This window comes from Paraburkholderia diazotrophica, from assembly GCF_038900755.1.
Taxonomy (GTDB): domain Bacteria; phylum Pseudomonadota; class Gammaproteobacteria; order Burkholderiales; family Burkholderiaceae; genus Paraburkholderia; species Paraburkholderia diazotrophica_A.
On sequence record NZ_JBBPEN010000005.1, the window covers coordinates 229,289 to 340,708 of the forward strand.

The following is a 111,420-nucleotide window of genomic DNA, read 5'->3' on the forward strand; positions in this document are numbered from 1 at the left end:
TCGAGTTCGCCGCCAACAGGCACGCCCCGCGCGAGACGCGTCACCGACAGGCCGCGTGCCTTCAGCGTTTGCCCGAGGTAATGCGCCGTCGCCTCGCCTTCGTTGGTGAAGTTGGTTGCGAGCACGACTTCCTTGACGACGCCATCCGTCGCGCGCTTGACGAGCCGGTCGAAATGGATTTCCTTCGGGCCGATGCCGTCGAGCGGACTCAGGCGCCCCATCAGCACGAAATAGAGCCCGCGCCAGGTCATCGTCTGTTCGAGCATGATCTGATCGGCGGGCGTTTCGACGACGCACAGCAGCGTCGGATCGCGTTCGGTATCGCTGCAGACTTCGCAGATCTGCGCTTCCGTGAAGGTGTTGCACTTCTCGCAGTGCTGCAGATGCTCGGTCGCGAACAGCAGCGAGCGGCCGAGCTTTTCGGCGCCGTCGCGGTCGTGCTGCATCAGGTGGTACGCCATGCGTTGCGCGGACTTCGGCCCGACGCCAGGCAGAACGCGCAGCGCTTCGACGAGCGCCGACAAGGCGGAAGGTTGTTTCATGCTGGAACGGCGGCGTCGATGGTGGATTCGGCGAGGCGCGCACGGGCCGCGGGCGGAGCGCCCGATGCCCGCGCGCGAACGCCCCGTGCGATCAGAACGGCAGCTTGAAGCCCGGCGGCAGCGGCAGGCCCGAGGTCATGCCGCCCATCTTCTCCTGAGCGGTGGCTTCCGCCTTGCGCACGGCGTCGTTGAACGCAGCCGCCACGAGATCTTCGAGCATGTCCTTATCGTCGGCGAGCAGGCTCGGATCGATCGACACGCGGCGCACGTCGTTCTTGCAGGTCATCGTCACCTTGACGAGGCCCGCGCCCGACTGCCCCTCGACTTCGATCTGCGCAAGTTGCTCCTGCATCTTCTTCATGTTCTCTTGCATCTGCTGGGCTTGCTTCATCAGCCCGGCGAGTTGACCTTTCATCATGGACTTGCTCCTTCTTAATGGTGAATTCCGGTTGACGCGCGTTCATCCGGCGCGCGCGGGAATCAGTGGCTGGCCGCGTTGTGGCCGCCGTCGGCGCCCGGCGTGAGGGGACGCACCGAGCCCGGCACGATGCTCGCGCCGAACTCGCGGATCAGGGATTGCACGAATGGATTGGCGCCGATTTCGCGCTCGGCTTCCTGTTGACGCTTCGAGCGCTCGATCGCATCGAGCACTGCGGCCGTGCGCTGCACGGGACCGACTTCGACTTGCACGTCGATCTCGCTGCCGAGCCGTTCGGCGAGCGCCGCTTTCAGCTTCGCGATCTGCGCGGGCTCGGCGTAGAGCTGGACTGCGACGTTGAGCTTGAGCGTCTTGCCCTCGACGGCCATCAGCTCGCTGTTGAACGCGAGCTGATATGAGATGCCCTTGAGCGGCAGCGTGACGGCGAGCGCCGGCCAGTCGCCGTCGAAGCCGATAGCGTCGAGCGGCACGGCGGGCGGCAGCGTGCGGATGTCGACGACAGGCGCCACCGCGGGCGCTGCGGCGGACGCGCTGCTCCGCGCGACGACCATGTCATCGGGGCCGCTGTCGAAGACGGGAATGAAGTTGTCGTCGGAGGGCGCGAAGAACGCGTCGTCCGACGAAGCGGGAATGTAGTCGTCAGGGGGAATGTCTTCCCATGGCGGAACAGACGAGCCGCGCTGCTGCGCGCCACGCGACTGCTGGGAGCGCGCGGTGGCCTCCTGCTGCCCGGCGGCTGCGGCGCGGCGCGCGGGATCGGGCGTCGGCACGCGAACGGCGACGCGCGGCGCGGCGGGCTTCGCCGTCGGCGCGGGAGACGCGGCTGCGGCAGGCGCAGTGGAAGCCGAACGGGCCGAAGCGCCGCGATCCGTCGATACTTTCATGCCCGCGTTGCGCAGCACGTCGAGCGCGGCGCTCGCGCCACCCGCGCGGCGCGGCGCGGCTTCGGGCTGCTGTGGCGGCGTGGTTGCGGCTTCTTCGGTCGGGTTATCGTCTGACGCGGCGGGGTCGGTTGGCAAATCTTCGGGAGCGCTTGAGGCAGCGGGCGCTTCGTCGACGTCCTTCGGCACGGCTTCAGACCCCATCGATCTCGCGTCAACATCGACCGTTGCTACGGGTGCGATTTCAGATGCTTCACCGACTGCTTTCGACTGAGCGGGCACCGATTCGGGCATCGGTGCAGCGGCTGGCGTCTCGATTGGCCGCTCCTGTGCCGCACGCACAGGCGCCGCGGCGACAGGCGCCCCCGCGCGCTTCGATCCACCCGCAGCCGGAACCGTCGAGCGTCCCGCAGGAGTCACGCCCCCGCAGCCGCCATTCGGCGCCGGCTCGAACGCGAGCATCCGCAACAGCGTCATCGTGAAGCCGGCGTATTCATCGGGCGCGAGGCCCAGCTCGCTTCGGCCGATTGTCGCGATCTGATAGAACAGTTGAACCTGCTCGGGGCTCAGCGCATCGGCGAAACGGCGCAGGTCGGCGGCCTCCGGCCACTCTTCCAGCACCGACGACGGCGCGAACTGCGCCCACGCGATCTTGTGCAAAAGACCCGCGAGGTCTTGCAGTGCGGTCGAGAACGACAGGCTCCGCAACGCCATCTCATCGGCGACGGACAGCACCCCAGCGCCGTCGCCGGCGACGAGCGTATCGAGGAGACGAATCAGATAGCTCTGGTCGAGCGCGCCGAGCATGCCGCGCACGGCTTCCTCGGTGACCTGATTGGCCGAGTACGCGATCGCCTGGTCGGTCAGCGACAGCGCATCGCGCATCGAGCCATCCGCGGCTCTCGCGAGCAGGCGCAACGCCTGCGCCTCGTGCGGAATGTTCTCTTCGCCCAGGATGCGTTCGAGATGCGACACGATATGCCCGGCGGGCATCTGCTTCAGGTTGAACTGAAGGCAGCGCGAGAGCACCGTGACGGGAATCTTCTGCGGATCGGTCGTCGCGAGAATGAACTTCACATGCGGCGGTGGCTCTTCCAGCGTCTTCAACATCGCGTTGAACGCGTGGTTCGTGAGCATGTGCACTTCGTCGATCATGTAGACCTTGAAGCGCGCATCGACAGGCGCATACACGGCGCGCTCCAGCAGCGCGGCCATTTCGTCGACGCCACGGTTGCTCGCCGCGTCCATCTCGACATAATCGACGAAGCGCCCTTCGTCGATCTCGCGGCAAGCACGGCAGACACCGCACGGCGTGGCCGTCACGCCCGTTTCACAATTGAGCGCCTTCGCGAAGATGCGCGAAAGCGTCGTCTTGCCGACGCCGCGCGTGCCCGTAAACAGATAGGCGTGGTGCAGACGGCCACCGTCGAGCGCGTGCGTGAGCGCGCGCACCACGTGCTCCTGTCCGACGAGCGAAGCGAAATCCTTCGGCCGCCATTTGCGTGCGAGAACTTGATAGGTCATCCGGAAATTGTATCAGCAACGCTGACGCGAAAAGACGAATCGATCGTACGCGCGCGCAAGGCGTGACAACGCTCTGACGGCTCATCGAATTTCGCAGCGCAGGCGCCAAAACATGCCGCGTTTCGACCAACGCAGATGACGAGAAATACGGGGGAAGTCAGACAGATGAGAAGAAAGGAAGGTGACGAGCCCGACCCTCGGCACTGGCGGAAAACGGCTGTGGCTGCTTCGTTCCCGACCTGACCAGGTTGACCGCCCCTCCATGCGAGGAGGCCCGTCACGTCGTATTCTAACATCGCTTGCTGCGCTGCGCGAGAGGCATCGGGACAAATGCCGCCTTAACGGAGCCGCAATGTCGGTGCGCCGCTCGTCTTGTGTTCGCGCGCACGAACTCAAGATAGGGTTTGTCACGACAGGTTGCAGCGCATACGACATGCGCGCGAGGCATTCGGCATATGCGCCGAAGCCTTGTCAGTGCTGACTCGCGCGGCACGAAACCCTACCGCCCGAAGGCGTACTATCACGACGGGCAACGCATAGCAATTTAAGCTAAACTGACGTTCAAGTGACCCGCAAAGCCAAGCCAGGTCGCCCTCCCGAAACTGTCCCCACAGCACTTCGCGCGTCGGCTTTCATGGTTTGTCCTGTGGCAAAGCGAACGGAAAGTTTTCTGGTTTTGTTGTATCGTGGCGGGCAATCAAAGCAGGCCTCGAACCGAAAGAGGTATTCACACAATGAGCGAACACATCAAGCATATCAGCGACGCATCGTTCGAACAGGACGTCGTCAAATCCGATAAACCCGTGCTGCTCGACTTCTGGGCGGAATGGTGCGGCCCGTGCAAGATGATCGCGCCGATCCTCGACGAAGTTGCGAAGGACTACGCTGATCGCCTGCAGATTGCCAAGATCAACGTCGACGAACATCAGTCCACGCCCGTCAAGTTCGGCGTGCGCGGCATCCCCACGCTGATCCTGTTCAAGAACGGCGCAGTTGCTGCACAGAAGGTCGGCGCACTGTCGAAGTCGCAACTCACCGCGTTCCTCGACGGCAATCTTTAATCGGCCACACGCAGACACGGCACGCATGCATCGCATGCCTGCCGCCCGGCTCGCAAGACTTGCAGTCAGTTGATGCATCGAGCGAGCCGCATGATTCTTGTTGTCCCGCGACAACAAGAATCATGCGTCAGGTCTAACCGGCCGCACAGGCTGGGATTGGCGTGTGCTATGCTAGAATCTATAAAACGTCTAAAAGACGAGTAAGTCCTTGAGCGGTTCCGCTCACTTCTCCTCCCAGATTTCATTTCAGGTCGCACCTTCTCTGCGGGTTCTCCGTATGCATTTATCCGAGCTCAAGACGCTACACGTGTCCCAATTGATCGAGATGGCCAATGGTCTCGAGATCGAAAGTGCGAACCGCCTGCGCAAGCAGGAACTGATGTTCGCCATTCTAAAAAAACGCGCCAAAACGGGCGAAACGATCTTCGGTGACGGCACGCTCGAAGTGCTGCCTGACGGCTTTGGCTTCCTGCGCTCGCCGGAAACCTCGTATCTCGCAAGCACGGATGACATCTACATCAGCCCGTCGCAGATCCGCCGCTTCAATCTGCATACGGGCGACACCATCGAAGGCGAAGTCCGCACGCCGAAGGACGGCGAGCGCTATTTCGCGCTGGTGAAGGTCGATAAGGTCAACGGCCAGCCGCCCGAGGCCTCGAAGCACAAGATCATGTTCGAGAACCTGACGCCGCTGCATCCGAACAAGGTGCTGCTGCTCGAACGTGAGATGCGCGGCGAAGAAAACGTCACGGGCCGCATCATCGACATGATCGCGCCCATCGGCAAGGGCCAGCGCGGCCTGCTCGTCGCGTCGCCGAAGTCGGGCAAGACCGTGATGCTTCAGCACATCGCGCACGCAATCAAACAGAACCACCCCGATGTCATCCTGTTCGTGCTGCTGATCGACGAGCGTCCGGAAGAAGTGACGGAAATGCAACGCTCGGTGGCGGGCGAAGTGATCGCGTCGACCTTCGACGAACCGGCCGCGCGTCACGTGCAGGTTGCCGAAATGGTGATCGAAAAGGCGAAGCGCCTCGTCGAAATGAAGAACGACGTCGTGATCCTGCTCGACTCGATCACGCGTCTCGCGCGCGCGTACAACACGGTCGTCCCCGCTTCGGGCAAGGTGCTGACAGGCGGTGTCGATGCGAACGCGCTGCAGCGTCCGAAGCGCTTCTTCGGCGCGGCGCGCAACATCGAGGAAGGCGGCTCGCTGACCATCATCGGCACGGCGCTGATCGAAACGGGCAGCCGCATGGACGACGTGATCTACGAAGAATTCAAGGGCACGGGCAACATGGAAGTGCACCTCGAGCGCCGTCTCGCGGAAAAGCGCGTCTATCCGTCGATCAACCTGAACAAGTCCGGCACGCGTCGCGAAGAACTGCTGATCAAGCCCGAGATCCTGCAAAAGATCTGGGTGCTGCGCAAGTTCATCCACGACATGGACGAAGTCGAAGCGATGGAATTCCTGCTCGACAAGATCCGCCAGACGAAGAACAACGCCGAGTTCTTCGACATGATGCGCCGCGGCGGCTGATCGCCGACCAGCGCTTCGACCCTTCGAACAAGAGAACGCCTGCCATCGCGCAGGCGTTTTTTTCGTCCGCACGCCTTGCGCCCAACATTACGTTTACGCTCAATCCTATACGTGAACGTACACGTTGATCTATAATGCTCGCATCACGACCGACATGTGAAGCATCGCCATGCCGAACGACGACTCCCCCACTCTGCTGACCGTTCGCGACGCCGCCGAACGCCTGAACGTCACGCCGCGCACGCTCAAGTACTACGAGGAACGCGGCCTCATTACACCCAGCCGCAGCGAAGGCCGCTATCGCCTGTATGACGAAGACGACCTCGAACGCTTTTCGCGCATTCTGCGTCTGCGCTCGCTGGGCTTCTCGCTCGCGGGCATCACGGAAATGTTGAAACGCCCGCTCGAAACGACGGAAGGCGGACGCAACCGCTACTCGATAGACTCGCTTCAGCAGATTCGCGACGGACTCGCGCAACAGATCGAATCGCTCGACGCGCGCATCGAATCCGTGCGGCGCGAGCTGAAAGAAGTGCAGAAGCTCAAGTCCGAGCTCGCCGACGACCTGAATTATGTCGAGCGGCGTCTCGCCGGCGAAAGCGCCGACGAGCTGATCAGGCAGCGCCGCGCCGCGGCCGCCAGCAAACGTGCCGGGAGCAAGGGCACGAAAGCATGAACGCCGCTTCCCCGCGCGCGCAGGTCTTCAGCGCGGACAAACTGCGCGGCGATTTCTTCCCGTGGGTACTGGCCGTCGTCACGGGTCTCGACTACTTCGACAACGCGATTTTTTCGTTCTTCGCCAGCTACATCGCGGGCGGCATCAACGCGTCGCCGGATGAACTGGTGTGGTCGTCGAGCGCATATGCCGTCGCGGCCGTGCTCGGCATCCTGCAGCAGCAATGGTGGGTCGACCGCGTCGGCTACCGGCGGTACGTGGCGGCCTGCATGCTGCTCTATGCGGCGGGCGCCGTCGCGGCCGCGCTGTGCGACACGTCGTTCGGCCTGCTGTTCGCGCGCGGCTTTCAGGGCTATTTCATTGGCCCGATGATGGGCACGTGCCGCATCCTCATCCAGCTGAGCTTCACGCCGCAGCGGCGGCCAGCTGCAACGCGCGCCTTTCTGATCCTGATCGTGCTGTGCAGCGCGCTCGCGCCGCTCGTCGGCGGACAGCTGGTCGCGCATTTCACGTGGCGCGCGCTCTTTGCGTGCACCGCGCCGTTCGGCGTGCTGTTCGCCGTGCTCGCGATGCTCGCACTGCCGGACTCCGGCGGCCGCACGCCGGAAGAACGCGGCCCGACCCACTTCTGGCCATACATCATCTTCGCGTTCGCGCAAGGCGCGCTGCAGATCGTGATGCAGCAGGTGCGCTTCCAGCTCTTCAGCACATCGCCGAATCTGCTCATTCTGACCGCAGCCGGCATCGCGGCGCTTGCGTGGTTCGTCTGGCATCAATGGCATCATCCGTCGCCGCTCGTGCGGCTGCACGCACTGCGCGAAAAGACCTTCCAGGTCGGGCTCGTGCTGTACATGTTCTACTACTACGAGTCGACGGCGTTCAGCTATCTGATCTCGCGCTTTCTCGAAACCGGCCTCGGCTATCCCGTCGAGAACACGGGCCAACTGGTCGGCGTGACGTCGCTGATTTCGTCGACGGCGCTCTTCGCGTATCTTCGCTACGCGAAACTGCTGCCGCGCAAGAAATGGATCATCGTGCCGGGCTTCGCGGTCGCGGCATTCGCGGCCGCGTGGATGACGCGCATGTCGCCCGCCGTCGGCGAAGCAGCGTTGATCGTGCCGCTGTTGCTGCGCGGCTTGCTGCTGCTCTTCATCGTGCTGCCCGTCGCGAATCTGACGTTCAAAATCTTCGCTATCGAGGAGTTCTCGCACGGCTATCGGTTGAAGAACATCGTCCGGCAACTGACGATTTCATTCGCGACGGCATCGGTGATCATCGTCGAGCAGCATCGTCAGGCGCTGCATCAGACGCGGCTCGCCGAATTCGCGAGCCCGTACAATCCCGCTTTCGACAACACGATCGCGGCGCTCGCGCACGGCTTCGCGTCAGCGGGCCGCCCTGCCGCCGACGCGCATGCGCTGGCCGTCGTCGAGGTGAGCCGGATCGTCGCGCAACAGGCTAGCTTCCTCGCGTCGCTCGACGGGTTTTACTTTCTGATCGGCGTGGCCGTATGCGGCGGCATTTTCGCGGCGTGGCAAAAGCAGATCGACTAGATTCGTATCGGTAACGCTAACGAAAACGGGCAACAGCGAGGCAACCGCGCGATGCTTTCGAAATTCACCCAATGGCTCGACACGCGCCGCCGCGACCGCGCCCTGCGCACCCACGCGATCGACGACGCGGTCTGGCAGGCGACGCTCGACGGCCTGCCGTTCCTCACGCGTCTCAGCGCCGCCGACCTCGCGCGCCTGCGCGAAATGACAAGTCTCTTCATCGCGCAAAAGGAGTTCTCGACCGCGCACGATCTGGAGTTGACGGATCAGATCACCGTCGCGATCGCCGTGCAGGCGTGCCTGCCCGTGTTGAATCTCGGGCTCGATCTGTATCGCGGCTGGGTCGGCGTGATCGTCTATCCCGGCGAGTTCGTGATCCGCAAGACCGTCGAGGACGAGGACGGCGTCGTCCACGAAGTCGAGCACGATGCGAGCGGCGAGGCATGGGAAGGCGGGCCCGTGATCCTGTCATGGGAAGACGCGCAGATGACGGACGGCTCGGATGCATACAACGTCGTGATTCACGAGTTCGCGCACAAGATCGACATGGTGACGGGCGAAGCCGATGGCCACCCACCCCTCTTCCGCAAGCTGCATGCGCCGCTCGATTCCGCGCAGTGGGCGGACGTGTTCGACCATGCATACGACCAGTTCTGCGCGAAAGTGGATGCCGTGCCTGAGCGGCGCTGGGCCCGCTTCGAACGGGAATCGCTGATCGACCCTTACGCCGCCGACCATCCGTCGGAATTTTTTGCCGTGTGCAGCGAGGCGCTGTTCGTGAAGCCGCGCGAGTTCGAGGCTGAATATCCGGGGCTTTACCGACTGCTTGCCCGCTACTACCGGCAGGACCCGGCGCATACGGGCGCGCTCGGGCAGACGGACGCGTAGCACAGTGCAAGGCACGGGTAGCCGCCGAAGCTTGCGAAAAAACCTTCACGAGTTTCATCAAACGACTGATTTTCTGGCATAATCATCGTTTTTCGACCTTAGGCAAGTGGCTCGCGGTTGCGGAATTCTCCGGCTCCCGGGTTGGCTACCGCCAGATTAAAGGAAAGACCATGAAAGAAGGCATCCACCCGAATTACCGCGAAGTCCTGTTCGTCGATATGTCGAACGACTTCAAGTTCGTGACGCGCTCGACCATCCAGACGCGTGAAACGGCCGAATTCAACGGCAAGACGTACCCGCTGGCGAAGATCGAAGTCTCGTCGGAATCGCACCCGTTCTACACGGGCCAGCAAAAGATCATGGACACGGCAGGCCGCGTCGAGAAGTTCAACAAGAAGTTCGGCGCCCGCGCTTCGGGCAAGGCCGCGAAGTAACCGGCACTACACGTTGCAGGCCCCGACTCCCGTCCGGGCCGCCACGATGCAAGAAGGGCAGCGCAAGCTGCCCTTTTTTGTCGGCGAAAGGTTTGTTGAGCTGGGCTGGGTTGGGCTCGCTGGCCGCAGTCCTCGGTTTCGCTCGATACGGCATTGCGCCGCGTTGCATGCGGGTTGCATTCATTTCCATTGCTGTCGATACCTGCGCGCAACGAGAGAGGTCGGTGCGACGGCTGGCCTCGAAGCAAAGCCCGCCCGAAGCCTGGCGCAACACCCGCCGGGTTCACGTCGAACGGCGCCCCGAAAGCCCGCTTCGTTACCCGCTTCGCTACCCGTTTCGCCACCCTGCTTCCGTCGGCCGCATCGGCGTGGGTTTGTGACGGGCACCGTGCCGCGCGTCTACAATGCCGCATGCTGATTCAGAGACGCCTCCTGCGCTCCATCAATAACTCACGGCTGCCGCCCGGTCAGCCTCACACGAACACCGCATGAGATCAGTCGTTCGCCTCACTGCTTCCGCCACCAGCGCGCTGCCGCGCTGGCTGCTGCTCACCATCTGCGTCGTGTATGCGTCGTTTGGCCTGTTCGGCCGCGACCCGTGGAAGACGGAAGACGCAGCCGGCTTCGGCGTCATGTGGACGATGGCCAACGGCACGCTGCACGACTGGATGCTGCCGAATCTCGTCGGCAAGTACATCACGTCGGATGCGCCGCTCGGCTACTGGCTCGGCGCGAGCGCGATCCGCGTGCTGGACCCGCTTGTCGACGCGAGCAACGCATCGCGCGTGTTCACGGGGCTGCTGTTCTGCGCGGCTTGCGCGTTCGTCTGGTACGCGGCCTATCTGCTCGGCCGCCGGCCCGAGGTGCAGCCGTTCAAGTACGCATTCGGCGGCGAGCCCGAGCCGCGCGACTACGGCCGCACGCTCGGCGACGGCGCGCTGCTGATTCTGCTCGCGATCTTCGGCCTCGCCGAGCGCGGCCACGAAACGACGCCGCAGATCGCGCAATTCGTCTGCATCGCTATGCTCGTCTACGGCCTCGTGCGGATGATCGACAAGCCGGTCCAGGGCGCGCTGATCTGGGGCTGCGCGATCGGCCTCGTCGCGCTGACGAGCAATCCCGTGCTGGTGGGCGCGCTGCTCGTCGGCACGTTCGCGATGCTGATCATCGTGCACGAAACACACTGGCGCACGCTGATGCTCGCGGGTCTGCCCGTCGCGCTCGTGCTCTCGGTCGTATGGCCGCTCACAGCGATCGCGCTCTTCCCCGACGACGCCGTCTGGTTCCTGCACCAGTGGATGCGCACCAGCCTGCACGCGTTCGCCGGCCCGTACGGCTCGACGCTGCGGTATGCCGTCAAGAACCTGCCGCTTTTCGCGTGGCCCGCGTGGCCGCTCGCGATCTGGGCGTGGTTCAGCTGGGCGGGGTTGCGGCGCGCGCCGCACATTGCGATTCCGCTGTCGGTGATCGCACCGCTGCTGATTCTCGTCGTGCTGCAAAGCCAGGGGACGAACCGCCTTTTCACGCTGCTGATGCCCGCGCTCGCGGTGATCGCCGCGTTCGCGCTGCCGACGCTCAAGCGCGGCGCAATCAACGCAATCGACTGGTTCGCGGTGCTCAGCTTCACGGTGCTCGGCACGTTTGTCTGGCTCGTGTGGCTCGCGGGCATGACGGGCTTTCCGCATCAGCTCGCGCGCAATCTCGCGCGGCTCGCGCCGGGCTTCACGCCGCAATTCAAGATCCTGTCGTTCCTGTGCGCGGTGGCCGTGACGCTCTGCTGGTTCGCGCTCGTGCAGTGGCGCGTCGCGCGTCATCCGAAGGTCCTGTGGCGCAGCGTCGTGCTATCGAGCGCCGGCACGACGCTGATGTGGGTGCTGCTGATGACGCTCTGGCTGCCCGTCGTCAACTACAGCCGGACGTACAAGGACGTGGCCGAGCAGATTGCCGCGCATCTGCCGTCCGACTACAACTGCATTGCGCCTGTGCGTCTCGGCGATGCGCAGATCGCGACGTTCGCCTATTTCGGCGACATGCATTTTTCGTTCGATGAAAACTGCGACGTGATCCTGCGCCAGGACACGCAGGACTTCGGCGAGCCGAGCTCGATGTCGAACTTCGTGTGGAAGCTCGTGTGGGAAGGCCGCCGCGCCGCCGACCGCGACGAACGCTTCCGGCTATACGTGCGCATCGACCGCCCGCAGCCGCCCGTCAGACGCCACCCGTGGCGCCCGAAGAAACACGGCTGACGATGTTCGCCGATGCGCGGAAAATCGCCGGGCTCGCATGGCCCGTGCTGATCGGCCAGCTGGCGATCATCGCGTTCGGCGTGATCGACACGGCGATGGTCGGCCGCTACTCGGCGACGGATCTGGCCGCGCTCGGCCTCGGCGCGTCGATCTACATCTCCGTGTATATCGGCCTGACGGGCATTCTGACGGCGCTGCAGCCGATTGCGGGCCAGCTGTACGGCGCCGCCCGCTACGACGAGATCGGCGAGGAAGTGCGCCAGGCGCTGTGGCTTGCGCTCGCGCTCGCCGTCATCGGCTTTCTGATTCTCTACTTCCCTCACCCGCTGCTGCAGCTAGCGCGCGCGCCTGAGGCGCTGCGCGAGCGCACGGTGTCGTACCTGCAGATCGTCGCGTTCGGCTTGCCGGCGAGCCTTGCGTTTCGCGTCTACAGCTCGCTGACGAACGCCGTCGGCCAGCCGCGGCTCGTGATGATCCTGCAGATCGGCGCGCTGATGTTGAAGCTGCCGCTCAACACATGGCTGATCTTCGGCGGCCTCGGCGTGCCGGCACTCGGCGGCCCCGGCTGCGCGCTCGCCAGCACCCTCATCAACGGGACGCTCGCCGTCGTCGGCATGCTGGCGATGACGAAGCTCGACGTGTTCCGGCCGTTCGCGATCTTCGCGCATTTCTGCTGGCCCGTCTGGCGCCGCCAGGCCGCGCAACTGAAGCTCGGCATTCCGATGGGACTCTCGTATCTGATCGAAGTCACCTCGTACACGTTCATGGCGCTCTTCATCGCGCGTTTCGGCACGACGACGCTGGCGGGGCATCAGATCGCGGGCAACATCGGCGCGGTGCTGTACATGACGCCGCTGTCGATTGGCATCGCGACGTCGACGCTCGTCGCCCAGGCGCTCGGCGCGCATCGCTACGAAGCGGCGCGCACGCTCGCGCGGCACGGCATCGCGATGGCCGTCGCGATTGCGTGCTGCTACGGCGTGATCGTGCTCGCGCTGCGGCCGCTGATCATCGCGGGCTATACGCCGGATGCGCGGGTCGCGGCGGCGGCGATGCCGCTGGTGCTGATCGTCGTCTTCTACCATTTCTGCGATGCGCTGCAGATCACGTCGGCATTCGTGCTGCGCGCGTATCGCGTTGCCGTCGTGCCGACCGTGATCTACGCGGTCGCGTTGTGGGGCGTCGGACTTGGCGGCGGCTATGCGCTCGGCTTCGACGTCGGCGGATGGGTGCCCGCATCGTTCACGGGCGCACGCGGCTTCTGGCTCGCGAATACGGTAAGCCTGGCGATTGCGGGCGTCGGTCTCGCGTTCTATCTGCGCTGGATCAGCAGGCGGTCGGTGCGGATGGGCGCGCAGATGCAGACAGATAGCGCGGCCTGAACGCATAGGCGCTTTTCATGCGGATGGCATGTGCATCGGTGTTCGATCAGATGTGCCTGGTGCGATCCGTTGCTCGTGCGCTCGTCCGCTCGTCCGCGTTTCGGTCAAGCAGTAAACACCTTCCCGGAAGCAACGCCATCCCTCTTAAAGACAAAGCATCTGGTGCACGCCGCTCACGCCGTGTCGTAATGAGCGAAGAAAACAGACCGTTAGTTGCGCCTTGATACTTACCCAAACCCGCGATCGCCGCAGATGCCGTCTATGCGGCCGCCTCTTCCTCGTCGCGCAGCGCGAACACTTCACGTGCCGCGAACAATGCATTCAACGCCGCCGGAAAGCCCGCATACACGGCCATCTGCATGAACACCTCGACGATTTCGTCGCGCGTGCATCCGACATTCAGCGCTGCCTCGACGTGCACCTTCAGTTGCGGCTGCGCATTGCCGAGCGCGGCCAATGCGGCGATCGTCGCGATCTCTCGCGCGCGCAGGTCCAGTTGCGGACGGCTGTACACGTCGCCGAACGGAAACTCGATCAACATCCGCGCGAATTCCGGCGCAATCGGAGCCAGCGACGCGATCACCTTCTCTCCCGCCGTTCCGTCGATTTCCTTCAGCTTGTCCCAGCCGCGCGCATAGCGATCGCCGCGTGCTCCCTCTTGTGTCTGCTCTTGTGCCTTTGCATATGCGTCGTTCATTGCGAGTCCTCAATCAAGTCTTGCGTTTCCGATATGTCCTGCCGATGCCGCCTCACGCTCGGCCGCTTCATACACCGCGATCTTGTCGGTGATCGCGTCGAGATTGGTCTTCAACTCCGCGATGCGCGCCAGCACGGCCTCGCGATGCTCGATCAGCATCTCGCGCCGCGCGCCGATCGTCGCATCGCCTTCAGCGCGCAGCGCGGCGAACGCCTGCATGCCGGCAACCGGCATCCCCGTCGCTTTCAGGCGCATCACGAAGCGCAGCCAGTCGAGATCGGCGGGTGAATAAAGACGATGGCCCGCGTCCGTGCGGCCGACGGGACGCAACAACCCCGCCTGCTCGTAGTAGCGCAGCGTATGCGCGGAGACGCCGCTCGTCGCGGCGACCTGACCGATGGTGAGAGCTTTCGACATGACGGAACTCAGGTTAGGACTTCGAGTGAACTCTAAGTCAAGCACGATTTGTTGATCGACGAAATTCAACGAAATCCTACAGTGCATCCGTCCGCGTGCAGCACATGGCGTCTCGACGGCCGCTCGGCCGCGACGAACGCGTGCTGTGGCTGCCCTGGCCGGAGTCACGCGCTGGAACTCGTCGACGCGAATGCACCGAGCGCCGGTTCAATGCGTTTCGAAGTGGGCGGCGCGACCGCGCGCGGCCCTGCGGAACCAGGGACGACTAAAGCGAATACGGCTAGAGCGGACACGAAAGCGCAGCGAACAGCGAGCCCCGGTCCTGCCGCATCGCCGTCAAACTCCCTGACATCCGTACGCGATGCAAGCCCCGCGAATGGTCAAAATCTTTAAATTTGGTGCGAGCCGATTGTGTTGTCACGGACGCACCGGTATAAATCGGCCGTTTCGCGCGACGTCGCGCGCCTTCGGCGAAAGAGAACAGTAAATGTTCTATGCTTGAACGCAGTGCTTGCTAACGTGAAAGCGTCGTCCGTTCCGGCCACCTGTTTGCCCTCAATGGAGTGATTGCCATGTTGAAAAAGCTGTTGATGCTTTGCGCCGTGCTGATGCTGTCGTTGTCGGCGGGATTCGCGTCCGCCGTCGAAGTCAATACCGCCGACCAGGCGGCGCTCGAATCGGTCAAGGGCATCGGCCCCGTCCATGCGAAAGCGATCATCGACGAACGCTCGAAGAATGGCCCGTTCAAGGATGCCGACGACCTCGCGAATCGCGTCAAGGGCATCGGCCAGAAGTCGGTGAAGAACCTCGAAGCCGCGGGCCTGACGATCAACGGCTCGTCCACGCCGCCGACGGGCGCGACATCCAAGCCCGCCACGACGACGTCGAAGCCGACGGCTGCGCCCGCAACCACTGCGCAAACCCCGCCTTCCGCGCCTGCCGAAGCCGCATCGGGCACGAAGGCCTCGAAGTCGAAGAAAAAGAGCAAGGCGGACGCCGCTGCGGCATCGGCGCCCGCTGCTACGGCGGCATCCGCGCCCGCGATGGCGTCGGACACGACCGCGTCGAAGTCGAAGAAATCGAAGAAGAGCAAGGCCGCATCCGCTGCGTCGGGCGTATAAGGACTCGAATCGTGACGCATGTCGCTGTGCGTCCGATGGCCTCACTGCTTCACGTCTGCGCCTGTCAAGACTGTCGGTGCCGCGCTCGCGCGGCGTTTCCGGCGTTTTATTACCCGCCGGCACACGCTTTCACGAGCGTCGCGCCGGCCTCTACAGAGAGATTGTCATGAGCCTACTCGACACCCTCGGTTCCATGCTCGGCGGCGGCAACACGCCCGAAGGCGGCGGCGGCCAGCAGGCGCTGATCACCGCTGCACTCGAATTCATCAACAACCAGCCGGGCGGCCTGAACGGGCTGATCCAGCGCTTCCAGCAAAACGGCGCGGGCGACATCATCAACTCGTGGGTCAGCAACGGCGAGAACCAGCCGATTGCCGCCGACGCGCTGCATAACGTGCTCGGCTCGGAAGCCGTGACGAACATCGCGTCGAAGGCCGGCGTCGAGCCGTCGGCAGTGACGGGCCTGCTGTCGCAAGTGCTGCCGCACGTCGTCAACGCCGCGACGCCGAACGGCGAAGTGCCCGCCGACGGCAAGATCGACACGGGCGGCCTCGCGGGTGCGCTCGGCTCGCTGGGCGCGCTGGCCGGCCTGTTCGGCGGCGGCAACAAGAACGCCTGAGCGCGTTATTTCTGCGCCACGTCCGAGGCGCTTCTGCGTTGATTCGACGTGCGTAGCCCCTGATGTGCCGCGTACAAAAACGAAAAGGCAACGAATCGCTTCGTTGCCTTTTTGCTTTTTGCTTTTTGTTTTCTGCTTTCGGTCGGGAGCGGATGCGAGCGCATCCGTTCCCTTGCAGCTTAGTGCACCACCCGCTCGAACACGAGCTTGCCGTTTTCCACCTCGACGGGGATCACGTCCTTCGGCCCGAACTTGCCGGCCAGAATCAGCTTCGCGACCGGGTTCTCGATCTCCTGCTGGATCGCGCGCTTCAAAGGCCGCGCGCCGAACAGCGGGTCGTAGCCGACCTTGCCGATCAACTCCAGCGCCGCATCCGACACGACCAGTTGCATGTCGAGCTTCGCGAGGCGGTCGTGCACACGTTCCAGCTGGATCTTCGCGATCGACTGGATGTTGTCGCGGCCGAGCGCATGGAACACGACGACGTCGTCAATCCGGTTCAGAAACTCCGGCCGGAAGTGCAGCTTCACTTCCTCCCATACGGCGTCCTTCACGGCTTCCTGAGGCTCGCCAACCATCGACTGGATCACCTGCGAGCCGAGGTTCGACGTCATCACGATCACCGTGTTCTTGAAGTCCACGGTGCGGCCCTGGCCGTCCGTCATGCGGCCATCGTCGAGCACCTGCAACAGCACGTTGAAGACGTCCGGGTGCGCCTTCTCGATCTCGTCGAGCAGAATAACGCTGTACGGCTTGCGGCGCACCGCTTCCGTCAGATAGCCGCCTTCTTCGTAGCCGACATAGCCCGGCGGCGCGCCGATCAGACGCGCGACGCTGTGCTTCTCCATGAACTCGCTCATGTCGATGCGGATCAGATGATCTTCCGCGTCGAACAGGAACGCCGCGAGCGCCTTGCACAGCTCGGTCTTGCCTACGCCCGTCGGCCCGAGGAACAGGAACGAACCATACGGACGGTTCGGGTCCGAGAGCCCGGCGCGCGAACGGCGGATCGCATCCGCAACCGCGCTGATCGCTTCGTTCTGACCGACCACGCGCTCATGCAGCTTCGATTCGATCTGCAGCAGCTTCTCGCGCTCGCCTTGCATCATGCGCGACACGGGGATGCCCGTCGCGCGCGACACGACTTCCGCGATTTCCTCGGCGCCGACCTGCGTGCGCAAGAGGCGCGGACGCGTCGGATTGTTCTGCTCCTGCGCCTCGGCCTGCGCGACCTGCTTCAGTTGCGCCTCGAGCTGCGGCAGCTTGCCGTACTGCAGTTCGGCGACCTTTTCCAGCTTGCCTTCACGTTGCAGACGCGTGATTTCCGCGCGCGTCTTCTCGATCTCTTCCTTCAGCTGCGCGCTGCCCTGCACGGCCGCTTTTTCCGCCGTCCAGATTTCTTCGAGATCCGAATATTCGCGGTCGAGCCGCTCGATTTCTTCCTCGATCAGTTGCAGGCGCTTCTGCGACGCTTCGTCCTTCTCCTTCTTGACGGCTTCGCGCTCGATCTTCAGCTGGATGCGGCGACGGTCGAGCCTGTCCATCTCCTCGGGCTTCGAGTCGATTTCCATCTTGATCTTCGACGCCGCTTCGTCGATCAAATCGATCGCTTTGTCCGGCAGGAAGCGATCCGTGATGTAGCGATGCGAGAGTTCCGCCGCCGCGACGATTGCCGGGTCGGTGATGTCGACGCCGTGGTGCAGCTCATAGCGCTCCTGCAAGCCGCGCAGGATCGCGATGGTGGCTTCGACCGTCGGTTCGTCGACGAGCACTTTCTGGAAGCGGCGCTCCAGCGCCGCATCCTTCTCGATGTACTTGCGATATTCGTCGAGCGTAGTCGCGCCGACGCAATGCAGTTCGCCGCGCGACAGCGCCGGCTTCAGCATGTTGCCCGCGTCCATCGCGCCTTCGGCCTTGCCGGCGCCGACCATCGTGTGAATTTCGTCGATGAAGACGATGGTCTGCCCTTCATCCTTCGCGATGTCGTTCAGCACGGCCTTCAGACGCTCTTCGAACTCACCGCGATATTTCGCGCCCGCCAGCAGCGCGGCCATGTCGAGCGACAGCACGCGCTTGCCCTTGAGCGTCTCCGGCACTTCGCCGTTGACGATGCGCTGCGCGAGACCTTCGACGATCGCGGTCTTGCCGACGCCCGGCTCGCCGATCAGCACCGGATTGTTCTTGGTCCGGCGTTGGAGGATCTGAATCGAACGGCGGATTTCGTCGTCACGGCCGATGACGGGGTCGAGCTTGCCCGCGCGGGCGCGCTCGGTCAGATCGATCGTGTATTTCTTCAGTGCCTCGCGCTGGCTTTCGGCGTCCTGGCTGTGCACCTGCGAGCCGCCGCGCACGGCGACGATGGCCGCTTCCAGCGACTTGCGCGACAGCCCATGCTCGCGCGCGAGACGGCCGGCTTCGCCCTTGTCGTCCGCGATGGCGAGCAGGAACATTTCGCTCGCGATGTAGGTGTCGTTGAGCTTCTGCGCTTCCTTGTCGGCCTGGTTCAACAGACCCGTGAGGTCGCGACCGATCTGCACGTTGCCGTCCGTGCCCTGCACTTGCGGCAAACGCGTGATTGCGTCGTTCAACGCCGTTTGCAGCGCCTGGACGTGGACGCCGGCGCGCGACAGCAGCGAACGCGCCGAGCCGTCCTGTTGCGCGACGAGGGCCGCGAGAAGGTGAACGGGCTCGATGTACTGATTGTCATGGCCGACGGCAAGGCTTTGCGCGTCGGCCAGCGCTTCCTGGAATTTAGTGGTGAGTTTGTCGATTCTCATGAAGAGACCTCCAATTTCGATTACCACCAAAATGAGGCGTTTTAGGCAGGTTTCAAGCGCTTTTTTGCATCAGGGAGAGAGAATTCGTGCGACGGCTGCGTTGTCGCGTCCGGCACGCGACACAGCGCAGTTTAGCCCCGCGTACGGCACGGGAAAAGCGAAGGCGGGAGATGGCGGGCAGCGGCTTGCAGGCGCCGCCGAACGGCGCGAGAGCCTGTCGGCCAGCCGTTCATATGCGCAGAGCACGAACTCGCACGACGGCCGCACGGGCGACCGATCGTGCGGCCGGCTCAGGTGCCCGTCGGCACGGCGGGCGTGATGGGCACGATCGGCACGATGGTGGCCGACGGCTTGAGCCCCAGCAGTGACATCAGCGGCGATGCCGGTTCGGCGATATCGCGAATCGTAAAGCCGTCGAGCTCTCGGAAAAACGCTTCGCGCGCCGCTTCGAGCACGCCCTTCAGCCGGCATTGCGACTGAATGACACATTCGCGATGCGCCGCCGGATCGCCGCCGTTGAAACAGCTGACCAGCGTAAAGTCGCTCTCGGCTGCGCGCACCACCTCACCGACGGTCAGCGCCGACGAATGCTCGAACAGCCGCAGACCGCCGTTGCGCCCGCGCACGGTCTCGACCCAGCCGAGTTCCGCAAGCCGCTGAACCACCTTCATCAGATGGTTCTTCGATATGCCGTACGCGTCCGAAATGTCCTGGATCGTCGCAAGTCCTTCGGGACGGACGGCGAGGTAAAGCAACACGCGCAGCGAGTAATCGGTATAGTCTGTCAGTCTCATTGAAAGGCAAGTCGCGACGGGGATCACGTGCGGAATGTTCACGCCTCCCCAGAAACGCCGGTAATGCATGCAGCGCGCAATAGCATGCGTCGAACACGCATCTTATTGCCGCGTTTATCTCGTTATTCCGCGTAACTATAAACGCTAACTTTCGTCTGAAGCGCACTTTTTTCTGGTTTTAGATGAGCGCGCCCAACGTTTGCGATGGGTTTGCGTGAGCTTTGTGTCGGAGCGCTTGCCGCGTCTCACTTATTTCACCTATGAAGTCCGAAACTTTTTCCACTATTCCCGCGATCGAACGTCTCGCCACCCGCTACGCCGAACCGGACGAGGAAAACATCCGCGAACTGGTCTACGCGTTCTACGACCGCGTGCGCGCCGACGCGCTGCTCGGCCCCGTCTTCGAAGAGAAGCTGGCGGGCCGCTGGGACGAGCATCTGCCGAAGATGTGCGTGTTCTGGGGATCGCTGGTTCTGGGCGCGAAGCAATATCGCGGCAACGTGCAGCAGGCGCACATGCCGCTCGCCGGCGTCGAACCGCGGCACTTTAGCCACTGGCTCTATCTGTTTCTCGACACGGTCGAGTCGCGTTATGAACCGGCCGCCGCCGTGCGTTTCATGGAGCCGGCGCTGCGCATCGCACAGAGCTTGCAGTTAAGCCGATTCGGCTGGGACTATCAGATTCCCGCTGAACAGCAGGCGCTGCTGGAGCGCATCGCGCCGCGTCGTCCGCGCGACGAGCACGAGGCGGAACATGCGCGGCCGCGCGGCGAGCCGTTTCCGGCCAGGATCATCGGCAAATCGCGCGATGACGATTGAGCCGGCCTGCGCTCAATCCGCGTTCGAGTTCGACGAGTCCAGCCCCCATCGCGCGAGCGCTTCGTCGTCGGTGACACGCGCATCAACCCAGCGCTCGCCGCTTTCCGTCTTTTCCTTCTTCCAGAACGGCGCCTGGGTCTTCAGGTAGTCCATCACGAATTCGCACGACGCGAACGCGTTCGCGCGATGCTTCGACGTCGTCGCGACCAGCACGATCTGATCGAGCGGCATCAGCTTGCCGACGCGGTGCACGATCAGCACGTCGGTGCCCGGCCAGCGCTTGCGGGCGGCGTCGACGATGGCTTCGAGCGACTTCTCCGTCATGCCCGGATAGTGCTCGAGTTCCATCGTCTCGACGGCTTCGCCCTCGTTGATGTCACGCACCGTGCCGACGAAGCACGCCACCGCGCCGACCTTCGGATTCTGCGCCCGCAATGCGGCGACTTCCGTCGTCAGGTCGAAGTCTTCTGTCTGAACGCGGACCGTCATCGTTCGTCCTCCTCCCGCCTCATCGGCCTGATTCAATGGCCTGATTCAATGGCCTGATCCAATGGCCCGCTTCAGCCGCCCGTGACAGGCGGAAAGAACGCGACTTCGCAGCCGTCGGTGATGCGCGTGCCCGCGTCCGTCATCACGTGGTTGCACGCCATGCGCAACGCGCGGCCTTCCGCGAGCGTCTCGGCCCACACGCCGCCGCGCACGCGCAGCCAGGCGCGCACGTCGCCGACCGTCGCGATGCCTTCGGGCACGTCCACGGATTCGTCTGACCGGCCGAGCGCTTCGCGCACGCTCGCAAAATATTTCAACTGGATCTTCATTCTCGGTATTGGCCCGATAACGGCCGCGCTCAGTTCAGCAATTCGGAAAAAGGGATGAAGCGCACGGTCTCGCCGGCGCTGATCGCATGATTCGGCGGATTGTCGATCAGGCCGTCGCCCCAGACCGTCGACGTCAGCACCGCCGAACTCTGGTTCGGGAACAGATCGAGACCGCCCGCGGCGTTCACACGCGCGCGCAGGAATTCGTTGCGGCGGTCGCCCTTGTGCTGCGTGAAGTCGGCGCGCAGCGACAGCGCGCGCGGCGTCACTGTCCGCACGCCCGCGAGGCGCAGCAGGAACGGCCGCACGAACAGCAGGAACGTGACGAACGTCGACACGGGATTACCAGGCAGGCCGATGAAGAACGTCTCGCTCGCCCCACCCAATGCATCTGCCGCCCCATGCGCTGCCGCGCTTTCGCGCTGCGCCGGCGCGCGGCGAATCGCGCCGAACGCGAGCGGCTTGCCCGGCTTCATTGCGATCTGCCACATCGACAGGCGTCCTTCAGCCTCGACGGCGGGCTTCACATGATCTTCCTCGCCCACCGACACGCCGCCGCACGTCAGGATCAGATCGTGCGCCTGCGCGGCCTCGCGCAGCGTTTGCCGCGTCGCGTCGAGTTTGTCGGGGACGATGCCGAAATCGGTGACTTCACAGCCGAGCTTCTGCAGCAGGCCCGTCAGCATGAAGCGGTTCGAGTTATAGATCGCGCCGGGCTTGAGCGGCTCGCCGGGCATCGTCAGTTCGTCGCCCGTGAAGAACACGGCGACTTTCACGCGGCGCACGACCTCGAGATTCGCGCACCCGACTGATGCCGCGAGTCCCAGAGCCTGCGGCGTGAGCCGCGTGCCGGCGGGCAGGATCGTCACGCCCTTGCGGATGTCGGCGCCCTGCTGCGTAATCCACTCGCCCGCTTTCGGCGTGTGCAGGATCGCCACTTCATCGCCGGCTGCTTCCGTTTGCTCCTGCATCACGATCGCGTCCGCGCCTGGCGGCACCGTCGCGCCCGTGAAGATGCGCGCCGCCGTGCCTTCCGCGAGCGGCTGCGGCGCATGACCCGCCGGAATGCGCTGCGAGATGGGCAAGCGCCGTTCTCCCTGCGACAGCTCGGCGACACGCACCGCATAGCCATCCATCGCGCTCGTGTTCATCGGCGGGACGTCGAGCGGCGAGACCACGTCGGCGGCGAGCACGCGGTTGGTCGCATCGAGTGTCGGCAGCATTTCGGTGCCGCCGATCTGCATCGCGGCGCCGAGCAGCGTCGCGAGCGCGTCGGCCGTCGACAGCATTGGCGCGCGCGGCGCGGACTGCGGAGGCGTCGGAGACGTAGATTTGGACATCGATCGGAAATGAAGCGATTCGAAAACAATCATTGTAGCGGGCGCAGCCGCGTCGCGTTGATGGGCGCTTCCATGCAGGCGTGATGAATGGCTGCGTGAGAGCTGAGCGGATCGGCACGCGTCGCAAAACAAAACGGCGCACGTGATGAACGTGCGCCGTCTGCGTGACTCTGCTGTTATCGCACTGACCGCGTGGTCAAGCCCCCGTATGCGCAGCGACGAAGTCCTTCACGCGCTGCGCGTCGTTCGGCAGCACCTGGAAACGCTGCGGTAAGTCTTCGAGCCCGCTGAACGCCGCGGGACGCTCAGGCTCGCGCTCCAGCGCCTCGCGGATCGTCTCGCCAAACTTGATCGGCTGCGCCGTCTCCAGCACGATCATCGGAATGCCCGCCTGCAGGTGCTCGCGCGCGACTTTCACGCCATCGGCCGTATGCGTGTCGATCATCGTGTCATAACGGTGGAACACGTCGCGAATCGTCTCGACACGGTCATCGTGGCCGCTGCGCCCCGATACGAAGCCGAACTCCCGCACGCGCGCGAAATCGCCGCTCGCCTGGAGGTCGAAGCCGCCTTTTTCTTCGACGTCGCGGAACAGTTGCAGCACGCGCTTCGGATCGCGTCCGAGCAGATCGAACACGAAGCGCTCGAAATTCGACGCCTTCGAGATGTCCATGCTGGGGCTGCTCGTGTGATACGTCTCCGACGACTTGCGCACGCGGTAAATGCCGGTGCGGAAGAATTCGTCGAGCACGTCGTTCTCGTTCGTCGCGACGACCAGCTTTTCGACGGGCAGGCCCATCATCCGCGCGATGTGTCCCGCGCACACGTTGCCGAAGTTGCCCGACGGCACCGTGAACGACACGCGCTCGTCGTTGCTCTTCGTCGCCGCGAAGTAGCCCTTGAAGTAATACACGACCTGCGCAACGACGCGCGCCCAGTTGATCGAATTGACCGTGCCGATCTTCTGCTGCGCCTTGAACGCGTGATCGTTCGACACGGCCTTGACGATGTCCTGGCAATCGTCGAACACGCCTTCGACAGCGATGTTGAAAATGTTCGGGTCTTGCAGGCTGTACATCTGAGCCGTCTGGAACGCGCTCATCTTCTTGTGCGGCGACAGCATGAAGACGCGAATGCCCTTCTTGCCGCGCATCGCGTATTCGGCGGCGCTGCCCGTATCGCCCGACGTCGCGCCGAGAATGTTCAGCGTTTCGCCGTGCTTCGCGAGCGTGTACTCGAACAGGTTGCCGAGCAGTTGCATCGCCATGTCCTTGAACGCGAGCGTCGGACCGTTCGACAGCTCGAGCAGCGACAGCGGCGCGCCGTCTTCGACGCCGAGCGTTTTCAGCGGCGTGATCTGCGCGGCGTTCTCTTCGTCGCGCACATTGCAGTACACCTGTGCGGTGTACGTGCGGCGCGTCAGCTCGCGCAGCTCTTCGACGGGAATGTCGTCGCTGAATTTGCGCAGGATCTCGAATGCGAGATCGGCATACGGCAGCGCGCGCCAGCGCGCGAGTTCATCCGCCGATAACCGCGGATATTCGCCCGGCAGATACAGGCCGCCATCCTTCGCGAGACCGCCGAGCAGGATGTCGGAGAACGTGTGGCGCTCGCCGATGCCGGCGCCGCGCGTGGAAATGTAGTTCATGAGCTTGCCTCGTTGCGAGTATGCGTGTCGTGCGTCGTGTGCTTCGCGTGCGTCAGTTCAGCGCTTCCATGCGCAGCTTCGTCACCTTCGACACGACCGTCTTCAACGCCTCGATATTCGCGATCGCCGCGTTGACGTTCTTCTCGACCGTCTCGTGCGTGATCAGGATGATGTCGGTCTCGCCCTTCTTCGACACGTCGACCTGCTCCGATTCCTTCTGCAGCAGCGCGTCGATCGAAATGCCCGTGTCCGCGAGGATGCGCGTGATGTCGGCCAGCACGCCCGTCACGTCCGCGACACGCAGACGCAGGTAGTAGCCGCTCGTCACTTCGTCGATGGGCAAGATCGGCGTGCTCGACAGACGGTCCGGCTGGAACGCCAGATGCGGTACGCGGTGTTCGGGGTCGGCCGTGTGCAGGCGCGTCACGTCGACCAGGTCGGCGACCACGGCGGACGCCGTCGGCTCCGCGCCTGCGCCCTTGCCGTAGTACAGCGTCGTGCCGACGGCGTCGCCATGCACGACGACAGCGTTCATCGCGCCTTCGACGTTCGCGAGCAGGCGCTTCTCGGGGATCAGCGTCGGATGCACGCGCAGCTCGATGCCTTTGTCGCTGCGTCGCGTGATGCCGAGCAGCTTGATCCGGTAGCCCAGTTCTTCCGCGTAGCGGATGTCGATCGCGGCGAGCTTGCTGATGCCTTCGACGTACGCCTTGTCGAACTGCACGGGCACGCCGAACGCGATCGCGCTCATGATGGTCGCCTTGTGCGCGGCGTCGACGCCTTCGATGTCGAAGGTCGGGTCCGCTTCCGCGTAGCCGAGTTCCTGCGCGGCCTTCAGCGCCGTCGCGAAGTCGAGGCCGCGGTCGCGCATCTCCGAGAGAATGTAGTTTGTCGTGCCGTTGATGATGCCAGCGATGTACTGAATGCGATTCGCCGTGAGGCCCTCGCGCAGCGCCTTGATGATGGGGATGCCGCCCGCGACGGCCGCTTCGAACGCGACCATCACGCCGTTCGCGCGCGCCGCTTCGAAGATTTCCGTGCCGTGCACGGCGAGCAGCGCCTTGTTGGCCGTCACGACGTGCTTGCCGTTTTTGATCGCGCGCAGCACGAGGTCGCGCGCGATGCCCGTGCCGCCGATCATCTCGGCGACGATGGCGATCGACGGATCGTCGACGACCGAACCGAAGTCGTCGGTGATCGAGACGGTGTCCGCCTCGCTGCCGAGCGCCGCCGTGGCCTTCGCGGGATTGCGCACGGCGATGCGAGCGATCTCGATGCCGCGGCCCGCGCGTCGGTTGATTTCTTCCTGGTTGCGGCGCAGTACCGTGAAGGTGCCGCTGCCTACCGTGCCGAAGCCCAGCAGTCCAACTTTGATCGGTTCCATGCAGCGTGTATGTCGAGTGAGAGAGTGAAAAATCGGTTCGGGCGCTGATGCGCGCCCTCAGGCCGCGTGGCGTTTGCGATAGCCGTCGAGGAAGCGCGCGATCCGGTGGATCGAATCGGCGAGATCGTCGACGTTCGGCAGGAACACGACACGGAAATGGTCCGGCGCCTTCCAGTTGAAGCCGCTGCCCTGCACGAGCAGCACGCGCTCTTCCAGCAGCAGATCGAGGATGAACTGCTGGTCGTTCTCGATCGGATACAGCTTCGGATCGAGGCGCGGGAACATGTACAGCGCCGCCTCGGGCTTCACGCAGGTCACGCCCGGAATGGCCGTCAGCATGTCGTACGCGAGCTGGCGCTGCTTGTAGAGCCGCCCGCCCGGCGCGATCAGATCGTTGATGCTCTGATAGCCGCCGAGCGCCGTCTGGATCGCGTACTGGCCGGGCACGTTCGGGCACAGGCGCATCGACGCGAGAATGCCGAGGCCTTCGAAGTAGTCTTTCGCGCGGCGCCGATTTTCGCCCGTCAGCCCCGACACCCACATCCAGCCCGCGCGATAGCCGCACGAACGGTAGCTCTTCGACAGGCTGTTGAACGTGACCGTCAGCACGTCCTCGGACAGCGCGGCCATCGACGTGTGCTTCTTGCCATCGTAGACGATCTTGTCGTAGACCTCGTCCGCGAAGATGACGAGGCCGTGCTGGCGCGCGATCCCGATCAGCGCGAGCAGCAGTTCGTCGGAGTACAGCGCGCCCGTCGGGTTGTTCGGGTTGATCACGACGATCGCCTTCGTATTCGGCGTGATCTTCGCGCGAATGTCGTCGAGGTCGGGCATCCAGGCGTTCGATTCGTCGCACACGTAGTGCACGGGCGTGCCGCCCGACAGGCTCACGCCCGCCGTCCACAGCGGATAGTCGGGCGCGGGCAGCAGCACTTCGTCGCCGTCGTTGAGGAGCGCCTGCATCGCCATCACGATCAGCTCGGACGCGCCGTTGCCGATGTAGATGTCGTCCAGCTCGACGCCCACCACGCCCTTTTGCTGCGCGTAATGCATGATCGCCTTGCGCGCCGCGAACACGCCCTTCGAGTCCGAATAGCCCGACGACTCGGGCAGATTGCGGATCATGTCCTGGATGATTTCGTCGGGTGCGTCGAAACCGAACGGCGCGAGATTGCCGATGTTCAGCTTGATGATGCGATGGCCTTCTTCTTCGAGGCGCTTCGCGTGTTCGAGAACGGGCCCGCGAATGTCGTAGCAGACGTTCAACAGCTTGTTTGATTTGAGTATCGGTTTCACGACGGGCACTTCATCCTGGGTAAATGAGCGGGACCACTGGGCGCGCCCCATGTTGCGGGCAAGCCATGAGGACGGGGTTTGCGCAGCCGGCCGGCGGGCTGGCGCGGGACATCGTGCGGAACGCGGGCGGCGCGGCGCGCCGCGCGAGACCATCGAACGGCGCGGCGGGCGCTGATATGCCGTCTGATGCGTCGTCGCGTACGGCATGGGCACGGCGCGAGTGTTGCCGGCGCGCTCTGCCCGCAGGTACGGCACGCAGGCTGCTGGCGATTTTTGCCGGACGCTCCGCTGCCGCTTTGTTGCCTGCCTTGCTGTCTGCTTTGCTACCCGTTGCGACGCGCGCGTTGCCGACACTTCGGACGCCCCGGTCGACACCTCAGTCGACGCGCGGGCGGGCGTCTCGTTGACGCCTGTGCCGGCGCGTTCCGGGCACCCCACTGCGGACGGCAGGCGCAGTCGCCAGCCTTGCGGGCGCGGCTTGTGGCAGCGCGCAGACCTCGAGGGGAGCCGCCGGGCGGCTAAAAAGTTATAATTTAGCGGATATTGGCCAACTTCCGCAATGCACCACGCAAGGCCGGAATGCCCGCGCACGAGGCATCGAACCCGCGCGCATTGAACGCATTGTCGCGCCCGCCGGTCGAACCGCGACACACGACGCACGCAGTGCATGCCTTACGACGACCACGGAAAACCAGTTTGAAATTACACCAGGATTCAAGCGGCGCCCTGAACACCGTCACGGGTTACGGCGTCGACTATGTCGAAATCAATCTCGAACGTCATACGGGCAGCATCATCGTGCTGCCGCAAGGTCCCGTCATGAGCTGGCCCGTGTCGTCGTTCGAGGCCCTCTCGCCCGAGCACTTCGCGCTCTTGATCGAGCCGGCGCCGGAAGTCGTGATCTTCGGCAGCGGCGAGCGCCTGCGCTTTCCGCATCCGCGCCTCACGGCCGCGCTCGCGGCCCAGCGGATCGGCGTCGAAACGATGGATTTCAAGGCCGCCTGCCGGACCTACAACATTCTGATGGCGGAAGGCCGCAAGGTCGCCGCCGCGCTGCTGATCGAAGGCTAGCGGCGCTCGCAGCGTATCGGGCCGAAGCCGAACGGCATTTCGCGCGGCACACCGGCACCTTTTGACGGGCGCGTCACGCGGATCAAGTACACTGCGCGCCTGCGCGTTCCAGCAGCCGCGCCGCCTCGGATGACGCGCTCTCAACGGGCTGCCCGCGAACGGGAGCAGGCGCCTGCCGCAAGCTGCGGCATAAGGGTGTCATAAGCGACGCCGATGGAGAATCGGCGGCTGCTCCGCGTCACGGTCCGCTCACGGTCCGCTCATGGGCAGACAACGCGTGCCGCCCGGCGCCCGCCGGCTCACCGGCCGGGCGATGCGGGCCGCGTGCCCGCTGGACGCACCGCAACAACCGGACCCCCGTCCGGTCGACATAAGAACGAAGCCGCGCAAGCGGCGCCGAGAAGGGTTGAACAACACATGAACGACAAGCCGTCCGGTCTGACGCTCAATCGCACGACGGTCCTGCTGCTCGTGCTCACGCTGGCCGTGATCTGGTTCGTGCCGCTGGGCTGGCGCCATCTGCTGCCGAGCGACGAAGGCCGCTACGCCGAAATGGCGCGCGAGATGTTCGTCACCGGCGACTGGATCACGCCGCGCTACAACGGCTACAAGTACTTCGAGAAGCCGCCGCTGCAAACCTGGGCGAACGCGCTGTCGTTTGCGTGGTTCGGCATCGGCGAATGGCAGGCGCGTCTCTATACGGCACTCACCGGCTTCGCCGGCGTGCTGCTGATCGGCTACACGGGCGCGCGCGTGTTCAACGCCGCGACGGGCCTGTTCGCCGCCCTCGTGCTCGCAAGCGCGCCGTACTGGAACCTGATGGGCCACTTCAACACGCTCGACATGGGCCTGTCGTTCTGGATGGAGCTCACGCTCTTCGGCTTGCTGCTCGCGCAGCGTCCGGGTCTCGCGTCGCGCGAGCAGCGGCTGTGGATGTGGGTCGTGTGGGCGTCGATGGCGCTCGCCGTGCTGTCGAAGGGGCTCATCGGCCTGATCCTGCCGGGCGCCGTGCTCGTGCTCTACACGCTGATCGCGCGCGACTGGGCGATCTGGAAGCGCCTGTATCTCGTGAGCGGCCTGATCGTGTTCTTCGCGATCGTCACGCCGTGGTTCGTGATCGTGCAGGATCGCAACCCCGAGTTCTTCAACTTCTTCTTCATCGTCCAGCAGTTCAGGCGCTATCTGACGCCCGAGCAGAATCGCCCTGGTCCGTTCTATTACTTCGTGCCCGTACTGATCGTCGGCTTCCTGCCGTGGCTGTCGGTGAGCGTGCAGAGCGTGCGCAACGCGCTACGCATGCCGCGCCAGGCTAACGGCTTCTCGCCCGTGACGATGCTGTTCGTGTGGACGGTCTTCATCTTCCTGTTCTTCAGCGCGTCGCATTCGAAGCTGCTGTCGTACACGCTGCCCATCGCGCCGCCGATCGCGCTCGTGATCGGCCTGTATCTGCCCCTCGTCACGCGCGAGCAGTTCCACCGGCATCTGACGGGCTACGCGGTGTTTCTCGTCGCGGCGGGATTCGGCGCGGTGTTCCTCGGTCATCTCGGCGACAAGCGCAACCCGAATGCGCTGTACCTCGAATTCCGCGTCTGGGTGTATGCGGCGCTCGCCGTCGGCTTTGCCCTGACGCTCGCGGCGATCTGGCTCAACTGGCGCACGCGCCACGCCGCGAACGGCTCGTCCGCTGCCCTGCGGGCGGGCGCGCAAAACGGCACACGGGCCGCTGGCGCGGGCCTCTTCGGCGCGGCCACAGTCTTCGGCTTTGGATGGGTGCTGCTCGCCGTGATCGCCGGCACGGGGCACGACGCGTTCGGCCGGCTGTCGTCGGGCGCGCCGCTCGCCCCCGCCGTGAAGGCCGAGCTGGCGAAACTGCCCGCCGACACGCCGTTCTATTCGGTCGGCGTGCTCGACCATACAGTGCCGTTCTACATCGGCCACACGATGATCATGGTCGAGCATGCGGACGAACTGGCCTTCGGTGTGTCGGTCGAACCGCAGAAATGGGTGCCGACGATCCCGCAATGGATCGAGCGCTGGAAGGCCGACCGCTATGCGATGGCGCTGATGTCGCCGGAGCGCTATGAGGAACTCAGCGCGCAGCACTTGCCGATGACCGTCGTCGCGCGCGACGCCCGGCGTGTGATCGTCGAGAAGCCAGGCTCCGAACAGGCGGGCGCGCAGCAAGGCGCCGTCGCGCAACCCGGCGCGGCACAGGCGGCCTCCGGGCCGCAGCAAACGCAATGAAAGCGCAATGAACGTGCAATGAACGCGGCGAGCGCAGCAGCCATGACCGCTTTCCTCATCCAGACGTCTATCCGATGAATCCGATTTCGCTCTTTTGCATCCTCGCGGGCGTCGCGCTGAACGCGACGGCCCAGCTGCTTTTGAAGGCCGGCACGAACGCCGTCGGCCACTTCGATTTCACCGTCGCGAACATCATCCCCATCGGGTTCAGGATTGCGACACAGTTGCCCATCATAGGCGGGCTCGCCTGCTATGTGCTGAGCGTCGTCGTGTGGATCGTCGGACTGTCGCGCGTGGATGTGTCGATCGCCTACCCGATGCTGTCGCTGGGCTATGTTGTAAACGCGTTTGCTGCGTGGTATCTGTTCGGCGAAGTGCTGTCGGCGCAGCGTCTGGTCGGCATCGGCGTGATCCTGGTGGGCGTGTTCCTCGTCGCGCGCAGTTGATGCGTTGCTTCATACGCTGCTCCGCCGCAGAAGAATCTCCTGGCAAGCCCGTTCCCGTCTGCTAATGTCTCTTGAATTGTTTCGAGCACTGGACATTGATGCGGAAGTCGCACATCATCGCCGCCGCATCGAGGCACCGATCAACGTAGGCGCGGCGTTTAAGCTTGAATCAAGCCAATTGTCAGCATTGTGTCAGACCGTGCCCTTTTTATATCGAGCATAACCATCCATGACCCAGTCATCCGTTCCGTTCCTGCCGTTCGTTCGTCCCGAGATCGATGAAGAAACGATCCGCGGTGTTGCCGACGTGCTCCGCTCCGGCTGGATCACGACGGGCCCGCAGAACCAGGCGTTCGAAAAGGCGTTGTCGGAATACTGCGGCGGCCGTCCGGTGCGCACGTTCAACTCGGGCACGGCGACGCTGGAAATCGGCCTGCGCATCGCGGGCGTCGGAGCCGGCGACGAAGTCATCACGACGCCGGCGTCGTGGGTCGCGACGAGCAATGTGATCATCGAGGTCGGCGCGACGCCCGTGTTCGTCGATATCGACCCGACGACACGCAACATCGACCTGGACCTGATGGAAAAGGCGATCACGCCGCGCACGAAGGCGATCATCCCCGTCTTCCTGTCGGGCCTGCCCGTCGACATGGACCGCCTCTACGCGATCGCCCGCGCGCACAAGCTGCGCGTAATCGAAGACGCGGCGCAGGCGTTCGGCTCGACGTGGAAAGGCGAGCGCATCGGCAAGCTCGGCGACATCGTGTCGTTCAGCTTCCACGCGAACAAGAACCTGACGTCGATCGAAGGCGGCGCGCTCGTCCTGAACAACGAGGAGGAAGCCGTCCTCGCGCAGAAATATCGCCTGCAAGGCATCGTGCGCACGGGCTTCGACGGCATGGACTGCGAGCTGCTCGGCGGCAAGTACAACCTGACGGACGTCGCGGCGCGCGTCGGCCTTGGCCAGTTGCCGCATATCCAGCGCTTCCGCGCGCAGCGCCACGCGCTCGCTCGCGCCTATTTCGCGGGCTTCGAAGGCGGCGCGGCCGTCAGGCTCGGCATGGGCCTGCCGCTCGCCGACTTCGAGAACACCAACTGGCACATGTTCCTCGTCACGCTGCCGCTCGCGCGCCTGTCGATCAGCCGCGCCGGCTTCATGGAGCAGCTGAAGGAGCGCGGCATCGGCACGGGCGTGCACTACCCGGCCATCCATCTGTTCTCGCTGTATCGCGCGCGCGGCTTCAGGGAAGGCATGTTCCCGCATGCGGAGCACTATGGCGCGAGCACGGTCACGCTGCCGCTCTTCACGCAGATGACGGAAGGCGATGTCGAGCGCGTGTGCCGCGCGGTGAACGAGATTTGCCAACAATACGGTCAATAAAGCGGAAACCTAGCGGAAATGAATCAAACGGACCCAAGCCCGGTCGCCCCCGAAGTCTCGGTCATCATCCCCGTATACAACGAGGAGGCGGGACTCGGCGCCCTGTTCTCGCGCCTGTACCCGGCCCTCGACGCGCTCGGCACGAGCTACGAGGTGATCTTCATCAACGACGGCAGCCGCGACCGGTCGGCGGCGCTGCTCGCGGAGCAGTTCCGGGCCCGTCCCGACACCACGCGCGTGATTCTGCTGAACGGCAACTACGGGCAGCACATGGCCATTCTCGCGGGCTTCGAGCAGTCGCGCGGCGAGATCGTGATCACGCTCGACGCCGACCTGCAGAATCCGCCTGAGGAAATCGGCAAGCTGTGCACAAAGATGCGCGAAGGCTTCGACTATGTCGGCACCATTCGCATGCAGCGCCAGGACAGCCTGTGGCGGCGCAAGGCGTCGCTCGCGATGAACCGGCTGCGCGAACGCATCACGCGCATCAAGATGACCGACCAGGGCTGCATGCTGCGCGCGTACAGCCGCCATATCATCGACACGATCAACCGCTGCGGCGAGATCAATACGTTCATCCCCGCGCTCGCGTACACATTCGCGCAGAATCCCGTCGAGATCGAAGTCGCGCACGAAGAGCGCTTCGCGGGCGAATCGAAGTATTCGTTCTACAGCCTGATCCGCCTGAATTTCGACCTCGTGACGGGCTTCTCGGTCGTGCCGCTGCAATGGCTGTCGTTCATCGGCGTGATTCTGTCGATGGGCTCGGCGGGCCTCTTCGTGCTGCTGCTGATTCGCCGCTTCATCATCGGCGCGGAAGTGCAAGGCGTGTTCACGCTCTTCGCAATCACGTTCTTCATGCTCGGCGTGATCATCTTCGCGCTGGGCCTGCTCGGCGAATACATCGGGCGAATCTATCAGCAGGTGCGCGCGCGTCCGCGCTATCTGGTGCAAACCATTCTCGAGCAGCGCGAAGGCGACCCGCTGCCGCCGCAGCCTCGCCAGCCGGCCGGTCAGGATGCGCAAGGCATGCAAGGCGGCCAGTCGACGCATTCCCCGCAGGCCATCAGCGCCGATCAGGGACCGAGCAAATGAAGCCGCGCGCGGTCGTATTCGCTTACCACAACGTCGGCGTGCGCTGCCTGCAGGTGCTGCTCGCACGCGGCGTCGACGTCGCGCTCGTCGTCACGCACGAGGACAATCCGACCGAGAACATCTGGTTCGGCAGCGTGGCGTCCGTCGCCGCCGAGCACGGCATTCCCGTCGTGACGCCCGCCGATCCGAAGAGCCCCGCGTTGCGCGCGCTCGTCGTCAACGCGCAACCCGACTTCATCTTCTCGTTCTACTACCGGCACATGCTGCCTGCCGACCTGCTCGCCGTCGCGCCACGCGGCGCGTACAACGTGCACGGGTCGCTGTTGCCGAAATATCGCGGTCGCGTGCCGACCAACTGGGCCGTGCTCAACGGCGAAACCGAAACGGGCGCGACGCTGCACGAAATGGGCGCGAAGCCCGACGCAGGCGCGATCATTGCGCAGACACCCGTCCCCATCCTGCCCGACGACACGGCCGCGCAGGTGTTCGACAAGGTGACGGTCGCCGCCGAGCAGACACTGTGGCGCGCGCTGCCCGCGCTGCTCGCGGGCGAAGCGCCGCATCTGCCGAACGACCTCGCGCACGGCAGCTATTTCGGCGGACGCAAGCCCGAAGACGGGCGCATCGACTTCAGCCAGAGCGGCCAGCAGGTCTACAACCTGATTCGCGCGGTCGCGCCGCCGTATCCGGGCGCGTTCACGGACATCGGCGGCGAGCGGTTCGTCATTGCGCGGGCGCGACTGGCCCAGCCCGGCGCGGCCGGCGCAGATTTGCCGCCCGGCATCCACGTAGGCGATAATGTCTTTTTTGCGACATGCGGCGATGGCCGCGTCATCGCCATCCACGAATTGCGGCATCAGCGCGACGGCCAGGAGCGCGTCGTCTCCCCCGCCGAATTCACCCAGCTCACTCAATCTTCCCGTAACGCATGAAAAAAGTCCTGATTCTGGGCGTGAACGGCTTCATCGGCCATCATCTGTCCAAGCGCATTCTCGAAACGACCGACTGGGAAGTGTTCGGCATGGACATGCAGACGGAGCGCCTCGGCGATCTCGTCAACCACGAGCGCATGCACTTCTTCGAGGGTGACATCACGATCAACAAGGAGTGGGTCGAGTATCACGTGAAGAAGTGCGACGTGATCCTGCCGCTCGTCGCCATCGCCACGCCCGCAACGTATGTGCAGCAGCCGCTGCGCGTGTTCGAGCTCGATTTCGAGGCGAACCTGCCGATCGTGCGTTCGGCCGTGAAGTACGGCAAGCACCTGGTGTTCCCGTCCACTTCCGAAGTCTATGGCATGTGCGCGGACGAGCAGTTCGACCCGGACGCATCCGCCCTCACTTACGGCCCGATCAACAAGCCGCGCTGGATCTACGCATGCTCGAAGCAGCTGATGGACCGCGTGATCTGGGGCTACGGCATGGAAGGCCTCAACTTCACGCTGTTCCGTCCGTTCAACTGGATCGGCCCGGGCCTCGACTCGATCTATACGCCGAAGGAAGGCAGTTCGCGCGTGGTCACGCAGTTCCTCGGCCATATCGTGCGCGGCGAGAACATCAGCCTCGTCGACGGCGGCGCGCAAAAACGCGCGTTCACCGACATCGACGACGGCATCAGCGCGCTGATGAAGATCATCGAAAACAAGGGCGGCGTCGCGACGGGCAAGATCTATAACATCGGCAATCCGCAGAACAACTTCTCGGTGCGCGAGCTCGCGCACAAGATGCTGGCGCTCGCGGCCGAATTCCCCGAGTACGCGGATTCGGCAAAGAAGGTGCAGCTCGTCGAGACGTCGTCGGGTGCGTACTACGGCGCAGGCTATCAGGACGTGCAGAACCGCGTGCCGAAGATCGACAACACGATGCAGGAACTCGCGTGGGCGCCGCAGTCGACGTTCGACGAAGCACTGCGCAAGATTTTCGAAGCGTACCGCGGCCATGTCGCCGAGGCGCGCGCGCTCGTCGAACAACAGTAAGGGCGGGCGCTCTTGGCCCTGATCGTCCTGAAGATCGACGTCGATACGCTGCGCGGCACGCGTGAAGGCGTGCCGAATCTCGCGCGCATCTTCGACCGCTACAAGGCGCGCGCCACGTTCCTCTTCAGCCTCGGCCCCGACCACACCGGCTGGGCGATGCGGCGCGTGCTGCGGCCGGGCTTTCTGAAAAAGGTGTCGCGTACTTCCGTGGTCGAGCATTACGGCGTGAAGCAGCTGATGTACGGCGTGCTCTTGCCCGGACCGGACATCGGCGCGCGCGCCCGCCCGGAAATGCGCGCGATCCACGAGGCCGGCTTCGAATGCGGCATTCATACGTGGGACCACGTCTACTGGCAGGACAACGTGCGCTCGCGTCCGCGCGACTGGACCGTCGCGCAGATGCAGAAGAGCCACGACCGTTTCGTCGACATCTTCGGCATGCCGCCCGTCACGCACGGCGCGGCCGGCTGGCAGATGAACGGCCACGCGTTCGAGCAGATCGACGCATGGGGCATGCGGTACGCGTCCGATGGGCGCGGGCATACACCGTACTTCCCCGTCGTCGGCGGCCGCACGCTCTCGCATGTGCAGATGCCGACCACGCTGCCGACGCTCGACGAAGTGCTGGGCATCGACGGCATCGACACGGACAACGTCGCCGCGTGGCTGCTCAAGCGCACCGAGCACAACCCGCACGACCAGGTGTTCACGCTGCACGCGGAACTCGAAGGCCAGAAGCTCGCGCCCGTGTTCGAGCAACTGCTCGCCGGCTGGCGCGCGCAAGGCCACACGTTTGCGACGATGGGCGATTATCACGCCGCGCTAGACCGTGACACACTGCCGTCGTACCCTGTGACGTGGGGCGAAATCCCGGGCCGCTCCGGCGAGCTGATCGTTCAGCCCGACTAGCCATGCGCCGCCGAAGGTGCGCATCGTTGGTCGTCGTCCGATTGCGCGCCCGTTTTACAGGCCAGCAGCAAGCGAGCAGCAATCCGGCACGTCACGCGGCAGCGCTCCTGTCCGGGAGCCGCCCCGAAGCACCAAGCAACCCAGAAGAAAGCGTTCAGGCAGACCGCCGTCGCGGCCGCCGATCACGATAACAACCGGAGGACCACGTGCCCATCGCAGTCGATCAACCCGTTCCCGACTTCACGGCCCCCGCAACGGGCGGCGACTTCACGCTGTCCAGCCTGCGCGGAAAGAAGGTCGTCGTGTATTTCTATCCGAAAGACAACACGCCGGGCTGCACGACGGAAGGCCTGCAGTTCCGCGACCTGTACCCGAAGTTCAAGAAGGCGGGCGCGGAGATCGTCGGCGTGTCGCGCGACAGCGTGCGTTCGCACGATAACTTCAAGGCCAAGCTCGAGCTGCCGTTTACCTTGGTATCGGACCCTGACGAAACGCTCTGCACGCTCTTCGGCGTCATGAAAATGAAGAAAATGTATGGCAAAGAAGTACGGGGTATTGAGCGCTCCACATTCGTTATCGACGGTGAAGGCGTGTTGCGCCGCGAATGGCGCGGCGTGAAGGTGCCGGGCCACGTCGACGAGATTCTGGAGGCTGTACAAGCGCTTTGAGGCGCGTTATATTGGGCCGCAATGAGTGCCTGTTCATCTAATTTTTCGCGCAGTTGCGCTGCAGATCGCGTCTTTGTCGTCGCTGACAGTACGGCAATGAGGCGAGCCATCAGGCGTGATGCGATCACCCAGGTCGAGCCGCTTGCCCCGATTGCCGGGGCGGCGGCTTTTTTAATTGCGCGCAGCAGTTCGCGTCGTTCGCAGCGCACTTTCGTCAAGGAGCCGATCGAAAACCAGGCGAACCGGCATTACTAATCCGACACGCGCCACCGGACGCAAATTGCGAGCGCACGACGCACGACAGTTTGCGGCAGGCGGCGAAGAACTGTGACCCGATTTACTTGAGGGAAACCATGCCTTTGCCTACCCCACCCAGCAAGCTCGGCAATCTGTTGCCGCCTGATGAATACAAGGCCAGGCCTGCCAAACCTGCTCGAAAACAGGCGCATGAAGGGGAGCAAGCCGCATCGGCCGAATTCGGCCGCGCCAATGTCGCCACACCGATGACGCACGCCGCCAACGCCGCGACCACCCTGCGTCCCGTTCCGCCGATCGCCACGTCGTCCGCTTCCGCGTTGCCCGAGGCCGCGCCTTCGCGCAGCCGCAAGGCGAAGCAGACGGCGGCGTTGCTGCAGCCGGTGCCGTCCGTGTCCGCAGAAGACGACGAGGCGATTGCGCCCGTCGTCGCGCGCCGCGGCAAGGGTTCCGCCGAAGCCGAAGCGCAAGCCGCCGCACCCGCCACGCCGACGCGCGCCGGCACGAAAAAACGCGTGACGCGCGGCGCGGAAGCCGAGATCCGCAAGCTGTTCGTGCTCGATACCAACGTGCTGATGCACGATCCGACGTGCCTCTTCCGCTTCGAGGAACACGACGTCTATCTGCCGATGATGACGTTGGAAGAGCTCGACAATCACAAGAAGGGGATGTCGGAGGTCGCGCGCAACGCACGGCAGGTGAGCCGCACGCTGGATTCGCTCGTCGCGAACGCGGGCGAGATGGCCGAAGGCATTCCGCTCGCGCGCCTGGGCAGCCTCGAAGCGCTGGGACGCCTGTACTTCCAGACGAAGCTCACGGACATCGAGCCCGTCGAAGGCCTGCCGCAAGGCAAGGCCGACAACCAGATTCTCGGCGTCGTGCGCGCGCTGCAGCGCGACCGGCAGGACCGCCAGGTCGTGCTGGTGTCGAAAGACATCAACATGCGCATCAAGGCGCACGCACTCGGCCTGCCCGCCGAAGACTACTTCAACGACCAGGTTCTCGAGGACAAGGACCTGCTCTACTCGGGCATCCGTCAGCTGCCGCAGGACTTCTGGACGAAGCACGCGAAGGGCATGGAAAGCTGGCAGGACACGAAGACGGGCACCACGTACTACCGCGTGACGGGTCCGCTGTGCGCGTCGATGCTCGTCAACGAGTTCGTCTATCTGGAGCCGCAGAACGGCGAGCCGGCGTTTCACGCGCTTGTGCGCGAACTGAACGGCAAGACGGCGCTGCTGCAGACGCTGCGCGACTACGGCCACCACAAGAACAACGTGTGGGGTATCACGGCGCGCAACCGCGAGCAGAACTTCGCGCTGAACCTGCTAATGAATCCGGAAATCGACTTCGTCACGCTGCTCGGCCAGGCCGGCACGGGCAAGACCCTGGTCGCGCTGGCGGCGGGCCTCGCGCAGGTGCTCGACGACAAGCGCTACAACGAGATCATCGTGACGCGCGCGACGGTTCCTGTCGGCGAAGACATCGGTTTCCTGCCCGGCACCGAAGAGGAAAAGATGCAGCCGTGGATGGGCGCATTCGACGACAACCTCGAAGTGCTGCAAAAGACCGACGATGCGGCGGGCGAATGGGGCCGCGCGGCTACGCAGGAACTGATCCGCTCGCGCCTGAAGATCAAGAGCATGAACTTCATGCGCGGACGCACGTTCGTCGACAAGTATCTGATCATCGACGAGGCGCAGAACCTGACGCCCAAGCAGATGAAGACGCTCGTCACGCGCGCGGGCCCGGGCACAAAGATCATCTGCCTCGGCAACATCGCGCAGATCGATACGCCGTATCTGACGGAAGGCAGCTCGGGGCTCACGTATGTCGTCGACCGCTTCAAGGGCTGGGCGCACAGCGGCCACGTGACGCTCGCGCGCGGCGAGCGCTCGCGGCTCGCGGATTACGCCTCCGACATTCTCTGACGCGCTTCGCTGGATCTTTGGAGCCGCAGGTCAAAGCCGCTTCCGAAGCCGCTTCCGGTTTGTCGCCGGAAGCGGCTTTTCTTCGCGTATTCTTCTTGCGAGTTGCCTGCGCGGGTTACGCGCGTTCAATCGCCTTTTGTTGGGCAATGTGAGCGTGTGCCGTCCGCCCGACGCAACATTTAGCGCGTAAACTTCAAGTCATTTCTCAAGAATTCTTGCCGGAGGCCCGCGGCAAGGGCTACCATCGGGCATCGTCGGCCATTGCCGGGCGTCGTCGCCCGGCTTCGCTTTCATGCTCCGCCTCGCGCTGTCACTGCTCATCGCCGCCCTGCTCGCCGCCTGCTCCGGCGCGCCGCAGAAGACCGTGCGCGGCTCGGGCGGGTCGTATGCGTCGTCTGGCGGTGCGTATCGGACTACGCCGCCGGGCTTCCCTAATTTCGTCGATCACAGTATCGGACGTGAAGAAATTTCGATTCAGGCGATGGGCCTCGTCGGCGTGCCGTACCGTTGGGGCGGCAATACGCCCGACAGCGGCTTCGATTGCAGCGGCCTCGTCCACTATGTGGTTCAGCGCGCGGCATCCGTGAATCTGCCGCGCACGACGGCCGACATGAGTTCGCGTGGCGAATCCGTCGAGCCTGATGAGATCGCGCCCGGCGACCTGATCTTTTTCAACACGACGGGGCGACCGCATTCGCACGTCGGGATTTATGTCGGCAAGCTGCGCTTCGTGAACGCGCCGTCGACGGGCGGCACCGTGCGGCTCGACTATCTGACCAATCCGTACTGGGCCAGGCGCTTCGACGGCATACGACGTGTCGCGCCGCCGTTGAGCAAGCCGACGACGCCGTTCGATGCGCCGAGCTACCAGGCGTCAGCGTCTGCGCCTGCTGCGCGCGCCGTTGCGACCGTCGCGCCGTCGAAGCCGGCGGCTTACGACACGGCGAACATGCAGCGTGAAGCAGCAAGCCCGAACGCCGCTGTCAATGGATACAAGCAAGGCAGCGCGTATGCCGCGCAATCGGCCCAGCAGCCTTCGGCGTCCGCGAGCGCGATGGCCGTCGCGCCGCCCGCAGCGGCCGCCGCTTCCGCCGATCCGTTCGAACCTCCGCCTCCGGGGATGAGCGCCGCGCAGATGCAGGCGCGTGCTGCGGGCGCGGTATCGCCGGCTGCCGCCACTTCGCCGCCGCCCGCTGATACGCAGCAAGCACCCGACGCAATCGACGCCGCCGCCGATGCGTACGAGCCGCCTCCGCCCGCCGCCGTCGCGGCGCGCCAGGCCCGCGACGCGCAGCCATCGACCGATTCGGGCGGCGCGCAGATCATGCGCGCGTCGTCGGGCTCGCGCCCCATACCCGCTCCGACACGCACGAACGACGACCCCATCGCGGGCTTCGCCAACGGCAGCTACTGATCGCCTTGAACCCGCGTCCGACCGACGCCCGCCAGCCGCCGCACACGCGCGATTCATCGCGAACGCCACGATGCGACAAAGCCTCCGCCGGCCGATTCGCCACCAGCCCAGCCGCACCTCTGCTATCGTTTTCGATATTTCTCTGATGGCGGGTGGTGACGATGGATCTCGGACTCAAAGGCAAAGTGGTCCTGGTAACGGGCGGCAGCAAAGGCATCGGTCTCGCATGCGCGCGCGCGTTCGCGATGGAGGGCGCGAAAGTCGCGATCGTGTCGCGCGATCCCGCCAATCTTGCTCGCGCCCGTGAGCAGCTTGCGAGCGAAGGGCTGCATATCCACCTGACCCGCGCCGACCTGCATGAGCCGCACAGCGCCACCGATGTCGTCGACGAAGCGACGGGCGCCGTCGGCCCGATCGACATCCTGATCAACAGCGCGGGCGCCGCGCGCCGCTACGATCCCGAAACGCTCGACGCCGACGCGTTCAAGGCGACCATGGAAGCCAAATACTTCCCGTACATCTATCCGCAGCAGGAAGTGCTGAAGCGCATGGCCGAGCGCGTGAAGTCCGGCGCGGCGAAGGAGCCGGGCACGATCGTCAATATCATCGGCATGGGCGGCAAGATCGCGAGCGACATTCATATCGCGGGCGGCGCGGCGAACGCGGCACTGATGCTCGCCACCGTCGGCCTCGCCCACTATTACGCGCGCTATGGCATACGCATCAACGCGATCAATCCCGGGGCGACGCTGACGGATCGCGTCGAGGAAGCGCTGAAACTGGAAGCGTCGCGCGAAGGCATCCAGCCCGCCGAGGCGCTGTCGCGCGGCGAAGCGCGCGTGCCGCTCGGACGCTTTGCGAAGCCGGAGGAAATTGCGGATGTCGCGCTCTTTCTGGCGAGCCGCCGCGCGAGCTATGTGACGGGCGCGATCGTCCCGATGGATGGGGGCAGCGCGCCGCTGATCTGAGCGCGCCGCGCCGCTTTTGTGGGCCTTCTTCTGAAGGCCCGCTTCTGTGGGCCCGCTTTTGTGGGCCCGCTTCTGAGGGCCCGCTTTTGAAGCCCCGCTTTTGAAGCCCCGTTTTTGAAGCCCCGCTTCTGAAGCCCTACAGGAAGCGGTGGCCGAGCCACCAGCCGGCGGCCGCGAGCGCGGCCGATGCCGGAATCGTCAGCACCCACGCCCAGACGATATTGCCCGCCACGCCCCAGCGTACGGCCGATAGCTTCTGCGTCGCGCCGACGCCGACGATCGCGCCTGTGATCGTATGCGTGGTCGAAACGGGAATGCCGAGGAACGACGCGAGAAACAGCGTGATTGCGCCGCCCGCCTCCGCGCAAAAGCCGCCGACGGGCTTGAGCTTCGTGATTTTCTGCCCCATCGTCCGGACGATGCGCCAGCCGCCGAACAGCGTGCCGAGCCCCATCGACAGATAGCACGCGCCGATCACCCAGAGCGGCGGCGCGTCGCCCGTCGCCGATGCGTAGCCGGTTGCGATCAGCAGCATCCAGATGATGCCGATCGTTTTTTGCGCGTCGTTGCCGCCGTGGCCGAGACTGTAGAGCCCCGCCGACAGCAGCTGCATGCGGCGGAAGCGCCGGTCGACCTTGCTCGGCGGCGTGCGGAAATAGATCCACGACACCATCAGCATGAAGAACGAGCCGAGCACGAAACCGAGCAGCGGCGACACGATGATGAACGTGATGGTCTTGAGCAGCCCGTCCCAGTTGAGCGCGCCCCAGCCCGATTTCGCGAGCGCCGAGCCGACCAGCCCGCCGATCAGCGCGTGCGACGAACTCGACGGAATGCCGTAGTACCACGTCACGATATTCCACCCGATCGCGCCGACCAGCGCGCCGAACACGACGTAGTGATCGACGATTGCGGGGTCGATCGTGCCCTTGCCGACCGTCTGCGCGACTTTCAGGTGAAAGATGAAATAGGCGATGACGTTGAACGCGGCCGCAAACGCGACGGCCTGTTGCGGCTTCAGCACGCCCGTCGAAACCACGGTTGCGATCGAGTTCGCCGCGTCGTGAAAACCGTTCATGAAGTCGAAGACGAGCGCGACGACGACAAGCGTCGCGACCGCCCAGATGGCAAGTTGTATCGAATGCATTACGCGTTTTCCAGCACGATGCCTTCGATAATGTTCGCCACGTCCTCGCACTTGTCGGTGATCGACTCGAGCAGCTCGTAGATCGCCTTCAGTTTGATCAGCGTCTTGACGTTGTCTTCTTCCCGGAAAAGCTTCGACATCGCCGAGCGCAGCACGCGGTCGGCTTCCGATTCCAGACGGTCGATGTCTTCGCATGCCTTCAGGATTTCGCGCGCCTGCTTCATGTCCGACAGCATGCCGACGGCCGCCTGCACGCGCTCGCAGGTCGCCGTCGAGATGTGCGCGAGCTGGCTCGCCTCCGACGTGACGGCCTGCACGTCATACAGCGAAATGGCCGTGGCAACGTCCTCCATCAAGTCGAGGATGTCATCCATCGTGGTGATCAGCTTGTGGATTTCGTCGCGGTCGAGCGGCGTGATGAACGTCTTGTGCAGCAGATCGATCGTTTCGTGCGTCAGTTTGTCGGCCGCTTTCTCGGCCGTCTGCACGTTCTGCTTGTGGATCTCAGCGTCGCCGAGGTTATCGATCAGGAGTTCGAGTTCCCGGCTACCCGAGACGATGTGCTGCGCGTGAGCGTTGAAAATTTCAAAGAATTTGCCCTCGGTGGGCATGAATCGACCGAACATTGGGGTCCCAGAAAGTGGTCACGGTGAGGCTGTCATAAAACCGCAATATTGTACCGTTCGTGACCACTTTCAGTGCGGCGCGTGGCCGCGATTTAGGCGCGCGCGCAACGGGAAGCGCAACCCGGTTTCCCCGCGCGCGCCAAGTTGTGTTACTCGCCGCCGTAAAAGTTTTGCGGACCCGCAAAATTATCGAACTTCGTGAATTGACCGTGGAACGTGAGCCGAACGGGTCCGATCGGACCGTTACGCTGCTTGCCGATGATGATCTCGGCGGTGCCCTTGTCGGGGCTGTCCGGGTTGTAGACTTCGTCGCGGTAGATGAAGAGAATCACGTCCGCGTCCTGCTCGATTGCACCCGATTCGCGCAGATCCGACATCACGGGACGCTTGTTCGGACGCTGTTCCAGGCCGCGGTTCAGCTGCGACAGCGCGATCACGGGCACGTCGAGTTCTTTCGCGAGGCTCTTCAGCGAACGCGAGATTTCCGAGATTTCGGTCGCGCGGTTTTCGCCCGTCGACGAGCCGCTCATCAGCTGCAGGTAGTCGATGATGATCAGGCCGAGCTTGCCGCACTGGCGCGACAGACGCCGTGCCCGCGAGCGCAGTTCCATCGGGTTCAGGCCGCCCGTTTCGTCGATGAAGATCTGCGCCTCGCTCATTTTCTGCACCGCGTGCGTGAGCTTCGGCCAGTCTTCGTCCGTCAGGCGCCCCGTTCGCATGCGGTGCTGGTCGAGCCGCCCGACCGAGCCAAGCATACGCATGATCAGTTGCGTGCCCGGCATTTCCATCGAGAACACGGCGACGGGCAGTCCATACTCGACGGCCACGTATTCGCCGACGTTCATTGAGAACGCCGTCTTACCCATCGACGGACGCCCCGCCACGATGATCAGCTCGCCGCCATGCATGCCGGAGGTCATCCGGTCGAGATCGACGAAGCCCGTCGGCGTGCCCGTCACGTCGCTTGGATTGGCCGTGTGGTACAGCGTGTCGATGCGCTCGACGACCTGCGTCAGCAGCGGCCCGATTTCCAGGAAGCCCTGCGTGCCGCGCGCGCCGTCTTCCGCGATGGAGAAAACCTTCGATTCCGCCTCGTCCAGCAGTTGGCGAACTTCCTTGCCTTGCGGATTGAAGGCGTCGGCAGAAATCTCGTCCGCCACCGACACGAGCCGGCGCAGCACCGCGCGGTCGCGCACGATTTCCGCATAACGCCGGATGTTCGCGGCGCTCGGCGTGTTCTGCGCAAGCGCGTTCAGATACGCAAGCCCGCCGACCTCTTCCGCCTTGCCCGACGTGGTTAGCGCTTCATAGACGGTCACGACGTCGGCAGGACGCGTCGCCGCGATCAGCCGGCCGATGTGCTCGAAGATGATGCGGTGGTCGTAGCGGTAAAAGTCGCTTTGCGAGAGGAAGTCGGCGATGCGGTCCCATGCGCCGTTGTCGAGCAGCAGACCGCCCAGCACCGATTGCTCGGCCTCTATGGAATGGGGCGGGACTTTCAGCGACTCGAGTTGTGGATCTTTCGACGGTGCGTTCATGGGGTGGAATTATCAAGCAAATGGAGGACGGCAGCAAAGCGTTCGGCAGCGCGAGTACCTGGGCTCGTAAACAACGATTGCGGACAATAAAAAAGGCAGAGGCCGGTTTCCCGGCCCCTGCCCTTGTCGCCGGAAATTTCCCGGCGACCTTACATCCTGTCTACGCGTACAGCTTAGACGTGCTCGCCCAGCACCGACACCGTGACGTCGACGGTGACGTCCGTGTGCAGCGAAACGTGCACGGGGTGGTCGCCCACCAGCTTCAGCGGGCCTTCCGGCAGACGCACTTGCGCCTTTTCCACGACGAAGCCTTGCTTGGTCAGCGCGTCGGCGATGTCGGCGTTCGTCACCGAGCCGAACAGACGGCCGTCGACGCCAGCCTTCTGCGCGATCTGCAGCGTCAGGCCGGCCAGCTTTTCGCCTTGAGCCTGGGCAGCCGCCAGCTTTTCAGCCGCGTTCTTTTCCAGTTCTGCGCGGCGAACTTCGAATTCGGCGATCGCTTCCTTCGTTGCGCGGCGGGCCTTCTTGTTCGGGATCAGGAAGTTACGCGCATAGCCGTCCTTCACCTTGACGATGTCGCCCAGGTTGCCGACGTTCGCGACTTTTTCGAGAAGAATGATTTGCATTCGGATGCTCCTTATGGCGTCGTCGGGTTAGGCCTTGTGCTGGTCGGTGTACGGCATCAGCGCGAGGAAACGCGCGCGCTTGATAGCCGTGTCCAGCTGGCGTTGATAGTGGGCCTTGGTACCCGTGAGACGCGCCGGCGTGATTTTGCCGTTTTCGCCGATGAAGTCCTTCAGCGTATCGATGTCCTTGTAGTCGATCTGTTCGACGCCAGCTGCCGTGAAACGGCAGAACTTCTTGCGCTTGAAGAGCGGGTTTTGTTGCTGACGACGCTTGTCGAATTTCTTACCAGTGGGGCGGGCCATGTTCAGTCCTTTCCAATGTCCTGCAATTCTGTGATGTGAAACACCAGAGTTCTCGCGTTGCGGCTTTTCTTTGCCAGGAAGCCGGTGAAGAGCGTATCGACGCCCATTTCAACCCGCTCCAGCCTGCCGCTCGCCTCGCCGGCTGCGACCGCCTGCATGGTCAGCTCGACGGTTCGGGCGATGCCCGCTTCGACGACCTGCGTGCGGTGTTGCAACGTACAGCCTGCAATCGGAACGCCGGCGGGGGTGTACCGCACCGGTTCGCGTTCGACGACGCTTGCCGTGAGTTGCAGCCGGTTCATCGGTTCCTTTTAGGGATGTCCGCGTGGCGTACCAATGAGCGGCGCGTGACTCTGATGGCTTAACGGTTCTGCTTTAAGCCTGCGCTTCCGTCGACTGCGTAGCAGCCGCCTTCTTGGCTTCTTCGCGCTGCACTTCCTTCATCATCGGCGACGGGCCGGTTTCGGCCTTCTTCATCTTGACGATGAGGTGACGCAGAACGGCGTCGTTGAACTTGAACGCGTGTTCCAGCTCGTCGAGCGTGGTCTGGTCGCATTCGATGTTCATGCAGACGTAGTGAGCCTTCGCGAGTTTCTCGATCATGTAGGCCAGCTGGCGACGGCCCCAGTCTTCGATACGGTGGATCTGGCCACCGTGCGACGTGATCGTGGACTTGTAGCGCTCGATCATGGCGGGCACCTGCTCGCTCTGATCGGGGTGCACGATGAATACGATTTCGTAATGACGCATTACACACTCCTTGTGGATTGAAGCCACCCGGGCGTCGGAACCGGTGTGGCAAGTGAGAAGCCCGAAACTATAACCTGAATCGACACTGTTTGCAATATAAAGCGTGCATCTCGCGGCCGATTCAGGCGTGTTTTCAAGGGCTTAGGGAATCGGGCAGTCCCCGGTTGCCCGCCAGGCCGTCGCTCAACTGCCCGGATAGGGTGCGCCGGGCGCTTCCCCGTGCAGCCGTGCGTTCAGAGCCGCCTGCAGCGCAGTCAGCGATTCGGGCGCGGCGTCGGTGACGGCCCACCACATCATGCCGTCGTCGCGCCAGCGGGCGAGCGCGTACCCGTCGTGCACGAGCGCCGGGCCGGGCTTGCCGGCCGCCGGATCGTCCTCGGGAAACACGTAGACGTCGATTACGTGCTTCGCGTGCCGGTACGTGAGCACCGCTACCCGCCGATGCCCGACGTAGTCGAGCCGTCCGCCCGCCAGCGGAAACCCGCTCGCAGCGAGATCTTCAACGGGCGGCGCGTAGTCGAGCTTGCCGTTGAACCACGGCTTCACCGTATGCTGATCCGACGATACGACGTCGATATCGTGCCCCGACAGTTGCGCGCGCACATGGCTCGCGACCAGTTGATCGACGAACGGCGCTGCCTCGCCCGCGCGATGCAGCGTCACGGCGATTCCCGCCGCGACGAGCGCGCACAGCGCGAGTGCGAAACCGCCGCGCCAGGCCGTGCCCGCGTGCCACCCGAATCCGCTTGCGGCGCCACTTCCGTCCCGGCCGCCAGCCAGATTCCCCGATCCGCTCACGCCGCCCTCGCCCGCCAGCGCCCCGAAGCCGCCGCCCTGCGGCAGCCGCAGCCAGTCGAGCCAGCCTTTACGGCGCCTCGCGCGCGGCTCTGCCTGCCGATCCGGTTCGCGCGCCCGCCATTGCGGCTCGGCGATTTCGACGGGGGGCAGCGCCGCCATGATCCTGGCGCGCAACTCGTCGGGCGCGCGGTGATAGGCCGCCGTGCGCACCGCGCCCTTCATCGCCCGCACCATTTCGCTTTCCCTCCGGCAAGCCTCGCAGCTTTCGATATGCCGCTGCACGTCAAGCGATTGTGGCGGCGTGAGTTCATGGTCCGCGTTCGCATCGAGAAGCGGCCGCGCTTCGTTACAGTCCATCTGGCGCCTCCTTTGCGATTCCGCCCGGCAACGCGCCGGGAGCGTGCGGCAACCAGCCGCTTTCGGTTTTGCGCAGGCCATCGGGCACACCGCCGGAAGTGCCGCCTGGCGCGAGACCCGCTGAACCCACCTGCTGAGCCGACGAGCGCACCGCGGGCCGCGCCCCCGGCACATCGCCCGTCCCGTCCGGCGCACGCCCTGTGCCGCCGCCGCGCGTGCCACTTGCCGTCCGCGTGCTTCCCTGCGCCAGCAACGACGTCAACGCCGTCGCGAGCTTCCGCCGCCCTCGCGCGAGCCGCGACATCACGGTGCCCACGGGCAAGTCCGCAATCGTCGCGATCTCGCGGTAACTCAGCTCCTCCAGTTCGCGCAAAATCAGCACTTCGCGATATTCGACGGGCAGCCGCTCGAGCGCTTCGTGCACGAGCCGCGTGTCCTCGTCGCGGGCCATCAGCGTTTCCGGATCGGGCGCGCTCGCGCTCCAGCCCTCGAACGTCTCATCGTCAAGGTTCTCGTCGAACTCGACCGTCGCGTGCACGCCCGAGCGCCGCCGCCATTCCGTGTACCAGGTGCGCCGCACGATCGCGAGCAGCCACGGCCGCGCAGTCTCGCCGTGGAACGTGTCGAAGAAGCGGAACGCGCGCATGAACGCTTCCTGGACGACGTCATCGGCGTCGTTCGGGTTGCCGCATAGCCAGCGCGCCAGGTTGTACGCGGCATCGAGATGCGGCAGCGCCATCTGCTGAAAACGCAGACTGCGCGCCGCCTCGGCGCCGGCGTCAGATGTATCACCGGCATCGCCCGCGGCAGCCGGTTTTCCCGTCTCAGTCACCGATCCCCTCCAGGCTCGCCCAGACTTCACGGCTGAAATACCGGTTCTCGATCCAGTTTATTCCCGGCTTTTTCACGCGCCCCAAAAAAATGAAACCGGGAATAGAACGCTGTGCGGCGCGGTACAGCAGACGAGTCCCTAACTCGCGAGGTTCCCCATGCAAAACGATCTGAAAGACCCAAACCGGCTGAAAGGCCTGAGCCGGCGTGACTTCCTGCGGCTTTCGGCCGTCGGCGGCGCGGCGTTCGCATCGGCGTTGCCCGGCTTTACCTACGGACGCGACGACGATTTCTATTTTGTCCAGCTTTCCGACGCCCACTGGGGTTTCGAAGGCCCCGGCGTCAACCCCGATCCGAAAGGCACGCTGCCCAAGGCAATCGCGGCCGTAAACGCGCTGCCGTCGTCGCCCGATTTCGTCATCTTCACCGGCGACCTCACGCACACCACCGACGACACCGCCGTGCGCCACGAGCGCATGCGTCAGTTCCAGCAGATCGTTGCGCAGCTGAAAGTGAAGCCGCTCTATCTGATGCCGGGCGAACACGATGCGAGCCTCGATGCGGGCGCCGCGTACAAGGAGCACTTCGGGCAGACGCACTACACGTTCGACCACAAGGGCGTGCACTTCATCACGCTCGACAACGTGTCGGACCCGGCAGGCCGCGTCGGCGCGGAGCAGATCGCTTGGCTAGCCGCCGATCTCGATCGCCAGCCGCAGGACGCGCGCATCGTGCTCTTCACGCACCGGCCGCTCTTCGATCTCGCGCCGCAATGGGACTGGGCGACGCGCGACGGCGCACAGGTGATCGACGTGCTGAGCCGGCGCAAGTATGTGACCGTGTTCTACGGGCACATCCATCAGGAGCATCACATGATGACGGGCGCCATCGCGCATCACGCTGCGCGCTCGCTGATGTTCCCGCTGCCGCCCGCGATGTCTCAGGCGAAGAAGCTGCCCGTGCCGTGGGACGCGTCGGAGCCGTATCGCGGGCTGGGCTGGCGGCGCGTGGAAGTGGCGCCGCAATCCGGCGCGCTCGCGCTCAACGAGATGCCGATCACGACGACCTAAAGGAGAGACCATCATGCAATCGCTTGCCCTCGACGGAAAACGACGGCGACTCTTCACGCTGATCGGCATGGGTGTGGTGCTCGCCGTGTCGGGCCGCTTCGACGCCCGCGCCGCCGAGCCGCGCGTGATCAGGATTCACGCGCGCAGGTTCGTGTTCACGCCCAATCAGATCAAGCTCGCGCCCAATGAAAAGGTCGTGTTCGAGCTGACCGCGCAGGACACGGTGATGGGTTTCTCGATCCCGCAGTACAACGTGCGCGCCGACGTGCCGCCCGGCGCCGTCGTGCGTGTGCCGGCGCAGGCGGGGCCGGCGGGCAACGTCGATTTTCTGTGCGACATCTTCTGCGGATCGGGACACGAGACGATGAACGGGATGATCGTCGTCGGCTAGCTCGCTACGCATGGGCCCGATGCATTGGCCTATGCGTTGGTGCTACGCGCTGGCCCTACGCATTCGCCCAGTAATCGGGCCGCGCGTACACCTCTTTCAGATAGTCGATGAAGTAGCGCACTTTCGCGGGCACGTAGCGCTGCTGCGGATACACGGCGAGGATGTCGTAATCGGGCAGCGCGTATTCGTCGAGCACGGTTTCGAGCTCGCCGCGCGCGAGCTGCTGATCGATTTCCCACGTCGAGCGCCAGCCGAGCCCGAGCCCCTCCGATACCCAGCGGTGCAGCAGCTCGCCGTCGTTGCAATCGAGCGTGCCGCCGACGCGCACCGTCGTCAGCTTGCCGTTGCGCCGGAAATACCAGCCGCGGTTCTGGCCGCCTTGCAGGTTGAACGCGAGGCAGTTGTGCCTCGGCAGGTCTTCGAGCGTCTTCGGCTTGCCGTGCTTGCGGAAATATTCGGGCGTGCCGCACACCACGCGCCGGTTCGTTGCGAGCTTCACCGCGACGAAGTTCGGATCGACGGCGCCGCCGATGCGGATCGACAGGTCATAGCCCTCGCGCACCAGGTCGACGACACGGTCCGTGAGATTGAACGAAACCTGCAGCTCCGGCTTGTCCTTCAGGAATTCCGGCGCGAGCGGCGCGACGTGCTTGCGTCCGAACGCGGCGGGCGCCGACACGATCAGATGCCCGTTCACCGAGCGCCGTCCCGCCATCAGCTCGTTTTCCGCCTGATCCCATTCGCTGAGCAGTCCCCGGCAGCGCTCGAGAAACGCGGCGCCCTCTTCGCTGACGACGAGCCGCCGTGTCGAGCGGTACATCAGTTTCACGCCAAGCCGCTTCTCGAGCGCGTCGATGCGCCGCCCGAGAATCACGGGCGACACGCCCTCTTCGAGCGCCGCCGATGCGAGGCTGCCCGCGTCCGCGACGCGCACGAACGTTTCGATCTGTTTAAAGCGGTCCATTCCCGTCTCCTGTCCCACGCAACCCGGCCGCACGCCCGTCCCACGGCCATTTCCCTGCGTCGCGCCCCAACCGGCGCCCCGCCCACATTCCATACTTTTTGTTTTGGAATAAGCGACCGTGGATGATCTTATCAAACCTTGGATGCAGTCTTAAAGTGTGTTCCACACCCTTTGACACATCGGCAAGACAGACTTCCAGGAGACACACATGGCCAAGATGAGAGCCGTCGACGCAGCAGTGCTCGTGCTCGAAAAAGAAGGCATCGACACGGCTTTCGGCGTTCCGGGCGCCGCCATCAATCCGTTGTACTCGGCCATACGCAAGGCGGGCAACATCAGTCACGTGCTGGCGCGCCACGTCGAAGGCGCGTCGCACATGGCGGAAGGCTATACGCGTGCAGCGCCCGGCAATATCGGCGTGTGCATCGGCACGTCGGGCCCCGCGGGCACCGATATGATCACGGGCCTCTACTCCGCTTCCGCCGACTCGATCCCCATCCTCGCGATCACGGGCCAGGCGCCGCGCGCGCGTCTGTACAAGGAAGATTTCCAGGCCGTCGATATCGAATCGATCGCGAAGCCCGTCACGAAGTGGGCCGTTACCGTGCGCGAGCCGGCGCTCGTGCCGCGCGTGTTCCAGCAGGCTTTCCATCTGATGCGCTCGGGCCGTCCGGGTCCCGTGCTGGTCGATCTCCCGATCGACGTGCAGCTCGCCGAAATCGAGTTCGACATCGACACGTACGAGCCGCTGCCCGTCTACAAGCCCGCGGCGACACGCAAGCAGATCGAAGCAGCGCTCACGATGCTCAACGATGCGCACAAGCCGCTGATCGTGTCCGGCGGCGGCGTGCTCAATGCAGCCGCTGAAGACCTGCTCGTGCAGTTCGCGGAAACGCTCGGCGTGCCCGTGATCCCGACGCTGATGTCGTGGGGCGCGATTCCCGACGATCACCCGCTGATGGCGGGCATGGTCGGCCTGCAAACGTCGCATCGCTACGGCAACGCAACGATGCTCGCGTCCGACTTCGTGCTCGGCATCGGCAACCGCTGGGCAAACCGTCACACGGGCAGCATCGACGTCTACACGAAGGGCCGCAAGTTCGTGCACGTCGACATCGAGCCGACGCAGATCGGCCGCGTGTTCGGCCCGGATCTCGGCATCGTGTCCGATGCGAAGGCCGCGCTCGAACTGTTCGTCGAAGTCGCGAAGGAATGGAAGGCGGCGGGCAAGCTGAAAGACCGCGGCGCATGGGTCGAAGAGTGCCAGGCGCGCAAGCGCACGCTGCAACGCAAGACGCACTTCGACAACGTGCCGATCAAGCCGCAGCGCGTGTACGAAGAGATGAACCAGGTGTTCGGCCGCGACACCTGCTACGTCAGCACGATCGGCCTGTCGCAGATCGCCGCCGCGCAGTTCCTGCACGTGTTCAAGGCGCGCAACTGGATCAACTGCGGCCAGGCCGGCCCGCTCGGCTGGACGATTCCGGCTGCGCTCGGCGTGCGCGCCGCCGATCCGCAACGCCCGATCGTCGCGCTGTCGGGCGACTACGACTTCCAGTTCATGATCGAAGAGCTGGCCGTGGGCGCGCAGTTCAAGCTGCCGTATGTGCACGTCGTCGTGAACAACTCGTATCTGGGCCTGATCCGCCAGGCACAGCGCGCGTTCGACATGGACTACTGCGTGCAGCTCGCGTTCGACAACATCAACGCGCCGGAAGTCGAAGGCTATGGCGTCGATCACGTCGCCGTGGCGGAAGGCCTCGGCTGCAAGGCGATCCGCGTGTTCAAGCCGGAAGACATCAAGCCCGCGCTGCAAAAAGCGCAGTCGATGCTCTCCGAGTTCAACGTGCCCGTGGTCGTCGAAGTGATTCTCGAGCGCGTGACGAACATCTCGATGGGCACCGAGATCGATGCGATCAACGAGTTCGAAGAGCTCGCCCTGACGCGCGCCGATGCGCCGAGCGCCGTCAGCCTGCTCGACTGATCGCCATACCTGCTGTATCCGCTGTATTCGCTTCACCCGGATGGATGCGCTTCGAACGAAGCGCGTCCGTGCGCACCGCGTTGTTCAATTTGACCGACCAGAGAGAAAAAGCAACATGCCGAAATTTGCCGCCAATCTCACGATGCTGTTCAACGAAGTGCCGTTCCTCGACCGCTTTGCCGCGGCCGCCGATGCGGGCTTCGACGCTGTCGAATTTCTGTTCCCCTACCCGTATCAGATCAACGAACTGTCGGAGCGTCTCGCGCAGAACAAGCTGAAGCTCGTGCTGCACAACCTGCCCGCGGGCAACTGGGAAGCAGGCGAGCGTGGCATCGCTTCGCTGCCGGACCGCGTCGGCGAGTTCCAGGAAGGCGTGGGCCGCGCGATCGAATACGCGAAAGCGCTGAAGGTGCCGCAACTGAACTGCCTCGTCGGTATTCCGAAGGGCGTCGATGCCGACAAGGCGCGCGCGACGATCGTCGACAACCTGCGCTTCGCCGCCGCCGAGCTAAAGAAGGAAGGCATCCGGCTGCTCGTCGAGCCATGCAACTCGTACGACATTCCGGGCTTCGCGCTGAACCGCTCGGCGCAGACGCTCGACGTGATCGACGCCGTCGGCTCCGACAACCTGTTCCTGCAATACGACATCTATCACATGCAACGGATGGAAGGCGAACTCGCCGCGACGATCAGGAAGCACTTCGCGCGCATCGCCCACATCCAGCTCGCCGACAACCCGGGCCGCAACGAGCCGGGCACGGGCGAAATCAACTATCGGTTCCTGTTCGATCTGCTCGATTCGCTCGGCTATCAGGGCTACGTCGGCTGCGAGTACAAGCCGCGCACGACGACCACGGAAGGCCTCGGCTGGCTGGAAAACGTCGCGGGCGTGAAGCGCGCGCGTGCGTCCGCCTGAGTTGGCGGCTTGAAATCAAGGCCTGAAATCAAGGCACGACCCCGTCAGCACACGAGCACATTTTTTCGAACCTCATTTCTGGAGACTTAATCAATGGCAAAGATCGGATTCATCGGCCTCGGCATCATGGGCTCGCACATGGCGCGCAACCTCATCAAGGGCGGCCATTCGCTGTTCGTCAACGGCGCGTACCCGGTGCCGGAAGATCTCGCCAGGACGACCACGGTCGTCGCCGATTCGACGGCTGTCGCGCAGGCTGCCGACATCGTCGTGGTCATGGTGCCCGACACGCCCGACGTCGCGAACGTGCTGTTCGCCGATGACGGCGTCGCGAAGGGTCTGTCGAAGGGCAAACTCGTGATCGACATGAGCTCGATCTCCCCTCTCGACACGCAGACGTTCGCGAAGAAGATCAACGAGCTGGGCTGCGACTATCTGGATGCGCCCGTTTCCGGCGGGGAAATCGGCGCGCGCGATGCGACACTGACGATCATGGTCGGCGGCCCGCAAAAGTCCTTCGATCTCGCCAAGCCGCTCTTCGACCTGATGGGCAAGAACGTTTCGCTGATCGGCGACAACGGCGCAGGCCAGACCTGCAAGGTCGCGAACCAGATCATCGTCGCGCTGAACATCGAAGCCGTCGCGGAAGCGCTGCTGTTCGCCGCGCGTTCGGGCGCCGATCCTGAGCGCGTGCGCAAGGCGCTGATGGGCGGCTTCGCATCGTCGCGCATTCTCGAAGTGCACGGCGAGCGCATGACGAAGCGCACGTTCAACCCGGGCTTCCGCATCGAACTGCACCAGAAGGACCTGAACCTCGCACTCGACGGCGCGCGCAAGCTGGGCATCGCGTTGCCGCACACGGCGAGCGCGCAGCAACTCTTCAGCGTCTGCGCGGCGAACGGCGGCAAGGCATGGGATCACTCGGCGATGGTCCGCGCGCTCGAAATCATGGCGAACTTCGAAGTCGCGCAGGCACCCGCCGCCGATCAGAAAGCGGCCTGAGTTTCGGGGCCTTCTTTATCGAGTAGAAGCAGGCAACGCAAGCTGTCGTGTGATGTTCACGACAGCGCACTGGTGGGGCGCCCGGTCCGGCGCGCGGCACGCATCGGATCGGGCAAATCAAGCCGCTCTGGGCTGAGGGCGGCAAGTGGGGTCCGCAGCGGCACCCGGCGATGCCGGGGAAGCCTTGGTCGGTCAGACGTCATCGTCGGGTGTCCTGCTGTCGGATTGTCGAACCGCTTTTCGAACCGCTTTTCAAACGACTGTCGTCGGATTGGCAGTCGCACTACATGCTGGCCATCGGCTGAGGCCGGCAATGCAATTACTTCGAATAAGAGATCCGATAGATCGCGCCCGCGTAGTCGTCGGATACGAGCAGCGATCCGTCCTGCAACACCTGCACGTCGACGGGACGCCCCATGTACTCGCCGTTCCGCGTGAGCCAGCCTTCCGCAAACACTTCCGTCTCGCCGACGCTGCCATCATCCTTGACAGGCGTGAACATGATGCGCGCGCCAACCGGTTTCGTGCGGTTCCATGAACCGTGCTCGGCGTCGAAGATGCCGCCCTGGTACTTCGTCGGGAACATCTTGCCCGTATAGAACGTCATGCCGAGGTCGGCCGCATGCGCCGCGTACTCGACGACGGGAAACACGACGCCTGCGGGCGGCGTCTCCTTCTTGTACTCTTCCGTACGCACCTTGCCGCCGCCGTACCACGGAAAGCCGAAGTTCTCACCCGCCTTCGTCGCGTGATTGAGCTCGCCGGGCGGGATGTCGTCGCCCATGCCGTCCACCTGGTTGTCGGTGAACCAGAGCGTCTTGTCTTTCGGGTTGAAATCGAGTCCCACCGAATTGCGCACGCCATGCGCATAGACCTCGCGGTTCTTGCCGTTCTGATCCATGCGGATGATGCCTGCCAGACCGTTTCTGTCGAGCTCGGCGAGCTTGTCCCTGGGCGGCACGTTCCACGGCTGGCCCAGCGCGATATACAGCTTCTTGTCCGGCCCGACGCGGCAGTAGCGCGCGCCGTGGTTGAAGCTTTCGAACTGCGTCGGAATCAGCTTGCCTTGCGGCACGACGACAGCGGCCGCGACGTCGGGCCCGCGTTCGCCGAAGAATTGCGCGGCGGGAAACCCCAGCACGCGGTTCTGCTCGACGATGTACAGCACGCCGTCTGCCGAGAAGCACACGCCGTTGGGCACCTTGAAGTTCACGGAACTGGCGAACTGCACGACATCGTCGGCGACGCGCCGCTTCGTGCGGTCCGTCACCTGCCACACATGATCCTTGTACGTACCGACGAAGACGACGCCCGTCGACGGCTCGATTGCCATCGCGCGCGCCTCGGGCACGACGGCATACAGCTCGATCTTGAAGCCGGGCGGCAGCTTGATCGCCTTCAGGTTCTCGCGCAGCGCTTCGGCGCGCGGACCTGTCTGCGGCACCACTTCGGCCGGCTTGGTATTGCCCGTCGTCTTGAAGTTCGACAACGCCTGGACGTTGTCCTGAGCTGCCTGCGCAGCGGGCAGGACCGCGAGCGCCGCGCTGACCGCGAGCGGCAGCAGCCTCGGAATTGCGTTCATCGTGATGTCTCCATTAATCGTGATGCCGTTTGTTGGAATTGCAACTACTGGAAAGACATGAACGTTTCGGGCGTTTCAGGTGATGAAGATTTGCGTGCCTCAATCGTCTGGCTATTGATTGTTATAGACGATGTTGCCGCGAACGTAGGAACGGATGCCGGCCTGCATCGACGTGACGCGAGTCATCGTCGATGCAGATTGCGTGGCTTGCGGGAACGTGGACGGAAAGCGCGCGCGAAGGCGCCGAAGTCACTGGCGTCGCGGCGGCGGCAAAGGACGAACGCGATAAGGCTTGCGGAAAGCGATTTGCGATATAACCGGCTGCCTTCGTGCGGGACGGCTCAGTAAGTATCGAACATCTGTTGCAATACAACCGGCGTCGCGTGTCCCGCCGACAGCGCGAGCATCAACAGCACGCGCGCCTTGTATGGATTGAGCGCGCCCGCCGTCACGAAGCCGAGCACATCGTCGGAAGCGGCGCCGTTGCGCATCACGTGCCCCGAGCCGACGCGCGACGAGCGCACGATCGCCACGCCCTTTGCCGCGGCCTCGGCGAGCGCCGTCTGCAAAGTCGCATGAATCGAGCCGTTGCCCGTGCCCGCGACGACGATGCCCTTCACGCCCGCAGCGACGAGCGCATCGACGGCAATGCGCGACGCGCCCGCGTAGCTCGCCACGATTTCGACGACGGGCCATTGCGCGCGGGTCGGTGCGATCGCGAACGGCGTCGCCGTCGTATGCGGCCGCACGACGACACGCTGAAACTCGACGCGTCCATCCTGCACCCAGCCGAGCGCGCCGATTTCCGGCGAGTGAAACGCATCGACGGCATAGGTGCTCGTCTTCACGACATCGCGCGCGCTATGGATGCGGTTGTTGAACGCGACGAGCACGCCCTGCCCCTTGGCCTGCGCGCTGCCCGCGACCGTCACCGCGTTGAGCAGATTCAGCGGACCATCGGCCGACAACGCCGACGACGGCCGCATCGCCGCCGTCACCACGACGGGCTTGTTGCTCTTGACCGTGAGGTGCAGCAGGTACGCAGTTTCTTCGAGCGTGTCGGTGCCGTGCGTGATGACGACGCCGTCGATCTCGCCGGAAGCCAGCAGTTCGTCGACGCGCTGCGCGAGCTTTGTCCACAGCGCGAGCGCCATGTCCTTGCTGTCGACGCTCGCGACCTGCTCGGCCTGCACGTTCGCCACCGTCGCGAGCGACGGCACGGCCGCGAGCAGTTGACCGACGCCGACGACGCCCGCCTGATAGCCCGACGTATTGGTTGCATCGGGCGCCGCGCCCGCGATCGTGCCGCCCGTGGCCAGCACGGCGATGCGCGGCAACGCGGACGATGTAGAGGTAGTGGTAGAGGTATTCATGGCGGCGATTGTAAGCGATGCGCTCGCCGCCGCCATCGATGAAAACGCGAGCCTTCGCGCGAGGCTCGCGACGCCTTCGAGACCTATGCCGCGCTCATGCCGCGCTCGTGCCGCTTACCGCGCTCAGGCCGCTTCGCGCAACTGGCTCGCGATGTCCGCTTCGTGCAGTTGCGGCGCGAACATCTCGATCAACCGATACGCGTAGCCGCGCAAAAACGCGCCCTTGCGCAAGCCGACACGCGTCGTGCTCGCTTCGAACAGATGTTGCGTGTCGAGCGCGACGAGCTCCGTGTCGCGCTTCGGATCGAACGCCATCGCCGCGACGATGCCGATGCCCATGCCGAGCTCGACGTAGGTCTTGATCACATCGGCGTCGATGGCCGTCAGCACGACGTCGGGCAGCGCGCCCACCTTCGCGAACGCCTGGTCGATATGCGAGCGGCCCGTGAAGTCCTGGTCATACGTGACGATCGGGTACTCCGCGATCTCTTCGAGCGTCAGGTTTTCGCGGCCCACGAGCGGGTGATCTTTAGGCACGACCACGATGTGATGCCACGAATAGCACGGGAACGTCAGGATGTCGGGATAACGGTCGAGCGCCTCCGTCGAAATGCCGATGTCCGCTTCGCCGTTGATGATCATCTGCGCGATCTGCTGCGGACTGCCCTGGCGCAACGCGAGATGCACCTTCGGATAGACCTCGGTGAACTGGCGCACCACTTTCGGCAGCGCGTAGCGTGCCTGCGTGTGCGTCGTTGCGACGACGAGATGGCCGTTGTCCTGATCCGCGTATTGACGCGCGACGCGGCGCAGGTTTTCCGCATCGAGCAGCATCCGCTCGATCAGCTGATGCACGGCCTTGCCGGGCTCGGTGAGGCCCGTCAGGCGCTTGCCGCGCCGGATGAAGATGTCGACGCCGAGTTCGTCTTCGAGGTCCTTGATCTGCTTCGATACGCCCGACTGCGACGTGTACAGCACGTTCGCGACTTCCGTCAGGTTCATGTTCTGCCGCACGGCTTCGCGCACGAAACGCAATTGCTGGAAATTCATGTTGAAGTCTCCGGTTCGGCCAGAGTCAATTTGTTGTTAGCTGCATGATGGAAAACGAACGCACCAGTCACTGCGCGGGAAACACGCGCAGCGCGCGCGGCACGGCCGTCGCGCCATCGCCGACGGCCAGTTGCAGCCCGCGCCATGCCTCGCGATCGAGCTCCGCTTCGAGCACATGGCCTTCGCGCGCTTCGAGCTCGACGCGCACCGAGCCGCCCAGCGTCACCACGCGCCGCACGCCGACCACGATGCCCTCGCGATGCCCCGCCGACTGCGGATACAGCACGAGATCGTGCGGACGCACATACGCGAAGGCCGGGCCCTCGAAATGCGCGTCGATCGCGATCGGCTGCGCGGCGCCATCGACGACGAAGCCCTTGTCGTCGACGCTGCCATGCAGCCGGTTCGCCGCGCCGAGAAACTCGTAGACGAATGACGTCTGCGGATGATCGTACACGTCTTGCGGGCTGCCGACCTGCTCGACGTGTCCGTGATTCAGCACGACGATGCGGTCCGCGACTTCGAGCGCTTCTTCCTGGTCATGCGTGACGAAGATCGTCGAGATATGCAGATCGTCGTGCAACCGCCGCAGCCAGCTGCGCAGTTCCTTGCGCACCTTTGCGTCGAGCGCGCCGAACGGTTCGTCGAGCAACAGCACTTTCGGCTCGACGGCGAGCGCGCGCGCCAGTGCGATCCGTTGCCGCTGTCCGCCCGACAGCTCCGACGGATAGCGCTGCGCGAGCCAGTCGAGCTGCACGAGTTTCAGCAGTTCGTGCACCTTCTCGCGAATCGCCGCTTCCGAAGGACGCTCCTTGCGCGGCTTCACGCGCAGGCCGAATGCGACGTTCTCGAACACGGTCATATGGCGGAACAGCGCGTAGTGCTGGAACACGAAGCCGACGTTGCGCTCGCGCGCGCCCACTTCCGCGACGTCCTGGCCTTGCAGCAGGACCTCGCCTGCGTCCGCGTATTCGAGGCCCGCGATCACGCGCAGCAGCGTGGTCTTGCCACAGCCCGAGGGCCCGAGCAGCGCGACGAGTTCGCCCGGCGGAAAATCGAGCGAGACGTCATCGAGCGCAGTGAAGTCGCCAAAGCGTTTTTGCAGATTGCGTACGGTGATGCCCATCTTCGACCACTCTCCTTACTGAACCGAATGTGCCGCGCGCGCGTGCGGCGCCGCACCGGAGGACTGAACGGGACCGGCATGCGCGGGCACATCGCGCGCGCCCGACAGTTGCGCGGACAGATGACGCTCGGCGAGCAGCTTGAGTCCGAGCGTCACGAGCGCGAGCAATGCGAGCAGCGACGCCACGGCGAACGCCGCCGAAAAGTTATATTCGTTGTAGAGAATCTCGACGTGCAGCGGCATCGTGTCCGTCTGTCCGCGAATATGGCCCGACACCACCGATACCGCGCCGAACTCACCCATCGCCCGCGCGTTGCACAGGATGACGCCATACAGCAGGCCCCATTTGACGTTCGGCAGCGTGACGCGCCGGAACATCTGCCAGCCCGACGCGCCGAGCACATGCGCGGCCTCTTCTTCGTCGTTGCCTTGCGCCTGCATCAACGGAATCAGCTCGCGCGCGACGAACGGGAACGTGACGAAGATCGTCGCGAGCACGATGCCCGGCACCGCGAAGATGATCTGCACGTCATGATTCGCGAGCCATGGGCCGAACCAGCCTTGCGCGCCGAACATCAGCACGTAGATCAAACCGGAGATCACGGGCGACACCGAGAACGGCAAATCGATCAGCGTGGTCAAGAGCGCCTTGCCGCGAAACTCGAACTTCGCGATGCACCACGACGCCGCGAGCCCGAACGCGAGATTGAGCGGCACGGCGATCGCGGCCGTCAGCAGCGTGAGCTTGATCGCGGACACGGCATCGGGATCGGCGAGCGACTCGAAGTAGAACGCGATGCCTTTGGCGAGCGCCTGATAAAACACGGCGGCGAGCGGCAGCACCAGAAAGAGCGCGAGAAACAGCAGCGCGATGGCCGTCAGTATCCATCGCACGGCGCGCGGCTCTGTCACGGGATCGGGGCGACGCGCGGCACTCGCATTGCCCACGGGCGCGCGCGAGATCACCGCGGAATTCCTGCTCATTGCGCACCTCCCGTCAGCGCGGCGGCATGCGTCGCTGCGCCCGCCACGGAAGGCACCGTGCGCATGCGGCTCGTGCGCCGCTGCAAATACCATTGCAGCGTGTTGATCAACAGCAGCATCGCGAACGACACCACCAGCATCACGACGGCGAGCGCCGTCGCGCCTGCATAGTCGTATTGCTCGAGCTTCGTGATGATCAGCAGCGACGTGATCTCCGATTTCATCGGCACGTTGCCCGCGATGAAAATCACCGAGCCGTATTCGCCGAGCGCTCGCGCAAATGCCAGCGCGAAGCCCGTCAGCAGCGCGGGAAACACAGCGGGCAACACGACGCGCCGGAACGTCAGCCAGCGCGACGCGCCCAGGCACGCGGCCGCCTCTTCCTGCTCGCGCTCGAACTCTTCGAGCACGGGCTGCACGGTGCGCACGACGAACGGCAAGCCGATGAACGTCAGCGCGACGAGCACGCCTGCGGGCGTGAACGCGATCTTGATGCCGAGCGGCTCGAGAAACTGGCCGATCCAGCCGTTGCCCGAATAGATCGCCGCGAGAGAAATGCCGGCGACGGACGTCGGCAGCGCGAACGGCAGATCGACGATGGCATCGACGATCCGCTTGAGCGGAAAGCGGTAGCGCACCAGCACCCACGCGACGAGAAAACCGAAGGCCGCGTTGATCAGCGCGCCGCCGAGCGCCGCGAAAAACGTCAGCCGGTACGACGCGAGCACGCGCGGCGACGTGACGGCGCGCTCGAAGTGGCTCCAGTCGAGCGTCGCCGTCTTGAGGAAAGTGGCCGCCAGCGGAATCAGCACCACGAGGCTCAGATACGCCACCGTGATACCGAGCGTCAAGCCAAAGCCGGGAATCGCGCTCGGCTTGCGCAGGTTAAACGTCGTCATGCTCATGCCCTTCAGGGTTGTGCGTCGCGGCGCGTGGATGGCCCATGCGTCGCCCGCATGTGCGCTACTCGTCTGTCGCCGTAAGCAGCCGAAAGCGCGCCACGCGGACGCGCTCCGTTCCACAGCCTCGCTATGTCATTGCGGCTGGTAAATCGAATCGAACACGCCGCCATCGGCAAAGTGCGTCTTCTGCGCATTCGCCCAGCCGCCGAACGAGTCGTCGACCGTGTACAGCTTCAGCTTCGGAAACTTCGCGGTCAGCGCGGCGGGCACCTTGTTCGAGCGCGGACGATAGAAGTTCCTCGCTGCGATCTCCTGGCCTTCGTCGCTATACAGGAAGTTCAGATACGCTTCGGCGAGCTTGCGCGTGCCGTGCTTGTCCACCACCTTGTCGACCACGGCCACGGGCGGCTCGGCCAGAATGCTCGCTGACGGCACCACGATCTCGAACTTGTCCGTGCCGAATTCCTTGACCGACAGGAACGCCTCGTTTTCCCACGCGATCAGCACATCGCCAATGCCCCGCTGCACGAAGCTCGTCGTCGCGCCGCGCGCGCCGGAGTCGAGCACGCCGGCGTTTTTGTACAGCTTCGTGACGAACTCTTTCGCCCTCTGGTCGTTGCCGCCCGGCTGATGCGCCGCATACGCCCACGCGGCCAGATAGTTCCAGCGCGCGCCGCCCGAGGTCTTCGGATTCGGCGTCACGATCGACACGCCCGGCTTTACGAGATCGTCCCAGTCCTTGATGTGCTTCGGGTTGCCCTTGCGCACGAGGAACACGATCGTCGACGTGTACGGCGACGCGTTGTCGGGCAGGCGCTTCTGCCAGTTCTTGTCGACGATGCCCTTCGTGGCGAGCGCGTCGATGTCGTAGGCGAGCGCCAGCGTGACGACGTCCGCCTGCAGGCCGTCGAGCACCGAGCGCGCCTGCGCGCCCGAGCCGCCGTGCGACTGCTTGAACGTGACCGACTCGCCCGTCTTCGCCTTCCATTCCTTGCCGAACGCCTGGTTGACGTCCTGATACAGCTCGCGGGTCGGGTCGTACGACACGTTCAGCAGCGTCGTGTCGGCGTGCGCCTGCGAGATCATGCCGACGGCCGACGCCACGCCCAGCGCAAGCGCCGCGATGAACCGTTTCGCGCCGCCGTCTTCCGGCATGCGCGCCTTGATCGTCACCGCATCCGCGAACCCCGTATTCCGATTGCCCATCGACCTTCTCCCGTCTTGTTGGTTTGATTTCGCTCGTCCGGCGCTTCCGCTGCCTGCCGAAATTCGCTGCTTCGCAAGCTGGAAGCGGCTTTGGCGCGGCTTCTGCGCTGCTGTTGCATCAGTGGAGGCCAGTCTATCGAAGGGCTTTCATCATTAAAAATAATGTTTCTTCATTTTTTAATATGCAAACGTGGTAAAGAACTGCCTGGCGTTCGTCGCGACGTCGTGTGCGCTGTCACGACGCCGGTTTTCGACGCTTGCACGTCACCCGCCGCGACGAACTTAAAGTAAAGCTTGAAATGCGCCGAATACTGTATAAAAATACAGTCACCTGTCTATCCATACAGTGGCGCCATGACCAAACTCACCGCACGACAGCAGCAGGTTTTCGATCTGATCCGCCGCGCCATCGAGCGCACGGGCTTTCCGCCCACGCGTGCCGAAATCGCGGCGGAACTCGGCTTCAGCTCTGCCAACTCGGCGGAAGAGCATTTGAGGGCATTGGCGCGCAAAGGCGTGATCGAACTGGCGGCAGGCGCGTCGCGCGGCATTCGGCTCATCACGGGCTCGGACGACTCGCCGCATCAGTTCACGCTGCCGCACGCGAGCATCATGCAGTTGTCGCTGCCGCTGATCGGCCGTGTTGCTGCGGGCAGCCCGATCCTCGCGCAAGAACATATCTCGCAGACCTATACCTGCGACCCGGCGCTCTTCTCGAGCAAGCCCGACTACCTGCTGAAAGTGCGCGGCCTGTCGATGCGCGACGCCGGCATCTTCGACGGCGACCTGCTCGCAGTGCAGAAAAAGAGCGAAGCGAAAGACGGCCAGATCATCGTTGCGCGTCTGGGTGACGACGTGACTGTGAAGCGCCTGAAGCGCCGTCCGAACGGCATCGAACTGATCGCCGAGAACCCCGATTACGAAAACATTTTTGTTCAGGCCGGCAGCGCGGAATTCGCGCTGGAAGGCATCGCGGTCGGACTGATCCGGCCGACGGAATTCTGATTATCTGAACACTGTCTGGAGAGACTCATGGACCGTCTTGCCCGCTTGCTGCCTTTTCGCCAGTTCGGCCGTCTGCGTCATCTGCGCAGCCTCGTCCCTTGCGAGCCGCTCGTCACGCTGGCGTCGAATGCCGCGTCCAGCATCAAGGGCCGCACCGCGTCGCTGTTCGATGAACAACCTCAGCCGCTGCCGTCCGCGCAACCGGCGTTCGCGCGCGTGTCGCTGAACTCCGCGCTCAATGCGGAGCCCGCGCGCCGCGCGCCGGTGCGGGTCTATCACGGTCCGTCGCGCACGATCATGGTCGGCACGATGGAAGCCGTGTGCCGGATGATCGATCACGCAATTGCCGAGGAAGACGATCGTCTGGCGAGGCAAGCGGCTTGATGCGCACACATGGCGTCGCCTTCGTCGCGTAGTCGCTTGCTGATGCGTGAACATCGCGAGCGTCGTCGAAAAAACGTCATTCGCCATGCAAGCGCTGCGCATGCAACGTTAAAGCCACAGGACACATGTTCGGGCGTTCAACTTTGCGGGATCGTTTTGACGTCGATCGGGTCCACATGAGATCGACATTGAAAACGGAGAGTCCCGCGCAATGGCAGGCTTGGTACGCATGAAAGGCCGGGTAAGCCGGCCGCTGCTGATCACGTTGATCGTGATCGTCATCGTCGCCGCGTTGGGCTTCGCGTATGCGTCGCCGTACATCGCACTCGACCGGCTCAAACGCGCCGCCGATGCGCGCGATGTGGCAACGGTCAACGAGTACGTCGATTATCTGGCGCTGCGCGAAAGCCTGAAGCTGCAGGTGACGGGACTGCTGACGCGCCGGCTCGACGTGCAGCAGAACGGCAATCCGCTCGCCGCGATCGGCGCGATGATCGGTGTAGCGTTGATTGGTCCGCTCGTCGATGCGTATGCAACGCCCGATGGCGTCGCGGCATTGCTCAATGGCATACCGCCGCGCGGCGAACCGGGCGAGCGACCGCCTTCGCCGCCTGCTGCGCCGTCCGCCGCGCCGCCTGACAATTCAGCGCGACGTCCCACGCCGGGCTCGAACACAGCCAACGGCACAGGCAACGGCACGAGCAAGAACACACCCAACGGCGCGCCGCCTCAGCCGCCGGAAACGAAGGCGGGCTATCGCGGCATCAACGAGTTCGTTGTGACGTATCAGCATGGCGTCGGCGATACGCGCTATTCCGCGATCTTCCGTCGCCAGGGGCTCTTCAACTGGAAGCTGTCAGCCGTCGATCTGAACGGCTGACCGCTTCCATTCAACCGGGCCGAACCGCAAGCGGCGCTTCAGGCTGCCGCTTGCGCCTCTTCTGCAGGCGACGAGCACGCGACGAGAATGCTGCACGACACGCGATCGAGCAGCGGCGTATTGCCCGCGCCCATCCACCAGCGCGACAACCCGGTGCGGCAGCGATGCCCGACGACGACGAGATCGACATGCAACTCGTCGGCGAGCGACGCGATTTCATCGATAGGATGACCGAACGCGAAATGCCCCGTCGCCCGCACGCCGCGTTGCGTGAGCCAGTCGACGCCTTCCTGCAATATTTCGCGTGCCGTCTTCTCGAAGCTGCCGCATGCGACATCCGTCAACAGGCCTGCGCTTTGCGCGATGCTCGAGCGCATGTCGACGACCGACAGCAGATGCGTTTCCGCCTGCAGATCGAGCGCCAGATCCGCGCCGCAACGCAGCGCCTTGCGGCCTTCGCGCGAGCCGTCGTAACACAGCAGAATCTTCTTGTAGCTCGCCATTTCGGTTTCCCCCCTTCCGCGACCATCGCGGTCTCTCTTGCATCATGGTGCGCCGCAATTCGACATGCAAGGGATGGAAAACGCTAAGTGCGTGGCAGCGCGCAGTCGGGCATGACGCGCCGCAATATCGCGCAACCAGCCGCCAGCGATGCGTGTCGGCGCGCCAAACGCGCCGAGCCCGATGCCCTAGAATAGGCAGCCGACTTGCGCTTTGCACCACGTCCTGCCGCCGTCGCGCACACTCATGGAGCATTCGTCTTCGTATGTCTGAAGCTGCAATCGAGTTTCATTGCGTCGAGAAACGCTATGGCGGCAAGGCTGTCGTCGACGGCTTGTCGTTTCACGTGCGCGCCGGCGAATGTTTCGGACTGCTGGGTCCGAACGGCGCGGGCAAGACGACGACGCTTCGCATGCTGCTCGGCATCGCCGCGCCCGACGCCGGCACGATCCGGCTGTGCGGCGAACCGATCCCGGGCCGCTCGCGATTCGCGCGGGCACGCGTCGGCGTCGTGCCGCAATTCGACAATCTCGATCCCGACTTCACGGTCCGCGAAAACCTGCTCGTCTTCGGCCGCTACTTCGGTCTGTCCGCCGCGAAGTGCCGCGAGATGGTGCCGATGCTGCTCGAATTCGCGCGGCTGGAGAGCAAGGCCGATGCGCGCGTCAGCGAACTGTCGGGCGGCATGAAGCGGCGTCTCACGCTCGCTCGCGCGCTGATCAACGATCCCGACGTACTGGTCATGGACGAGCCGACCACAGGACTCGATCCGCAAGCGCGTCATCTGATCTGGGAACGGCTGCGCTCGCTGCTCGGACGAGGCAAGACGATTCTGCTCACCACGCACTTCATGGAAGAGGCGGAGCGTCTGTGTCACCGGCTATGCGTGATCGAAGAAGGACGCAAGATCGCGGAAGGCGCGCCCAACGAACTGATTGCTTCGGAAATAGGCTGCGACGTGATCGAGGTGTACGGCCCTGATCCCGTCGCGCTGCGCGATGAACTCGCGCCGCTTTCGGTGCGCACGGAAATCAGCGGCGAGACGCTCTTCTGCTATGTCGACGATCCGCAGCCGGTTCATGCGCGGCTGAAGCAGCGCGCGGGGCTGCGTTATCTGCACCGGCCCGCGAATCTCGAAGATGTGTTCTTGCGGCTCACCGGCCGCGAGATGCAGGACTGACGCTCACGCCACGATCGCAACGAAACGCATAGGCAAGCGATACCACGACAAATGGACGCACGCACATACGACACCCCCGAACATACCGAGCCGATGCGCGAGCGCTTCGCCGCGCTGCCGGCGAACGCCGTCAACTGGATTGCCGTGTGGCGGCGCAACTATCTGGTGTGGCGCAAGCTCGCGCTCGCGTCGATGTTCGGCAATCTCGCCGATCCGATGATCTATCTGTTCGGGCTCGGCTTCGGGCTCGGGCTGATGGTCGGACATGTCGACGGCGTGTCGTACATCGCGTTTCTCGCGGCGGGCACGGTCCCGTCGAGCGTGATGATGTCGGCGAGCTTCGAATCGATGTATTCGGGCTTTTCGCGGATGCACGTGCAACGCACGTGGGAGGCGATCATGCACACGCCGCTCACGCTCGGCGACATCGTGCTCGGCGAGGTCGTGTGGGCGGGCAGCAAGGCCGTGCTGTCCGGCGTCGCGATCATGCTGGTGGCGGGCGCGCTCGGTTACGCAAGCTTTCCGTCGATGTTGCTCGCGCTGCCTGTCATCGTGCTCGCGGGTCTCGCGTTCGCCAGCACCGCGATGATCGTGACGGCGCTCGCGCCATCGTACGATTTCTTCATGTTTTATCAGACGCTGGTGTTGACGCCGATGCTGCTGCTGTCGGGCGTGTTCTTCCCGCTCTCGCAGTTGCCGCCCGCCGCGCAAATGGCAGCGCAACTGCTGCCGCTCGCGCATGCGGTGGACCTGATCCGGCCGGCGATGCTTGCGCGTCCGCTCGACGATGCCGCATTGCATATCGCCGTGCTCGCCGCGTATGTGGTGGTGCCGTTCTGCGTGTCGGCGGTGCTGTTCCGCCGACGGATGATGCGCTGAGGGCGCCGCGCGCAGGATATTCGCCCACGCGCGGCGCCCTCGGGCTGATCGAATCAGATCACTCTTCGTCGTCCGACCACGGCACGTCGACGTCGGAGATGAATTCGACGGTCGCGAACGGGCCGCCTTCCTGGCGCCCGATCTTGCCGTCCGCGCGATGCCACTCGACGCGGAACATCGTGCCCGGATCGTCGGAGCGCAGGCGGATCGTGCGCAATTCTTCCGGGTCCGCTTCTTCGACGGGGCCATCGAGCGAGACCAACAACGCCTGCGGCCACAGGCCGTCGACGGGATCGTAAATGCGGTCGCCGTCGGGAATCGACGTGTGCGCCTCGACGCCGATCGTCGCGGAAGCGTCGATGATCATCTTGCCCAGTGCACGTAGCACTGCCGTCGCGCGCGCCGAGTTCGCCTGACGGATAGCGAGATCCCCGCGCGTCAGCGCCTGCTCGAGTTTCGGATTGGTCTTTTGTTGGGCCATGCGTTGTCCTGGATTGACTGATTGGCGGTTGTTCACCGCTTTGCCGGTGCGCTGCCGCGTTGCGATGCCACGCGAATTGCCACACGAATTACCACACGAGGGCTACGCAATCGACGCGCGACTATCGCGCCGTTGCCGCGCATTTTCGCGCTCTTTCGCGCTTCTTCCGCTCGCCAGCTTCGAGGGGCGCCATCGTACCACTCGCCGCGCGCCATACGCGCCTTACTGTGCAGCAGACCGCGCGCCAGCTCCCTGCTTCCCAGTTTAGGACGAGATTCGGCACAACGGCGCTGGGTTTGATATCAGGCGATTCGTCAGAATCGCAACGCCACGGCCAGCAGCCCGCCGACGATGCCGAAGCCGACCACCGAAACGGCCACGATCGTCAGCACGCGCGGACGGAACGAGCGCGCGAGCATCGCCAGCGACGGCACGCTGATGGGCGGCAGCGTCATCAGCAGCGCGCCGGCCGGGCCGACGCCCATGCCGAGCGACAGCATCGCCTGAATGATGGGCACTTCGCCTGCGGTCGGGATCACGAACAGCATGCCGGCGACGGCCAGCGCGACGATCCACACGAAGTCGTTGCCGATTTCCGGGCTGACATGCGGGAACAGCCACGCGCGCGCCGCGCCGAGCAGCAGGACGAGCACGATGTATTCCGGCACGAGGCGCACGGCCATCCGCACGAAAATCGTGACCCAGCGGACGAACGGACTGCCCGAGCGCTGCTCGTCGACGAGCTCGACGAGGCGCGCATCGGCCGCTTGCGCTTCGGCGGGGCCGACGAGCCGGTTCACCAGATAGCCGAGCCCGAACACCATCGCGGCGCCGAGCACCACGCGCAGTCCGGCCCACTGCCAGCCGAGCACGAAGCCCATGAAGACGAGCGTCGCCGGGTTCAGCACCGAATTGCCGAGCCAGAATGCAATCGCGCCGCCGGGCGATGCCTGCCGCTCGCGCAATCCGGCGACGACGGGCGCCGCGCAGCACGTGCACATCATGCCGGGCAACGACAGCAAGCCGCCTGCCGCGACACTGCCGAATCCCGTCTTGCCCAGCAACCGCGCAACCCAGTGCGCGGGCAAGAGCGCCTGCACGGCCGAGCCGAGCAGCAGGCCGAGCACCATCGCCTGCCAGATCGCCTTGCCATAGGCGAGCGCATAGCCGAGCGCCGCGCTCCACGACGGCGCGGGCGGGCTCGCCGCGCTGCCCATCAGGATCGACGCGCCGATCGAATGCGTCGACGCCGCGGTGAACGCGCGGTTGTAATACGGAAACCATTTGACGTAGAAAAGCCCGGCAATGGCGAGCAGCACGAAAATCGGCCATGTCGAGGCGGCGATCGGGGTGGTGGAGCGCGAGGTGTTCATCGTCGTGGTCGGTTCGCTTGGGTGTCGCTTGGGTGTCGCTTGGGTGTCGCTTGGATCGCGCCGGGCCCGTCCGTTCGGCGCGTGCAAGGTCAGCATCGTGCATTGTATGCCGCACGCGGCCCGTGCACAGCATTGGGTGCGCGGCGTCGCGCTGATCATGCGGAGCGCGCAAGCGGCTATCGAACGGAGCTCGGAATGCAGCGGCCGGCGTTACGGCCGCTATCGCGAAGGCTGGCGAAGGCGCGTGAATGCACGCGAAGGCCCGCGAAAACGCATGAAAATGTGCAAGCGCGCTATCGTACGCGAGTTTGCACGGCGATGTGGCGCATCGCGTGTCTTTTTGGTCTTGCTATGCCGTCGCTCGATGAGCGCGCCACGGCACGCATGCCGCGGCGCACGAAAACTCAACGAAGCGCTCAGGGTGCCGGATTCGGCTGCAGTTCGTGCAGCGCGTCGATCTCGGCGAGCGCTTCCGGCGACAGCTTCACGTCGATGCTCGCAATGTTCTCTTTCAACTGATCGAGCGACGTTGCGCCGATCAGATTGCTCGTCACGAACGGCCGGCTGTTGACGAACGCGAGCGCGAATTGCGCGGGCGACAGGCCGTGGCGCTTCGCCAGTTCCACATAGCGCGACGTCGCCTGGATGGCTTGCGGCTTGCTATAGCGCTGGAAGCGCTCGAACAGCGAGATGCGCGCGCCCGCCGGACGCGCGCCGCCTTCGTACTTGCCCGACAGCCAGCCGAACGCGAGCGGCGAATACGCGAGCAAACCGACATGCTCGCGATGCGAGAACTCGGAGAGCCCCGCTTCGAACGCGCGGTTCAGCAGGCTGTACGGGTTCTGGATCGACACGATGCGAGGCAAGCCGAGCTTCTCCGATGCGCGCAGGAACTGCGCGACGCCCCACGGCGTTTCGTTCGACACGCCGATATGACGCACCTTCCCTTCCTTCACGAAATCGGCGAGCACGGAAAGCGTCTCTTCGATGGGCACGGTGTACGCATCGTCGATCCACGGATAGGCGGGACGGCCAAACGTCATCGTGCTGCGATCGGGCCAGTGCAACTGATACAGGTCGACATAGTCCGTCTGCAGGCGCTTGAGGCTGTCGTGCAGCGCCTCAGTGAGATTCTTGCGATCGAACTGGTTGCCCTCGCCGCGAATGTGACGCGGATTGTGAGGCTGGCGCGCCGGGCCGGCGATTTTCGTCGCGAGCACGATCCTGTCGCGCGCGCTGCGATGCTGCGCGATCCATGTGCCGATGTAGCGCTCCGTCGAGCCCTGCGTTTCAGCGCGCGGCGGCACGGGATACATTTCGGCGGTGTCGATCAGCGTGATGCCCTGGTCGAGCGCGTAATCGATTTGCGCGTGCGCGTCGCGCTCCGTGTTCTGCTCGCCCCACGTCATCGTGCCGAGACCGATCAGGCTGACCTGCACGTCCGTATCGCCGAGTCTGCGGTATTCCATCGAACTGTTCCCCTCTTCCTTTAATGCTGGTCTTGCCGGGTGACAAGACGGCAAGCGGCGAAATTACCACGTCCGCGCAAAACGCGTGCGTGGCTAGAATGTCAGTTGGCCGCGACGCGATGCGGCCGGTTTCGATGCGCTTACAACCTTCGGAGTGTCATGTCGATGTCAGATACGCCGACTGCGCGATCCGGTCCTGCGGACAGGCGGCAGTCGCTGATCGTCACGCTCGTCGCCGCCGCGTTCTTCATGGAGAACCTCGATGGCACGATCATCGCCACCGCGTTGCCGCAGATGGCGCGCTCGTTCGGCGTGCATGCCGTCGATCTGTCGATCGGCATTACGTCGTATCTGCTGACGCTCGCCGTGTTCATTCCGATCAGCGGCTGGGCCGCCGACCGCTTCGGCGTGCGCAACGTGTTCACGGCCGCGCTCGCGGTGTTCACGGCGGCGTCCGTCGCATGCGGGATGACCAATGGGCTCGTCGAATTCACGACGGCGCGCATCGTGCAGGGCATCGGCGGCGCGATGATGGTGCCTGTCGGACGTCTCGCCGTTTTGCGCGCGACGCCCAAAGACGATCTGATGCGCGCGATTTCGATCATCACGTGGCCGGGGCTCGTCGCGCCCGTCATCGGACCGCCGCTCGGCGGCTTCATCACGACTTACTCGTCGTGGCGATGGATCTTCTTTCTGAACCTGCCGCTCGGCATCGTCGGCATCGTGCTCGCGTGGCGCTTCATCGGTGCGGCGCGCGACACGCAGAGGCGCCCGTTCGATACGATCGGCTTCGTGCTGTGCGGCATCGCGGGCACGGCCGTCATGTACGCGATGGAACTGCTCGGCCGCTCGGACGCGCCGTGGCGCGAAGCGCTCGCGTTTCTCGCGGGCGGACTGGCCGCGGGCGTCGCCGCGCTGCTTCATCTGCGACGCAGCCCTCATCCCGTCGTCGATCTTTCCGCGTTTCGCGCGAAGACGTTCGCCGTCGCGATGGGCGGCGGGTCGCTCTTTCGCGTGTCGATCAGCGCGGTGCCGTTTCTGCTGCCGCTGATGTTTCAACTTGGCTTCGGAATGAACGCGTTTCAGTCAGGCCTGCTGACGCTCGTGGTGTTCGCGGGCAATCTGTCGATGAAGCTCGTGACGACGCCCGTGATGCGGCGCTTCGGCTTTCGAACGGTGCTGCTCGTGAATGGCGCGCTTGCTGCGCTGAGCATTGCGGCGATGAGCCTGTTGACGGCCTCGACGCCGTTCGTGCTGACGGGTATCGTGCTGTTCGCGAGCGGCCTGTCGCGCTCGCTACAATTCACGGCGGTCAATACGCTCAGCTTCGCCGATGTGCCGAAGCCCCAGATGAGCGGCGCATCGACGCTATCCAGCACGCTCACGCAGATGACGATGGGCATGGGTGTCGCGCTCGGCGCGATCGCGATGCGACTCGCCGCGTGGCTGCATGGACACGATGCGCGATCGGTGACGGCGGCCGATTTCAGCGTCGCGTTCCTGCTGGTGGCTGTCGTGGGGCTGCTCGCGATTCTGGATGTGTTCGGCCTCGAGCGCGATGCGGGCGCGCATGTGAGCGGGCATCGGCGGGAACGGACGTGATTGACCGAATGATGTGCTTCGTTTTTTGAGTGGGTGCGGTCTAGCGATGAATGTCGAACAATTCGAATTGCTTGTGACGCGCGTGATGCCGTATGGCAAGTACAAAGGGCGCGTGATCGCCGATCTGCCGGGGCACTACCTCAACTGGTTCGCGCGCGAAGGATTTCCGCCCGGCGAAATCGGGCGGCTGCTCGCGTTGATGCATGAAATCGATCACAACGGCCTGAAGAGTTTGCTGGAGCCGTTGAGGAAGAAGTGAGCGGCGTTTGTGCGTGTGACGGGCGTGGGATCGTTCGAAGTTCGATGCCCTGCATCGAATGCGATGGGTTCGAAAACAGGAACGCCAAAACAAAAACGGCACCGCGATTTTCGCCGTGCCGTTTCTCTGTGCTGCTGAATTCTTTGGGGTGGCTGATGGGACTCGAACCCACGACGACAGGAATCACAATCCTGGACTCTACCAACTGAGCTACAGCCACCACTGCCCTACACCTTCGCCGCTTGCCGCAGAATGCCGCTCAGCAACGAAGAAGCGAGATTATACAAACACGAATCGCATTTGCAAAGCCCTTTATTCAAACATTTCGCTGGGCTCGCGCAAATGCTGTCGCGCCTCGTCGAAAATCGCAAGATCACGCGCAGCCAGCTTTTTGCTGTCCGATAACACGCGCCGCCATCCGCGCGAACCCGCGACGCCGCGATACAACCCCAGCGCGTGACGCACGATCGCGCCGGGGTACGTGCCGCGCGCGAGTTCGGCGCGGCAGTACTCGATCAGCTTCGCTTCCGCTTCCTCGCGTGTCGGCGCGGGTTGCGTCGAGCCGTAGAAACGCGCGTCGACATCCGCGAGCACGTACGGATTGTGATACGCCTCACGCCCGAGCATCACGCCATCGACGTGCTGTAGATGCGCATCGACTTCATCGAGCGTCTTGATACCGCCGTTGATGATGATCTCCAGTTGCGGAAAGTCCCGCTTCAACCGATACGCGTAGTCGTATTTTAGCGGCGGAATCTCACGATTCTCTTTCGGGCTCAGACCTTTGAGGATCGCATTGCGCGCGTGCACGATGAACACTTCACAGCCCGCCTCGGCGATCGTGCCGACGAAGTCGCGCACGAACGCGTAATCCTCCACAGCATCGACGCCGATCCGGTGCTTCACCGTCACGGGCACGGACACCACATCACGCATCGCTTTCACGCAATCGGCGACGAGCTGCGGCTCGTTCATCAGACACGCGCCGAACGCGCCGCGCTGCACGCGCTCCGATGGGCAGCCGCAATTCAGATTGATTTCGTCGTAGCCCCATTGCTCGCCGAGCTTCGCCGAGCGCGCCAGATCGTCAGGCTCGCTGCCGCCGAGTTGCAGCGCCACGGGCGCCTCGTCGGCCATAAACGCCAGATGCCGCTCGACGTCGCCGTGAATCAGCGCGCCCGTCGTCACCATCTCCGTGTACAGCCAGGTGTGCCGCGACAGCGTGCGGTGAAACGAGCGGCAGTGGCGATCGGTCCAGTCCATCATCGGCGCGACGGACACGCGGCGGGGACTGGCAGTGGGCTTGGAAGACATGGGCAAAAGACAGAAGGAAAACGACGAAGGAAACGCGAAGGCAAGAACGCGACGACAACCGCGTAAAAACCAGGGCCGACGCGCAAGAACCAAACCGTTCATTTTACCGCAAGCCGGCCGTGCGCCCCTCGTTCCGCGTCGCAACAATCTTGGAAGCCCCTGATTTACATGAGGTTTTCCCAGGCGGCCGGAGCCGCTTATCAGGGCGCATACACGTGAAATCCCCGCTGGACGGGCGTCTCAGCATTGTTTCCGATCGAAGAATAGTAATTTCAAATTATCGGTACAAAGAATCGATAGTAGGGGTATACACTGCTTCCATCGACGTTGCGAACAGATCAAGCACCACGCAACGTCTTACTGAATCAAATATCACGGAGAGTTCACCATGAAGACCAAGCTTATCGCCGCAGTTCTGATCGCTGCTTCCGCCACGCTGGCTGCTCCCGCTTTCGCAAGCGGCTACGGTCCGGCTCCGCACTACAACCCGACGGTCGGCGCGCCGGCTTCGCAGCAAGGCCAGAGCGCACAGACGCTGGCAGCGGAACAGGCACAGCAAGCCAACGTCGCGTATGGCGGCGTGCAAAACGGTTCGTCGCAAGGCGGCAAGCATGAGCCGCAGACGGGCCCGGGCTCGGTGTTCTTCGGCCATTAAGCCGAAGCTGGACCGGCAGCAGGTTTCGTAGCAGGCAGTACCACGCAGTACAGTAGTACGCAGTTCTGGCAGTACCCGGTAGTGTTGAAATGCAGTTCCAGAAGTGGCAGTACCGCAGTCGAAGCAGTCAAGAAGTGCAAGAAGTGCAAGAAGTGCCGTTGATGGTGCAGTTCGAAGTACCACGCAGTTGCCGTACCCCTTGGTTGCCGTACCCTGTAGTACCACGCAGTCTGTTGTTGCAGGTGCAGTCCAGCCGGATGTTCCCCACGGAGCATCCGGCTTTGTTTTTGCGCGATCAACGTAACGCCTGGGATGACGCCTGGGCTTATCCGCCGGCAGCAAGCAGTTCGTTGTTGATCGCTTCGCGCGCCGCCTGGAAGCCTGCTTCGGCGGCGGCGTGCTCCGTCGGCCAGAAGCGGTCGATATGCACGAGCCGCCAGTCCAGCAGCACCGCTTCGCCCTTGAGCACGCGGAAATGCGCCTTCACGCCCGTCAGCACCTGCTCGACGGCGACCTCCATATCGAAGTCCTTGTAGCGTTCCTGGTAGTCGCCCATGTCGATGCCTTTCGGCTCCATCGCGCCTCCCTCTTTCCGCAGTATCCGCAGTGTCGTTTAGCACCCGCGCTCAGTCGCAATCGCCGGACAGGTACTTTCTGCCGTCGCAGGTGATTTCGACACCCGCTCCCTTCGACGATTTCGCCACCAGCCCCGCTCCCAGCAATTCCTTCTCGACGACGGGCTCGACGGCAGGCGGCGCCTGACCCGTCCCGACATCGTTCAGTTGCCGCAAGGTATCGATTGCATCCGTACTCAGGGATTTCGTCATCGCAGCCTCCGCACGCGCTGGCGGCGCACCGCCCGCCCGGCGATGCGCCCTTCGGCGCTCAAGCCATTGCTCAATCCATGCTAGCACTTCCAGCCGGGATTGCCGGATGCACGGCGCCGGCGGGAAACGGAGGCAAAGGGTCCATACGGCATCCAAGACCCGCGCAAATACGCAGAATTTCCGCGCAAGGACGCGGTCTACAAGAGAACGGCATACGCCGCGCGCCGGCTGGCACGCGGCGTCGCAATGGAGCCAGAAGAAACAAGCATGGAGAACGCGATGATTCACACGATCAACACGCTCACGCCATTCGGGCGCAACGCATTGGCGCGAATCGGCGCGGCCGCTTTGCTCGCAGCGTCCGCGGGCGTTGCGGGGACGGCGCTCGCGCAGAGCGCGGCGTCCGAATCCAGCGCGCCGATGGTGAAGCCCCCGCCCCCGGCAGCGTCGGGCACCGCGAGCGCGACCAATCCCGACAACATGCCTGTCAAGAAGCCGCGCAAGCCGACCAACGACAAGATGATGCACAACCCGCCCGCCAGCGCGACGAACGCGAAATAGCGCAGCGCGCGTCGCCGGCGAGGAAAGCGTGGACGGCACGCGTCGCCCGGCGCCGCTCCAGGCATACGCCGCGCCGCTCACACGCTCGCGCGCTCACAGCCTGGCGAGCGACACCTCCGTCGACTTCACGAGCGCGACGACTTCGGCGCCGACCTTCAGTTCGAGTTCGTCGATCGAGCGCGTCGTGATCACCGATGTGACGACGCCGAACGGCGTGTCGACATCGACTTCCGACACGACGGGTCCCCGGATGATCTCCTTCACTTTGCCTTTGAACTGGTTACGTACGTTGATGGCGGAAATGCTCATATCGGATGACTCCGTGAGTGGGTAAAGAGGTTCCGGCAGCAGGCTCACACCGCCCAGCGGACGTCGCGCGGATGCACGCTGACCGCTTCGCTGATCGCGCTCGCATCGATTGCCGGCGGCTCATGCGGCGCGCGCGTTTTCATCACGCGCTGCAAGACGCGCTCTTCGAGCGTCGCGAAGGCCGCCGACGCCCTTTCGCGCGGACGCGCGAGCGGCACCCGCTGATCGAGCGCGATCCTGCCGTCTTCGATCAGCAGAATACGGTCGCCGAGCGCGACAGCCTCCTGCACGTCGTGCGTGACGAGCAGCGCGGTGAAGCGATGCTCGCGCCACAGCCGTTCGATCAGCGCGTGCATTTCGATGCGCGTCAACGCGTCGAGCGCGCCGAGCGGCTCGTCGAGCAGCAGCAGTTGCGGCCGATGCACGAGCGCGCGCGCCAGCGCGACGCGTTGCCGCTGGCCGCCCGACAGCTGCGCGGGCCAGTCGTTCGCGCGCTCGAGCAGACCGACTTCGGCGAGCACCGCGCGCGCAGCGTCGCGCGATGAACGGCCAAGACCCAGCATCACGTTCTGCAGCACCGTCTTCCATGGCAACAGACGCGCATCCTGAAACATGATCCGCGTGTCGAACGGCTGCGAGCCGTCCGCGCGTTTGTCGAGCGTGCCCGCGCTCGGCGCTTCGAGACCGGCGATCAGCCGCAGCAACGTCGACTTGCCGCAGCCGCTGCGCCCGACGATCGACACGAAGCTGCCACGTTCGATCGACAGATCGAAGTCCGCGAGCACCGCGCGCTCGCCATAGTGCTTGCCGACGCCGCGCAATTCGACGGACGCATCGATCGCGTCGCGCGCGGTCTTGCGCAACGCGAACGCGTCGGCGCCGCGCGAACGGTCTGTCGCGTCGTGCAGCGAATTCGCATCGCGCCCGACAGTATCGATAGCGGCACTCGCTGTTTCATTCGGTCCGCGTTCATGCGCGCGCGGCTGCTGTCGTTGCGCGTCGAGATCGGCGTGCGCGCCGCCGCCGAACGATGCTGGCAATATGCGTGCGCTCATGCTTTCGCTCCTTGCTGATAGGCGGGATGCCAGCGCAGCGACACGCGCTCGAGCCCTTTTGCGAGCATGTCGGCGAGCTTGCCGAGCGCCGCGTACAGCAGAATGCCCACCACGACCACGTCCGTTTGTAGAAACTCGCGCGCGTTCATCGTCATGTAGCCGATGCCCGATTGCGCGGAGATCGTCTCCGCGACGATCAGCGTCACCCACATCAACCCGAACGCGAAGCGCACGCCAACGAGAATCGACGGCAGCGCGCCCGGCAGGATCACGTCGCGATACAGCGCGAATCCCTCCACGCCGTAGCTGCGCGCCATTTCGATCAGATTGGCGTCGACGGAACGAATGCCGTGGTACGTATTCACGTAGATCGGGAAGAACACGCCGAGCGCGACGAGAAACACCTTTGCCTCTTCCTCGATGCCGAACCAGAGGATCACGAGCGGAATCATCGCGAGCGCAGGGATGTTGCGGATCATCTGCACCGTCGTGTCGAGCGCGATATCGATGGGCTTGAAGAGACCCGTCGCGAGCCCGAGCACGAAGCCGATGCCGCCGCCGATTGCGAATCCCGACACCGCGCGCCACGTGCTCACCTTGACGTCGGCCCACATCTCGCCCGACTCGATCAGCGACCATGCGGCCTTCACGACGGCGAGCGGCTCGGGCAGCACGCGCGTCGACAGCACGCCGCTGCGCGCGGCGAGTTCCCATGCGATGAGAATGACGAGCGGCACGATCCACGGCGCCGCCTTGTGCGCGAGCCGCGCGAATGCGGGGCTCGCGATGTCCTTGCCAAAAACAGTCGGCATAAACGACTCCCTTGCGCGGACGATGCGTTCGTTTCACGCATCGCCCGAACGTGTCAGATCAGTTTTAGCTTTGCGCCGCCTTCGGCACATAGTTGTTGCCGACGATCTCGCCGAACGGCCCCGACAGCGGACCGCTCGCGCTCGCGCGCTGGCGGCCCGGCAGCAGCGGGAACACGAGTTCGGCGAAGCGGTACGACTCTTCGAGATGCGGATAGCCGGACAGGATGAACGTCTCGATGCCGAGGTCCGCGTATTCCCGCATGCGCGCGGCGACCTGCTCCGGGCCGCCGACGAGCGCCGTGCCCGCGCCGCCGCGCACGAGGCCCACGCCCGCCCACAGGTTCGGATAGACCTCGAGTTCCTTGCGCGTGCCGCGCTTGCCGCCGTGCAACGCGGCCATGCGGCGCTGGCCCTCGGAATCCATCTTCGCGAACGATGCCTGCGCGCGTGCGATCGTGTCGTCGTCGAGCTTGCTGATGAGCTTGTCCGCGGCGGCCCACGCTTCGTCTTCCGTCTCGCGCACGATCACATGCAGACGGATGCCGAATCTGATCTTGCGGCCATGTTGTTCGGCGCGCGCGCGAATGTCCGCGATCTTCTTCGCGACGGCTTCGGGCGGCTCGCCCCAGGTCAGATACGTGTCGATGTGCTCGCCCGCCATCTCGTGCGCAGCCGGCGACGATCCACCGAACCACAGCGGCGGATGCGGATTCTGCACGGGCGGATACAGCAGCTTTCCGCCCTTCGACTTCAGATGCTTGCCGATGAAATCGATCGCCTCACCGCCATGCGCGCTCGTCAGCAGGCCGCGCCAGATGCGCAGGAATTCGTCGGTGATTTCGTAGCGCGTGTCGTGATCGACGAAGAGCCCATCGCCTTCGAGCTCGGCGGCATCGCCGCCCGTCACGACGTTGATCAGCAGACGCCCGCCCGACAGCCGGTCGAAAGTCGCCGCCATGCGCGCCGACAATCCCGGCGATGCGATGCCCGGCCGGATCGCGACCAGAAACTTGAGCCGCTGCGTGACGGGAATCAGGCTCGACGCGACGACCCATGCGTCTTCGCACGAACGGCCCGTCGGCAGCAGCACGCCCTCGTAGCCGAGCGTATCGGCGGCGACGGCGATCTGCCGGAAGTAGTCGTAGCCGGCCGCGCGCGCGCCTTGCGACGTGCCGAGATAGCGGCTGTCGCCGTGAGTCGGAATGAACCAGAACACATTCATGGGCTGCTCCTGCGTTTGTTCGAGTTAATGTCAGTCGATGCCGGATGGCCGGTCGGTCGCGTCGCCCGCCGGCTTTCGCGCTCGCGTGACCGCGTGGCCGCGTTTCGAACAGACGTGACTGCGCGTTGCCGCGCGCGAGGCGGCGCATCGAACCGAACGGGAAAACGGATAAGACCGCGTGAAGAAATAACCGCGCAAGCGCGCGTCAACGGCGACAGCGCGGCGGCCTGCGCGCGACGCATGGATCGCGTGCCGCGCACGAAGCGGCTGGGCACGCGCGAATCGGCATCGGATCGGACATCGCGACAGCTTCTCTCATGTGAATCACGTGGAACGCGCGCGCAACGCGCGGCGTGTTAATCCGCCGGCAGTGCGTGCGTTTTGCGCACGCTGCAGCCGTCTGCATGGAAAAAGAGTCTATGGATCGCGCGCTTTCTTTTGAACGATTTTTTTGAGCTTAGGTTTTCCACTTTCGTGATTTACCTGAGGCTGCAGCATACGTCGCGCGCGCATCGTCGACGCATGTTCGGCGCATGCGGGCACCAAAACAGCAGCGCGCCGCCGATATAATGGCGCTCGATCCCGATCAACCTGTGCGGGCGTAGCGCTTGTCGTCGACGCCCGGCGACTCACGCTGTCAAGCATGCAAAAAATCATCCTGCCGTTCGTGTCGGGCTTTCTCGCGTCGCTGTTCTTTCACGAGTCGACGCTCGCGCTTCTGCACGCAGCCGGCCTCATCGACCCGACAGGGTTTTCGACGGCGCCGTTCGCTCCCATCGGCCTTCCCGAATTCATCGCGAACGCGATCTGGAGTTCCGTGTGGGCCGTTCTGATGGCGTGGCTGCTGCGCGTGTCGCCGGAACGCCCGGCGCCGTGGATTCCCGCATTCGTGTTCGGCGGGATCGTGCTGACGGCGGCGACCGTGTTCGTCGTCGATCCCATTCGCGGCATCTGGCCGACGGGAAACATGCTGCCGCGCCTCGCGCTCGGCTTCGCATCGAATGCGATGTGGGGATGGGGCGCGCTCGTGTTCATGCGCGCCTTCATGACGGCCGAGGACTGAGACCACGGCGTTTTTCTTCGGGCCTGCGTTTTTCTTCGGGCCTGTGTTTTTCGTCAGGCCCGCGTTGACCTCAGCCCTGCAGATCGCGCAACGGATGTTCGCGCGCGGGCCACGGGCTTTCGAACATCTTCTCGACGTCCGCGCGCGTCACGTCTTCGACACGCGCAAAGCGCCAGTCCGGCTTGTTGTCCTTGTCGATGATGCGCGCGCGGATGCCTTCCGGCGCGTCGCCGCGTTCGAACGACGAGCGCGTCAGATCCAGATCGCGCCGCAGACATTCGGCCATCGTCCCTTCGGCGCGCGTCACCACTTCGAGCGAAACGGCCATCGACAGCGGCGAGCGCTCGCGCAGCACGGCTGCCGTCTGCTCGGCCCAGTCGGCGCCCGCGCAATCGCTTTCGAGATCGAGCGAGCGGACGATCTGCGCGACGTCGCGCAACGCAAAGTGCCTGTCGATCAACGCGCGCGCGTCGGCGAGCGGGGAGACGTCGGGCAACGGCACGACCTTGTGGGACTGTGCCTCGCGCTCCACGCACGCAACGACGTCCGCGCCCTGCTCGAAGCGCTGCGTCTTGAGCCGGTCGATCAGCGCGGGGATCGCATCGTCGGGCAGATAGGCGTCGGCGAGACCGGCGTAGAGCGCATCGGCGGCGCCGATCGTCTCGCCCGTCACGGCCAGATAGCGGCCGATCGCGCCCGGCGTGCGCGCGAGAAACCAGCCCACGCCGACGTCCGGGAAAAGACCGATGCGCGTCTCGGGCATCGCCATGCGCGTCGACGAGGTCACGACGCGTAGGCCGCCCGTGCGATGCGCGCCTTGCGAAATGCCCATTCCGCCGCCCATCACGACGCCGTTCATGAACGCGATATAGGGCTTCGTGTACGCAAAGATCGCGTGATCGAGCCGGTATTCGTCGATAAAGAAGGTATCGACGGCTTCTTGGTCGCCGTTCCGGAACGACTCATACAAGAAGCGGATGTCGCCGCCCGCGCAGAACGCGCGCTCGCTCGTGCTGCGCACGACGACGGCGAGCACGCCGGGATCGTCGCGCCATTGATCGAGCGCCGCGTGCATCGCGCGCATCATGCCGAGCGACAGCGCGTTGAGCGCCTTCGGCCGGTTCAGTTCGATGAAGCCAATGCGGTTGGCGACATAGGCGACGAGTTCGTCGGAGGCGCTGCGCGATTCGGATGTCGACATGGTTCGTACGAAAGGCGGTTGAATGGACGTGGGGCCAACACGTTAGCACGCGGGCGAGTTCTTCAGCGACAGCGACGGTCGTGCCCAGGCGTTAGCGGACGGTACTACGCGGCCCTGATTTTCGCCGAAGCCGAGCGGCGTGCTTTCGAAGCTTTCGATGCCTTCGATGCTTCTGACGCATTCGCGTCGCCGGCTGCGTTTTCCGCGCCGCTCGCCTCTGCGTCACCGGATGCGTCCGTCTGCCGCGCGCCGAACCACGCGACGAGCGCCGCGTCCACCACGGCATCGAGCGGCGCGCGCGGAAACACGGGGCAAGTCAGATGCAACGCGACGATCCCATGCATCGTGGCCCACAGCGCTTCCGCGCAGACCTGACTGTCGGGCGCGCCGGGCAGATGCCCTTGCGCCTTGAGCGCATCGATCGACTCGACCATCAGACGAAACGCGGTATCGCCGGCATCTTCATCAGACGCACCGGCGCCGCCTTCGGACCCGCCAGCACCGCCAACCAGCGCGGCGCCCGTGTACGACGGATCTTCCATGAAGATCAGCCGGTACGTCTGCGGATGCGCGACGCCGAACGCGACATACGCGCGCCCGATCGCGCGCAGACGCTCGGCGGGATCGGCGATCGGGATAAGCGGCTCGAAGGTGGCCAGCAACTGCGCGTAACCCTCCGCGCACAGCGCATGCGCGATCGCGTCGCGGCTTTCGAAGTGCAGATACAGCGTGGCGGGCGAATATTCGATCGCCTCGGCGATCTTGCGCATCGACAACGCGCCAAACCCCTCGCGCATGACGATGCGCCGCGCGGCATCGAGGATGCGCTCGCGCAGTTCCAGCTTTTGACGTGTCTTTCTTTCGACGATTCCCATACAGGCAATTTTCGGGTTGACAAACTGAAAAGTCAAATTAAACTGAACACCGTTCACTGAACACTGTTCATCAAATTTCTTGCGCTCAGCGCGGCGCTGTTTTTGACGGTGCCGATGCCGACGGGCGCGTTTTGCGGGAGTCGTCATGGACCATGCAGCACAGATCGGCCTTTTCGGCGCCGCGGGCGCCGCCGGACAAAGCATCGCTCATGCGCTGAGCGCGGCGGGCCGCCGCTATCGCGCGATCGGACGCGGTCGCGCGGCGCTGCAAGCGTCGTTCGGTGACGATCCCCTCGCGGAAATCGTCACCTGGAATCCCGACGATCCCGATTCTGTCGCGTCGGCGGCGGCGGGATTGCAGACGGCCGTGTATCTCGTCGGCGTGCCCTATCACCAGTTCGAGAAGCATCCGCTGCTGATGCAAAAGACGCTCGACGGCCTGCGCAAAGCCGGCGTGCAGCGGCTGATCCTGATCGGCACCGTCTATCCGTACGGCCGGCCACGCAGCCGGCCCGTCACGGAATCGCATCCGCGCGAGCCGCACACGTTCAAGGGCAAGATGCGGCTCGCGCAGGAAAATCTCGTCATCGACGCGCATGGACGCGATGGGCTCGAAACGCTCGTCTTACGCTTGCCCGATTTCTACGGACCAGGCGTCGAGCGCAGCTTTCTGCACGGCGTATTCGAAGGCGCGGCGCTCGGCAAGCGCGCGCAGATGATCGGCCCCATCGACGTGCCGCACGAATTCGTATTCATGCCGGACGTCGGGCCCGTCGTCGAACGGCTGTCGCGCGCGCCGGAGGCGTTCGGCCGCGTGCTGCATCTGGCGGGCGCGGGCACGATCACGCAGCGCGAAATCGCCGAACGCGCGTATGCGCTCGCGCAACGCGAGCCCGAGCTGATGGTCGCGGGCAAGACGATGCTGCGCGTGCTGGGCCTTTTCAATCCGATGCTGCGGGAGCTGGTGGAAATGCACTACCTGCTGACGGATCCTGTCGTTCTCGACGATACGGCGCTGACCACGCTGATCGGTCCGGTCAGAAAGACGTCGTACGAAGCAGGCATCGCGCAGTCTTTTGCTGCTGCACAACACGCTGCACGACAGGCTGCGCAGCGCGCGGAGGCGAAGCAGCCCGCATAACAGGTGTGAACCGCGCGCGGACGAAGTACGAAACAAGCGGGAAAGATCACGCGTCTGGAACTCAGCAAACGAGACGTGCTTACGCGCCCGCCAGATTGCCCGGCGGAAAGTGGCCGCTCTTGAGCAGAACGGGCGTGCCGTTGCTGATCAGCAGATGCTCGCGGGCGACGGCTTCGATATGCGCGCGGCCGGCGTCGAACGCGCGCCGCCATCCTTCCGTATCGTTCGATTTGGCGCCGAAATGATCTTCGAGCGCTTCGACGGAAATCGCGCACGGTACCCGCTCACCATCGACGAGCGCCGGAAACACCAGCGTCAGGTTGAAGTCGCGGTAATCGGGTGCGTCCGCGGGGAAACGAATCTCCATGGTGACCTCATCGGGAAAATTCGGCGGAAAAGGCCTGCGGCCGCATCAGCGCGAATGGCGCGAGATTGCGCACGGCTGGCCAGGTCAGCGGGCTTTATGGTACTCGTAGCGGCATACGGCGGTCCAGCGCCGGCCGCGCTGCGAGCTGCGGGCTATATAGCTTGCGGGTTTGCGCACCGGCGAATGCGCGTCTTGGCCTCCACGCATGCGCACTGCGCGCGATCATGCGCGACCTGCGCCGCATCGGCCGTTGCCCGCGTGTGCTCAATGCCCGTCGAGCAACCTGTCGACGTAGGCGCGGCCCGCCTGTTCGACGAAAGCGAGCGCCTCGTCTTCCGTCGAGAAACGATGCTCGTCGCCGATTTCGACGAGCGTTTCCATGCGGTGCGAATCATCGGGTCCGCGCTCGGACAGGCTGACCGCCCCGACGTACAGGCCCTCACGCTCGCCCGCGCGCCGCGCCTGCTCGTGCGGCGGCACGAGACGCGCCGACGCACTGATGTAATAACCCCGGTAAGGGCCGCTGACCCTCTCAGCCATACTCGCCTCTCGTTCTGTCAGTTACGGTTTCGTTGGATCCAAAGCACGGGGCACGCCGCGTGCGATACACAGTAAGTCCTTCCGTCGCGCGATAAGTTCTACGGCCGGCTCGGGCGCATTCCGCCGCGCCGCTCAGTGCGCGCGCTCGCGCACTTTCGGACGCGACGGCGGTCGAACGCGCTCCACGGACACAACGCCTAGCCGACGCGCCAGCAACGCGAATGCAACGGAAGGCGTCCGCAATTTCCGGACGAGCACCGACGATATGGGAAAATATTTTCTTCGAGACAGCGAAATCGCCGAGCCAGACGCAGCCAATGCATGGTTTGCGTACGCGGAAAGTCATGGCATCGACATTCCGAAGGCGATCAGCATCTGGGAAGACGCCGCCACAGAGGAAGGCGCCGGGAGCCGGCGCCTCGTCGAGCAGGCGGGCATCCGCATCGACGTGTCCGAGCCGTGACACCGCAGCTTGAGACCCCAAGCCTGATGCGCATATCAGGGCGCGCCTTGCCGCCATCGGCGCTCGCCTGCGGGCCTGCCCTCTCCTCGACGAAGGTTTGCACCGGCCCTGCCACGACATAGCGGCCGCGCATCGACCGTCTTGCGGCGCTTCGCTCACTCCCTATTTCTTGAAGGAAATCACAATGAAGTCGAAGTCGACTGCCGTTCTGTCCCACGCGAAGCCACTTGCCACCCTGCCTGCCGCCGCACTGGCCGCATTGGCCGTGCTTGGAATCGCGAGCCTCGGTGGATGCGCGTCGTCCAACAACACGACGCTGATCAACCTGCCCAACGGCGAAAGCGGCTTCGCGGTCAACTGCAGCGGCGCGGACGCGGCGTCGAGCTGGGCATCGTGCTATGTGCAGGCAGGCAAGGCGTGCGGGGCGACGGGCTACGACATCGTGTCGAAAGACACCGACGAAGGCGGCACGGCGGGCGGCGGCATCACGAACGTGGTGTCGGCGAACGTGAAGAACCGGTCGATGGTGATTCGCTGCAAGTAATCAAGCCTGCTCACCCGTTGCGCCCACTTTCGCTTGGGGAAACGGCTCGTCGACAGAGGTAACGTGGGCTGCCGCACAGGCAGACGCGGCAACGTGGGCGGGCGCACAAACGGCGCGCGAATCCAGACGGCACAATCGGTCCGGCGAACCTGATTTTCCGGCGGCGAACCGCTGACGCCAGCACAGTCCGTAAAGAAGCCTTGGGGCGTCGAACCGCCCGCGCTCTGCGTTCGATGCGGCTTCGAATCGCTGGGCCGCAATCGAGGCCAACGCACAGACGACGCCCTTGCCGTAAGAGGAACCCGCTTCGGGGCCATTTTACGCGAAATCGACACGAGCACAGCGCGGCCGCCATCCCGCGACGCATAGGAGAACCACCGTGATCACCGGAACGCCTGCCGCCAAGCCTGACGCTCTGGTTCGGGGAAGCGATCCGATCCTGTGGTTCGCCGGCATCCTGGTGTTCGCGTATGCCGTCGCCGTGCTCTCGGGGCCCATCGTCGCGGGTCACGATATGTATCTCTCGTTCTCGCACGTCGAGACCTGGACCACTGCGATGCGCGCCGGCGATTTCATGTCCGTATGGACGCCGGCGCATGCGAACGGATTCGGCTCGCCTCTGCCGTTTTTCTATCACAAGCTCTTCAACCTGGTCGCCGCAGCACTGACGATCGCCACCGGCGATATCGTCGCCGGCTTCAGGCTCGCGATCCTGCTGTTTTCGGGCGTGATGTTTCAGGGCGTCTATCGCTGCACGGCGCTTCTCGGCGCATCGCGTCAAACGCGCGTCGTGACGGCCGTGGCGTGCACGATGTCGCCGTATGCGCTCATCTGCATCGTCGAGCGCGGCGCGGCCGCCGAGTATTCGGCGATGGCGCTCGTGCCGCTATGCGCCGCGTACGCCGCCGAACTGATCCTTCGGCGCCCGAAGCCCTGGCTCGGCGTGAAGCTGTTCGTTGTGCTGTGCCTGCTCGCGCTCGCGCATATCGTCACATTCGCGGTGACGGCGGGCCTGCTTGCGGCATTCGCATTGGCGCTACTGAAGTCTTCCCGACGGCGGGCGCTCATTCTTCTCACGGCGAGCGCCGGCGCGCTGATGTTGTTCGTCATCCTGATCTACGTGCCGTTCCTCGTGTGGGGAAACTACTTCAGCCCGACTCAGGCGCGCCTGCACGGCCTGCCCGCCGATAACGCCGTGCCGTTGATCCGGGTCCTGTCGCCCAATCCCGCGTCGTGGTTCGGCTGGCCTGTGCTCGCGCTGCTCGCTGCGCTCGGGTTTCTGTTGCGTCACAGGAAGGACAAACGCGCGAAAGCCCCGCTCGTGACGGGCCTGACGGCTCTCGCGTTGATCCTGCTGACCACGCGCATGAGCGCGCCGATGTGGCGGCTCTCGGCGCAGTTGGACTTCGTCCAGTTTCCGTGGCGTCTGCTTTCGATCGCGACGCCGTTGATCTTCGCCACCTTCGCGGGCACCGTCGAACGGCTGCCTGCCAGCCTGAAGCGACACACGCTGTTCGCGATCCTCGGTTTGAGCGTCATACACGCCGCCGGAATGCTTTACTGGGTGCACGGCGTGTTCACAACCATTCCGTCAGCCGAACTACGCCAGTCGAGCCCATCGACGGGCCCCGGCCCCGACGCCGGCGGCGAGTACTTTCCCGCGCGATACCGCGATGCGCTCGCCGCAACGCCCGATATCCTCGCGACGGGTGCCGCATCGGTGCTGCCGGCGCGGCGCGCGTTCGCGGACAGCACGGGCGGATGCACGCTGAACTCGCCCGCCAACGTCGCTTATGTTCAGCGTCTTCAGATCGCCGTGACCTGCACGTCGGCGGGCACGGCTCGCATCAACCAGTTCGACACGCCGTTCCTCGAAACGTGGATGACGAGCAATGACAATGACAAAGGCGGCGCAATGCGCGTGCGCCGGATCGAAGGCGGGCCGATGATCGAATTCGCGCTGCCGCCCGGTGACTGGACACTGCACGTGCGGCAACGCAGCTATCTGGAACTCGTCGGCCTCGCGTGGCGGCAGAAGATCGAATACGACAGCCGCAAGTGACATGGCAGAGCGCGTCGGCCAGCGACCCGCGCGTGCCTTCGGCGAATCACCCGTCAAGCGCGGCCCGATTGCCCTTTCTGGCGAAAGGTCCAGACGGAGTTGATCGAAAAGGTCGCGACGAGCACGACACCCGTGGCGACCACCTGCGCGATGAGGTAGTTGATCCCGAGGTCGACAGCCAGCCACTTCATCACCAGACCATTGATCAACATGCCGAAGCATGCCGTTGCGGCGAACTTGGGAAGCGTGATGATGATGGGGTCGCGCGTGGAAAAGGTGTATCGGCGATTCAGTTCGTAGTTGACGACGGCGCCCACAACGGCCCCACTCACCGAGCCGCCGACGGGCCCCGTCAGGCCCGAGGCCACGAGCAAGACGAGCGTGCAATATTGCGCAGCCGTACCGACCGCGCCGACACCCGCATAACGGATCAGGCGCGTCGCGAGGGGCACCCGATGCTTTTGGCGCGCGTCAGAGTCGTCAGACATTGGGCGCGCTGCTCGCCTGGTAGCGGTCCTTGATCAGATACACGGGACGCTTTTTCGATTCGACATAGATGCGGCCGATGTACTCGCCCAGTACGCCGATGCCGATCAACTGCACGCCGCCCAACATCAGCACGACGGTCAACATCGATGCATAGCCGGGTACGGCGACGCCGAGAATCAACGTCCGCGTGACGAGGAACGCCGCGTACATAAACGCGAAAGCCGCGACCGCGCAGCCGACGTACGTCCACACACGCAGCGGCAGCGTACTGAAACTCGTGAATCCTTCGAGCGCGAAATTCCACAGTTTCCATCCGGAGAACTTCGACTCGCCCGCCGCGCGCGGCTCGCGCACGTAATCGATGACGGCCGTCTTGTAGCCGACCCATGCGAAGAGGCCCTTCATGAAGCGCCGTGTTTCCGGCAGCTTTCTGAGCGCGTTGGCCACGTCGCGCGTGATCAAACGGAAATCGCCGACGTTCTCGGGAATCTGCGTATCGCAAACGGCGTTGTGCATCCGATAGAACATCGAGGCCGTCCGGCGCTTCAGGTACGAATCGGAATCGCGGTTGCCGCGCCTCGCCAGCACGACGTCATAGCCTTCGCGCCATTTGTCCACCAGTTGCCCGATCACACGCGGCGGGTCTTGCAGATCGGCATCGAACGGCACCAGCACATCGCCCAGCGCCTCATCGAGCCCGGCCGAAAGCGCGGCTTCCTTGCCGAAGTTGCGCGTCAGATCGATCACGCGGATACGACGGTCGAGATCGGCGCGCGCTTGCAGCATCGCGAGCGTATCGTCGCGGCTGCCGTCGTTCACGCAGACGATCTCGAACGTGATTCCGTCGATGGATTCGAGAACGGGAATGGTGGCGGCGAAGAAGTGATCCATCACCGCTTCTTCGTTGTAGAACGGCACGACCAGCGACAGCAAAGCCGTGGTGCGCGCTTTCGCCGACGAGGCGTCCGCTGCCGGCGCGGCGTCTAATGAACTGCCCGACGCATGGGGACCCAGTTCATCCGCATCCATCTCGCGCCGTAAAGGCGCGTCGAACTGTTCGCGGCCGATATAGTTCATGGTTCATTCCCCGACAAAAGGCATGGCAGCCGCGGTTGCTCGCGTACGTGGACCCGGTGCTCGCGCATGGCCGCGTCGAAGGCATTTGGCTTGGGCCATTGGCCTGGACCATTGGCTTGGGCATTTGGCTTGGGCCATTGGCCTGGACCGTTCGGATCTGGGCCATCTGGGTTTGGGCCATTGGTTTGAGCCATTTATGCCTGGGAAACAATGTAATGCCGTTCGGACCCTGCGTTTGTTCGCCACCCCACTTTCCGCGCGCGCGAATGCCGTGGACGAAATGCCGCCAGCGTGCCGCGATGCCTCAATCGCTCGCGCTCCGTTCGCCGTCGAACGATCCGTTTGCGACGCCGCGTGGAAGATTGCAACGTGACAGCGCGCGATGCGCGAGACCGCTATTGCGATGGACAACGGAGAGACACGCGGAATGGATCAGCATCTGGCAAACCTGGACGTGCACGAGGCGTGGCGCATCGTACCCGTTCTCGTCGTGCTATTCGGTGCGATTTCGTTGTTGCGCTGGCGCGGGCTCGATGCGCAGGAGATTCGCGCAGACGGGCGCGCTCGCAATATCGACAGTCTGCGTGGATTCCTCGCGCTGGGTGTCTTCCTCGCGCACGCTTCGGGCTACTTCACCTACATGCGCGTCGGATTCTGGGGACCGGGACCCGACCTGTTCTTCAATCAGCTTGGCAATGTCGGCGTATCGGTGTTTTTCGTCATCACGAGCTACCTGTTCTGGGGCAAAGCCATCGCCGCATCCGCGCGCGTGCATCGCGCCGCCGACTATCGCAGGTATCTGTTTTCGCTCTACCTGTCGCGCTTTTTTCGCGTCGCCCCGCTCTTCTACTTCGTGTTCTGCGTCACGCTTCTGATCGTGTTCTCGGCGACGGGTCTGCATCTGAACGTGAGTCCCGCGAAGCTCGCGAAGGAAATCGCCAACTGGATGGCGCTCGGCCTCGGCGCAAACGTATGGATCAACGGAAGCTCCGAGCCGCCCGTGATGTTCGGAATGGTGTGGACGCTCGCGTGGGAGTGGTACTTCTATTTCTCGCTCGCGGTGACATCGCTGATCGCCTTCGTCCCAAGGCTGCGCACCGCGTTCGTCGTGCTGCTTTTCTTCGTATCGGCGGCATTCAGTGTCGATGCGCGCTTCGGCGTGTCGTCGTATCTGATGCTGTTCAGCATCGGCATGATGGCCGCTTCGTTGCCGCGCAGCAGCTTTCGGCTCGACACGATACCCGCGCATGCGCGCTCGCTGGCTGCAATCGCATTGATCGCGCTCGCGTATGCGGGCGTCGGCGCTTCGAACGCGGTGGTCCAGAACCTGCTGATCGCCGCGTTCTTCTATCTGGTCCTGACGGGCTGCGACCTCTTCGGCCTGTTGAAATCGCGGGGCGCCCAGCGGCTGGGCGCCATCAGCTATGGCATCTATCTGACGCACGGCGTCTGCCTGCATCTGGTGTTCGGGAACGCGTCGCTGCGGCAGTTCTCGACGGGCTCGATCACGCAGTACTGGATCGTCGTGCTGATCGCGGGCGCGCTGGTCGTCGCGATGTCCTGTGCGACGTATGTGATGATCGAGCGTCCCGGCATCGCGCTGGGCCGTGCGTTGCTGGCGCGTCGGGGATGGAAAGAGAAAACGCCGCAGTCCGGCACGGACGCGCAGACTGCGGCGGCAACGTGAGTCGAGCCTGGTCGATGGCTCGACGCGTCGTCAGTGCGCCTGCATCTTCGAAAACAGATTGAGCACGACGACGCCCGCGACGATCAGGCCGAGCCCCGCCACCGCCGCGAGATCGGGCACCTGGCGATACAGCACGATCGCCACCAGCGTGATCAGCACGATGCCGACGCCCGACCAGATCGCATAGACGATCCCCACGGGCAGGCTCTTCAACGTCAGCGACAGGCAGTAAAACGAAATGCCGTAGCCGAGCAGCACGACGAGCGCGGGCACCGCGCGCGTAAAGCCTTCCGACGCGCGCAGCGCGGAGGTTGCGATCACTTCGGCGACGATCGCGATCGCGAGCAGCACATAGGGCGGCACGCTCATGCGTCACGCCTTCGCAAGCGCGAGCTTGCTGTAATCGTGGCCCAGTTGCGCGCACAGCGCCTCGACGACGAGCTCGTGATCCGCGCGTTGCGGCAGTCCCGACACCGTCACCGATCCGATCACGCCTGCGCCCTTTACTGTCAACGGAAACGCGCCGCCATGCGACGCATAGTCGGATACGGCGAGGCCGTGCTTGTCCGCGAGCGTCGCGCCCGACTGCTGCAGCTTCAGGCCGACGCCGTACGAGCTGCGGCGGAAATGCGCGACGGTGTTGCCCTTGCGGCGCGCCCAATCGACGTTGTCGGGTGTCGCGCCTTCGAGCGTGCAGAAGAAGAGCGGCTGGCCGAACGTGCGGATATCGATCGCCAGCGCGAGGCCGCGCGCTTTCGCGATCTCATGCAGATACGCGCCGAGTTGCCATGCGCTGTCGGCATCGAAATGGGGGAAGACGAGCGCATGTTCCTGCGCGGCGATCGACTGCAAGTCGTGAGCGATGTCCATGGCGTGTCGAGTAGCAAAATGGGTGCATATGCCGCGCATGCGAGAACCAGAACGAACGGCTTGCGCGGCATAGGGGAACGGCGATTCTAGCGCAGGCATCGCGCGCGCCGCCTGCCATGCTCGCACATCGGCGGCGCGCGTTCGAGACGGGTGTCGCGGCAGGCCAATTGCGTGTCGCTTCACACGCTTTCCAGTCGATTCTTAAAAAACAATTGCATCGACCCTGCGTTTGCCATATAATCTTTTCTTCGACGGACGCGGGGTGGAGCAGTCTGGCAGCTCGTCGGGCTCATAACCCGAAGGTCGTAGGTTCAAATCCTACCCCCGCAACCAAGTCCAGCATTGGCAGCCTCCGTCGCACCATCAAACCCGCCCATCGGCGGGTTTTTTGTTTTGGGGTCGGCCTCGTTTGCGCGAATGCCTTCGCGCCGAACCGCCCGGCCACCGCGCCAGGCGTCATCGTGAACGCGCGAGCCGGTGATACACTCGCATCACCATTCTCCGTCCCCTCTCTATGAAATTCTGTTCCGTCTGCGGCCAGGCAGTGAGCCTGAGCATTCCGCCCGGCGACAACCGGGAGCGCTTCGTCTGCGCGAGCTGCGGCACCGTGCACTACCAGAATCCGCGCAACGTGGTCGGCACTGTTCCCGTGTGGGACGACAAGGTGCTGCTGTGCCGCCGCGCGATCGAGCCGCGCTACGGCTACTGGACGCTCCCCGCAGGCTTCATGGAAATGGGCGAGACCACGTCGGAGGCCGCCGCGCGCGAGACGCTGGAGGAAGCCGGCGCGCGCGTCGAAGTGCAGAACCTGTTTTCGCTGCTGAACGTGCCGCACGTGCATCAGGTGCATCTGTTCTATCTCGCGCGGCTGCTCGATCTCGACATCGAAGCGGGCGAAGAGAGCCTCGAAGTGCGGCTCTTCGAGGAGCACGACATTCCGTGGAATGACATCGCGTTCCCGACCGTCGCGCAGACGCTGCGCTTCTTCTTCACCGACCGCGCATCCGGCAACTACGGCCTGCATACGGGCGACATCTTCCGCTCGCTGCGCGACGGCTGACGTCACGACAACCAAGGCAGCATGGTTCCCTGGCTAGGCCCCGACGATCCGTTTCCGCCCGTCGAACGCGCGCTGTCCGCGGCGAGCGGCGCACCCGGCCTGCTCGCCGCGAGCGCCGACCTGCTGCCTTCGCGGCTGATCGATGCGTACCGGCGCGGCATTTTCCCGTGGTATTCGGACGGCCAGCCCGTGCTCTGGTGGACGCCCGATCCGCGCATGATCCTGCGTCCGCGCGAGTTCAAGGTCTCGCCGTCGCTGAAGAAGACGCTCAAGCGCGTGTTGCGCGACGACGCCTGGGAGATCCGCGTCGACGTCGACTTTCCCGCCGTGATGCGCGCCTGCGCGCTCGCGCCGCGTCACGGCCAGCGCGGCACGTGGATCACGTCGGATGTGATCGAAGCGTATACGTCGCTGCATCGCCACGGCGACGCGCACAGTGTCGAGACGTGGCATCGCGGCAAACGCGTCGGCGGTTTGTACGGCGTGTCGTTCGGCAAGATGTTCTTCGGCGAATCGATGTATGCGGAAGTCACGGATGCGTCGAAAATCGCGCTCTCCGCGCTCGTCTTCCACTTGCGACGCCATGAAATAGAAATGATAGACTGCCAGCAGAACACGTCTCATCTGGCGTCGCTGGGCGGCCGCGAGATCGCGCGCAAGGCGTTTGTCGCGCATGTGCGTGCTTGCGTCGACGCCGCGCCGATCCCCTGGCCGTTCGACAAGACTGTGCTGCGCGATCTGATCATGCCGGCGCTGCCGTCGGCGTGATGTGAGCGTCGCCGCGCCGCCGACGACAACCGCGATGGACGTGTCCGTCCGGCATTTTGCGGGCCAATTGCCACCTTCACCAGCAATTGCCGGCAGACAGCCGGATTTGCAAAACCAGAAACGCTTCGAGAGCTGCTAACGTGACTCACCCGAATGAGCTGCCGCTTTCACCGCTTTCGGCGCTGCAATTCTATGCAACAGCGCCTTACCCTTGCAGCTATCTGGAAGGGCGCGTCGCGCGCTCGCAGGTCGCCACGCCCAGCCATCTGATCAACTCCGACGTCTACACCGAACTCGTTCGCGCAGGCTTTCGCCGCTCGGGTGTGTTCACGTACCGCCCCTATTGCGACGGCTGCCGCGCATGCGTGCCCGTGCGCGTGCCCGTCGAGCGCTTCAAGCCGAACCGCACGCAGCGCCGCGTATGGAAAAAGCACGGCGATCTGATCGCGACCGTCGCCCCGTTGCATTACGACGAAGAGCACTATGCGCTCTACATGCGCTATCAGTCGGCGCGGCACGCGGGCGGAGGCATGGACCGCGACAGCCGCGACCAGTACGAGCAATTCCTGCTGCAAAGCCGGATCAATTCGCGCCTCGTCGAATTCCGCGAGCCGGCCAATCCCGGCTATGCGGGTCATCCGGACATGCCCGGCACGCTGCGCATGGTCAGCATGATCGACATTCTCGGCGACGGGCTGTCGTCGGTGTACACGTTCTTCGATCCCGACCAGCCGCACACGAGCTACGGCACCTACAACATCCTCTGGCAGATCGAACAGGCGCGCAACCTGAAGCTGCCGCACGTGTATCTCGGCTACTGGATACGCGAGAGCCCGAAAATGGCCTACAAGGCCAATTTCACGCCGCTCGAAGGGCTTTTCGACGGCACGTGGAAAGTGCTCGATCCCGTCGCGCCCGACCTCTCGCCCGTCGATTCCGCCAAGGCCGGCTCGCGCGTGCTGCACATCACCCGCGGTTGAGCGAGTAGCCGCACCTCTCGCGCGGGGCTCGCGACTATCCGCTCCTGGCGCCCGACGCCGTTTCGCGACGCGCGTCTCGCCTCACAATCCGCCTGTCCGCGCGAGAGCGCACTGCGCACCGCGCACCGCGCAAGAAATCCGAATCGCCCATAGCCGCTGCGCCGAACCGTTAAAATAGCGGGTTCTCATTTTTCAGCCGCCAGGCGCCCCGCCGTGTTCAGTTCTCTTTATCCGCTCGTACGCGCTCAACTCTTTCGCATGGACGCGGAAGACGCCCACCATCTGACCTTGCGCCTGCTCGGCGCCGCCGGACGCGCCGGCGTGGCGAGCGCGCTCGCGCCGCGCGTGCCCGATTCGCCGCGCACCGTGATGGGCCTCACGTTCAGGAATCCCGTCGGACTCGCGGCCGGGCTGGACAAGGACGGCGCGTGCATCGACGGCCTGGCCGCGCTCGGTTTCGGTTTCATCGAAGTCGGCACGGTGACGCCGCGCGCGCAGCCGGGTAATCCGCGCCCGCGCATGTTCCGCCTGCCGCAGGCAAATGCCGTGATCAACCGGATGGGCTTCAACAACGCGGGCGTCGAGCAGTTCGTGAAGAACGTGCAGGCTGCGCGCTATCGCGGCGTGCTCGGCCTGAACATCGGCAAGAACGCCGACACGCCCATCGAGCGCGCCGCTGATGACTACCTGTACTGCCTCGAGCGCGTCTATCCGTTCGCGAGCTATGTGACCGTCAACATTTCGTCGCCGAACACGAAGAATCTGCGCCAGCTGCAAGGCGCCGACGAACTCGACGCATTGCTCGCGGCGCTCAAGGACAAGCAGCAGCGCCTCGCCGATCTGCACGGCAAGCTCGTGCCGCTCGCGCTGAAGATCGCGCCCGATCTCGACGACGAGCAGATCAAGGCGATCGCCGACACGCTGTTGCGTCACAGGTTCGAAGGCGTGATCGCGACCAACACGACGCTGTCGCGCGCGGCCGTGCAAGGCCTGCCGCACGCCGACGAAGCGGGCGGCCTGTCGGGACGGCCGGTGTTCGATGCATCGAATGAAGTGATCAGCAAGCTGCATGCGCAGGTCGGCAACGACGTGCCGATCATCGGCGTGGGCGGCATTTTTTCGGGCGCGGACGCTCAGGCGAAGCTCGACGCGGGCGCGTCGCTCGTGCAGCTCTATACGGGCTTCATCTATCGCGGCCCTGCCCTCGTCGCCGAATGCGCGCAGGCGCTGGCGAAGCGCCCGGCGTAATCATCGAGGCCGCGCCGCGCGTGGGCGCATCCACGCGCGCAAAACGGTATCACGAAGCGGTATCACGAAGCGGCATCACGAAGCGGCATCAAGGAATCGGCATCGAGGAATCGGCATCAAGAACGGGCATCGAAGCCCATATGTCTCCCGCGGCATCACCGCACGGCCGCCAACGCATCGAGCCGCGCGCCGAAGCGATCCAACCGCGGCTTGTAGTAATGGTCGGGATCGAGCGAATACGCGACGCGGCGCGTGCGCCCCATCAGCTCGGCACGCGGAAAAAAACCGAAGTAGCGCGAGTCCGCGCTGTCGTCGCGATTGTCGCCGAGCATCAGATACTCGCCGGGCGGCACCGTCAGGGGGCCGAACGAGCTGCGCGGGCTCGGCGCGAGTTCCGAGAGCCGCACGACGTGCGAGAACCCCGCGAAGCGCTCGGTCAGATAATCGCCGGGCGACACGGCGTCGCCGGGCAGCGGCGCGAGCGCGAGCGGCTGATAGCTCGCGCGCGCGCCGTTCACATACAGCACGTTGTCGCGCATCTCGACGGTGTCGCCGGGCAGGCCGATCAGGCGCTTCACAATCAGTTCGTGCGCCGCCGACGAATCGATCGTCACGATGTCGCCGCGCTGCGGATCGTGCAGATGCACAAGCGCGATATGCGTGAGCGGAATGCGCAGATCGTAGGCCATCTTGTCAACGAGGATGCGATCGCCCTCGCGTATCGTCGGCAGCATCGAGCCGCTCGGCACGACGTTCCAGTCGGCGATCGCGCTACGAAACAGCACCATCAGAACAATAAACGCAACGAGACTCTTGTTCTCGCGCCACAGCCGGACCAGCATGCGCATGATCGCGCTCCTTTCTACGACACCTGAAGGAAAACGAAAGCGGACCGGGGAAATCCGGTCCGCGCTGATCCTACCACTGCGCATGGGATGCGGGCAGTTTCACTCGCAGGGAAACGTCAACCCCAGCGCCGCGCGCGCCGCATCGGCCATCGAGATCATCTGGTGCGACTTCGCGTGCGTCATGATCGGGCTTTCGAGCTGCCCGGCGCGAATCAGGTCGCAGAAGTGCTGCGTCTCGTAGTTGAGGCCGCCGCCTTCGAACGGCGCGTCGAGCTCGACGACACGCCCGTCCGTGTAACGCACCGTCGCGCGCGACGGATTCCACCAGTTCTCGTGAATCGTCACGTTGCCGCGCGTGCCCGCGATGAACGCATCGCCCTTGCCGAACAGGTCGAGCCCGCAAAAGAGCTGCGCGATGCCGTTTTCGTGCCGGCTGTTGAGGCTCGCGAACGTATCGACGCCCGTCGGTCCGAGGCGTCCCAGCGTCTGCACGTCGAGCGGCGCGCCGAGCCAGTCGACGGCGAGAAACATCTCGTAGATGCCGATATCGAGCAGCGCGCCGCCCGCGTGTTCGAACGACAGTGACGGATGATCGTCGGGCACGCCGGGCACCGAGCAGCCCGCGCGCACGAGGCCGATATCGCCGATGGGATCGGCGGAAAGATGCTCGCGCAGTTTCAGATAGAGCGGATAGAACGGCGGCTTCATCGCTTCCATGAAGAGCCGCTGCGAAGCGCGCGCGCTATCGATCACGCGCGCGAGCTGCGCCGCGTTCACCGTCGCGGGCTTTTCGCACAGCACGTGAATACCGGCGTCGAGCGCGGCGCACGCGTATTGCGCATGGCTGTCCTGCATCGTCGCGATATACAGCGCGTCGATTCCGCTTCGAAGCAGCGCGTCGAAGCTCTCGGCCGCTTCGCCGCCGTGCTGCTGCGCGAACGCATCGGCGGGCGCGCGGCGGCGCGACCATACGGCCGCGAGGCGCGTGTTCGGGACGTGCGCGAGGCTCTGCGCGAAGCGGTGGGCGATGCGGCCAGCGCCCACGATGCCCCAGCGTATCGTTGCGTGATGTGCGGACGTGTCGTGCGTAGCTGCGTTGTTCATCGGTCGCAAGAAAATCCTGATCGGTGAGTGACAGCCGACATTGTCGCCGATGTCGTCTCCCACTTCGCCGGACAGGCGCTTGCGGCCTGGCGGAATTCTGCTTGCGGCCTATTCCGTCTGCGCGTCGGGCATCGCCACGCTCAGGCGGCTCATCGAATAGTCGATCACCGCCATCGACGCCGCTTCCGCTTCCTTCGCATCGTGCCGCTCGATCGCCTCGACGACGCGCGAATGCAGCTTCACCGTTTCTTCCCATGCGCCCGGCGGCTGCTCGACGAGCGGCTTGAGCGCCGACAGCGCGCCGCGAATGATGGCCGCCATCTGCTGGAAGAACTGGTTGCCGCTCGCGACGACGATGCGCGTATGCAGCGCTTCGTCCGCCGTCTGATGACCGGGCTCGCCGGGCGGGCTGGTGCGGAACGCCTCGAACGCATCGCGGATCGCGGCGATGTCCGACGCGTTGCCGCGCGTCGCCGCCTGTGCCGCGGCGCGCGGCTCGATCAGCACGCGGAACTCGATCACGTCGCGCAGAAACATCGGATCGGGCTTCGCGCGAAAGCGCCAGTTCACGACGTCCTCGTCGATCATGCGCCAGTCGTGCATCGGGCGTATGCGCGTGCCGATCTTCGGCCGCACGTCGAGCATGTGCCGCGCGAGCAGCATCGACAGCGCCTCGCGCATCACCGTTCGGCTCACGTCGAATTCCTTCGACAAGACGTCTTGCGGTGGGAGCACCGCGCCGTATTTTTCTTCGACGATCCCGGTCACGAGCCCGTCCATGACCTTGCTGACCAAGGATCGTTCTTTATTGGTTTGTTCCATCATGCTCTTCTCCCCGATGAGGCGTTTCTCGCCTGCCATAAGTGTTGATCACGGGCCCTCGTGTCAGCTTCTGATAGGTAGTCAACAGTACGTTGCTTCGCTTTATCTGGATATGCCAGTCGGGAATCACCTTGACAGGGTATTCCCTCCGATGAATTGTTTCTTTCGTGTAACGCGTCGTGAAGCGAAGTGACGCGGCGCATCGCGAGCGCGCGCGCAACGGGGAAAAATTGCATCGAAGAAAGGCCGGCAAGCATTTGTCCGCCATCCATCCGTTACTTTGATTACGCCGTTGCGGATCGCATCGATTAGCAGTCCGCATACACGTGCCCGGTCCAGTCCGCCAATTGCGGCGCACAATCCGCCTTCTGCTATTCCTCCATCAACAGCGTCCGTTCGCCACCGACGCGTAGCGCCCGCCGAAAAACACCAGCGGCGCCTGTTCGTCGAGCGAAAAAACCAGCACTTCACCGATGAACAACGTGTGATCGCCGCAAGGATGCCGGTCGACGATACGTGCTGCAAAACGTGCAACCGCGCTCTCCAGCAGCATCACGCCAGGCAGTCCGTCGACGGCGGCGAAACAGGGCACGAGCCATGTCTGCGGTTCGCCCGCGAAATGGCGGCTGTGCGGTTCCTGGTCATTCGACAGCACGCTCACGCCGAAGTGCGTGTCGTCCATCAACCTTTCGTGCATCCGCGCGCGCGTGCCGACGGACACGACGATCAGCGGCGGATTCAGCGAGCCCGACATGAACGCGTTGGCCGTCATCGCATGCAACGATTCACCGCAGCCGCTCGATATCACGACGACGCCTGTTGCAAAGCGGCCGAGGGCGTGGCGAAAGCGGCGCTCGTCGAAGACAGGTGCGCGTGCAACGTCTATGGCGTCGACGGGGAGCCTTCTGGCATTCATCTGCGATCCTCGCTCCATGCCAAACCTCGTTCATCGTCCGCGCGCGATGCGACGCTTCGACACTGCACTGCGCGGCATGCAACCATTGAAGCAACCGTGAACAGTTTTCACTGTTCGTGAGCACACGTAGCCTGACGAATTAGCCGATCGCGACTGCATTGCGGCGAATACGCGTTCCGGCGACGCGCCGACGCAATGCGCCAAGGCAACGTCGTCGAGCAACGTCGTGTGTTACGAGCCGATGACCGCACGCCGATACTAGCGATCAGTGCGCGCGACTGCTGTTCGATACATCACATTGCGGAACGGGCGCCGTCGTTGTCGTCACGGTAATGCGTGGGTAAGGGGTGGCCTGATGTCGAAACCCGCCCCATGGATATGGGTTTGAGTCGTGGGTGTGAGTCGTGGGTGTGAGTCGTGGGTGTGAGTCGTGGGTGTGAGTCGTGGGTGTGAGTCGTGGGTTTGAGTCGTGGGTCCGAGTCGTGGGCGCGGACGTGAATCCGCTCGCCCTGGCGTGACGCCGCTTGCGCACGGCGTCACGCGGGCGCATCCGTCATGCCGCCGGCTGCGTGTCCGGCACGGGCGCCGGGTTCGCCGGCTTGCGCGCGATGAAGTGAAACCACCAGGCATCGCTCGTTTGCGTCTCATCGGGAATGGACTGTCCGTTGCAGCTATTGAACACGGCATCGATGTCGAACCCGATCTGCTGGAGCTGCCGCCGTTGCTCGCGCAGCGTCGTATAGACGATCACAATGCCGAAGTAATGCGCGGCGGCCGTCTTGATCGAATAGCCCTCGAAGTCGCGGTGCAGCTTCGCGTTGCGGCGGTAGTTGTAGATGGATTGCGGCAACTGGTGCATCGCGCGCAACACGCGCCAGCCGAATCGCGCAGGGTTGATCGAGAAACGCGGCAGCAGCTTGCGCGGGCTCTCGTGAAAGCCGGGGCCTTCGCGATTGTGACTCGAGAACAGCACCAGGCCGCCAGGCTTCGTCACGCGGTACATCTCGCGCAGAATGCGCTCGCGGTCTGCATAGTCGACGCAATCGATGCCGTTCCAGCTGAACGCGCACAACGCAAAGTGACCGGACGGCAGCGCCGCCATGTTGCGCGCGTCCATCAGCCGGAGATCGACGCCGGGAAAGCGCCGCTGCGACTGCTCGAGCAGCTTGGCGGTGTAATCGATGCCCACGTAGTTCGTCGACATTTCCCGCATCAGCGGCACCGTGCGGCCCGCGCCGATGCCGATATCGAGCAGCGGCTGTCCCGCGCATTCGGAGGCGACCCAGGCGAATGCGGCCTCTTCGCCGGGATCGCTCCAGGTTTTCTCCGTGTTGAATTCGCGCCACGCATCGCGTGAATTCCACGCCTGCTGGTTGATGCGATCCATTGGAAGTCCCAAGGTCATGAACTCACTCCGTCAGAATAGGTTCCGTGCGGCGTCGGAACCGACACCGCGGCTGCAGCCCTGTCGCCCTTCGCGTCCTCTCGCGGCATGAAACCGGAATGCCCACGCACGGAGGATGCCTCGACAAAGCTATCGAACAACCAGTGGTTCGCCCCCGTGATCGCGGCCTCGCGTGCTTCGCGCGTGAAGAGCGCGTGATCGAGCCGCGGCAAAGTCATCGTTCGTACGCCGGGGTAGCGCCGCAATGCGCGCAGCCTCGAGCCGAACTGGATCTTGAGTTCTTCGATTCCAAGATCGAACTCGCCATACGCGAGCCGAACGTTGGCGCCCTTGTCATGCAGCTTCTGCATCAGATCATGTACATCGTTCTTCGACAGCGAAATGCCCGTGCAGGACCTGACCCATTCGGCGGCGCGCAGACCCGCGCTGCGCGCGAGGCGCGTCGACAGGCCGCGTATCACGCGCATGAGCGAGCTCTCGCCGCGCAGCACGCGCTTCCATTTGTCGATGCTCAGCGCCGAGCGGCGCAATACGGCAGAAGGCGCGAGCCCCGCCGTCGCCTCCGTCAGTTCGATGCCGTCCCAGATGAATTTCTGCAGGTTCACGCCATAGCAGCCGACGATCTGCGGATGCTGCGCGCACGCATGCAGACTCACGAACGCGCCGCCGCACACGCCGAACGCGACGATGCGCGCGTGGCCCTGCGCGATCAGCCAGTCGGCGCCCGCCATCGCGTCGAGCGGGGACTGGTCCGCGTAAATCGTATCCAGATCGACGTGCGGCGCGACGGGCGAACTGTCGCCGAGTCCGCCCAGATCCATGCGCAGCGACGCGATCCCTTGCGCGGCAAGCAGCCGGGCGAACAGCACGAAGATGCGGCCATCGCCGATATGGTGGCTCGCGCCCGTATTGACGAACAGGACGGCGGGCGCATCGGCGCGCGGCACATCCGGTCTGCAATGGATGCCGAAATAATTGCCGAACACGACGGGATATTCGCTCGCGCCTTCGCGCGCGAGCCGCAACATGAGCGCCTCGCCGCGCGTGGCGTTTCCTTCGCATGCAGCGGCCCGATCCGTGCGCACAACAGGCGCAATGGACGCAACAGGTGCATCGCGCCGTTCGGCGCTGCCGCCCGCCGCGAGCCACATCGTGACGGCTGCGAACGCGTGAACAGGCTCGACGCTGTACAACGCCTCGATGAGAAACCGGTCGGACTCGTCGAACGGCTGACGCTCGACTTCGACGCCATGACCAACGTAGTGCTGCGCGAGCGCGGCAAGCCGTGCGCGGTCGGTCGATTCGAAAATCAGCACGCGTCTCGCAGGCGCGCGCGTATCGTCGCGCAGATCGACGGCGGCAAGCTGCGCGATGTCGTCGCCATGCAGCCCGAAGCCGAACGCTTCGACATACGCGGCGTTATCGGGGATCGGCACCGCGTTGATGCCCGCCGGCGTGCTGAGCCAGCCCTGACGATGCGCGCGCAGCTCGCGGATATAACTCTTGCCCAGCACCACGGGCGACAGCATCACGAGGCCGTCGATGTCGCCGATCCGCTGCGCGGCGAGCGCGGCGAGCGTCGCGCCGAGCCTCAGCCCGCACAGCGATACGCGCTCGACGTCCGTGCGCTCGCGCAGGCATCGCACGGCACTGGCGATGCTGGCGATCCACGCGTCGATGCGCCCCACGTCCTCTTCCACGCCCGCCGAGTCGCCTGCGCCCGGATAGTCGAAGCGCAACGCGGGCATGCCCGCCGCCGACAGCCGCTGCGCCAGCGCGCGCCATCCGCGATGCGTGCATAGCGCGTCGTAGCCGAACGGGTTGCACAACACGACACCGTGCCGCCCCTGCGCCGGATGGAGCCAGCCGAAACAGTCGTCGAAAACGACAGGTGTCATCGAAGTCCCTGAACGCGAGGTTCACGCCTGACCGCCGCAACCCACGCTGTCGCATCGACGGCAAGCTGCGCGGCTTCCCTGATTGAACGAAACGAAGAGCGGCATCCTCGACGTTGCCCGTGATTTAAACAATCCCGCCCCGACGAATCTGTACGCCGACCCACACTAGCGTGCGATGCACAAAACCCTCGGCGCGGAACAGGCGTGACCGTCACGCCGATCATCCAGACAGGCTCACGAAACGCTTCGATGCGAGCCGGCACCATGAGCATCGACGGTGCGCGGACGCACAAACGCCGCCGCGCGAGGCTGGCAGAATCGGACAACCGATGCCCGGTCCGCCTGTCCGCGACGGGCACCTTCTCGATTCTCGACACGGGCGCGGCACATGAGGCAGATGGAAACCACGCAGGACCGCGCGGGCAGCGCCGACGGCGGCACGCGGGCAGCGAGCGCCGCGCCAGCCACGACGGCGCCGCAAGCGAACGTCATGCGCGCTCGCGCCGCCGCATGGTTTCCGTTCGCCGTCGCGGGTGTCGTCGCACTCGCGCTGCTGCTTCGTCTGCCGACGCTCTCCGGCCGCTCGATCTGGATGGACGAGGCCTACAGCTACTGGTTCTCCCATCTGTCATGGACGGATCTGTGGACGAAGACGCCCGCTTACGAAACCCATCCGCCCTTCTACTACTCGCTGCTGAAGCTGTGGACCGCGTGGGCAGGCACATCGGAAGCCGGCATGCGTTCGCTGTCGGTGCTGGCGAGCGTCGTCACGGTTGCGCTGACGGCCTTCGCGCCGCGTCTGCTGCGGCTGCCGAAGCGCTACGAGAGTATCGGCATCGCGGCCGCCGTGCTGCTCGCCGTCAACGAAGGCAATATCGAATACGCGCAACAGGCGCGTCCGTATGCGCTCCAGACACTGTTCTGCACGCTGCTGATCCTGCTGACGGCGAGCATGCTGCGCCGCATGTTCGACGCGCAGCGCGAGCAAGCGCGAATCGAACATGGCGCGCGCCTCGCGGTGCTGTCGGGGATCGCGGGCGGCATCGTGCTCTGGCTGCACAATACAAGCCCCTTCATCATCTTCAGCAACTCGGTCGCGAGCTTTGCCGCGATCGCGCTGTTCTCCCGCTACAGGCGCGCCGACCTGTTGCTCGCGGCCGGCTCGCTCGCGCTCAGCCTGCTCATATGGAGCCCGTGCGTGCCGATCCTGCTGATCGAAAGCCGCACGGTCGCCTCCGCGTTCTGGGTGACGATCTCGCCGAAGATGCTCATCTGGCCTTATACGCTCGCGGCGGGGGGCAAGTACGCGTTCATCCCCGCGGCAGCCGTCGCCGTACTCGCGTGGCTCAGCATGTTCCGCAACAACCGCGGCCTGGCGATCTATGCCGCTTCGATGCTGCTCTTGCCCGTGCTGTGCATCTTTACGATCTCGTATCTGTTCACGCCTGTCTTCATCACGCGCACCTTCGCGTGGATGGCGCCGCTCTTTCTCTTCGTGGTCTCGCTGGGACTGTTCGGGGCCGTCCCGTCGCCGGGCCTGCGTCGTGGCTTGCTGGCCGTGCTGATCGCGCTGGGCCTTGTGCAGTGCGTCGGCTATTACCGCACGCCGACGGAAGACCTGCGCGGCGCGGTGCGATATCTGCGCGACAACGTTCGCGCCGGCGATGCAGTGCTGCTCTATCCGAACGAGATGGAAGTGGGGCTGCACTACTACGCACGACATCTGGCCCACCCGTTCGACGTTGAAGCCGTCCCCGCGCGCTATCCGGCGCTGGGCCTCGGGCGCCCCTATCTCGGCAGCAACAAAGGCGCGCCCGCGGCGATAGAAAGCGACCGGGCGCAGATCGATGCATTGCTGGCGACGCATCCGCGCGTCTGGCTCGTCGGCGCCTGGCAAGACGCCGATGGCGTGCCGAACGTCGTGAGCAGCGAACTCATCAGGCAGCGCGGCAAGCCCGCTGCGTCCGCCGATTTCTTCGGAATCGGCATCGCGCTGTTCGGCAGATAGACGGCTGCATCGTCCGCATCGCCCGCAAGAGCCAACTTCCAGCGCCTCGGATCGAATCGCATACAGCCATCGGCGAGACGGCTCGTACAAAACTCGGCGGCTTGGTTGCCTCGAGCACAGAACGCCGTGCGACGGCGCCGCACAATCCACGGCAAGGCGCGCGATCGACGGACGGCTGCGCGAACACGGCCTGCCGGGCTGCCGTCACGTCAGCCGCTACACAATGCGAAAGACAACGCGAAAGGGAGCATCACGATGGGGTGGAAAGGCTCGCTCGCCGAAGTGCCGCTTTGGGTTGCAGGCCGACTGGGTCCGCAGCCCATCGGCGCGCGCAATGAGGCGCCCCGCAGCATTCTCGTGCTGCGGCCGAACGATCTCGGTGACCTGCTGACGACAACGCCCATCTTCGAAGCCTTGCGACGGCGTTTTCCCGATGCCCGGCTCGTGGCGGGCATCGGCCGCTGGGGCCGCGCGATCGTCGAAAACAATCCGTTCGTCGATGAAATCCTCGAGCTCGACGCCCCGTGGCACAACAAGATCGTGCCCGACCAGTCGATGGGCGCCGCGCTGCGTTTCATCCGCGATTCGGCGCAGGTGCGCGCGGCACGCGAGCTCGGCGGCTTCGACGTGGGCATCGATGTGCTCGGCAGTCAGTTCGGCCTGCTGCTGATGCTGCGCCTCGGCGTTCGCTACCGGATCGGCGTGCGCGGCTATCGCGGCGGCTGGAGCGGCTGTCACGACCATATCCGGTTCTCGCCGATGGTCCATGTGTCGCGCGCGGCCCTCGCGCAAGCCGAACTGCTAGGCGTACATGACCTGCCCGAAGCGAGGCCGCAACTGTATCTGACCGACTTCGAGCGGGTCCAGGCGGCCCATGTGTGGCGCGCGGGCACCGTCGCGGGACATCGCCCCGTGCGGCTTCTTGCCGGATGCGCGGCGGGCCTGCCCGACAAGAGCTGGGCGCCCGAGGCGCTCGGCGAAGCGCTCGGCCGCGTCTCGCGCGCGCTCGCCGATGCGGGCGGCAGCGACATCGTCATCGTCGGCGGCGCAGCGGAAAAGTCCTGTGCGCAAACGGTGATCGAGCACAGCGGCGCCGCGGCCGGCATACGCTCGCTCGCCGGTCAGACGCCGCTGCGCGCGACCTTCGCGCTCGTCGAGCAGGCCGACGTCGTAATCACGAATCCATCGATGCTGTTGCACGCGGCGGCGGCGTTCAGGCGGCCGACGGTCGCCGTGCTCGGCGGGCCCTTCGGAGACGCGCGCGGGCACGACGGCGTATGGGGTTACTCCGCGCCTTACGGCAGCGTCGGGCCCGAGAATGCTGAGTCGTATGGCCACCTGTCCGGCTGGCCGAGCGTCGAGCGCGTCGTGCAGGCCATTCTGGACAAGATCGCCGGGCAGGCTGTCTCCCATCGTCCCGACCGGCTGTCGATCGGCCTCAACTGAAGCGCGCCGGATCCCCAATGCAATCATCGAGACCCAGTCTGAAGCGCAACGGCATCGCCAACCTACTTGGCGGCGCGCTGCCGATCATCGTTTCGCTGATCACGGTGCCCCTCTACCTGAAGCACATCGGCGCGGAGCGCTACGGCGTGCTCGCGATCGTCTGGACCTTGCAAGGCTATTTCGGCTACTTCGACTTCGGGCTGTCGACGGCGACGGCCAACCGCATCGCGCAGCTATCCGATGCGCCCGCGCGCGAGCGGGAGTCCGTGTTCTGGACGGCGCTCGTCCTCAACGCGCTGTTCGGGACGCTCGGCGGCATCATCCTGTACTTCGCCGGAAGCTTTCTGTTCGCGCACTTCCATATCGCTCCGTCGATCAGCGCGGAAGTTATCGAAGCGCTGCCGTTCATCGCCTGCGCGATTCCCATTGCGACGCTGACATCCGTGTTCGTCGGTGCGCTCGGCGGACGCGAGCAGTTCGGAGCCCTGAACGCCGCGCAGTTCGCGGGCGTGCTGATCTTCCAGACGGTTCCGTTGCTAGCGGCGCTGCTGATCGCGCCGCAATTGCAGTACGTGATCCGCGCGGCCATGCTCGGCAGCGGCGTATCACTGCTGATTCTGCTGTTCGTCGCGATCCGCGTATTTCCGCTGCGCTTCGACGCCCCGCCGCAGCGCCGCCATCTTAAGCCGCTGTTTTCGTATGGCGCGGCCATCATGGTCAGCAATTTCCTGAGCCCGCTGCTGGATTCCGCCGACCGGCTGATGATCGGCAGCATTCTGGGACCGCAACCCGTCGCGTGGTATCAGGTGCCGTTCAATCTCGCGACCCGTGCGAAGATTCTGCCCGCCGTCTTCTCTCGCACGCTGTTCCCGCGCCTGTCCGCGTTGCCGGCACGCGACGCCGTCGAGCTCGCCGTGCGCGCGACGCACGCATTGTGCGTGCTGATCACGCCGCCGATCGTATTCGGCATCTTCCTGATGCAGCCGTTCATCACGCTGTGGGTCGGCCACGACTTCGCCGCGCGCACGACGTCGATCGGCGAAATCATTCTGATCGGCGTCTGGGCGAACGCGCTCGCGCACATACCCGGCAGCCATCTGGCGGCAAGCGGCCGGCCCGGCATCGTCGCGTGGTTCCATACGCTGCAGGCCGCTCCGCTGGTCGCGCTGCTCTGGTGGACGCTGCATCATTTCGGTCTGGTCGGCGCGGCATTTTCATGGACGTTCCGCTACATCGCGGAGACCGTGCTGCTGTTCTGGGCCGCGAAACTGGGCGGCGGCCTCGCGCGCTACCTCGTGCCGCCGACGCTGCTCGTCAGCGGATCATTTATCGCGACTATCGTGTTCCCGCCGACGTCGATCGCGCGTCACGTGTGCTGGTTCGTGATGGTGGCGGCATCGCTCGCATGGGCGCTGCATGCCGAACCGGAATGGCGCAAGCGCGCCATGCACGAGCTGCGGCACATCGTGTCGAAACGCTTTCGCTCGCGTTCGGCCTTCGACGCCGCCATGCCCGCAAGCGCGACGCCGCCGCCCGCGAGCGCCGGCGAACCCGTCGCGCGTCAGTAACGAGCCGCATGTCGACATCGTAGCGGCCCGGCATCGCTGCTTGCGAAGCATGCGAATACACAAGCGGCGCCGATGTGGTGGCGCGCACAGATTCTCGCCACACGGTCGCGCACAGTGACAGCAATCGCTGGACGTGCGCCCATGTACAAATCGCGCCAGTGGTGTCGCGGGCTCGCGGCCCCGGTCGCCGACCGGGCGCCGGATCATGTCGCAGCCGGTCGTGAATACGGGCATTGGTTACGGGGCAGTCATGCGCAAACAGGCAACGATCGATTCATTCGAAGGCGCTCGCGGGCTCGCCGCGTTGCTGGTCGCGCTCTATCACTTCAGCCTCTTCGACAGCTTCGGGCTGCCGTATCCCGGCTTCATCCGGCACGGGTATCTGTTCGTCGATCTGTTCTTCGTGCTGAGCGGATTCGTGATCTGCTCGTCCTATGAGCGCCGCCTGAACGACGGCGCGGACTTCTGGACTTTCGTGATCCGCCGCTTCGGGCGGCTCTTTCCACTGCTCGTGTTTTCCACGCTGATCTACGTGCTGCTGCCCAACGCGTATGTGCTGGCGAAGCAGATACTCGTCGCATTCGGACATCAGGGCATGTTCAGAAATCCGGTGGCGTTCGATTACGCCATGCCATCGGCCGCCGAGATATTCACGACGCTGACGATGACGCACGGCCTCGGCATGTTCGATCATGCAATCCTCAACTACGCGAGCTGGAGCATCAGCACCGAGTTCTACACGTACCTACTGTTCGCAGGCGTGTGCATCGCGCTGCCGCCGCGCGCGCGGCTCGTGGCGATGGCCGTGCTCAGCGTGCTCGCGTATGCCGTCACCTGCTGGGCAAGCATCGTGTGGCACGACTGCATCGCGAAGACGCGATGTCTCGACGTCACCTACGACTTCGGCTTCGCGCGTTGCGTCGCCTCGTTCTTCATGGGATGCGCGGCGTTTCATGTCGCGCGCTACGCGGCCTCGCACGCGAACAGGCTGCAAGGCATCGCGCTCGCGGCGACGGCCGTCGTGTTCGCGTGCCTCGCCGATGCCCCCGCGATCGCGCTTGTGCTGCCGCTCGTGTTCACGCTGCTGATCCTTTCGCTCTCATCGGATCGCGGCTGGGCGGCGAGCATGCTCAAGATGCGCGTCGCGCAGATACTTGGGCAGCGCTCCTATTCGATCTATCTGATGCACCCGCCGCTCATCTGCGCGTTCGGCTATGTCGTGCGTGGCGCGTGGGGGCCCGCGATGGGCGCAGCCGTGCTGCTCGCGTATGTCGTCGCGCTGATTGGCGTCTCGGGGCTGACGTATCGCTTCATCGAAGTGCCCGCTCGCGACGCGTTCAACCGCTGGGCAGCAAGACTGCGCGCGACGCAAAGCGCCGAATACTTCGCGCGTCAGGACTGAAACGCGGCAGCCGTGAACGGCATCGGGATGCATGCGGCCTCGCGCCTCTTTGCATGCGAATCGCGCGAGCCGGCGATGCGCAATCAGAAGTTGTCGATCGCTTCCCGATAGACCTGCGCGACCTGCGACGCAACAACACTCCGATCGAAGCGCGCGCGCGCATAGGCGCGGCAGGCGGCGGCATCGGGCAGCGTGCGCGCGCCGCGCAGCGCCTCGATGAGTCCCGCGCCGATCGCGTTGAACCCGGTCGACGAAAACACCAGATCCGGCGACAGCGGCGCCACGGCTTCGGGCAGTCCACCGACGGGCGTCACGAGCACGGGCGTGCCGCATGCAAGCGATTCGATCGTCGTCAGGCCGAAGCCTTCGAGCGCGACGGTGGGCACCACGCTCATGTCGGCGGCGGCGTACCAGAGCGGCAATTCCATGTCCGGCACGAAACCGGCAAAGCGCACGTTGCGCTCCAGTCCGCGCGCCGCCGCGCGCGCCTTCAGCGTCGCTTCGAGCGGACCGCGGCCGGCAATTGCGAGTATCACGTCAGGCGCCTTCTGCACTACGAGGAACATCGAGTCGATCAGATCCTCGATGCCCATGCGCCACACCAGCCGGCGCACGCAAAAGAGAATGCGCCGGTCATGCGGCAGGCCGAGCGCGGCGCGGGCGCTCGCGCGCGTCACGCCCGTGTCGAAGCGCGCGATGTCGACGCAACCCGGCACCACGCGAATGCGGTCTTCGCGCACGCCGTAGCGCGTGTGCAGGATGTCGCCGAACGCCTTCGACAACACGATATGCCGCGTGCCGCCGCGATACACGAAACGCTCGACCGAGCGGCGCGCGCCGCGCGCCCATGCGCTGCCGCCTTCGGGCACCGTCTCGTCGGCCCACGGCCCGTGAAAATGCACGACGCGCGGCACGTTGTTGAACACGCCCGCCGTGGGCGCCGCGTACAGCGCGAAATGCGTCGCCACCACGTCCGGCCTGCGCGCGCGCTTCAATTGCGACGACAGCGTCCGCGCGCGCCACAGACGCGGCGCAAGACGCGAATCGGGCGCCGCGAACGACTGCACGCGCCCGCCCGAAGACGACGCGACGGCATCGCTGCCCGCCACCAGCCCGCGCACGCTGACGCCTTGCGCGGGCAGCGATTCCACCAGTTCGACGAACATGCGATCGAGCCCGCCCGGCCGCTCCGCGAACCAGTGCATCCCGATCTGCAACGAATCGATCGGGCCGCTCATGAGTCCGCCGCCGCCGTCGGACACTCCGTCCGTTGCGCTTGCGGCTGCCGCGCGGCCTCGCGCGATGCGCCCAGACGTTCGTAAAGCGACAGATAGCGCGCGGCCATCGCGGACCAGCTGAGCGATTTCGCCAGCTCGCGCGCGGCCTGCCCCATCTGTCGCGCGCGATCGGGTCCGTCGACGAGTTGCCCGACGGCGCGCGCCAACGCGGCCGCGTCGTCGGGATCGTCGAGCACGACACCGCAGTGCGGCCCGATCACTTCCGCGCCGCCCGCCGTGCGCGCGGTCACGACGGGCAACGCCGACGCCAGCGCTTCGAGCAGCGCGAGGCTCATCGCCTCGTAGCGCGATGGAAACACGAACGCATCGACGGAGCGCATCAGCGCGGGCATGTCCTTCACGAAGCCGGCGAAATGCACGCGTTCGGCGATACCGAGCGCTTCGGCCATGCGCGGATACGCGCTGTCGCGCGCGTCGCCCGCGACGAGCAGATGCACGCGCGCCGGCATCGACACGAGCGCCTGCAAGACGGTATCGAGATTCTTTCGCGAGATGCGCAGATCGCCGGCGAACAGCAGCATGAACGCATCGGATGGCAAGCCCAGGCGCTCGCGCTCGCTTGCGCCCGGCGCGAATTCGTCGACGTCGACGCCGTTATGAATGACCTGCATCTGCGCGTCGCCGATGCTGCGTCTTTGCAGCTCGCCTCGAACTTTTTCCGACACGGGAACGACCACCCGCGCACGGCGAAACGCGTGCGCTTCGAGCAGCGCATTCAGCCGCG

108 protein-coding genes, 2 tRNA genes and 1 other RNA gene (2 of these 111 only partly in view) are annotated in these 111,420 nt (G+C 64.5%); 52 read left to right on the forward strand and 59 right to left on the reverse strand.

What is annotated here, in order from left to right; genetic code table 11:
- From recR to ffs, 4 genes are all read right to left on the reverse strand, one after another.
- Positions 1-542: the 5' portion of a recombination mediator RecR gene (recR, locus tag AABE10_RS17955; protein WP_342934621.1), read on the reverse strand. It extends 55 nt beyond the left edge of the window; only the first 542 of its 597 coding nucleotides appear in the window; its start codon is at positions 540-542; its stop codon lies off the left edge, out of view.
- A gap of 91 nt (positions 543-633) precedes the next feature.
- A complete protein-coding gene (locus AABE10_RS17960) occupies positions 634-960 on the reverse strand; it encodes a YbaB/EbfC family nucleoid-associated protein (protein ID WP_006048866.1) in 327 nt (108 codons plus the stop codon).
- A gap of 62 nt (positions 961-1,022) precedes the next feature.
- On the reverse strand, positions 1,023-3,386 hold the full coding sequence (dnaX, locus tag AABE10_RS17965) for a DNA polymerase III subunit gamma/tau (RefSeq protein ID WP_342934622.1): 2,364 nt from the start codon (positions 3,384-3,386) through the stop codon (positions 1,023-1,025).
- 180 nt (positions 3,387-3,566) lie between these two features.
- Positions 3,567-3,665: signal recognition particle sRNA small type (gene ffs / locus AABE10_RS17970), an RNA gene on the reverse strand.
- 455 nt (positions 3,666-4,120) lie between these two features.
- On the opposite strand from ffs, the gene trxA reads away from it, so the two are divergent.
- From trxA to AABE10_RS18010, 8 genes are all read left to right on the forward strand, one after another.
- Positions 4,121-4,447 (forward strand): thioredoxin TrxA, encoded by a 327-nt coding sequence (gene trxA, locus AABE10_RS17975; RefSeq protein ID WP_007586494.1) that lies wholly within the window; start codon positions 4,121-4,123, stop codon positions 4,445-4,447.
- Between the two features lie 277 nt (positions 4,448-4,724).
- Positions 4,725-5,987 (forward strand): transcription termination factor Rho, encoded by a 1,263-nt coding sequence (gene rho, locus AABE10_RS17980; RefSeq protein WP_012400357.1) that lies wholly within the window; start codon positions 4,725-4,727, stop codon positions 5,985-5,987.
- Between the two features lie 169 nt (positions 5,988-6,156).
- The gene (locus AABE10_RS17985) at positions 6,157-6,663 is read left to right on the forward strand and encodes a MerR family transcriptional regulator (protein WP_342934623.1); all 507 of its coding nucleotides are present in this window, start codon (positions 6,157-6,159) and stop codon (positions 6,661-6,663) included.
- Entirely contained in the window at positions 6,660-8,216 is a 1,557-nt protein-coding gene (locus tag AABE10_RS17990) for an MFS transporter (RefSeq protein ID WP_342934624.1), read from the forward strand. Before AABE10_RS17985 ends, AABE10_RS17990 begins: the two co-directional genes overlap by 4 nt.
- 51 nt (positions 8,217-8,267) lie before the next feature.
- On the forward strand, positions 8,268-9,104 hold the full coding sequence (locus tag AABE10_RS17995) for a M90 family metallopeptidase (RefSeq protein WP_342934625.1): 837 nt from the start codon (positions 8,268-8,270) through the stop codon (positions 9,102-9,104).
- Positions 9,105-9,274: 170 nt separating this feature from the next.
- A complete protein-coding gene (locus AABE10_RS18000; RefSeq protein ID WP_008921611.1) occupies positions 9,275-9,538 on the forward strand; it encodes a type B 50S ribosomal protein L31 in 264 nt (87 codons plus the stop codon).
- Between the two features lie 488 nt (positions 9,539-10,026).
- Positions 10,027-11,784: a glycosyltransferase family 39 protein gene (locus AABE10_RS18005; RefSeq protein ID WP_342934626.1), complete on the forward strand. Its 1,758-nt coding sequence runs from the start codon at positions 10,027-10,029 to the stop codon at positions 11,782-11,784.
- A 2-nt stretch (positions 11,785-11,786) separates the two neighbouring features.
- Complete coding sequence (locus AABE10_RS18010; protein WP_342934900.1) at positions 11,787-13,166, forward strand: MATE family efflux transporter; 1,380 nt, start codon at positions 11,787-11,789, stop codon at positions 13,164-13,166.
- Positions 13,167-13,425: 259 nt separating this feature from the next.
- Here the strand turns inward: AABE10_RS18010 and AABE10_RS18015 are convergent, their stop codons facing one another.
- Positions 13,426-13,863, reverse strand: a complete 438-nt coding sequence (locus tag AABE10_RS18015; protein WP_342934627.1) for a carboxymuconolactone decarboxylase family protein — start codon at positions 13,861-13,863, stop codon at positions 13,426-13,428.
- 9 nt (positions 13,864-13,872) lie between these two features.
- Positions 13,873-14,280: a MerR family transcriptional regulator gene (locus tag AABE10_RS18020; RefSeq protein WP_342934628.1), complete on the reverse strand. Its 408-nt coding sequence runs from the start codon at positions 14,278-14,280 to the stop codon at positions 13,873-13,875.
- Positions 14,281-14,852: 572 nt separating this feature from the next.
- Here AABE10_RS18020 and AABE10_RS18025 point away from each other — a divergent pair.
- Complete coding sequence (locus AABE10_RS18025) at positions 14,853-15,401, forward strand: ComEA family DNA-binding protein (RefSeq protein ID WP_342934629.1); 549 nt, start codon at positions 14,853-14,855, stop codon at positions 15,399-15,401.
- A gap of 166 nt (positions 15,402-15,567) precedes the next feature.
- Complete coding sequence (locus AABE10_RS18030; RefSeq protein WP_342934630.1) at positions 15,568-16,020, forward strand: YidB family protein; 453 nt, start codon at positions 15,568-15,570, stop codon at positions 16,018-16,020.
- A 179-nt stretch (positions 16,021-16,199) separates the two neighbouring features.
- On the opposite strand, the gene clpB is transcribed toward AABE10_RS18030, so the two are convergent.
- Entirely contained in the window at positions 16,200-18,797 is a 2,598-nt protein-coding gene (gene clpB / locus AABE10_RS18035) for an ATP-dependent chaperone ClpB (protein WP_342934631.1), read from the reverse strand.
- A gap of 290 nt (positions 18,798-19,087) precedes the next feature.
- Positions 19,088-19,591, reverse strand: a complete 504-nt coding sequence (locus AABE10_RS18040; RefSeq protein WP_342934632.1) for an Rrf2 family transcriptional regulator — start codon at positions 19,589-19,591, stop codon at positions 19,088-19,090.
- Positions 19,592-19,851: 260 nt separating this feature from the next.
- Here AABE10_RS18040 and AABE10_RS18045 point away from each other — a divergent pair, with 260 nt between their 5' ends.
- Positions 19,852-20,409, forward strand: coding sequence for a group III truncated hemoglobin (locus tag AABE10_RS18045; protein ID WP_342934633.1), 558 nt, complete (start codon positions 19,852-19,854; stop codon positions 20,407-20,409).
- A 12-nt stretch (positions 20,410-20,421) separates the two neighbouring features.
- Here the strand turns inward: AABE10_RS18045 and moaE are convergent, their stop codons facing one another.
- From moaE to AABE10_RS18075, 6 genes are all read right to left on the reverse strand, one after another.
- Positions 20,422-20,898, reverse strand: a complete 477-nt coding sequence (gene moaE, locus AABE10_RS18050) for a molybdopterin synthase catalytic subunit MoaE (RefSeq protein WP_342934634.1) — start codon at positions 20,896-20,898, stop codon at positions 20,422-20,424.
- A 71-nt stretch (positions 20,899-20,969) separates the two neighbouring features.
- The gene (gene moaD / locus AABE10_RS18055) at positions 20,970-21,227 is read right to left on the reverse strand and encodes a molybdopterin converting factor subunit 1 (protein ID WP_090862118.1); all 258 of its coding nucleotides are present in this window, start codon (positions 21,225-21,227) and stop codon (positions 20,970-20,972) included.
- Between the two features lie 29 nt (positions 21,228-21,256).
- Positions 21,257-22,516, reverse strand: a complete 1,260-nt coding sequence (locus tag AABE10_RS18060) for a molybdopterin-binding protein (RefSeq protein ID WP_342934635.1) — start codon at positions 22,514-22,516, stop codon at positions 21,257-21,259.
- A gap of 247 nt (positions 22,517-22,763) precedes the next feature.
- Positions 22,764-24,215 carry a threonine synthase gene (thrC, locus tag AABE10_RS18065; RefSeq protein ID WP_342934636.1) on the reverse strand — a complete coding sequence of 484 codons (1,452 nt, stop codon included), beginning with the start codon at positions 24,213-24,215 and terminating at the stop codon, positions 22,764-22,766.
- A gap of 52 nt (positions 24,216-24,267) precedes the next feature.
- Positions 24,268-25,599 (reverse strand): homoserine dehydrogenase, encoded by a 1,332-nt coding sequence (locus AABE10_RS18070; RefSeq protein WP_342934637.1) that lies wholly within the window; start codon positions 25,597-25,599, stop codon positions 24,268-24,270.
- Between the two features lie 57 nt (positions 25,600-25,656).
- Positions 25,657-26,904 carry a pyridoxal phosphate-dependent aminotransferase gene (locus tag AABE10_RS18075; protein WP_342934638.1) on the reverse strand — a complete coding sequence of 416 codons (1,248 nt, stop codon included), beginning with the start codon at positions 26,902-26,904 and terminating at the stop codon, positions 25,657-25,659.
- 687 nt (positions 26,905-27,591) lie between these two features.
- Here AABE10_RS18075 and AABE10_RS18080 point away from each other — a divergent pair.
- The 12 genes from AABE10_RS18080 to AABE10_RS18135 all read left to right on the forward strand — a co-directional run bounded on the left by AABE10_RS18080 (position 27,592) and on the right by AABE10_RS18135 (position 41,252).
- Positions 27,592-27,966: an Mth938-like domain-containing protein gene (locus tag AABE10_RS18080; RefSeq protein WP_152759791.1), complete on the forward strand. Its 375-nt coding sequence runs from the start codon at positions 27,592-27,594 to the stop codon at positions 27,964-27,966.
- Between the two features lie 417 nt (positions 27,967-28,383).
- Complete coding sequence (locus AABE10_RS18085; protein WP_342934639.1) at positions 28,384-30,210, forward strand: glycosyltransferase family 39 protein; 1,827 nt, start codon at positions 28,384-28,386, stop codon at positions 30,208-30,210.
- A 74-nt stretch (positions 30,211-30,284) separates the two neighbouring features.
- Positions 30,285-30,656, forward strand: coding sequence for an SMR family transporter (locus tag AABE10_RS18090; RefSeq protein ID WP_090862102.1), 372 nt, complete (start codon positions 30,285-30,287; stop codon positions 30,654-30,656).
- Between the two features lie 229 nt (positions 30,657-30,885).
- Positions 30,886-32,037, forward strand: a complete 1,152-nt coding sequence (locus tag AABE10_RS18095) for a DegT/DnrJ/EryC1/StrS aminotransferase family protein (RefSeq protein ID WP_342934640.1) — start codon at positions 30,886-30,888, stop codon at positions 32,035-32,037.
- Between the two features lie 18 nt (positions 32,038-32,055).
- Positions 32,056-33,132: a glycosyltransferase gene (locus AABE10_RS18100; protein WP_342934641.1), complete on the forward strand. Its 1,077-nt coding sequence runs from the start codon at positions 32,056-32,058 to the stop codon at positions 33,130-33,132.
- Positions 33,129-34,064 carry a formyltransferase gene (locus AABE10_RS18105; RefSeq protein WP_342934642.1) on the forward strand — a complete coding sequence of 312 codons (936 nt, stop codon included), beginning with the start codon at positions 33,129-33,131 and terminating at the stop codon, positions 34,062-34,064. The genes AABE10_RS18100 and AABE10_RS18105 overlap by 4 nt, the downstream gene beginning before the upstream one ends.
- Positions 34,061-35,107, forward strand: coding sequence for a bifunctional UDP-4-keto-pentose/UDP-xylose synthase (locus AABE10_RS18110; protein ID WP_342934643.1), 1,047 nt, complete (start codon positions 34,061-34,063; stop codon positions 35,105-35,107). The genes AABE10_RS18105 and AABE10_RS18110 overlap by 4 nt, the downstream gene beginning before the upstream one ends.
- Before the next feature lie 12 nt (positions 35,108-35,119).
- Positions 35,120-36,016 (forward strand): polysaccharide deacetylase family protein, encoded by an 897-nt coding sequence (locus AABE10_RS18115; RefSeq protein WP_342934644.1) that lies wholly within the window; start codon positions 35,120-35,122, stop codon positions 36,014-36,016.
- Between the two features lie 206 nt (positions 36,017-36,222).
- Positions 36,223-36,684: a peroxiredoxin gene (locus AABE10_RS18120; RefSeq protein WP_342934645.1), complete on the forward strand. Its 462-nt coding sequence runs from the start codon at positions 36,223-36,225 to the stop codon at positions 36,682-36,684.
- A gap of 353 nt (positions 36,685-37,037) precedes the next feature.
- Entirely contained in the window at positions 37,038-38,870 is a 1,833-nt protein-coding gene (locus AABE10_RS18125; protein WP_342934646.1) for a PhoH family protein, read from the forward strand.
- Between the two features lie 292 nt (positions 38,871-39,162).
- The gene (locus AABE10_RS18130; RefSeq protein ID WP_342934647.1) at positions 39,163-40,284 is read left to right on the forward strand and encodes a C40 family peptidase; all 1,122 of its coding nucleotides are present in this window, start codon (positions 39,163-39,165) and stop codon (positions 40,282-40,284) included.
- Between the two features lie 161 nt (positions 40,285-40,445).
- Positions 40,446-41,252 (forward strand): SDR family NAD(P)-dependent oxidoreductase, encoded by an 807-nt coding sequence (locus AABE10_RS18135; RefSeq protein WP_342934648.1) that lies wholly within the window; start codon positions 40,446-40,448, stop codon positions 41,250-41,252.
- Positions 41,253-41,388: 136 nt separating this feature from the next.
- Here the strand turns inward: AABE10_RS18135 and AABE10_RS18140 are convergent, their stop codons facing one another.
- The 9 genes from AABE10_RS18140 to AABE10_RS18180 all read right to left on the reverse strand — a co-directional run bounded on the left by AABE10_RS18140 (position 41,389) and on the right by AABE10_RS18180 (position 48,229).
- The gene (locus tag AABE10_RS18140; RefSeq protein WP_342934649.1) at positions 41,389-42,399 is read right to left on the reverse strand and encodes an inorganic phosphate transporter; all 1,011 of its coding nucleotides are present in this window, start codon (positions 42,397-42,399) and stop codon (positions 41,389-41,391) included.
- The gene (locus AABE10_RS18145; protein WP_342934650.1) at positions 42,399-43,025 is read right to left on the reverse strand and encodes a DUF47 domain-containing protein; all 627 of its coding nucleotides are present in this window, start codon (positions 43,023-43,025) and stop codon (positions 42,399-42,401) included. The genes AABE10_RS18140 and AABE10_RS18145 overlap by 1 nt, the downstream gene beginning before the upstream one ends.
- A 149-nt stretch (positions 43,026-43,174) precedes the next feature.
- The gene (locus AABE10_RS18150) at positions 43,175-44,563 is read right to left on the reverse strand and encodes a replicative DNA helicase (RefSeq protein WP_342934651.1); all 1,389 of its coding nucleotides are present in this window, start codon (positions 44,561-44,563) and stop codon (positions 43,175-43,177) included.
- A 173-nt stretch (positions 44,564-44,736) separates the two neighbouring features.
- On the reverse strand, positions 44,737-45,189 hold the full coding sequence (gene rplI, locus AABE10_RS18155) for a 50S ribosomal protein L9 (RefSeq protein ID WP_090862076.1): 453 nt from the start codon (positions 45,187-45,189) through the stop codon (positions 44,737-44,739).
- Between the two features lie 27 nt (positions 45,190-45,216).
- Positions 45,217-45,492, reverse strand: coding sequence for a 30S ribosomal protein S18 (rpsR, locus tag AABE10_RS18160; protein WP_087735833.1), 276 nt, complete (start codon positions 45,490-45,492; stop codon positions 45,217-45,219).
- A gap of 2 nt (positions 45,493-45,494) precedes the next feature.
- The gene (priB, locus tag AABE10_RS18165) at positions 45,495-45,794 is read right to left on the reverse strand and encodes a primosomal replication protein N (RefSeq protein ID WP_152759767.1); all 300 of its coding nucleotides are present in this window, start codon (positions 45,792-45,794) and stop codon (positions 45,495-45,497) included.
- Positions 45,795-45,867: 73 nt separating this feature from the next.
- A complete protein-coding gene (gene rpsF, locus AABE10_RS18170; protein WP_342934652.1) occupies positions 45,868-46,242 on the reverse strand; it encodes a 30S ribosomal protein S6 in 375 nt (124 codons plus the stop codon).
- A 183-nt stretch (positions 46,243-46,425) separates the two neighbouring features.
- Positions 46,426-47,397, reverse strand: a complete 972-nt coding sequence (locus AABE10_RS18175) for an anti-sigma factor (RefSeq protein ID WP_342934653.1) — start codon at positions 47,395-47,397, stop codon at positions 46,426-46,428.
- Complete coding sequence (locus tag AABE10_RS18180) at positions 47,387-48,229, reverse strand: RNA polymerase sigma factor (protein WP_342934654.1); 843 nt, start codon at positions 48,227-48,229, stop codon at positions 47,387-47,389. Before AABE10_RS18180 ends, AABE10_RS18175 begins: the two co-directional genes overlap by 11 nt.
- A gap of 157 nt (positions 48,230-48,386) precedes the next feature.
- Here AABE10_RS18180 and AABE10_RS18185 point away from each other — a divergent pair, with 157 nt between their 5' ends.
- Both AABE10_RS18185 and AABE10_RS18190 read left to right on the forward strand, forming a co-directional pair.
- Positions 48,387-49,298 carry a metallophosphoesterase gene (locus AABE10_RS18185; RefSeq protein WP_342934655.1) on the forward strand — a complete coding sequence of 304 codons (912 nt, stop codon included), beginning with the start codon at positions 48,387-48,389 and terminating at the stop codon, positions 49,296-49,298.
- A gap of 67 nt (positions 49,299-49,365) precedes the next feature.
- The gene (locus tag AABE10_RS18190) at positions 49,366-49,689 is read left to right on the forward strand and encodes a cupredoxin domain-containing protein (protein WP_235850902.1); all 324 of its coding nucleotides are present in this window, start codon (positions 49,366-49,368) and stop codon (positions 49,687-49,689) included.
- Positions 49,690-49,744: 55 nt separating this feature from the next.
- Here AABE10_RS18190 and AABE10_RS18195 read toward each other — a convergent pair whose 3' ends face one another.
- A complete protein-coding gene (locus tag AABE10_RS18195; protein WP_342934656.1) occupies positions 49,745-50,653 on the reverse strand; it encodes a LysR family transcriptional regulator in 909 nt (302 codons plus the stop codon).
- 208 nt (positions 50,654-50,861) lie between these two features.
- Between AABE10_RS18195 and gcl the strand changes: the two genes are divergently transcribed.
- The 3 genes from gcl (at position 50,862) to AABE10_RS18210 (ending at position 54,555) form a co-directional block, all read left to right on the forward strand.
- A complete protein-coding gene (gene gcl / locus AABE10_RS18200) occupies positions 50,862-52,637 on the forward strand; it encodes a glyoxylate carboligase (protein WP_342934657.1) in 1,776 nt (591 codons plus the stop codon).
- A 115-nt stretch (positions 52,638-52,752) separates the two neighbouring features.
- Complete coding sequence (gene hyi, locus AABE10_RS18205) at positions 52,753-53,553, forward strand: hydroxypyruvate isomerase (RefSeq protein ID WP_342934658.1); 801 nt, start codon at positions 52,753-52,755, stop codon at positions 53,551-53,553.
- A 93-nt stretch (positions 53,554-53,646) separates the two neighbouring features.
- Entirely contained in the window at positions 53,647-54,555 is a 909-nt protein-coding gene (locus AABE10_RS18210; RefSeq protein WP_342934659.1) for a 2-hydroxy-3-oxopropionate reductase, read from the forward strand.
- Positions 54,556-54,874: 319 nt separating this feature from the next.
- Here AABE10_RS18210 and AABE10_RS18215 read toward each other — a convergent pair whose 3' ends face one another.
- The 7 genes from AABE10_RS18215 to AABE10_RS18245 all read right to left on the reverse strand — a co-directional run bounded on the left by AABE10_RS18215 (position 54,875) and on the right by AABE10_RS18245 (position 62,778).
- Positions 54,875-56,137, reverse strand: a complete 1,263-nt coding sequence (locus AABE10_RS18215; protein ID WP_342934660.1) for a PQQ-dependent sugar dehydrogenase — start codon at positions 56,135-56,137, stop codon at positions 54,875-54,877.
- Positions 56,138-56,478: 341 nt separating this feature from the next.
- Positions 56,479-57,510, reverse strand: coding sequence for an asparaginase (locus AABE10_RS18220; RefSeq protein ID WP_342934661.1), 1,032 nt, complete (start codon positions 57,508-57,510; stop codon positions 56,479-56,481).
- A 123-nt stretch (positions 57,511-57,633) separates the two neighbouring features.
- Positions 57,634-58,560 (reverse strand): CysB family HTH-type transcriptional regulator, encoded by a 927-nt coding sequence (locus tag AABE10_RS18225; protein ID WP_342934662.1) that lies wholly within the window; start codon positions 58,558-58,560, stop codon positions 57,634-57,636.
- A 67-nt stretch (positions 58,561-58,627) separates the two neighbouring features.
- Positions 58,628-59,686 (reverse strand): sulfate ABC transporter ATP-binding protein, encoded by a 1,059-nt coding sequence (locus AABE10_RS18230; protein WP_342934663.1) that lies wholly within the window; start codon positions 59,684-59,686, stop codon positions 58,628-58,630.
- Positions 59,687-59,701: 15 nt separating this feature from the next.
- Entirely contained in the window at positions 59,702-60,670 is a 969-nt protein-coding gene (gene cysW / locus AABE10_RS18235) for a sulfate ABC transporter permease subunit CysW (protein ID WP_342934664.1), read from the reverse strand.
- Positions 60,667-61,569, reverse strand: a complete 903-nt coding sequence (gene cysT / locus AABE10_RS18240; protein ID WP_342934665.1) for a sulfate ABC transporter permease subunit CysT — start codon at positions 61,567-61,569, stop codon at positions 60,667-60,669. Before cysT ends, cysW begins: the two co-directional genes overlap by 4 nt.
- Positions 61,570-61,704: 135 nt before the next feature.
- Complete coding sequence (locus AABE10_RS18245) at positions 61,705-62,778, reverse strand: sulfate ABC transporter substrate-binding protein (protein WP_428983347.1); 1,074 nt, start codon at positions 62,776-62,778, stop codon at positions 61,705-61,707.
- Positions 62,779-63,132: 354 nt separating this feature from the next.
- Between AABE10_RS18245 and lexA the strand changes: the two genes are divergently transcribed.
- The 3 genes from lexA to AABE10_RS18260 all read left to right on the forward strand — a co-directional run bounded on the left by lexA (position 63,133) and on the right by AABE10_RS18260 (position 65,047).
- The gene (gene lexA, locus AABE10_RS18250) at positions 63,133-63,783 is read left to right on the forward strand and encodes a transcriptional repressor LexA (protein WP_090862039.1); all 651 of its coding nucleotides are present in this window, start codon (positions 63,133-63,135) and stop codon (positions 63,781-63,783) included.
- Positions 63,784-63,810: 27 nt separating this feature from the next.
- Positions 63,811-64,167: a hypothetical protein gene (locus AABE10_RS18255; RefSeq protein WP_342934666.1), complete on the forward strand. Its 357-nt coding sequence runs from the start codon at positions 63,811-63,813 to the stop codon at positions 64,165-64,167.
- 211 nt (positions 64,168-64,378) lie between these two features.
- Entirely contained in the window at positions 64,379-65,047 is a 669-nt protein-coding gene (locus AABE10_RS18260) for a DUF2939 domain-containing protein (RefSeq protein ID WP_342934667.1), read from the forward strand.
- A 38-nt stretch (positions 65,048-65,085) separates the two neighbouring features.
- On the opposite strand, the gene AABE10_RS18265 is transcribed toward AABE10_RS18260, so the two are convergent.
- A complete protein-coding gene (locus AABE10_RS18265; protein ID WP_090862032.1) occupies positions 65,086-65,550 on the reverse strand; it encodes a universal stress protein in 465 nt (154 codons plus the stop codon).
- A gap of 263 nt (positions 65,551-65,813) precedes the next feature.
- On the opposite strand from AABE10_RS18265, the gene nodI reads away from it, so the two are divergent.
- Together nodI and AABE10_RS18275 are read left to right on the forward strand one after the other, a co-directional pair.
- Positions 65,814-66,728 carry a nodulation factor ABC transporter ATP-binding protein NodI gene (gene nodI / locus AABE10_RS18270; protein WP_342934668.1) on the forward strand — a complete coding sequence of 305 codons (915 nt, stop codon included), beginning with the start codon at positions 65,814-65,816 and terminating at the stop codon, positions 66,726-66,728.
- A gap of 51 nt (positions 66,729-66,779) precedes the next feature.
- Positions 66,780-67,607 carry an ABC transporter permease gene (locus AABE10_RS18275; protein WP_342934669.1) on the forward strand — a complete coding sequence of 276 codons (828 nt, stop codon included), beginning with the start codon at positions 66,780-66,782 and terminating at the stop codon, positions 67,605-67,607.
- Between the two features lie 58 nt (positions 67,608-67,665).
- Here the strand turns inward: AABE10_RS18275 and AABE10_RS18280 are convergent, their stop codons facing one another.
- The 3 genes from AABE10_RS18280 to AABE10_RS18290 form a co-directional block, all read right to left on the reverse strand.
- Positions 67,666-68,088, reverse strand: coding sequence for a hypothetical protein (locus AABE10_RS18280; protein WP_152759728.1), 423 nt, complete (start codon positions 68,086-68,088; stop codon positions 67,666-67,668).
- 314 nt (positions 68,089-68,402) lie between these two features.
- The gene (locus tag AABE10_RS18285) at positions 68,403-69,461 is read right to left on the reverse strand and encodes a permease (protein WP_342934670.1); all 1,059 of its coding nucleotides are present in this window, start codon (positions 69,459-69,461) and stop codon (positions 68,403-68,405) included.
- Positions 69,462-69,877: 416 nt separating this feature from the next.
- Entirely contained in the window at positions 69,878-70,930 is a 1,053-nt protein-coding gene (locus AABE10_RS18290; protein WP_342934671.1) for an NADP(H)-dependent aldo-keto reductase, read from the reverse strand.
- 159 nt (positions 70,931-71,089) lie between these two features.
- Between AABE10_RS18290 and AABE10_RS18295 the strand changes: the two genes are divergently transcribed.
- Entirely contained in the window at positions 71,090-72,532 is a 1,443-nt protein-coding gene (locus AABE10_RS18295) for an MFS transporter (RefSeq protein WP_342934672.1), read from the forward strand.
- Between the two features lie 46 nt (positions 72,533-72,578).
- Positions 72,579-72,791, forward strand: a complete 213-nt coding sequence (locus AABE10_RS18300) for a DUF3820 family protein (protein ID WP_087735861.1) — start codon at positions 72,579-72,581, stop codon at positions 72,789-72,791.
- Between the two features lie 144 nt (positions 72,792-72,935).
- On the opposite strand, the gene AABE10_RS18305 is transcribed toward AABE10_RS18300, so the two are convergent.
- Positions 72,936-73,011: transfer RNA gene (locus AABE10_RS18305), tRNA-His, on the reverse strand.
- Between the two features lie 92 nt (positions 73,012-73,103).
- The gene (dusA, locus tag AABE10_RS18310; protein WP_342934673.1) at positions 73,104-74,105 is read right to left on the reverse strand and encodes a tRNA dihydrouridine(20/20a) synthase DusA; all 1,002 of its coding nucleotides are present in this window, start codon (positions 74,103-74,105) and stop codon (positions 73,104-73,106) included.
- Between the two features lie 388 nt (positions 74,106-74,493).
- Between dusA and AABE10_RS18315 the strand changes: the two genes are divergently transcribed.
- Positions 74,494-74,760 carry a hypothetical protein gene (locus AABE10_RS18315; protein WP_342934674.1) on the forward strand — a complete coding sequence of 89 codons (267 nt, stop codon included), beginning with the start codon at positions 74,494-74,496 and terminating at the stop codon, positions 74,758-74,760.
- A 325-nt stretch (positions 74,761-75,085) separates the two neighbouring features.
- On the opposite strand, the gene AABE10_RS18320 is transcribed toward AABE10_RS18315, so the two are convergent.
- The gene (locus AABE10_RS18320) at positions 75,086-75,337 is read right to left on the reverse strand and encodes a hypothetical protein (protein ID WP_342934675.1); all 252 of its coding nucleotides are present in this window, start codon (positions 75,335-75,337) and stop codon (positions 75,086-75,088) included.
- A 49-nt stretch (positions 75,338-75,386) separates the two neighbouring features.
- Positions 75,387-75,587, reverse strand: a complete 201-nt coding sequence (locus tag AABE10_RS18325; RefSeq protein WP_342934676.1) for a hypothetical protein — start codon at positions 75,585-75,587, stop codon at positions 75,387-75,389.
- Positions 75,588-75,866: 279 nt separating this feature from the next.
- On the opposite strand from AABE10_RS18325, the gene AABE10_RS18330 reads away from it, so the two are divergent.
- Positions 75,867-76,148 carry a hypothetical protein gene (locus tag AABE10_RS18330; RefSeq protein WP_342934677.1) on the forward strand — a complete coding sequence of 94 codons (282 nt, stop codon included), beginning with the start codon at positions 75,867-75,869 and terminating at the stop codon, positions 76,146-76,148.
- Between the two features lie 93 nt (positions 76,149-76,241).
- Here AABE10_RS18330 and AABE10_RS18335 read toward each other — a convergent pair whose 3' ends face one another.
- The 4 genes from AABE10_RS18335 to ssuD all read right to left on the reverse strand — a co-directional run bounded on the left by AABE10_RS18335 (position 76,242) and on the right by ssuD (position 79,546).
- Positions 76,242-76,457: a TOBE domain-containing protein gene (locus AABE10_RS18335; RefSeq protein ID WP_087739191.1), complete on the reverse strand. Its 216-nt coding sequence runs from the start codon at positions 76,455-76,457 to the stop codon at positions 76,242-76,244.
- Between the two features lie 44 nt (positions 76,458-76,501).
- Positions 76,502-77,512, reverse strand: coding sequence for an ATP-binding cassette domain-containing protein (locus AABE10_RS18340; RefSeq protein WP_342934678.1), 1,011 nt, complete (start codon positions 77,510-77,512; stop codon positions 76,502-76,504).
- The gene (gene ssuC, locus AABE10_RS18345; protein ID WP_342934679.1) at positions 77,509-78,324 is read right to left on the reverse strand and encodes an aliphatic sulfonate ABC transporter permease SsuC; all 816 of its coding nucleotides are present in this window, start codon (positions 78,322-78,324) and stop codon (positions 77,509-77,511) included. Before ssuC ends, AABE10_RS18340 begins: the two co-directional genes overlap by 4 nt.
- Positions 78,325-78,388: 64 nt before the next feature.
- Positions 78,389-79,546: an FMNH2-dependent alkanesulfonate monooxygenase gene (ssuD, locus tag AABE10_RS18350; RefSeq protein WP_342934680.1), complete on the reverse strand. Its 1,158-nt coding sequence runs from the start codon at positions 79,544-79,546 to the stop codon at positions 78,389-78,391.
- Between the two features lie 643 nt (positions 79,547-80,189).
- On the opposite strand from ssuD, the gene AABE10_RS18355 reads away from it, so the two are divergent.
- Positions 80,190-80,609: a hypothetical protein gene (locus AABE10_RS18355; RefSeq protein ID WP_087739215.1), complete on the forward strand. Its 420-nt coding sequence runs from the start codon at positions 80,190-80,192 to the stop codon at positions 80,607-80,609.
- 70 nt (positions 80,610-80,679) lie between these two features.
- Here AABE10_RS18355 and AABE10_RS18360 read toward each other — a convergent pair whose 3' ends face one another.
- A complete protein-coding gene (locus AABE10_RS18360) occupies positions 80,680-81,810 on the reverse strand; it encodes an enoyl-CoA hydratase/isomerase family protein (RefSeq protein WP_342934681.1) in 1,131 nt (376 codons plus the stop codon).
- 104 nt (positions 81,811-81,914) lie between these two features.
- Complete coding sequence (locus AABE10_RS18365; protein WP_342934682.1) at positions 81,915-82,685, reverse strand: TetR/AcrR family transcriptional regulator; 771 nt, start codon at positions 82,683-82,685, stop codon at positions 81,915-81,917.
- 145 nt (positions 82,686-82,830) lie between these two features.
- Here AABE10_RS18365 and AABE10_RS18370 point away from each other — a divergent pair, with 145 nt between their 5' ends.
- On the forward strand, positions 82,831-83,826 hold the full coding sequence (locus AABE10_RS18370) for an NAD-dependent epimerase/dehydratase family protein (RefSeq protein ID WP_342934683.1): 996 nt from the start codon (positions 82,831-82,833) through the stop codon (positions 83,824-83,826).
- A 79-nt stretch (positions 83,827-83,905) separates the two neighbouring features.
- Here the strand turns inward: AABE10_RS18370 and AABE10_RS18375 are convergent, their stop codons facing one another.
- The gene (locus tag AABE10_RS18375) at positions 83,906-84,193 is read right to left on the reverse strand and encodes a DUF1488 domain-containing protein (RefSeq protein ID WP_152759691.1); all 288 of its coding nucleotides are present in this window, start codon (positions 84,191-84,193) and stop codon (positions 83,906-83,908) included.
- A gap of 264 nt (positions 84,194-84,457) precedes the next feature.
- Positions 84,458-84,733: a hypothetical protein gene (locus AABE10_RS18380; RefSeq protein ID WP_342934684.1), complete on the reverse strand. Its 276-nt coding sequence runs from the start codon at positions 84,731-84,733 to the stop codon at positions 84,458-84,460.
- A gap of 265 nt (positions 84,734-84,998) precedes the next feature.
- Here AABE10_RS18380 and AABE10_RS18385 point away from each other — a divergent pair, with 265 nt between their 5' ends.
- The 3 genes from AABE10_RS18385 to AABE10_RS18395 all read left to right on the forward strand — a co-directional run bounded on the left by AABE10_RS18385 (position 84,999) and on the right by AABE10_RS18395 (position 87,802).
- Positions 84,999-85,196, forward strand: coding sequence for a hypothetical protein (locus AABE10_RS18385; RefSeq protein ID WP_342934685.1), 198 nt, complete (start codon positions 84,999-85,001; stop codon positions 85,194-85,196).
- Positions 85,197-85,380: 184 nt separating this feature from the next.
- Positions 85,381-85,740 carry a hypothetical protein gene (locus tag AABE10_RS18390; RefSeq protein ID WP_342934686.1) on the forward strand — a complete coding sequence of 120 codons (360 nt, stop codon included), beginning with the start codon at positions 85,381-85,383 and terminating at the stop codon, positions 85,738-85,740.
- Positions 85,741-86,119: 379 nt separating this feature from the next.
- On the forward strand, positions 86,120-87,802 hold the full coding sequence (locus AABE10_RS18395; protein ID WP_342934687.1) for a 6-pyruvoyl-tetrahydropterin synthase-related protein: 1,683 nt from the start codon (positions 86,120-86,122) through the stop codon (positions 87,800-87,802).
- A gap of 53 nt (positions 87,803-87,855) precedes the next feature.
- Here the strand turns inward: AABE10_RS18395 and AABE10_RS18400 are convergent, their stop codons facing one another.
- Together AABE10_RS18400 and AABE10_RS18405 are read right to left on the reverse strand one after the other, a co-directional pair.
- Complete coding sequence (locus AABE10_RS18400; protein WP_342934688.1) at positions 87,856-88,290, reverse strand: GtrA family protein; 435 nt, start codon at positions 88,288-88,290, stop codon at positions 87,856-87,858.
- The gene (locus tag AABE10_RS18405; protein WP_342934689.1) at positions 88,283-89,368 is read right to left on the reverse strand and encodes a glycosyltransferase family 2 protein; all 1,086 of its coding nucleotides are present in this window, start codon (positions 89,366-89,368) and stop codon (positions 88,283-88,285) included. Before AABE10_RS18405 ends, AABE10_RS18400 begins: the two co-directional genes overlap by 8 nt.
- Positions 89,369-89,795: 427 nt before the next feature.
- Here AABE10_RS18405 and AABE10_RS18410 point away from each other — a divergent pair, with 427 nt between their 5' ends.
- Entirely contained in the window at positions 89,796-91,055 is a 1,260-nt protein-coding gene (locus AABE10_RS18410; RefSeq protein ID WP_342934690.1) for an acyltransferase, read from the forward strand.
- Between the two features lie 30 nt (positions 91,056-91,085).
- Here AABE10_RS18410 and AABE10_RS18415 read toward each other — a convergent pair whose 3' ends face one another.
- A complete protein-coding gene (locus tag AABE10_RS18415; protein ID WP_177200292.1) occupies positions 91,086-91,418 on the reverse strand; it encodes a DMT family transporter in 333 nt (110 codons plus the stop codon).
- 9 nt (positions 91,419-91,427) lie between these two features.
- On the reverse strand, positions 91,428-91,925 hold the full coding sequence (locus AABE10_RS18420; protein ID WP_087739203.1) for a heme-degrading domain-containing protein: 498 nt from the start codon (positions 91,923-91,925) through the stop codon (positions 91,428-91,430).
- Between the two features lie 256 nt (positions 91,926-92,181).
- Between AABE10_RS18420 and AABE10_RS18425 the strand changes: the two genes are divergently transcribed.
- The 5 genes from AABE10_RS18425 (at position 92,182) to AABE10_RS18445 (ending at position 95,981) form a co-directional block, all read left to right on the forward strand.
- Positions 92,182-92,258 (forward strand) — tRNA-Met (locus AABE10_RS18425).
- A gap of 181 nt (positions 92,259-92,439) precedes the next feature.
- Positions 92,440-92,985 (forward strand): NUDIX hydrolase, encoded by a 546-nt coding sequence (locus tag AABE10_RS18430; RefSeq protein ID WP_342934692.1) that lies wholly within the window; start codon positions 92,440-92,442, stop codon positions 92,983-92,985.
- A gap of 21 nt (positions 92,986-93,006) precedes the next feature.
- Positions 93,007-93,753 (forward strand): leucyl/phenylalanyl-tRNA--protein transferase, encoded by a 747-nt coding sequence (gene aat, locus AABE10_RS18435; protein WP_342934693.1) that lies wholly within the window; start codon positions 93,007-93,009, stop codon positions 93,751-93,753.
- 140 nt (positions 93,754-93,893) lie between these two features.
- Positions 93,894-94,733 (forward strand): arginyltransferase, encoded by an 840-nt coding sequence (locus AABE10_RS18440; protein ID WP_342934694.1) that lies wholly within the window; start codon positions 93,894-93,896, stop codon positions 94,731-94,733.
- 213 nt (positions 94,734-94,946) lie between these two features.
- Complete coding sequence (locus AABE10_RS18445; protein ID WP_342934695.1) at positions 94,947-95,981, forward strand: quinone-dependent dihydroorotate dehydrogenase; 1,035 nt, start codon at positions 94,947-94,949, stop codon at positions 95,979-95,981.
- 155 nt (positions 95,982-96,136) lie between these two features.
- Here the strand turns inward: AABE10_RS18445 and lepB are convergent, their stop codons facing one another.
- The 6 genes from lepB to AABE10_RS18475 form a co-directional block, all read right to left on the reverse strand.
- Positions 96,137-96,829 (reverse strand): signal peptidase I, encoded by a 693-nt coding sequence (lepB, locus tag AABE10_RS18450; RefSeq protein ID WP_342934696.1) that lies wholly within the window; start codon positions 96,827-96,829, stop codon positions 96,137-96,139.
- 99 nt (positions 96,830-96,928) lie between these two features.
- Positions 96,929-97,933, reverse strand: a complete 1,005-nt coding sequence (locus tag AABE10_RS18455; protein WP_342934697.1) for a Gfo/Idh/MocA family oxidoreductase — start codon at positions 97,931-97,933, stop codon at positions 96,929-96,931.
- Positions 97,934-98,041: 108 nt separating this feature from the next.
- Positions 98,042-98,755 carry a FadR/GntR family transcriptional regulator gene (locus AABE10_RS18460; protein WP_342934902.1) on the reverse strand — a complete coding sequence of 238 codons (714 nt, stop codon included), beginning with the start codon at positions 98,753-98,755 and terminating at the stop codon, positions 98,042-98,044.
- Positions 98,756-99,137: 382 nt separating this feature from the next.
- Positions 99,138-99,671: a flavin reductase family protein gene (locus tag AABE10_RS18465; protein WP_342934698.1), complete on the reverse strand. Its 534-nt coding sequence runs from the start codon at positions 99,669-99,671 to the stop codon at positions 99,138-99,140.
- A gap of 553 nt (positions 99,672-100,224) precedes the next feature.
- Entirely contained in the window at positions 100,225-101,076 is an 852-nt protein-coding gene (locus AABE10_RS18470) for a class I SAM-dependent methyltransferase (protein WP_342934699.1), read from the reverse strand.
- Complete coding sequence (locus AABE10_RS18475; protein WP_342934700.1) at positions 101,073-102,974, reverse strand: alpha/beta hydrolase; 1,902 nt, start codon at positions 102,972-102,974, stop codon at positions 101,073-101,075. The genes AABE10_RS18470 and AABE10_RS18475 overlap by 4 nt, the downstream gene beginning before the upstream one ends.
- 397 nt (positions 102,975-103,371) lie before the next feature.
- Between AABE10_RS18475 and AABE10_RS18480 the strand changes: the two genes are divergently transcribed.
- The 4 genes from AABE10_RS18480 to AABE10_RS18495 all read left to right on the forward strand — a co-directional run bounded on the left by AABE10_RS18480 (position 103,372) and on the right by AABE10_RS18495 (position 109,398).
- Positions 103,372-104,982: a hypothetical protein gene (locus tag AABE10_RS18480; protein ID WP_342934701.1), complete on the forward strand. Its 1,611-nt coding sequence runs from the start codon at positions 103,372-103,374 to the stop codon at positions 104,980-104,982.
- Between the two features lie 255 nt (positions 104,983-105,237).
- Entirely contained in the window at positions 105,238-106,428 is a 1,191-nt protein-coding gene (locus AABE10_RS18485; protein WP_342934702.1) for a glycosyltransferase family 9 protein, read from the forward strand.
- A 17-nt stretch (positions 106,429-106,445) separates the two neighbouring features.
- On the forward strand, positions 106,446-107,996 hold the full coding sequence (locus AABE10_RS18490) for a flippase (RefSeq protein ID WP_342934703.1): 1,551 nt from the start codon (positions 106,446-106,448) through the stop codon (positions 107,994-107,996).
- Between the two features lie 205 nt (positions 107,997-108,201).
- On the forward strand, positions 108,202-109,398 hold the full coding sequence (locus AABE10_RS18495) for an acyltransferase (protein WP_342934704.1): 1,197 nt from the start codon (positions 108,202-108,204) through the stop codon (positions 109,396-109,398).
- A gap of 83 nt (positions 109,399-109,481) precedes the next feature.
- Here AABE10_RS18495 and AABE10_RS18500 read toward each other — a convergent pair whose 3' ends face one another.
- On the reverse strand, positions 109,482-110,636 hold the full coding sequence (locus tag AABE10_RS18500) for a glycosyltransferase family 4 protein (RefSeq protein WP_342934705.1): 1,155 nt from the start codon (positions 110,634-110,636) through the stop codon (positions 109,482-109,484).
- Positions 110,633-111,420: the 3' portion of a glycosyltransferase family 4 protein gene (locus tag AABE10_RS18505; RefSeq protein ID WP_342934706.1), read on the reverse strand. Its footprint extends 397 nt past the window's final position; only the last 788 of its 1,185 coding nucleotides appear in the window; its start codon lies off the right edge, out of view — the gene reads right to left on this strand; the stop codon is at positions 110,633-110,635. The genes AABE10_RS18500 and AABE10_RS18505 overlap by 4 nt, the downstream gene beginning before the upstream one ends.

What these genes read in the sequence shown, in the direction of transcription:
- dusA (WP_342934673.1), bottom strand. Translation starts at nt 74,105, where the DNA reads ATGTCTTCCAAGCCCACTGCCAGTCCCCGCCGCGTGTCCGTCGCGCCG.
- AABE10_RS18015 (WP_342934627.1), bottom strand. Translation starts at nt 13,863, where the DNA reads ATGAACGACGCATATGCAAAGGCACAAGAGCAGACACAAGAGGGAGCA.
- AABE10_RS18315 (WP_342934674.1), top strand. Translation starts at nt 74,494, where the DNA reads ATGAAGACCAAGCTTATCGCCGCAGTTCTGATCGCTGCTTCCGCCACG.
- AABE10_RS18175 (WP_342934653.1), bottom strand. Translation starts at nt 47,397, where the DNA reads ATGGACTGTAACGAAGCGCGGCCGCTTCTCGATGCGAACGCGGACCAT.
- thrC (WP_342934636.1), bottom strand. Translation starts at nt 24,215, where the DNA reads ATGAACTACATTTCCACGCGCGGCGCCGGCATCGGCGAGCGCCACACG.
- AABE10_RS18295 (WP_342934672.1), top strand. Translation starts at nt 71,090, where the DNA reads ATGTCGATGTCAGATACGCCGACTGCGCGATCCGGTCCTGCGGACAGG.
- AABE10_RS17960 (WP_006048866.1), bottom strand. Translation starts at nt 960, where the DNA reads ATGATGAAAGGTCAACTCGCCGGGCTGATGAAGCAAGCCCAGCAGATG.
- AABE10_RS18215 (WP_342934660.1), bottom strand. Translation starts at nt 56,137, where the DNA reads ATGAACGCAATTCCGAGGCTGCTGCCGCTCGCGGTCAGCGCGGCGCTC.
- AABE10_RS18320 (WP_342934675.1), bottom strand. Translation starts at nt 75,337, where the DNA reads ATGGAGCCGAAAGGCATCGACATGGGCGACTACCAGGAACGCTACAAG.
- trxA (WP_007586494.1), top strand. Translation starts at nt 4,121, where the DNA reads ATGAGCGAACACATCAAGCATATCAGCGACGCATCGTTCGAACAGGAC.
- AABE10_RS18230 (WP_342934663.1), bottom strand. Translation starts at nt 59,686, where the DNA reads ATGGGCATCACCGTACGCAATCTGCAAAAACGCTTTGGCGACTTCACT.
- AABE10_RS18485 (WP_342934702.1), top strand. Translation starts at nt 105,238, where the DNA reads ATGGGGTGGAAAGGCTCGCTCGCCGAAGTGCCGCTTTGGGTTGCAGGC.
- AABE10_RS18010 (WP_342934900.1), top strand. Translation starts at nt 11,787, where the DNA reads ATGTTCGCCGATGCGCGGAAAATCGCCGGGCTCGCATGGCCCGTGCTG.
- AABE10_RS18290 (WP_342934671.1), bottom strand. Translation starts at nt 70,930, where the DNA reads ATGGAATACCGCAGACTCGGCGATACGGACGTGCAGGTCAGCCTGATC.
- AABE10_RS17990 (WP_342934624.1), top strand. Translation starts at nt 6,660, where the DNA reads ATGAACGCCGCTTCCCCGCGCGCGCAGGTCTTCAGCGCGGACAAACTG.
- AABE10_RS18400 (WP_342934688.1), bottom strand. Translation starts at nt 88,290, where the DNA reads ATGTCTGACGACTCTGACGCGCGCCAAAAGCATCGGGTGCCCCTCGCG.
- AABE10_RS18225 (WP_342934662.1), bottom strand. Translation starts at nt 58,560, where the DNA reads ATGAATTTCCAGCAATTGCGTTTCGTGCGCGAAGCCGTGCGGCAGAAC.
- AABE10_RS18060 (WP_342934635.1), bottom strand. Translation starts at nt 22,516, where the DNA reads ATGCTGTCGACGGCCGACGCGCTCGCGACGCTGCTCGGCGCCGCGATG.
- AABE10_RS18220 (WP_342934661.1), bottom strand. Translation starts at nt 57,510, where the DNA reads ATGAATACCTCTACCACTACCTCTACATCGTCCGCGTTGCCGCGCATC.
- cysT (WP_342934665.1), bottom strand. Translation starts at nt 61,569, where the DNA reads ATGACGACGTTTAACCTGCGCAAGCCGAGCGCGATTCCCGGCTTTGGC.
- AABE10_RS17985 (WP_342934623.1), top strand. Translation starts at nt 6,157, where the DNA reads ATGCCGAACGACGACTCCCCCACTCTGCTGACCGTTCGCGACGCCGCC.
- AABE10_RS18370 (WP_342934683.1), top strand. Translation starts at nt 82,831, where the DNA reads ATGGACCATGCAGCACAGATCGGCCTTTTCGGCGCCGCGGGCGCCGCC.
- AABE10_RS18005 (WP_342934626.1), top strand. Translation starts at nt 10,027, where the DNA reads ATGAGATCAGTCGTTCGCCTCACTGCTTCCGCCACCAGCGCGCTGCCG.
- AABE10_RS18410 (WP_342934690.1), top strand. Translation starts at nt 89,796, where the DNA reads ATGGATCAGCATCTGGCAAACCTGGACGTGCACGAGGCGTGGCGCATC.
- AABE10_RS18470 (WP_342934699.1), bottom strand. Translation starts at nt 101,076, where the DNA reads ATGACCTTGGGACTTCCAATGGATCGCATCAACCAGCAGGCGTGGAAT.
- rpsR (WP_087735833.1), bottom strand. Translation starts at nt 45,492, where the DNA reads ATGGCCCGCCCCACTGGTAAGAAATTCGACAAGCGTCGTCAGCAACAA.
- AABE10_RS18275 (WP_342934669.1), top strand. Translation starts at nt 66,780, where the DNA reads ATGGACGCACGCACATACGACACCCCCGAACATACCGAGCCGATGCGC.
- AABE10_RS18480 (WP_342934701.1), top strand. Translation starts at nt 103,372, where the DNA reads ATGGAAACCACGCAGGACCGCGCGGGCAGCGCCGACGGCGGCACGCGG.
- AABE10_RS18190 (WP_235850902.1), top strand. Translation starts at nt 49,366, where the DNA reads ATGGGTGTGGTGCTCGCCGTGTCGGGCCGCTTCGACGCCCGCGCCGCC.
- AABE10_RS18380 (WP_342934684.1), bottom strand. Translation starts at nt 84,733, where the DNA reads ATGGCTGAGAGGGTCAGCGGCCCTTACCGGGGTTATTACATCAGTGCG.
- AABE10_RS18030 (WP_342934630.1), top strand. Translation starts at nt 15,568, where the DNA reads ATGAGCCTACTCGACACCCTCGGTTCCATGCTCGGCGGCGGCAACACG.
- AABE10_RS18245 (WP_428983347.1), bottom strand. Translation starts at nt 62,778, where the DNA reads ATGGGCAATCGGAATACGGGGTTCGCGGATGCGGTGACGATCAAGGCG.
- moaE (WP_342934634.1), bottom strand. Translation starts at nt 20,898, where the DNA reads ATGACGGTCCGCGTTCAGACAGAAGACTTCGACCTGACGACGGAAGTC.
- AABE10_RS18145 (WP_342934650.1), bottom strand. Translation starts at nt 43,025, where the DNA reads ATGTTCGGTCGATTCATGCCCACCGAGGGCAAATTCTTTGAAATTTTC.
- moaD (WP_090862118.1), bottom strand. Translation starts at nt 21,227, where the DNA reads ATGAAGATCCAGTTGAAATATTTTGCGAGCGTGCGCGAAGCGCTCGGC.
- AABE10_RS18500 (WP_342934705.1), bottom strand. Translation starts at nt 110,636, where the DNA reads ATGAGCGGCCCGATCGATTCGTTGCAGATCGGGATGCACTGGTTCGCG.
- AABE10_RS18430 (WP_342934692.1), top strand. Translation starts at nt 92,440, where the DNA reads ATGAAATTCTGTTCCGTCTGCGGCCAGGCAGTGAGCCTGAGCATTCCG.
- AABE10_RS17995 (WP_342934625.1), top strand. Translation starts at nt 8,268, where the DNA reads ATGCTTTCGAAATTCACCCAATGGCTCGACACGCGCCGCCGCGACCGC.
- AABE10_RS18125 (WP_342934646.1), top strand. Translation starts at nt 37,038, where the DNA reads ATGCCTTTGCCTACCCCACCCAGCAAGCTCGGCAATCTGTTGCCGCCT.
- AABE10_RS18260 (WP_342934667.1), top strand. Translation starts at nt 64,379, where the DNA reads ATGGCAGGCTTGGTACGCATGAAAGGCCGGGTAAGCCGGCCGCTGCTG.
- AABE10_RS18020 (WP_342934628.1), bottom strand. Translation starts at nt 14,280, where the DNA reads ATGTCGAAAGCTCTCACCATCGGTCAGGTCGCCGCGACGAGCGGCGTC.
- AABE10_RS18110 (WP_342934643.1), top strand. Translation starts at nt 34,061, where the DNA reads ATGAAAAAAGTCCTGATTCTGGGCGTGAACGGCTTCATCGGCCATCAT.
- AABE10_RS18085 (WP_342934639.1), top strand. Translation starts at nt 28,384, where the DNA reads ATGAACGACAAGCCGTCCGGTCTGACGCTCAATCGCACGACGGTCCTG.
- gcl (WP_342934657.1), top strand. Translation starts at nt 50,862, where the DNA reads ATGGCCAAGATGAGAGCCGTCGACGCAGCAGTGCTCGTGCTCGAAAAA.
- AABE10_RS18375 (WP_152759691.1), bottom strand. Translation starts at nt 84,193, where the DNA reads ATGGAGATTCGTTTCCCCGCGGACGCACCCGATTACCGCGACTTCAAC.
- AABE10_RS18265 (WP_090862032.1), bottom strand. Translation starts at nt 65,550, where the DNA reads ATGGCGAGCTACAAGAAGATTCTGCTGTGTTACGACGGCTCGCGCGAA.
- AABE10_RS18465 (WP_342934698.1), bottom strand. Translation starts at nt 99,671, where the DNA reads ATGAATGCCAGAAGGCTCCCCGTCGACGCCATAGACGTTGCACGCGCA.
- AABE10_RS18475 (WP_342934700.1), bottom strand. Translation starts at nt 102,974, where the DNA reads ATGACACCTGTCGTTTTCGACGACTGTTTCGGCTGGCTCCATCCGGCG.
- dnaX (WP_342934622.1), bottom strand. Translation starts at nt 3,386, where the DNA reads ATGACCTATCAAGTTCTCGCACGCAAATGGCGGCCGAAGGATTTCGCT.
- AABE10_RS18285 (WP_342934670.1), bottom strand. Translation starts at nt 69,461, where the DNA reads ATGAACACCTCGCGCTCCACCACCCCGATCGCCGCCTCGACATGGCCG.
- AABE10_RS18150 (WP_342934651.1), bottom strand. Translation starts at nt 44,563, where the DNA reads ATGAACGCACCGTCGAAAGATCCACAACTCGAGTCGCTGAAAGTCCCG.
- AABE10_RS18280 (WP_152759728.1), bottom strand. Translation starts at nt 68,088, where the DNA reads ATGGCCCAACAAAAGACCAATCCGAAACTCGAGCAGGCGCTGACGCGC.
- AABE10_RS18420 (WP_087739203.1), bottom strand. Translation starts at nt 91,925, where the DNA reads ATGGACATCGCTCACGACTTGCAGTCGATCGCCGCGCAGGAACATGCG.
- AABE10_RS18325 (WP_342934676.1), bottom strand. Translation starts at nt 75,587, where the DNA reads ATGACGAAATCCCTGAGTACGGATGCAATCGATACCTTGCGGCAACTG.
- AABE10_RS18405 (WP_342934689.1), bottom strand. Translation starts at nt 89,368, where the DNA reads ATGAACTATATCGGCCGCGAACAGTTCGACGCGCCTTTACGGCGCGAG.
- AABE10_RS18185 (WP_342934655.1), top strand. Translation starts at nt 48,387, where the DNA reads ATGCAAAACGATCTGAAAGACCCAAACCGGCTGAAAGGCCTGAGCCGG.
- AABE10_RS18460 (WP_342934902.1), bottom strand. Translation starts at nt 98,755, where the DNA reads ATGGAACAAACCAATAAAGAACGATCCTTGGTCAGCAAGGTCATGGAC.
- AABE10_RS18335 (WP_087739191.1), bottom strand. Translation starts at nt 76,457, where the DNA reads ATGAGCATTTCCGCCATCAACGTACGTAACCAGTTCAAAGGCAAAGTG.
- lepB (WP_342934696.1), bottom strand. Translation starts at nt 96,829, where the DNA reads ATGCGCATGCTGGTCCGGCTGTGGCGCGAGAACAAGAGTCTCGTTGCG.
- lexA (WP_090862039.1), top strand. Translation starts at nt 63,133, where the DNA reads ATGACCAAACTCACCGCACGACAGCAGCAGGTTTTCGATCTGATCCGC.
- AABE10_RS18045 (WP_342934633.1), top strand. Translation starts at nt 19,852, where the DNA reads ATGAAGTCCGAAACTTTTTCCACTATTCCCGCGATCGAACGTCTCGCC.
- AABE10_RS18000 (WP_008921611.1), top strand. Translation starts at nt 9,275, where the DNA reads ATGAAAGAAGGCATCCACCCGAATTACCGCGAAGTCCTGTTCGTCGAT.
- AABE10_RS18490 (WP_342934703.1), top strand. Translation starts at nt 106,446, where the DNA reads ATGCAATCATCGAGACCCAGTCTGAAGCGCAACGGCATCGCCAACCTA.
- AABE10_RS18195 (WP_342934656.1), bottom strand. Translation starts at nt 50,653, where the DNA reads ATGGACCGCTTTAAACAGATCGAAACGTTCGTGCGCGTCGCGGACGCG.
- AABE10_RS18135 (WP_342934648.1), top strand. Translation starts at nt 40,446, where the DNA reads ATGGATCTCGGACTCAAAGGCAAAGTGGTCCTGGTAACGGGCGGCAGC.
- AABE10_RS18360 (WP_342934681.1), bottom strand. Translation starts at nt 81,810, where the DNA reads ATGTCGACATCCGAATCGCGCAGCGCCTCCGACGAACTCGTCGCCTAT.
- ssuC (WP_342934679.1), bottom strand. Translation starts at nt 78,324, where the DNA reads ATGCCGACTGTTTTTGGCAAGGACATCGCGAGCCCCGCATTCGCGCGG.
- AABE10_RS18210 (WP_342934659.1), top strand. Translation starts at nt 53,647, where the DNA reads ATGGCAAAGATCGGATTCATCGGCCTCGGCATCATGGGCTCGCACATG.
- rpsF (WP_342934652.1), bottom strand. Translation starts at nt 46,242, where the DNA reads ATGCGTCATTACGAAATCGTATTCATCGTGCACCCCGATCAGAGCGAG.
- priB (WP_152759767.1), bottom strand. Translation starts at nt 45,794, where the DNA reads ATGAACCGGCTGCAACTCACGGCAAGCGTCGTCGAACGCGAACCGGTG.
- AABE10_RS18390 (WP_342934686.1), top strand. Translation starts at nt 85,381, where the DNA reads ATGAAGTCGAAGTCGACTGCCGTTCTGTCCCACGCGAAGCCACTTGCC.
- AABE10_RS18365 (WP_342934682.1), bottom strand. Translation starts at nt 82,685, where the DNA reads ATGGGAATCGTCGAAAGAAAGACACGTCAAAAGCTGGAACTGCGCGAG.
- nodI (WP_342934668.1), top strand. Translation starts at nt 65,814, where the DNA reads ATGTCTGAAGCTGCAATCGAGTTTCATTGCGTCGAGAAACGCTATGGC.
- ssuD (WP_342934680.1), bottom strand. Translation starts at nt 79,546, where the DNA reads ATGAATGTGTTCTGGTTCATTCCGACTCACGGCGACAGCCGCTATCTC.
- AABE10_RS18340 (WP_342934678.1), bottom strand. Translation starts at nt 77,512, where the DNA reads ATGAGCGCACGCATATTGCCAGCATCGTTCGGCGGCGGCGCGCACGCC.
- AABE10_RS18105 (WP_342934642.1), top strand. Translation starts at nt 33,129, where the DNA reads ATGAAGCCGCGCGCGGTCGTATTCGCTTACCACAACGTCGGCGTGCGC.
- AABE10_RS18100 (WP_342934641.1), top strand. Translation starts at nt 32,056, where the DNA reads ATGAATCAAACGGACCCAAGCCCGGTCGCCCCCGAAGTCTCGGTCATC.
- rho (WP_012400357.1), top strand. Translation starts at nt 4,725, where the DNA reads ATGCATTTATCCGAGCTCAAGACGCTACACGTGTCCCAATTGATCGAG.
- AABE10_RS18330 (WP_342934677.1), top strand. Translation starts at nt 75,867, where the DNA reads ATGATTCACACGATCAACACGCTCACGCCATTCGGGCGCAACGCATTG.
- hyi (WP_342934658.1), top strand. Translation starts at nt 52,753, where the DNA reads ATGCCGAAATTTGCCGCCAATCTCACGATGCTGTTCAACGAAGTGCCG.
- AABE10_RS18130 (WP_342934647.1), top strand. Translation starts at nt 39,163, where the DNA reads ATGCTCCGCCTCGCGCTGTCACTGCTCATCGCCGCCCTGCTCGCCGCC.
- AABE10_RS18495 (WP_342934704.1), top strand. Translation starts at nt 108,202, where the DNA reads ATGTCGCAGCCGGTCGTGAATACGGGCATTGGTTACGGGGCAGTCATG.
- cysW (WP_342934664.1), bottom strand. Translation starts at nt 60,670, where the DNA reads ATGAGCAGGAATTCCGCGGTGATCTCGCGCGCGCCCGTGGGCAATGCG.
- AABE10_RS18455 (WP_342934697.1), bottom strand. Translation starts at nt 97,933, where the DNA reads ATGAACAACGCAGCTACGCACGACACGTCCGCACATCACGCAACGATA.
- rplI (WP_090862076.1), bottom strand. Translation starts at nt 45,189, where the DNA reads ATGCAAATCATTCTTCTCGAAAAAGTCGCGAACGTCGGCAACCTGGGC.
- clpB (WP_342934631.1), bottom strand. Translation starts at nt 18,797, where the DNA reads ATGAGAATCGACAAACTCACCACTAAATTCCAGGAAGCGCTGGCCGAC.
- AABE10_RS18070 (WP_342934637.1), bottom strand. Translation starts at nt 25,599, where the DNA reads ATGGAACCGATCAAAGTTGGACTGCTGGGCTTCGGCACGGTAGGCAGC.
- aat (WP_342934693.1), top strand. Translation starts at nt 93,007, where the DNA reads ATGGTTCCCTGGCTAGGCCCCGACGATCCGTTTCCGCCCGTCGAACGC.
- AABE10_RS18025 (WP_342934629.1), top strand. Translation starts at nt 14,853, where the DNA reads ATGTTGAAAAAGCTGTTGATGCTTTGCGCCGTGCTGATGCTGTCGTTG.
- AABE10_RS18385 (WP_342934685.1), top strand. Translation starts at nt 84,999, where the DNA reads ATGGGAAAATATTTTCTTCGAGACAGCGAAATCGCCGAGCCAGACGCA.
- AABE10_RS18255 (WP_342934666.1), top strand. Translation starts at nt 63,811, where the DNA reads ATGGACCGTCTTGCCCGCTTGCTGCCTTTTCGCCAGTTCGGCCGTCTG.
- AABE10_RS18095 (WP_342934640.1), top strand. Translation starts at nt 30,886, where the DNA reads ATGACCCAGTCATCCGTTCCGTTCCTGCCGTTCGTTCGTCCCGAGATC.
- AABE10_RS18355 (WP_087739215.1), top strand. Translation starts at nt 80,190, where the DNA reads ATGCAAAAAATCATCCTGCCGTTCGTGTCGGGCTTTCTCGCGTCGCTG.
- AABE10_RS18090 (WP_090862102.1), top strand. Translation starts at nt 30,285, where the DNA reads ATGAATCCGATTTCGCTCTTTTGCATCCTCGCGGGCGTCGCGCTGAAC.
- AABE10_RS18140 (WP_342934649.1), bottom strand. Translation starts at nt 42,399, where the DNA reads ATGCATTCGATACAACTTGCCATCTGGGCGGTCGCGACGCTTGTCGTC.
- AABE10_RS18300 (WP_087735861.1), top strand. Translation starts at nt 72,579, where the DNA reads ATGAATGTCGAACAATTCGAATTGCTTGTGACGCGCGTGATGCCGTAT.
- AABE10_RS18040 (WP_342934632.1), bottom strand. Translation starts at nt 19,591, where the DNA reads ATGAGACTGACAGACTATACCGATTACTCGCTGCGCGTGTTGCTTTAC.